This window comes from Amycolatopsis sp. NPDC104587 (genome assembly GCF_055583645.1).
This window is the reverse complement of record NZ_JBVJNO010000006.1, coordinates 110,469-192,270: the sequence shown is the minus strand read 5'-3', so window position 1 is coordinate 192,270 and position 81,802 is coordinate 110,469. Positions and strand designations below refer to the sequence as shown.

Below are 81,802 nucleotides of genomic sequence, written 5' to 3'. Positions count from 1 at the left end.
AGGAAAAGAAGCCTACCGTGGGAGACCAATGTTTGGAGGGGGTGGGTTCGTCCCCCACCACTCTTTCTGGGTGCGTGTTTTTGGGGGTGGTACTCTGCCCCCCCCCCCCCCCCCCCCCCCACGACGGCGTTACTTGATGTCGGCGTCCGCGACGACGAACAGCTCGGAGTGCGGCTTGGCGTTGCCGAAGTCCCCGTGCGGCCACGACTTGCGGTTGAAGTTGATGCCGACCTGCCCGGTGAGCTCGTCCCGGAAGTTCGAGTCGACCGCGAGCTTCCCGTCCGGCCCGATGTTCAGCAGGTTGACCTTGTGGTCACCGTCCAAACCGGACCGGGCGACGAAGTAGTTCGACACCGCGAGGTGCTGCGGCGTGTCGGTTTCGTGGTAGAAACCGTCGCTGCCGAGAGCCCAGTTGTCGTAGGCGCCCCAGTGCGGGCCCGCGCCCGGCGTGCCGGGGTTGATCGGGGCCGCGCCGACGACGGTCGGCAGGTCGCCGCCCCCGCCCTGCTGCGCCTTCGCCTTGGTATCGACCCGGCCCTGGATGTCCTCGACCTTGTCCCCCGCGGCGAGCAGCTTCCGGATGTCGAGGACGTAGACGCCGCCGGTGGTGCCGGGGTCGTCGGCCGAGAGGGTGCCCTTCTGCCGCCCGACGATCGCGCGGTAGAGGTACTTGTCGTCCGGGCTGGTCTGGATCCAGCCGCCGTTGGAGCTGGCGCCGTTGGAGTCGTTGTTCGGGTAGATCGCCTTGTTGGCGGCGCCGTCGTCGAACACCTCGATCCAGTGCGGCTCGGCCGCGGTGATGTCCGGCGTGTAGAACACCGCGCCGCCCTGCATGGTCTGGGCGAAGGCGCCCTTGTGGCCCGGCAGGTTCGTCACGGTCGTCTCCATGACCGCGCGGCTCTCGGCGTGCAGCGGGTCGGCCGGATCGGCGCGCGGGCCGTCCTGAAGGTACGACACCGACTTCAGCTTCGGGTGGTTGCGGTCGGCGATGTCCCAGGTCCGCACGGTCGGCCGGCGCAGGTACGGCGACGGCTGCTTCACCGGGTCGAGGATGATGTTGCGCGGCTCGGCGTAGTCGCTGGTGACGAGCGTGTCCAGGTCCTCGCGGGCCTGGATGCCGTGCGGGTTGGCGCAGGTCGGCTTGCCCAGCTGCGGCAGGTTGTCGCAGAGCTTCTGGTTGTCACCCTGCGGCGTCGCCGCCGGGGACTCCGAGAGCACCTGCGCGTTCTGTCCGAAGTGGACGACCTCGCCGGGGCTGCCCGCGAAGCCGTTGCCGATCTGGGTGGAGCCGTCGGCGTAGGCGTGCGGCCCGGGGACGACCGGGCCGCCCATGTAGGTGCCGTACGCGGTCCCGTCCTTGAGCACCCAGTACGCGTCCGGGACGCTGCCGCCGAGGGTGTTGGTCGGCAGGCTGACGCCCTTGAGCTTCAGCTGCGGCAGCGCGCTGACGTCGAAGGCGTACGTCGCGGCGGCGAACAGGGCGCCCGCGTAGATCGTGTCGCCCCGGTGCCACACGTACTGCATGTGGTGCGGCTCGTTCTCGACCAGCGGGCCGACCGTCGCGGTGTTGACGACCTTGCCGTAGGTGGGCGAACCCTGCGTCGCGTCGATCACGGCGAGGAAGTCCGGGCCGGGCAAGGCGTTCTTGATCTTGTTGAGGCCGCCGCTGAGCGTGCCCGGCAGGTTCTTCACGTCCTTGACGAGCGTGTCGGCGATGTTCTCGTCCCCGGCCCAGACCAGCAGCCACTTCTTGGGCGTGCCGCTTTCGGCGCGGGCGAGGTCCTTCGTCACCAGGTGGTTCTGGACCCAGTACTGCTTGCCGTCGGACGCGGTCTTCGCGTCGGTGACGGTCTGGACGTCGGCGTACGCGCCGGTGGCCGAACCGGTGTAGGTGACGGCGCCGACCGCGAGGACGAGTGCCGCGGCGCCGGTCACCACCTTTCGCCACCGGCCGGGGCACAACGGGGTAGGTCGCATGGTTCTCCCACTTCTTCGACACGGACGAAAACCGTTGGGGCACAACGGAAAGCTGACGCCAGCAGATCCGGACGGGATATTCGCGCCAAGCGGGCAAAGCGTCCAGTCGTGATCAAAGAATGAGATTCACGCCGATCGGGTCAAATTCTCACCACGTGGGCCGAATTGACGGCTTTCACTGAGCCGAACGAGTGATGGACCAATCGGAGGCCTCACGGTTGGTCACAATGGCGCAGCCCCGGCGCCTGAACGCCGGGGCTGCTGGTTACGAATTCGTTATGAAGTGCCGGGAACTCCGGTCAGAGTTTGGCGCCGCAGTCGGAGCAGAACATCGCGCCGGGCTTGTTGGTTTCACTGCCGCAGCCGCCGCAACTGACCTTCAGCGCCAGCGCCGTGCCGCAGGAGGAGCAGAACTTGCCGCCGTCGGCCTTCAGGCCGCAGCCGGGGCAGCTCACCTTGGCGCGGGTGTCGACGTCGAGGCCCGCCGTCCAGTCCTTCTCGCGGGCCTTCTCCCAGATCTGGTCGCGCTGGGCGGCGGCCTGCGCGCGCGAGATCTCCTCCGGGACGCTTGGCGAGCACCGCAGGCACTGGCCGATCTCCTCGTTCCAGCACTGGTCGTGGCACATCCAGTCGCCGCAGCCACGGCACTGGCGGAAGCTCGGCGTGATCTCCTTGACCGCCGCGGCCAGCGCGCGGTCCTTGGCGGGCGAGTTCGTCGCGCGGTCGTAGCGCCACTGGTCGGCCGAGTTGCTCAGGTCCCGCAGCGTCCCGCCGAAGAACGAGCCGACCGTGCGAAGCACGCTTCGCCCGGTTTCCATGTTGTCGCGCTGGAACGCGGAACGGAAACCGTTCCCGCAGCGTTCGCAGCGGAACTCGAACTGGTACCCCTGCGTGTTGGAGAGGTCCGAGAAGTTGTCCGTGAAGGGCACAGAGTCAGCCACGGCCCATCTTCGCCAGCGCACCGCGGTTTCGGCGACGAGAGATTTGCCGACAACGGCTCGGCTACCGGACGTGACGAGAACCCAGCAGGGCCAACGGAAGCAGCGCCAGCACACCGCCGATGACCACGACGAGCGCGTACCCGCCGCCGGAAAACAGTTGTCCCGACCCCAAACCGGCCAAAGCGGACGCGGACCAGACCACCGCGTCGACGGTGCCCTGCAGCCGGCTGCGCGTCTCCGGCGCGAGGTCGCGGCTCAGCTGCGCGCTGCCGCCGACGAACACGAGGTTCCAGCCGTACCCCAGCAGGAACAACGCGACCGGCAGCCCGGAGGTGTGGGCCGTCGGCGCGGCGAGCGCGGTCGCCGTCGACAACGCCAGCACACCGAGGCCCGCGTTGACCGTGACGCGCGGGCCCCAGCGGTCGGCGATCCGGCCGGAGAGCGGCGCCAGCGCGAACATGCCGAACAGGTGCGCGCCCAGCACCCAGCCGACCACGTCGAGGCCGTGCCCGTGGTCCTGCAGCTGCAACGGCGTCATCGTCATCACCGCGACCATCGTCAGCTGCGCGGCGACCATCGCGACCAGCGGCCGGCCGACGCCGGCCGCCCGGACCGGGGTGCGCACCGGCTCATCGACCCGGACCGGCACGTGCCGTGGGAGGAACGCCGCCGCCAGCGCCGCCCCGGCCGTGGCGAGGACCGCGACGGCGACCGGCCCGGACAGCGCCGGCCAGCCGAAGCCGGTGGCGACGTCCGCCGCCGGGGCCATCAGCGCCGGCCCGGCGAGCGCGCCGACCGTGCCGGCCCAGACGACGTTCGACAACGCACGGCCCCGCCGTTCCTCGGGGTAGAGGTCCGCGGCCAGGTAACGCGACAGCTGCGCGCCGCCGTTGCCGAGGCCGACCAGCAGGATGCCCAGCAGCAGCGGCATGAGCGACGTCGTCAACGCGCCGGCGAACGCGACGAGCGCCCCGGCCGCGGCGACGGCGTACCCGGCGCTCAGCACGCGGCGGCGGCCGTGGCCCGGCAGCAGCAGGCCCGCGCCGAGCGCGCCGGCGGCCGTGCCGAGCACGTTCGCCACGCTCGGCAGGCCACTCCACCCCGGCCCGCTGCCCGCGGCGACGATCAGCGTCGCCGCCGTGCTCAGGCCGACCGTCGCGGTGTTGAGCAGCGCGACGCCGGCGAACAGCGCTCCCATGGACCGGGCCCGGCCGGTCGTCGTCAAGGTCCCCATGACCAGCAACTTTAGGAACTCCCGGCGATCTCTCGAAGGGCTGTTCGACGGCAAATCCGTGGCCACGGCCGCGATTCGGACGGAAAATGAGGCCCATGACCTTCCGTTCGGAAAAGCCGCTGGACGACGTCGACTGGCGGCTGCTGGACCTGCTGCAGTCCGACGGGCGCCTGTCGTTCAAGGAGCTGGGCCGCCGGATCAACCTCTCGCCGCCGGCGGTGGCCGAGCGGGTGCGGCGGCTGGAGGAGACCGGCGTGATCACCGGCTACCGCGCGCAGGTCGACGCGCGGCGCGCGGGCCAGCCGCTGCAGGCGTTCGTCGAGATGCGCTGCGCGCTGAGCAGCTGCCTGCTGAAGACGTCGAAGGCCGAGGACTACCCGGAGGTCGTGGAGATCCACCGCCTGTCCGGCGACCACTGCACGATGCTGAAGATCCGGGCGGCCTCGCTCGAGCACTTCGAGGGCCTGCTGGAGCGGCTGGGCAAGCACGGCGAGCTGCGGTCGTCGGTGGTGCTGTCGACGCAGTTCGAGGGCCGGCCGGTGCAGCCGCCGTCCGACGACTTCCTCCGCGCGACGACGTCGGAAGGCTGGTCCTGACCGGTTGGCGGCTGTTTGCCGGACGCGCGGCTGCTAGACGAGAGGGATGCCGATCTTCCGCGTCTTCGCCGTCGCCCTCGCCGCCTTGGCCGGTGTCGCCGTCCCCGCTCCCGCGCAGGCCGCACCGGTTTCCGAGTTCGTCACGCTGTCCGACGTCGCACCTTCGATCCTGCAGGACATCCGCTACGCCACCCGGCACAACTTCGTCGGGCAGCGGATCAACGGCTACCTCGAGCCGACCTGCATCCTGACCCGCCAGGCCGCCGACGGACTGCGGCAGGCCCAGGCGCGGGTGCTCCGGCAGGGGTACACGCTCAAGGTGTACGACTGCTACCGCCCGCAGCGCGCCGTCGACCACTTCGTGCGGTGGGCGAAGGACCTCGACGACGAGAAGATGAAGGCGGAGTTCTACCCGAACGTCGCCAAGGACCGGCTCTTCGAGGACGGGTACATCGCCGAGAAGTCCGGGCACAGCCGCGGCAGCACCATGGACCTGACGCTGGTCAAGCTCCCGCCGCGGTTCCAGCGGCCGTACTTCCCGGGGGAGCCGCTCAAGCCGTGCTTCGCACCGCGGGGCCAGCGCTTCCCCGACAACACGGTCGACATGGGCACCGGCTACGACTGCTTCGACCCGCTGGCCCACACCGACAACCCGGCGATCACCGGCGTCGCCCGGACGAACCGCGACCTGCTGCGCACCGCGATGTCCGGGTTCCACAACCTGCCCGAGGAGTGGTGGCACTACACCCTGGACAACGAGCCGTTCCCGGACACTTACTTCGACTTCCCGGTGTCCCGCCACAGCGTGCGCTGAACGCGAAAGCGAGCGCGCCGACGCAGTGGGAGTGCCCGGTGCGAAACGGGAAAGGCCCCCGCCGGAAACCCGGCGAGGGCCTTTCCCGTGAACTCAGCTTCAGCGGAAGTCGCGGCCGAAGTCGTAGTCGTCCAGCGGAACCGCCGCACCAGTGCCCGTACCGAACACGTCCGGGGTGTAGTAACCGTCGTCGTAGGACGGGATCGCGTACGCCGCGACCCGGGCCTCTTCCGTCGGCTGCACCTGGATGTTGCGGTACTTGTTGATGCCCGTGCCGGCCGGGATCAGCTTACCGATGATCACGTTCTCCTTGAGGCCCACGAGCCGGTCCGAGCGGCCGTTGATGGCCGCGTCGGTCAGGACGCGCGTGGTCTCCTGGAACGACGCCGCCGACAGCCACGAGTCCGTGGTGAGCGACGCCTTCGTGATGCCCATCAGGACCGGACGACCCGAAGCCGGCTCGCCGCCCTCGGCGACCGCGGCCCGGTTCGTCGCCTCGAACTTGGTCCGCTCGGGCAGCTCGCCCGGCAGGAAGTCCGTGGCACCGGAGTCGATGATCGTCACCCGGCGCAGCATCTGCCGGACGATGACCTCGATGTGCTTGTCGTGGATCGACACACCCTGCGCCCGGTACACCTTCTGGACCTCGTCCGTCAGGTGCATCTGCGCCTCGCGCGGCCCCATGACCCGCAGGACCTCGTGCGGGTCCGGCGTGCCTTCGAGCAGCTGCTGACCGACGTTGACGTGGTCGCCGTCGCCCAGCGGGCCGTTCGGGGTGTTCGCGAGCCGCTGACGCTTGGACAGCTTGTCGAAGACGATCTCTTCGCCGCCGTCGTCCGGGATCAGCGTGATCTTCCAGAACCGCTCGCTCTCCTCGATGCGCACGCGGCCATCGACGTCGGCGATCGGCGCCTTGCCCTTCGGGACACGAGCCTCGAAGAGCTCCTGCACACGGGGCAGACCGGTCGTGATGTCGTCACCGGCGACACCACCCTGGTGGAACGTACGCATCGTCAGCTGCGTACCGGGCTCACCGATCGACTGGGCCGCGACGATACCCACGGCCTCGCCGACGTCGACGAGCTGACCGGTCGCCATCGAGCGGCCGTAGCAGGTCGCGCAGATGCCGACGGCCGACTCGCAGGTCAGCACCGAGCGGACCTTGACCTTCGAGATGCCGCTGGAGAGCAGCTTGTCGAGGGCCGGGTCGCCGATGTCGTCGCCCGCGTTCAGCACGACGTTGCCCTTGGCGTCCACCGCGTCCGTCGCGAGGTTCCGCGCGTACACGGAGGTCTCGACGTGCTGGTCGCGCAGGACCTTGCCGTCGCCGATGTCCTCGCCGATCGGCATCATGATGCCGCGCGTGGTGCCGCAGTCGATCTCGCGGACGATGACGTCCTGCGAGACGTCCACCAGACGCCGGGTCAGGTAACCCGAGTCGGCGGTACGCAGCGCCGTGTCCGCCAGGCCCTTACGAGCACCGTGCGTCGCGATGAAGTACTCCGCCACCGACAGGCCCTCACGGAAGTTGGCCTTGATCGGACGCGGGATGTACTCACCCTTCGGGTTGGACACCAGGCCACGCATGCCGGCCAGCGACCGGACCTGCGTCATGTTGCCCGCCGCGCCCGACTTCACGATCATGGCGATCGGGTTGTCGTCCGGCAGCGCCGTCTCCATGATCTTGTGGACCTCTTCGGTGGCCTGCGTCCACACCTTGACGAGCTCGTTGTTGCGCTCGGTGTGCGACAGCTGACCACGCTGGTAGCGCTTCTCCACCTGGGAGGCCTTGCCCTCGTACTCGTCGAGGATGGCGGCCTTGCCCACCGGGGTGAGCACGTCCGAGATGGCGACGGTGACACCCGAGCGGGTCGCCCAGTAGAACCCGGCGTCCTTCAGGCGGTCGAGCGTCTGCGCGACCTGCGTCATCGAGTACCGCTCGGCGAGGTCGTTCACGATCGCGGCCTGCCGCTTCTTCGGCATCGGCTCGTTGATGAACGGGTAGTCCGCCGGCAGCAGCTCGTTGAACAGCACGCGGCCCAGGGTCGTCTCGGCCAGCCAGGTCTTGCCCGGCTCCCAGCCCTTCTCCGCGAGCGCCGCTTCGTCGGCCTTCGCCGGCTGACGGTCGGAGACGCGGATCTTGATCGGGGCGTGCAGGCCCAGCGCCTTGCGGTCGAAGGCCATGATGGCCTCGGCCGGCGACGAGTACGCGTTGCCCGCGCCCTCGGCCTTCTCGTTGAGACGGGTCAGGTGGAACAGACCCGTGACCATGTCCAGCCGCGGCATGGCGAGCGGACGGCCCGACGCCGGCGACAGGATGTTGTTCGCCGACAGCATCAGGATCCGGGCCTCGGCCTGCGCCTCGGCCGACAGCGGCAGGTGCACCGCCATCTGGTCACCGTCGAAGTCCGCGTTGAACGCCTCGCAGACCAGCGGGTGCAGCTGGATGGCCTTGCCCTCGACCAGCTGCGGCTCGAAGGCCTGGATGCCGAGGCGGTGCAGCGTCGGCGCGCGGTTCAGCATCACCGGGTGGCCGGTGATGACCTCTTCCAGCACGTCCCACACCTGCGGCCGCGAGCGCTCCACCATCCGCTTGGCGGACTTGATGTTCTGCGCGTGGTTCAGGTCGACCAGCCGCTTCATGACGAACGGCTTGAACAGCTCGAGCGCCATGTCCTTCGGCAGGCCGCACTGGTGCAGCTTCAGCTGCGGGCCGACGATGATGACCGAACGGCCCGAGTAGTCGACGCGCTTGCCGAGCAGGTTCTGGCGGAACCGGCCCTGCTTGCCCTTGAGGAGGTCGGACAGCGACTTCAGCGGCCGGTTGCCCGGGCCGGTGACCGGACGCCCGCGGCGGCCGTTGTCGAACAGCGCGTCGACGGCCTCCTGCAGCATCCGCTTCTCGTTGTTGACGATGATCTCGGGCGCGCCGAGGTCGATCAGCCGCTTGAGGCGGTTGTTGCGGTTGATCACGCGGCGGTACAGGTCGTTCAGGTCGGAGGTCGCGAAGCGGCCACCGTCCAGCTGCACCATCGGACGCAGGTCCGGCGGGATCACCGGGACGGCGTCCAGCACCATGCCGCGCGGGTCGTTGCCGGTGGCCTGGAACGCCGCGACGACCTTGAGCCGCTTCAGCGCGCGGAGCTTCTTCTGCCCCTTGCCGTTGCGGATCGTGTCGCGCAGGTTGTCGGCCTCGGCGCTGACGTCGAACTCGGTGGCCAGCTTCTGGATGGCCTCCGCGCCCATGCCGCCGGTGAAGTACTCGCCGTAGCGGTCGACGAGCTCGCGGTAGAGCAGCTCGTCGGCGATCAGCTGACGGGTGTCGAGCTTCGTGAAGGTCGTCCAGACCTCCTCGAGGCGGTCCAGCTCGCGACCGGCGCGGTCACGCAGCTGGCGCATCTCGCGCTCGCCGCCTTCCTTGACCTTGCGGCGGACGTCGGACTTGGCGCCCTCCGCCTCCAGCTCGGCCAGGTCGGCTTCCAGCTTCTGCGCGCGGGTCTCGATGTCCGCGTCACGCTTGGTCTCGAGGTTCTTGCGCTCGACGCCGATCTCGTTCTCGAGGGTCGGCAGGTCGTTGTGGCGCAGCTCCGTGTTCACGCCCGTGATGACGTAAGCAGCGAAGTAGATGATCTTCTCGAGGTCCTTCGGCGCCAGGTCCAGCAGGTAGCCCAGGCGGGAGGGAACACCCTTGAAGTACCAGATGTGGGTGACCGGCGCGGCCAGCTCGATGTGGCCCATCCGCTCGCGGCGCACCTTGGCGCGGGTCACCTCGACGCCGCAGCGCTCACAGATGATGCCCTTGAAGCGGACGCGCTTGTACTTGCCGCAGTAGCACTCCCAGTCCCGGGTCGGACCGAAGATCTTCTCGCAGAAGAGGCCGTCCTTCTCGGGCTTGAGCGTCCGGTAGTTGATGGTCTCCGGCTTCTTGACCTCGCCGAAGGACCACTGACGGATGTCGTCAGCAGTGGCGAGACCAATGCGGAGCTCATCGAAAAAGTTGACGTCCAGCACGTCTAGATCCCCTTGGGGTTGTTTCGGCTAGAGAGGGGGTGGCGGGCGAGGCGGGCCCTGTGTCCAACTCGGGAGGTGGGGCCCGCCTCAGCTCGCGATCAGTGCACGACGTCGTCCACCGAGGGCGACTCGTTGCGGGACAGGTTGATGCCGAGGTTGGCCGCGGCGCGCTCGAGGTCCTCGTCGTCGGAGTCGCGCATCTCGATCGCCGCGCCGTCGCTGGAGAGCACCTCGACGTTGAGGCACAGCGACTGGAGCTCCTTGAGGAGCACCTTGAACGACTCCGGGATGCCCGGCTCGGGGATGTTCTCCCCCTTGACGATGGCCTCGTACACCTTGACGCGGCCGACCACGTCGTCCGACTTGATCGTCAGCAGCTCCTGCAGCGTGTAGGCAGCGCCGTACGCCTGCATCGCCCAGCACTCCATCTCACCGAAGCGCTGGCCACCGAACTGCGCCTTACCACCCAGCGGCTGCTGCGTGATCATCGAGTACGGGCCGGTGGAGCGGGCGTGGATCTTGTCGTCGACCAGGTGGTGCAGCTTCAGGATGTACATGTAGCCGACCGCGACCGGGTACGGGTACGGCTCGCCGGAACGGCCGTCCAGCAGGGTCGCCTTGCCGTTCTCCTTGACCATGCGCTCGCCGTCGCGGTTCGGCTTGGTCGCCCCGAGCAGCCCGGTGAGCTCCTCTTCCTTCGCGCCGTCGAACACCGGGGTCGCGGTGTTCGTGTTCGGCGCGACGTCGTAGAGCTCCTCGTTGAGGTTCTTCGCCCAGTCGGGCTCGCCCTCGATCGTCCAGCCCTGCGAGGCCAGCCAGCCCAGGTGCAGCTCGAGGATCTGGCCGATGTTCATCCGTCGCGGCACACCGTGGGTGTTCAGGATGATGTCGACCGGGGTGCCGTCCTCCATGAACGGCATGTCCTCGACCGGCAGGATCTTGCCGATGACACCCTTGTTGCCGTGCCGGCCGGCGAGCTTGTCGCCCGGCTGGATCTTGCGCTTCTGGGCCACGTAGACGCGGACCAGCTCGTTGACGCCCGGGGGCAGCTCGTCGTCGTCCTCGCGCGAGAACACGCGGATGCCGATGACCTTGCCGGTCTCGCCGTGCGGCACCTTCAGCGAGGTGTCGCGGACTTCGCGGGCCTTCTCGCCGAAGATCGCGCGCAGCAGGCGCTCTTCCGGCGTCAGCTCGGTCTCGCCCTTCGGCGTGACCTTGCCGACCAGGATGTCGCCGTCGCGGACCTCGGCGCCGATCCGGATGATGCCGCGCTCGTCGAGGTCGGCCAGGACCTCTTCGGAGACGTTCGGGATGTCCCGGGTGATCTCCTCGGCGCCCAGCTTCGTGTCGCGGGCGTCGATCTCGTGCTCCTCGATGTGGATCGACGTCAAGACGTCGTCCTGCACCAGGCGCTCCGAGAGGATGATCGCGTCCTCGTAGTTGTGGCCCTCCCACGGCATGACCGCGACGAGCAGGTTCTTGCCGAGCGCCATCTCACCGTTTTCGGTGGACGGGCCGTCGGCGATGACCTGACCCTGCTCGACCCGGTCGCCCTCGTTGACGATCGGGCGGTGGTTGAAGCAGGTGCCGTGGTTCGAGCGGCGGAACTTGTACAGCCCGTAGCTCTTCCGCGTGCCGTCGTCGTGCATGATCGTGATCAGGTCGGCCGAGAGCTCCTCGACGATGCCGGCCTGCTCGGCGACGAGCACGTCACCGGCGTCGACCGCGGCGCGCAGCTCCACACCCGTGCCCACGTACGGGGCCTGGTTGCGCAGCAGCGGCACGGCCTGGCGCTGCATGTTCGCACCCATCAGGGCGCGGTTCGCGTCGTCGTGCTCGAGGAACGGGATCATCGCCGTCGCGACCGAGACCATCTGCCGCGGCGAGACGTCCATGTAGTCGATGTCGAGCGGGTCGATCAGCTCGACCTCGCCACCCTTGCGGCGGGCCATGACCCGGTCTTCGACGAACGTGCCGTCGTCACCGATCGGCGCGTTGGCCTGGGCCTTGACGTAGCGGTCTTCCTCGTCCGCCGTCAGGTAGTCGACCTGGTCGGTGACCCGGCCCTCGACGACCTTGCGGTACGGCGTCTCGATGAAGCCGAACGGGTTGACCCGCGCGTAGGAGCAGAGCGAGCCGATCAGGCCGATGTTCGGGCCTTCCGGCGTCTCGATCGGGCACATCCGGCCGTAGTGCGACGGGTGGACGTCCCGGACCTCCATGCCGGCGCGCTCACGGGACAGACCACCCGGGCCGAGGGCCGACAGACGACGCTTGTGCGTCAGGCCCGACAGCGGGTTGTTCTGGTCCATGAACTGCGACAGCTGCGAGGTGCCGAAGAACTCCTTGATCGCCGCGCCGATCGGGCGGATGTTGATCAGGGTCTGCGGCGTGATCGCCTCGACGTCCTGCGTGGTCATGCGCTCGCGCACGACCCGCTCGGTGCGGGAGAGGCCGACCCGGATCTGGTTCTGGATCAGCTCGCCGACCGTGCGCAGGCGCCGGTTGCCGAAGTGGTCGATGTCATCGGTCTCGACCGGGATCTCGGTGCCGTTCTGCGCGTCGAGCTTGTCCTCGCCGGCGTGCAGCCGGACCAGGTACTCGATCGTCGTGACGATGTCCTCTTCGGTCAGCGTCCCGGTGTCGTACGGCGTGTCGAGGCCCAGCTTCTTGTTGACCTTGTACCGGCCGACCTTGGCCAGGTCGTAGCGCTTCGCCTTGAAGAACAGGTTCTCCAGCAGGGTCTGCGCGCTCTCCTTCGTGGGCGGCTCGCCCGGGCGCAGCTTGCGGTAGATGTCGAGCAGCGCCTCGTCGGTGCCCGCGGTGTGGTCCTTCTCGAGGGTCGCCAGCAGCGTCTCCGAGAAGGAGAAGCGCTCGCGGATCGCCTCGGTGGTCCAGCCCAGGGCCTTCAGCAGCACGGTGACCGGCTGGCGGCGCTTGCGGTCGATCCGGACGCCGACGGTGTCGCGCTTGTCGACGTCGAACTCGAGCCACGCGCCGCGGCTCGGGATCACGCGGACGCTGAAGACGTCCTTGTCGGTCGTCTTGTCGACGTCCTTCGAGTAGTAGACGCCCGGCGAGCGGACCAGCTGGGACACGACGACACGCTCGGTGCCGTTGATGATGAACGTGCCCTTGTCGGTCATGACCGGGAAGTCGCCCAGGAAGACCGTCTGGCTCTTGATCTCGCCCGTGTTGTTGTTGACGAACTCCGCCGTGACGAACAGCGGGGCCGCGTACGTCATGTCCTTGTCCTTGCACTCCTCGATCGAGGCCTTGACCTCGTCGAAGCGCGGGGCGGAGAAGGACAGGGACATCGAGCCGGAGAAGTCCTCGATCGGGGAGATCTCGTTCAGGACCTCTTCGAGGCCGCCGACCGGGTTTTCTTCACCTTCTTCGACACGGCGTTCGAACCACGCTTCGTCCCCGGTGAACCACTGGAACGACTGGATCTGGACGTCGAGCAGGTTGGGGGTGCTGAGCGGTTCGCGAATCTTTGCGAAGGAAACCCGCTTGGGCGCGCCGGGGATTCCCGTGGACTCCGAGCGAGATTCAGCCGAGGTGGTCGCAGCAGTGGCCTGGTTCGCGGGAGAGACTGCCAAGATGCGTCCTTCCGGGGACAATGAGCGGTGACGGCCGCCATAGCAACAGCTATCAGCGACTGTCAAGGGTGCCGTGTGCCCACTATCCTAACTACCGGCTCCGGGCAGCCTGAAAGAGGGCAGCGCAAAGAGGCAGTCTAGCCCGAACGGCGCGGTCTGTCCAGGGGGCGCTCCAGATGGGGCCCAGCCTGCATCGCGACGTCTTCAGGTATGCCTCCAGGCGACCCGGTTTTCCCTCCCGCAAGGGCTGCCGGTTTCGCCGTCGGGAGTAAGCGTGAACCCACCGGGCGCGAGAGTCAAGATGCCACACGGGGGTCGGCCCGGTTGGCGCAGCGTGGAAGAGGGTCAGCGGAGCGTGAACGGACAAATATACTTCCAGCTACCGGCCGGTAGCGCCAGCAGTAGGGCCTGGACCTGGGACTTTCTTTGGTGTTGATCTTCGTGGGCGTGTGTGCCAGCCCACTTCTTCCGGCACCGGTTTCGCCCGGCGGTGGGGTGCGGCGGCGGTTTGGGTGAGCGGTTTCGGGGGGCGCGGGGTGTGTCACATGTGCACCGGGCGTCGCATGTGTCCCGGGCCGGGGATGGGTGCTCGCGGCTGCGAGGTCGGGTCGCGGACGGGCGGTGGGCTCGGCCGGCTGGAGCCCGGCGGGCAGCGGCTCGGGACGCAGGCCCGCCAGCCGACGAGCGCGACTCGGAGCCGCATGGCCGGGCAGCGGGCCAGCCGGGCCTGAACCACCCCGGGCGCCTGCTCGCCGGTCGATGACCGCCGCCGGCCGGATCGCGGGGTCGATGAGCGCCGCCGAACAGCCCCGGACACAGCAGCGGGCCCGCGGCCTGGTCACCGGCCGACAGCCGCCTCAGGACTCCCTACAGCCACTCCGGCAGCGGCTCCGTCGCCGCCAGCCAGTCTTCCGGGGCCGTCTCCCCTCCCGCCGCCAAAACGCCGCCCACGATCGCTCCTACCGTGTCCACGTCGTCGGCCAGCCGGGCCGCCGTCCACAGCGCGTCCACGTACCCGAACCGCGCCGCCGTCCACAGCGCCAGCGGCACCGTGTCGTGCGCCGCCGTCTCGCGGCCCGTTCCCAGTGTCGCCGCCGCCTCGAGAGGGTCTTCGATCGCCAACGCCGCCGTCAGGCCGTCTCGGACCCGGCCGGGCGGGACCAGCGGGATCACCCCGTTCAGGAAATCCGCGCCCGCCAGCCCGGGCGACGCCGCCCGCAGCGCGGCCGCCGCCGCGACCGCCACCGCTCCCGCGATTCCCTCGAAGTGCGAGTGCGTCACCGCCGCCGACAGCTCGGCCTCGCGCAGCGCCTCCGGCAGGTTCTCCGCGAACCACGCTCCCAGCGGCGCGACCCGCATCGCGGCGCCGTTGCCCCACGACCCGCGGCCGTCGTCGGCGACCTCCTGCCAGTCCCGGCCACGCCGGATGCGGCTCAGCCGGCCCTCGGCGCCCGGGCCGTAGCCGCGGGCCGGGTCGAGGTGCTCGGCGAACGAGGCCGCCAGCGCGTCCTGGTCCACACGGCCGTGACGCTCCAGGACCGCGACGATCGAGCAGGCCATCTCCGTGTCGTCGGTCCAGCGCCACGGTGCGATCGGCAGCCTTCGGTCCAGCACGTCCGGGTGGTCGCCCGGCAGGAGGATCTGCGCGCCGAACGCGTCGCCGACCGCGAGGCCGGTCAGGCTGGCGTACGCCGCCTCGGTTCCCATCCGGCCACGGTAGCTACTTCGTCGGCGAAGGCGGCGCCGACGACGCCGGCGCCTGGGCCGCCGGGATCTTCGGCGCGTTGTAGGTGTCCATGTCGGTGATCTTCCACTTGTCGCCCTGGAGCTGGGCGTTCAGGTGGAGCTGGGCGGTGCCCGCGGTCGTCTTCTTCGTGTCCGTGCGGGTCGAGGTCTGGTCGACGAAGACCATCACCTTCGCCAGGTCGTCGTTGAGCATGATCACGGCGGCCCGGGTGACCTTGCAGGTCACGATCATCTTCTGCCCCGGCGCGAGCCGCTTCACCTCGCCCATCAGCGAGTTGTACTTGTTCTTGACGTCGTCGTTGGCGAGCAGGTCGTTCGCCGCGTCCTCGGTCTTCTTGATGTTGTTGAAGTCGTAGGAGAACAGCGCCTCGGCCGCCTTCGACACGGCGTCCTTGACCTGCGCGGTCTTCGCGACGTCCAGCAGCGCCGTGTTGCTCGTCGCGTCCGAAACCGCGCTCTCCTTGCTGTGGAACCAGTACGCGAGCCCGCCGAGCAGGATCGCGACGAGCACCAGCGCGCCCGCCACGAGGTACGGCCGCTGCACCCGGGAAGTCCCCGCGGTCACGCGCGCCGGTTCGGCGGCTGCCTCGGCCTCGGCCTCGGAGACGTCGGACGGCTTCGCGATGCCGGTGTCCCGCCGCTTCCGCCGCGGCGCCGGGCCGGCCGGCGCTTCCTCGGCTTCGCCGGTGAGGGCGTCGACCTCGACCGGCTCTTCGGTGTCGACGGCGGCGAACACCGCGGTGTCCTCGGCGGGCGCCGTGTCGAGCTGCCCGCTCGTGGCCTCGAACGACTCCGGCTTGGCGGCCGGGCGCGGCACCGGACGCGGGGCGGGCCGGGGCCGCGGCTTGCGCGCCCCTTCGGGCGGCACCGCGGGGAGCTGGCCGGTGCGCTCGGCGGGCGGCTCGTCCGTCGAGGGCTTGCGCAGCCCGGCCACGCGGGGCCGGCGCGGCGGCGGGGTGCTGCTGCTGCGAGGCGGCTGGCGGCGGGAGGGGGGCACTACGAGCTCCTTCTGCGTGACGCTCTACTGGCCGGCCGCGACGAGCGGGACGCTGTCGATGCCGGACAGCTTCCAGTCGTCGCCGACGCGGGTCATCGACACCTCGAGGCGCAGCGGCTTCGCGCTGCTCTTGTCGCCCTGGGTGACGGTCGTGGCGATCGCGGCGAGGAAGCTGGCCTTGCCTTCGTGGTCGTCCAGCTCCTCGACGGCGATGTCCTGGACGTCGGTGGTGACCTTCGTCTTGGCGTCGGAGAGCGCCTTGCGGAACGTCGGCGCCGACTGGTCGATCTGCTGCGACATCTTGTCGTCGGACACCGACTTCTGCCGGGCGAAGAAGCCGTCGAGGTCGGTGTAGTCGACCTCGGTGTAGGCCTTCAGCGCGCTGGTGCCCGCCTTGACGACGGCTTCGCGCGACGCGGCCAGGCCGGCGTTGTCGTCGTTCGCCGCCGCCCACCACAGGATCCCGAAGATCGCCGCGGCGATCAGTGCGGCCAGCGCCAGCGCGGCCGCGCCGAAGACCAGGATCCGCGAGGACGACTCGTTCGCCGGCTTCGCGGCGGTGGCCCCGGACGCCTCTTCGGGCTCCGCCACCGCGACCGCGGCCTGCTCGTCCGTACTCATGACACTCCAGGGTAGGTAACGGTCATCAAATCCACGTCAGGCGAGGCCCAGCAGCGAGCCCAGGCTGTTCAGGCTCACGCCGGGGCTGCCGACGATGCCCGGCACACCCCGGGTGTTGCGCTCGTCGGCGAGCTCCTCCGCCGGCCGGTTCGCGTTGGCCGACACGTCGGCGTCGCTCGGCGCGACCGGCACCCCGCCGTACGGCGCGTTCTGCGCCCCGCGCACGTTGATGGGGCTGCCCTTCGGTTCGGCACAGTACGCGTCCTCCTTCGCCGGCTTCGCCGACGTGTCCGCGCCCGTGCGGTACTGCGAGTACGGGAGGTAGCCCTTGGTGCAGGCCGGCGGGTTGAAGAGGTTGAGCACCAGCCCGAGGTGCGCGGTGCCGTCGCCGGGCGCGACGCTGCTGGCCGCGCCGGCCAGCGCCGGGTACGTCACGAGCCCCTGCTCGATCCCGTCGAGGCGGGTCACGGTCAGGTTCGCCGTGGTGAGCAGGTTCGCCGTCAGCGCGCCGAGGCCCGGGCCGGACTCCTGCAGCACCTGGCTGATCTGCGACGCCACCTGCGGCGTGATGCCGATGAGCTTGCGCAGGTCGCCGTCGGATTTCTTCAGGGTGCCGGTGAGCTCGTTGAGGCTCTTGCTGAACGACGCGAAGTTCTGCGCCTGGTCGTTCTGCGTGTCGAGCACCTGGCCGCCGGCGTCGAGCAGCTGGATGGTCTGCGGCAGGTACTCCTGCGCGGTCGTGGTGAAGCTGCGCGCGGTGTCGAGCAGCTTCTGCAGGTCGCCGCCGGTGCCGCGGAAGGCGTCGTAGGATTCGTCGACGACCGTGCGCAGCGAGTCGACCGGGACCGACGCGGCGAGCGTGTCGAGGTCGCCGATCAGCCGCTCGGTGCTGACCGGGGTGGTCGTCTTCGACGCCGGGATGACCGAGCCGGCCGCGAGGTACGGGCCCTTGTCGGCCTTGGGCCGCAGGTCGACGTACTGCTCGCCGACCGCCGAGCGGTTGGCGACGACGGCGTCGAGGTCCGCGGGCACCTGCGGCGCCGACGGGTCGATGTTGAGGTCCGCCTCGAGCCCGGTCTGGGTGAGCCGCAGCTCCCCCACCCGGCCGACGTTGTACCCGCGGTAGGTGACCTCGGCGTTGGTGAAGATGCCGCCCGACTCGTTGAGCTCGAGCTTCACCGTGTAGCCGCTGCTGCCGAACACGCTGCCGAGCCCGGCGAACCGGATCAGCGCGTACACGATCGCCACGACCGAAATGACCGCGAACGCGACCAGCTGGATCCTCGTCCTGCGCACCAGCATCAGCCGTTACCTCCCGAAAGCAGCCCGAAGAGGTTGCCGAGCCCGGGCTTGGTCTGGCCGGACTGCCCGTTCTCCCCGGGGATCGGGAGCGGCGGCGGCTGGTTGGCCGGCGTGCCCGAGACCCCGCCGGTCAGGCCGTCCAGCGGCAGCTGGCCGGCCAAGATGTTCTGCCGGCTGTTGCCGAGGTTCTCGACGACGGTCTTCAGGTTCAGGTCGACCTTCGCGAACAGGTTGAAGTAGTCACCCTTGACGTCGTTGACGGCCTGGTCGCTGAACGGGAACGTCAGCAGGATCTCCAGCGCCTTCGGCAGGTCGTTGCCCGCCTCGCCGAGCTTCTGCAGCGTCGGCGTCAGCGCCTTCAGGTCGGCCACGAGGTCCTTCTGCGACGCGTTCACGGTCTCGGTGGCGACGCCGGAGAGGTTGTTCAGCGCGTTGAGCATGGTGACCAGCTGGCCGCGCTGCGACTCCAGCACCCCGAGCCCCGGCCCGAGGTTGTCGACCGCGCCGACCAGTTTGTCCTTCTGGTCGTTCAGCGTCGAGGACAGCCGGTTCAGCCCGTCGAGCGCCCGGGTGATGTTGCGCGACTGGGTGTCCAGGTTGGTGACCAGCTGGTTCGCGTTGTCCAGCAGCGCCTTGATGTCCGGCTCGCGCCCGGACGTGGCGTTGTTGAGCTCCTTGGTGATGGTGTTGAGCTGGTCGACCCCACCGCCGTTGAGCAGCAGCGACAGCGCGCCGAGCAGCTCTTCGACCTCGACGCTGCGGTTCGTGCGGGCCAGCGGGATCGTCGCGTTGTCGGCGAGCTTGCCCTGGGCCTGGTCGTCGCCGGGCGAAGCCAGCTCGACGTACTTCTCGCCGAGCAGGCTGGACTGCTTCACGTTGGCCAGCGCGTTGGCCGGCAGCTTGACGTCGCCGTTGACCTTCAGCGTCACCAGCGCGTGCCAGCCGTCCTTGGTGAGCCCGACGTTCTCGACCCGCCCGATCGGCACCTCGTTGACCTTCACCCCGGCCTGCGGGGTGAGGTCGAGGACGTCCCGGAACTCGACGTTCACCGTGTACGGGTGGTCGCCGAGGTCGGCGCCGCCCGGCAGCGGCAGGTCGTAGATGCCGTTGAACGCGCACCCGGACAGCGTCAGCGCCGACACGGTGGCCAGCGCACCGACGGTCAGGAGCTTCTTCACTGGCCACCTCCGTAGAGCTGCCCGGCGATGGGCAGCGGGAGCGGCGGCAGCTGACCGGACTGCAGGGCCTGCACGGTCTGCGCCACGGACGGCAGCGGGATCACCTTGTCGACCACGCCCGCGATGCTCTCGCAGGCGTTGCCGAGCACGTCGGGGATGCTGTTGGTGCCGACCTGCTTGAGCAGCCGGCAGATCATCACCAGCGGCGGCTGGGTGAGCTCGTTGAGGTTCGGCCGGGCGTCGAGCGTGCCGGCCGAGCCGTTGTAGGTGTTGACCAGGTTGCTCAGGCCGACCGGCGCGACGTCGAGGATCTCGGCGAGCGAGCTGCGCTGGTCGACGAGCACCTTGGTGACCCCGGCCAGCTTGTCCACGTTGGACTTGAGCCGGTCGTGGTTCTGGTCGATGAACGCCTGCACCGCGGTGAGCGTGGTGCCGAGCTGCTGCACGGTCGCGGCGAGGTTGTCCTTTTCGGACGCCAGGAAGCCGCTGACGTCGGCGAGCTGGCCCTCGAAGGTGCGGACCTGCTTGTCGGAGTCGGCCAGCGTCTGGGAGAACTTGCCGAGGTTCTCGACCGTGGAGAACAGGTCGTCCTTGTTGCCCGACAGGGTCCCGGCCGCCTGGCCGAGCTTGGTGATCGTGTCGTGCAGGGCCTGGCCGTTGCCGTCGACGTTGGCCGCCGCGGTGTTCAGCAGGTTCGACAGCGAGCCGTTCTTGTTGGCGCCGTTCGGGCCGAGGGTCTCGCTGACCCGGGCCAGGCTGGAGGCCAGCTGGTCGACCTCGAGGGGCACCTCGGTGCGGTCGAGGCCGATGACCGCGCCGTCGGAGATCCGCGGGCCGCCGGTGTAGGCGGGCGCGAGCTGGACGTAGCGGTCGGACACCAGCGACGGCGCCACGATGAGCGCCTTGGCGTCGGCCGGGACGGCGACCGAGCGGTCGTACTCGAACTCGACCTTCACCTGGTTGCCCATGGGCTGGATCTTGGTGACCGTGCCCATGTCGACGCCGAGCATCCGCACGCTGTTGCCCTCGTACAGGCCGACGGCGCCGGCGAAGTACGCGGTCAGGTGGTTGCGCCCGGCGTCCTTGAGGGTCCACCAGATGCCACCGGCGACGACCAGCGCCAGGACGATCGCGATGGTGAAGCCCCGGGTCAGGGCCATTCCGAAGCGGGTGTCACTCATTTCGTGTAGCACCCCTCTTCGTTGATCGGGCCGAACGACGGCAGGACCAGGCCGCAGATGTAGTTGTCGAACCAGCGGCCGTTGCCGATGGTGTTGGTGAAGACGCGGATGAACGGCGCGAACTTCGCGATGCCCTCGGCCAGGGAGTCCTGGTTGCGCTGCAGCATCGAGGTCAGCTGGTCCAGCGAGGTGAGCACCGGGTCGAGCTGCTTGCCGTTGTCGTCGATCAGGCCCTGCAGCTGCGTCGCCAGCTCACGGGAGCCGTTCAGCAGCGACGAGATCGCGTCTTCGCGCTTGGACAGCTCGTCGAGCAGCTTGTTGCCGTCGGTGAGCAGCTTCTGGACCTCGGCGTCGCGGTCGACCAGCGTCTGCGACACCTCGCGGGTGTTGGCTAGCAGGTTCGACAGCTGCGAGTCGCGCGAGGCGATCGTGTCGGACAGCTTCGACAGCCCCGACAGCGCACCCTTCACGTCTTCCGGCGTGTTGGCGAAGGTCTGCGAGATCGTGTCGAAGCTCTGCGCCAGCTGCTTCGTGTCGATGTTGTCGACCGTCTGCGAGAGCCCGCGGAACGCGTCGAGCACGTCGTAGGGGGCCATCGTGCGGTCCCGCGGGATCGGGGCGCCCGGGTTGAGCGAGCCCTCCCCCTGAGGGTCGAGCGACAGGTACTTCTGGCCCAGCAGCGTCTTGATCTTGATCGCGGCGCTCGTCCGGTCGCCCAGCCAGGCGTCCTTGACCTTGAACGACACCTTGACCGACGCGCCGTCGAGCTCGATGTCGCTGACCTTGCCGACCTTGACCCCGGCGATCCGGACGTCGTTGTCCTGCTGCAGCCCGGAGGCCTCGCTGAACTCGGCGGTGTAGGTGGTGCCGCCGCCGATCACCGGCAGGTCGTCGGAGTTCAGCGCGGCGATGAACCCGAGCGCCAGGACGGCGATGCCGACCAGCGCGATCGGGACGGGGTTGCGCTTCTGGAAGGACTTCATCCCTTGCACCTCTCCCGGTTGAGAGGCACCAGCGGGAGCGACACTTCGGGGATCAAGGGGGGCAAGCTGACGCTCCCGGAGAACTCGCAGGCGTAGAAGTTGAACCAGGAGCCGTAGTCCGCGGTGCGGGTCAGCGTGCTCACCTTGGTCGGCAGGAACTGGATGAAGTGCTCCAGCTCCGGCTCGTTCTTGTTCAGCTGGTCGGTGAGGTTCCCGAGGGCGCTGATGTCGTTCTTCAGGGGCTCGCGGACCTCGCCCAGCAGACCGGACGTCGTCTCGGCCAGGTTCCCGAGACTCTCGATCGCGTCCCCGATCGGCTTGCGGTCCGCGGCCAGCCCGGACACCAGCTGCTGCAGCTTGACGATCAGGTCGTTGAGCTGCGGGGTGTGCGCGTTGACCGTGTCGAGCACCGAGTTGAGGTTGTCGATGACCTGGCCGATCACCTGGTCCTTGTCGGCGATCGTGGTGGCCAGCGATGCCGTGTGCGAGAGCAGGCTCTCGACGGTGCCGCCCTCACCCTGCAGGACCTGGATGACCTCGTAGGACAGCTTGTTGACGTCGTCCGGGTTGAGCGCGGTGAACAGCGGCTTGAAGCCGTTGAACAGCTCGGTCAGGTCCAGCGCCGGGGTCGTCCGGTCCAGCGGGATGGTGCCGCCGGGCTGCAGCGTCTTGCCACCGGAGTTCTCGCCCTCGCCGAGGGAGACGTACCGCTGGCCGACCAGGTTGCGGAACTTGATCTGCGCGGTCACCCCGGCCGGCAGCTGCCGGCCCGAGTCGACCTCGAACTCGACCTCGGCCTGGCGCTTGTCGACGATCTTGACGTCCTTGACCTGCCCGACGCGGACGCCGGCGATGCGGACGTCGTCGTTGGGCAGCAGGAGCGTCGCGTCGGTGAAGCGCGCCTTGTAGCCGTTGGTGCTGGTGGTGTTGATGTTGGCGATGCTGATCCCGAGGATCGTCGTGAACAGCACGGTGACGACCACGAAGACACCGAGCTTGATCAGCGGCGCGAGCAGGCCCCTCACTTCACCGTCACCTCCGCCCCGCGGTAGAGCGGACCGACGAGCAGCGAGCTCCAGTCCGGCACGTCCGCGGCGTTCATGCCCAGCTGCGGGCCCAGCAGGTCGGCCAGGAAGCCCTGCTCCGCCGTCGAATAGGCCAGGTCACCGCCGGCGGCGCCGTTGCCGGCCGCGTCGGCCTTGAACTTGGCGGGGTTGAGGCCCTCGCCGACGCTCTTCGGCGCGGCTTGGTGCAGCGTGCCGTCCTTGAACGCGCCGTCCGGCGGCTCCGACGGGAACGGCTTCGGGATGTCCTTGATGTCGTAGCAGCGCGGGCCGCGCTTGTCGTCGAACCGCGGCTCTTCCTTGCCCGCCTCGTAGGGGGCGCGCGGCACGATGATCTCGATCGTCGCGTGCAGGCCGGGCTTGTCGGTGCCCTTGCCCAGCGCCTGGTCGATCAGCGGCACGTTCTTGGCCATCTGGGAGATCACGCAGGGGTACTCCGGCGCGTACTTCGCCAGCAGCTCGGCCGTCGGCCGGGCGGTGTCGACGAGGGAGATGATGTTGTCCTTGTTGTTCTGCAGGAACGTCTGCAGGTCCACCGAGGCCTGGGTCAGGCTGCCGTAGAGACTGGAGAGGTTCTGCTGCTGGTCGACGACCGTGCGGGTCGTCGTGCTCAGGTTGTCCAGGCTCTGCACCAGGTCCGGCGCCGAGTCCTTGAGGTGGTCGGAGAACTCCGCGAGCGCCTTGAGGTTGTGCTGCAGCTCGGGCTCGTGCGGGTTCAGCTCGCCGATGTAGGTGCCCAGCTGCGTCAGCGTGTCGCCGAGCTGGTCACCGCGGCCCTGCAGCGCGGTCGAGATCGCGGTGAGCGTCGCCGACAGCTTCTGCGGCTGCACCGCCTGCAGCACCGGCATCAGGTGCTCGAACGCCTGGTCCAGCTCGACCGCGCTGGACGTGCGGTCCTGCGGGATGACGTCGCCGCTGGCGAGCGTCCTGGCCGACGGGTCCTTCGGGATCTCGAGGGAGACGAACCGCTCGCCGAAGAGGGTCTTCGGCAGGAACCGCGCCGAGACGTTCTCCGGGATCAGCTTCACCGACTCCGGGTTGAGCGCCAGCGTCAGCTCGGCGCCGTGGTCGGTGGCGACGATGTCCTGCACCGAGCCGACGATCAGCCCGCGCACCTTGACGTCGGACTGCTTGATCAGCTGGTTGCCGATCTTGTCGGCCTGCAGCTTGACCGTGACGACGGAGGTGAACGCCTTGTCGTACATGGCGATGGACAGCGCCACCCCGCCGACCATCACGGCGATGAGCGCCAGGCCCAGCAGCCTGCGTCGGAGCGTCCTCATCCCGCGATCCTTACCGTGACGTCGGTTCCCCAGATGGCGAAGCCGATGAAGAAGTTCATGATCGACACCGTGACGATGGACAGGCGCACGGCCTTGCCGACGGCGACACCGACGCCGGCCGGGCCGCCGGTCGCCCGGTACCCGAAGTAGCAGTGCGAAAGGATGATCAAGACGCTGAAGAGCAGCACCTTGATGAACGAATACAGCACGTCCTGTGGTGGTAAGAACAGGTCGAAGTAATGGTCGTAGGTCCCCGCGGACTGGTTGTAGATGTAGATGACGACCAGTCGTGACGCGAGGTACGAGCTCAGCAGGCCGATGATGTAGAGCGGGATGACCGCGACGAACCCGGCGATGATCCGGGTCGTCACCAGGTACGGCAGGCTCGGCACACCCATGACTTCCAGCGCGTCGATCTCCTCGGAGATCCGCATCGCGCCGAGCTGCGCGGTGAACCCGGCGCCGACGGTGGCGCTCAGGGCGAGGCCGGCGACCAGCGGCGCGATCTCGCGCGTGTTGAAGAACGCCGTCAGGAAGCCGGTGAAGGCCGACGTCCCGATCGAGTTCAGCGCCGAGTAGCCCTGGAGGCCGACGAGGACACCGGTGAACAGCGTCAGGCCGACCATCACGCCGACCGTGCCCCCGATGACCGCGAGCGAACCGGAGCCGAAGCTGACCTCGGCCAGCAGCCGGAGGACTTCCTTCGTGTAGCGGCGCAGCGTCCGCGGCGTCCACAGCAATGCCCGGCCGTAGAACGACATCTGGTCGCCGAGCGTGTCCAGCGTCTGGAGCGGTCGGTTGGCGACGCGTTTCGCGCCCTGGAGGAACGTCATGGCGCTAGTCCAGCTTTCCGGGCACGATCTGCAGGTAGATCAGGGTGATCACGAAGTTCACGACGAAGAGCATGAGGAACGTGATGACCACCGACTGGTTCACCGCGTCCCCGACACCCTTCGGGCCGCCGGAGGGGTTGAGCCCCCGGTAGGACGCGACGACGGCGGCGATGAACCCGAAGATCAGCGCCTTGAGCTCGCCGACCCAGAGGTCGGGCAGCTGGGCCAGGGCGGAGAAGCTCGCCAGGTACGCGCCCGGCGTCCCGCCCTGCAGCACGACGTTGAAGAAGTAGCCGCCCAGCACGCCGATGACGCTGACCATGCCGTTGAGCAGCAACGCCACGAGCATCATCGCGAGCGTGCGCGGGACGATCAGCCGCTGCACCGCGGAGACGCCGAGCACCTCCATCGCGGCGATCTCCTCGCGGATGGTGCGCGCGCCGATGTCGGCGCAGACGGCCGAGCCGCCCGCGCCCGCCACCAGCAGCGCGGTGACCAGCGGGCTGGCCTGCTGCACGGTGGCGAGCACGGAGCCCGCGCCGGTGTAGGACTGCGCGCCCAGCTGGCGGGCGAGCGACCCGAACTGCAGGGAGATGACCGCGCCGAAGGGGATGGCCACCAGAGCCGTCGGCAGGATCGTCACGCTCGCGATGAACCAGGCCTGCTGGATGAACTCCCGCAGCTGGAACGGGCGCTGGAAGATGCCACGAACGATGTCGAGGCCGAGGGCGAACAGGTTCCCGGTTTCGCGCAGCATGCCGATTCCGGGGATCTTCGCCTGTGAAGCGGGAGAGCTCACCTGCCACCTGGCCCGTTGTTCGGCGGCGGTGGCATCCGGTGCGAGCCACCGGGTCTCGGCGGCTGGCCGCCGCCCGGGATGCGGGCCACCTGGTCGGCGGGCAGCTGACCGTGGTGCTGGTTCGGGACGCCGTCACCGGGCCGGGCGCCGGCCGGGACCTGCTGCTGTTGCTGCAGCTGCTGCTGGGCCTGGGCGACCTGCCGCGGGCTGACGCCGTAGTGCCGCTGCTCCTCGGGGCTCAGCGAAGCGATGATGCCCTGCTGGGCGGCGTCCGGCAGCCGGTGCATGATCTCCATGACGCGGTCCTTGCGGCGCACGGCGCCCATCCGCTGCGGCACCCCCGGCGTCGTCTGCATCTGCGGCGGCACACCGGAGACGTCCTCGACGCCACCGGCGTGGTGCCCGGCGTCGAACATCGCCTGCTCGGCGGCCATCTGGGCGCTGTCCTTCTCCTCGGACATCCCGATCGGGCCCTGCATCTTGCCGTTGAGGAACTGCTTGACGACCGGCTCTTCGCTGGTCAGCAGCACCTCGCGCGGGCCGAACATGACCAGTTCCTTGCGGAAGAGCATGCCCAGGTTGTCCGGGACCGTCCGGGCCAGGTTGATGTTGTGCGTGACGATCAGGAACGTCGCGTCGATCTGCGCGTTGACGTCCAGGAACAGCTGCGAGATGTAGGTGGTGCGGACCGGGTCGAGGCCGGAGTCCGGCTCGTCGACGAGGATGATCTCGGGGTCCAGCACCAGGGCGCGGGCGAGGCCGGCGCGCTTGCGCATACCGCCGGAGATCTCACCCGGGAGCTTCTTGTCGGCGCCGGCGAGGCCGGTCATCTCGAGCTTCTCCTGGACGATCCGGCGGATCTCCGTCTCGGACTTCTTCGTGTGCTCCCGCAGCGGGAACGCGACGTTGTCGTAGAGGTTCATCGAGCCGAACAGCGCGCCGTCCTGGAAGAGCACGCCGAAGAGCTTCCGGATCTCGTAGAGCTTGTGCTCGGAGCAGGTGACGATGTCGACACCGTTGATCACGCAGCGGCCGCGGTCGGGCTTGAGCAGCCCGATCATCGACTTGAGGAAGACCGACTTGCCGGTTCCGGACGGACCGAGCATCGCCGACACCTCGCCCGGGGGCAGCGTCAACGTGACGTCCCGCCAGATGGCCTGCTTACCGAAGGACTTGGTCAGGCCTTCGATGACCACCTCGGCACCCATCGCACCTCCAGGAGCTGTTCCGCGTCATTGCGCCCGCTGCCACACCCACGCCACCCACGTCGATGACGGGTGTGGGCCGCCGGGCCCCGTGAACCCGCGTCAACCAGGTGCAACGAGCTGAGTGCGAACAGGTTACTCACCAGTTTTCTTTTCTGGCCAGCCTCGCGCCCATCGTCACCCCGCCGTGATCGGCAACTGGCAGCAACCTAGTCCACGAAAAGCGCCGTCGCAGACCAGCGGAGCCCCGAACCCACGATTTAGGGACCCGGGGCTATTCGGACACCGCTCCTAGGGGATCACCGCGAAGGCGACGAAGACCAGCAAGAACACCACGGGTGCGAGGACGGCCGCCGCGGAGAGCGTGAGGAGGGGCTGGCGCGCGGACAGCTGCTGCGCGAGGAGGTCGAGGTGCTCGGGGTCGGTCATGGTCGTCAAGTCGCTCCGGGGAGCTTCCGCGCAACACGGAAGGGGCGGGCATCCGAGTGGATGCCCGCCCCTTCGCGAGGTGGTGCGTAGGCGCTTGCGCGCCCGGGATCACTTGATGGTGACCTTGGCGCCCGCAGCCTCGAGCTTCTCCTTGGCGGCCTCGGCGGCCTCCTTGTCGACCTTCTCCAGGAGGGCCTTGGGAGCGGCCTCGACCAGCTCCTTGGCCTCCTTCAGGCCCAGGCCCGAGACGACCTCGCGGACGACCTTGATGACCTGGATCTTCTTGTCGCCGGCGCCCTCGAGGACGACGTCGAACTCGTCCTGCTCCTCGGCGGCGGCCGGGGCAGCGGCACCCGGGGCGGCGGCCACGACGGCGGCCGGGGCGGCGGCGGTGACGTCGAAGGTGTCCTCGAACTCCTTCACGAACTCGGACAGCTCGAGGAGGGTGAGCTCCTTGAAGGCGTCGATCAGCTCGGCGGTGCTCAGCTTCGCCATGATGGCTTCCTCTCAGAAATACGAACTAGACGTTCGGGGTGGGGGTGGTTCAGCTCTCGGCGGGTGCTTCGGCTGCTTCGGTACCGGTGGCGTTGCGCTGCTTCTCCTCCAGCGCGGCAGCCAGGCGGGCGACCTGGGACGCCGGCGCCTGGAACAGCGCGGCGGCCTGGGACAGCTTCGCCTTGAACGCGCCCGCCGCCTTGGCGAGCAGGACCTCACGGCTGTCGAGATCGGCGATCTTGTTGATCTCGTCCACGGACAGCGTCTTGCCGTCCATGTAGCCGCCCTTGATCACAAGCGCGTTGTTGTCCTTCGCGAAGTCGCGAAGCGCCTTGGCGGCGTCGACCGCTTCACCTTCGACGAAGGCGATGGCGGTGGCGCCGACGAACAGGTCCTCGAGCCCCGTGACGCCCGCGTCTTCGGCGGCGCGCTTGACGAGGGTGTTCTTCGCGACCCGGTACTTGGCACTGGTGCCGAGAGCGCGGCGCAGCTGGGACAGCTGGGACACGGAGAGGCCGGTGTACTGGGTAACGACGGTGGCCGAGCTGGTGCGGAAGCTCTCCGCGATCTCGGCGACGGCCGCCACCTTGTCGGGCTTCGCCATGGTCGCCTCCTCTCTTGGCTAGTGTTTCCACTGGCCCGAAGAGCCCCCCGAAACGACAAAACGCCCTCGCGCAAGCAGGCGCGGGGCGTCAATCCGGCACAAGGCCGGGCCTCGTTCCTCCTGCGCGGGCCGCCCGACGGATGCGGGACCTTCGTTCCTCGTGCTCAGGGGAGCGCTCGGAAAACCAGCGGTCTTCGGTAGAACTTCGAGAAGAATACCTTGTCAAGTCGACATGCCTTCTCCGACCCCCACGTACGCGACGGCGTGGGGCATCATGGTCACGTGGCGGAGCAGCGTGATGACGGAAAGCCGGGCTCGGACATCGAACCGGCGGGCTCCGGCACGCCCGCTTCTACGCCACCGGTGGATCCGGCGGAGCTGGCGCAGTTCAGGCAGTTCCAGCAGTTCCAGGACTACTTGAAGTTCACGCAGGCCCAGCAGGGCAACCAGCCGGCGCCGCCGCCGGACGCGGGGCTCGTCCAGACCCAGCACCCTGTGCCGCAGCAAGGAGCGGGCCAGCCGCCGGCGATTCCGCCGGGTTACGAGCTGGTCCCGGCGGGTCGACGCGGCCGCAGCGGCCCGCCCCGGTGGGTGAAGTGGCTGGGTAAGAAGGTCATCGCGTGGGCGTTGGCGATCATCATCCTGGGTGTGGCCGGAACCTGGCTGTACAACCACTTCTTCCCCAACGACGCCGGGAAGACGTCGGCCCAGCTGGCCCAGGAGGGCGGCGGGACCTATCACACCAACCGCATCCTCTCGACCAGCCCGTACGAAGCCGTCCGCGAGGTCTACGACGCCGTTGCGCAGAACCTCGTCCCGCAGGCGTGCGGGCGGATGGACGAGCCCGTCCAGCAGAAGTTCGCCCAGGACCTGGGCTACGCCGACTGCCAGGTCGCGGTGCACGAGCTGAACCGCAAGGTCACCAGCAAGAACGACTACGCCGAGTCGATGCCTTCGTACGTGTCCGAGCCGCTGCCCGGCGACCGGTTCACGATCAGCTCGTGCCGGTTCGGCATCAAGGGCGGTCCCGCGCTCGGCGCGTTCACCGTGCAGAAGGTCGACAAGAGCCAGTGGCTCATCACGGCCCACACGAACGAGCCCACCCCGTGCCCGGCGGCGCCGCCGACGAGCTGAGCGCGCTCAGCGGGGGTGCGGCGCCGACAGGAACGCGACCAGTGACTCCGAGAACGCCGGTGACATCACCGCCGTCATGTGGTCGCCCGGGATCCTCACCAGCCTTGCTCCCGCGATAGCCGCCGCCAGTCTCTCCGGTTCGGCGGCCAGCACGTCCTGATCTCCCGCCAAAACCAACGTCGGGACCCCGATCGACGACAGATCCAGGTGCCCCTCCCGCGAAGCCAACGCCACCGCCGCCAATGCCTGACGATCGCCGCCAGTGGCGTCGGCCAGCAGGCGGAACGGGACCCCCGACGGGGGGACCGTCGACGGGTCCTCGGCCAGCAGCGCCGAAGCGATGTCCGCCGGCTTCACGACCCTCAGGTCCACGCCGCCGAAGTCGACGATGCCCGAGCCCACTCCTCCCGTTGCCAGGCAGCGGATGCGCTTGTCCGCCGCCGTCGCTGCCAGGGCGATGATCGCTCCCATCGAGTAGCCGACCAGGGAGACCTCGTCCAGGGCCAGCTCGTCCAGCAGGGCCGAGATGTCGCGGACCATGCTGTCTTCGGTGTAGCGGGACTCGTCGTGGGGCTTCTCGGAACGGCCGTGGCCGCGCGCGTCCAGGGAGATCACCGTCAGGCCCGCCGCGCGCAGGGCCGCCACGACGCCCGTCGAGATCCAGTTCGCGTTCGTGTCGGCCGCGAAGCCGTGTTGCAGCAGCACCGGGCGGTGGGCGCCGTCGCCCTCCCACACGGTGTAGTTCAACCGGAGGCCGTCGAACGACGCGAAAGTCGGCATGCCGTCCATCAGACACGAAAAAAGGGCGCCCCCGCAGCAAGCGGGGGCGCCCTTTCCGGTGATGTCCGACTCAGACGTTCGCGTCCTCGGAAAGGAGGTTGCGGGTCCGCAGCGGGTCGACCGGGATGCCCGGGCCCATCGTCGTGGTGAAGGTGACCTTCTTCAGGTACCGGCCCTTCGCCGACGACGGCTTGGCGCGGAGGATCTCGTCCAGCGCGGCCGCGTAGTTCTCGACGAGCTTCTCCGTGTCGAAGGAAGCCTTGCCGATCACCAGGTGCAGGTTGGCCTGCTTGTCCACGCGGAAGTTGATCTTACCGCCCTTGATGTCCTTCACGGCCTTCTCGACCGCGGGGGTCACCGTGCCGGTCTTCGGGTTCGGCATCAGGCCACGCGGGCCGAGGATGCGGGCGATGCGGCCCACCTTGGCCATCTGGTCCGGCGTCGCGATCGCGGCGTCGAAGTCGAGCCAGCCACCCTGGATGCGCTCGATCAGCTCGTCGGTGCCGACCGCGTCCGCGCCGGCGGCCTCGGCCTCGGCGGCCTTGTCGCCGACGGCGAAGACGATGACGCGGGCGGTCTTACCGGTGCCGTGCGGCAGGTTCACGGTGCCGCGGACCATCTGGTCGGCCTTGCGCGGGTCCACACCGAGACGCATCGCGACCTCGACGGTCGCGTCCATCTTGGTCTTGGAGGTCTCCTTCGCCAGCTTCGCGGCATCGAGGGGCGCGTACAGCCGCGCCTTGTCGATGAGCTCCGCAGCCTGGCGGTATGCCTTGCTGTGCTTGGTCATGCTTCTGTCCTTAACTTCTCAAAACGGATCAGTGTGGTGACGAGCCGCACCCGGCTCTCCCACGGTGTTGTCTGCCTCGACTCCGTCGAGGCGGCGAGATCGCCCTGAGGCCGCTTTCTTCCCTCCCGATTTCGCCCGGCCCTGGGGGCCGGTCGAAATCACTCGGTCAGAAACCGGCGCGATCTCGCAAGCTGCAGTGGATCAGGCGTCGACGACCGTGATGCCCATGGAACGGGCAGTGCCGGCGATGATCTTCGCCGCCTGGTCGATGTCGTGCGCGTTGAGGTCGGTCTCCTTGGTCTTGGCGATCTCGCGGACCTGGTCCCAGGTGACCTTGGCGACCTTGGTCTTGTGCGGCTCGCCGGAGCCCTTCTCGACGCCCGCGGCCTTGAGGAGCAGCTTGGCGGCCGGCGGCGTCTTCAGCTTGAAGTCGAACGACCGGTCTTCGTACACGGAGATCTCGACCGGGACGACGTCCCCGCGCTGCGACTCGGTCGCGGCGTTGTAGGCCTTGCAGAACTCCATGATGTTGACGCCGTGCTGACCCAGGGCCGGGCCGACCGGCGGAGCGGGGTTGGCCGCACCCGCCTTGATCTGCAGCTTGATGATCGCCGCAAGCTTCTTCTTCTTGGGTGGCATTTCTTTTCCTGTCCTGTACTACGTTCCCCGCGTACCTGCCGTGGACGTGGGGACTGCGGCCGACCGAGCGGCCGTCAGATCTTGGAGACCTGGGTGAACGACAGCTCGACCGGGGTCTCCCGGCCGAAGATCGACACCAGGACCTTCAGCTTCTGCCCGTCGACGTTGACCTCGGAGATCGTCGCCGGCAGCGTGGCGAACGGGCCGTCCATGACCGTGACCGACTCGCCGATCTCGAAGTCGACCTCGACGGCCGGGCCGCCGAGCGGCGCCGCGGTCGTCGTGGACTCGCCCTTGCCGGCCTTCGCCGGGGCTTCCTTCTCGACCTGCGGGGCGAGGAACTTCAGCACCTCGTCCACGGTCAGCGGCGACGGCCGCGAGGTGGCGCCGACGAACCCGGTGACACCCGGCGTGTTGCGCACCGCGCTCCACGAGGCGTCGTTCAGGTCCATCCGGACCAGGATGTAGCCGGGCAGCACCTTGCGCTGCACCTGCTTGCGCTGGCCGTTCTTGATCTCGGTGACCTCTTCGGTCGGGACCTCGATCTGGAAGATGTAGTCCTCGACGTCCAGGGTCGTGGTCCGGGTCTCGAGGTTGGTCTTCACCTTGTTCTCGTACCCGGCGTAGGAGTGCACGACGTACCACTCACCGGGCGCGGCCATCAGCTCGGCGCGCAGCGTGGCGACCGGGTCGTCGTCCGCCGCGGCGGGCTCGGCCTCGTCGGCCACGGCCTCTTCCGGAGCGGCCTCGGCGTCGGCAGGGGCGGTTTCGTCGACCTCGTCGGACACCTCGACGGGCTCGAGGTGCGCGGACTCCTCGTCACCGAGTGCCGCGTGCACCTGCTCGTCGGAAAGCTCGGTCAGGTCGTGACCGGCTGATGTGCCGTTGTCGGAGGTCACGTTCCGTCCTCTCAGTTGATCATTGCCGGGGTCAGGCCGGGACCTGAGCCCCATCGGCGCGCGCCGAGGCGCGTCAGCCGAAAACGTGGCCGATGCCCCACTTGAACAGGAGATCCAGACCACTCACCAGGGCCACCATGAACACCACGAAAACCAGCACGACCGCGGTGTAGGTGACCATCTGCTTGCGGTTCGGCCAGATGACCTTGCGCAGCTCGGCCCACACTTCGCGGACGAAGCGCACCAGCCGCGCGAACACGGAGGCCTTCTTCGCCTTCTGGTCCCGCTTAGGAGTCGGAGCGCCCTTCGCGTCGGGGGCGGCCTTCTCCCCCGACTTCCCGGCCGGTCGGGACTTGTCGTCCGCACGTGCCGCGGACTTGCCCGCCGGACGAGCGGTCGCACGGCGTTCACGCCGGGCGGCGGCTGTGACGGGACGGGACGGGCTCTCGGGCTTCTGCCCGTTGCCGTCCTGCTCCTGCTCGCCGCCGCTGGCGTCGCTGTCGCTCACGACCACTCCTCCGCTCCACCAGTTCCGTTACGCAGGGGTGACAGGACTTGAACCTGCAACCTGCGGTTTTGGAGACCGCTGCTCTGCCAATTGAGCTACACCCCTGTGGAGTCCCGATCACTCGAGGCCCCGTGGACGCCTTCCAGCATCCCCACCATCCAGGCGGGGATGACCGTAGTGCGTTCCAAGTCCCGAAGTCTACGGCAAGCCTCACGAGAGCCCGCAACCGCGCCCCCCGATCGACCGCCGAAGCCCGGTCGGCCTGCGGAAAACCTCCCGCCGGCCCCTTGATCATGCCAGGATGTCCGCCATGACGAGCACCCCGGAGTCCCGCTCACCGGTGAGCGGGACTCGGCTCGGCCTGGCGCTCCCCCAGTACGGCGCCCTCGCCGACCCCGCCGCTGTCGCGCGCTTCGCGACCGCCGCGGAGGACCTCGGCTTCGGCTCGCTGTGGGTCGGCGACCGGATCCTGACGCCCCGGGAGCCGTCCGACCTGTACCCGGGCGGCGGGACACCGGCGGAGCCGTACCCGAAGGAGTTCGAGACCTTCGCGGACCCGTTCACGACGCTGGCCACCGCCGCCGCCGTGACGCGGACCGCGCGCCTCGGGATGAGCGCGCTGACCGGGCCGGTCTATTCCCCGGTGCTGCTGGCCAGGGCCCTGACCTCGCTCGACCTCGCCAGCGCCGGCCGGCTGGACGTCGGGTTCGGGCTCGGCTGGCTGCGCGAGGAGTACTTCGCGACCGGGGTGCCGTGGGCGGGCCGCGGCAAGCGGCTCGAAGACGTGCTGGACGCGCTGGAAGCGCTGTGGACCGGCGACCCGGCGGCGCACGACGGCCCGCAGTGGCGGATCGCGCCGTCGACGGTCGGCCTGCGCCCGGCGCAGCGGCCGCGGCCGCCGGTGCTGCTCGGCGGGTTCTCGCCGCCGGCGCTGGCGCGGGTCGGGCGCCGCGCGGACGGCTGGCTCGCCGGCTGGATGCCGAGGCAGCACCTCGACGGCCTCTGGTCGGTCGCGCTCGAAGCGGCCGAGAAGGCCGGACGCGACCCCGGCGCGCTGCGGCGGGTACTGCGGATCAACCCGCGCGCGGGCACCGGGGTCGCTTCGGTCGCGGACGTCCCGGCGTGCCTGGACGTCGCCCGCGAAGCGGGCATCACGGAGGTGCTGGTCGACCTGCACTACGTCGCGAAGGACGTCGACCACGCACTGGAGCTGGCGGCCGAACTGGCCGCCTGAGCGGTCAGGACTCGCTGTCGGCGAGGGTGGCCAGCGCCTGCGCCTTGGCCGCGTACTTCCAGTTCGCGAGGTCGCGGACCGTCTTGATCTTCAGCTCAGCGAGCAGTTCGTCGTGCTTCGGCGTGAGCCCCTCGAGCGCGGACGGCGGGGCGTCCAGCAGCTCCTTGATCGACTTGTCTTCGTAAGCCTTGTCGACGAGCTTGTTCAGGTTCAGGCCCACAGCTTTTCCTGCCTTTCTCGGTTCGACTTCTTCCGGCGGGCCCCACCCTCGCCGTGATCCCCGCCGCACGCAACCATCGATCCCTCGTTCAGGTTCACCCGACCAAAGCCGGTTAGTTCTAGTACAGTTAGAACTATGTTGGTCCGGATCGACCCGAGCTCGACCGTCCCGCTCTTCGAACAGGTGGCGGCGTCGCTGCGCCGCGCCCTGGCGGACGGCAGCCCGGCCCCGGGCGAGCAGCTGCCACCCGCCCGCGAGCTGGCGACGGCGCTGGAGATCAACGTCCACACCGTGCTGCGCGCGTACGCCGTGCTGCGCGACGAGGGCCTCATCGACCTGCGGCGACGCCGGGGCGCCGTCGTGATCGGCGGGGCGTCGGCGCGGGCCCGGCTGGCCGAGCTGGCCGCGGAACTGGCCGGCGAGGCCAAGCGCGCGGGCGTCGGGTTCGAGGAGCTCACCGGGATCCTGAAGGAGAAGTACTCATGACCAAGCTGATCCGGGTCCTGACCGCGACGGCCGTGCTGCCGGGCGCGGTGCTGGTCACCACCGGGCTCCTCGCGGGCGCCTGGGCCGGCCGGCTGCCCGACCCCATCGCGACGCACTGGAACGACGGGCCGGACGGCTCGACGCCGGCCGGGGTGTTCGTCACCGTGTGCCTGGCACTCGGCGCGGTCGCGACGGTGGTCCTCGCGACGACGGCCGTCGCCGCGCTCCGCCGCGGCCGGCCGGTGCCCCGCGTCACCGTCGGGGTCGGCGCCGGGTTCGCCGTGCTGGCGCCGGCCACCCTGCTTTCGGTGCTCGTGCCCAACCTCGACGTGCCGGACTGGCACGCGGCGCGCAGTGGCGCCGTGGTCGTGCTGTTCCTGGCCGGCGCGGCCGTGCTCGGGGTCGTGGCGGCGTTCGTCGGCGGCCTGCCCGCCCCGGCCGTCGAAGCCAGCCCGGACCGCCCGAGCGTCGGGCTCCGGCCGGGCCAGCGCGCCTACTGGTCGAGCCGGGCGGTCAACCCGGCGATGCTCTGGGCGCTGCTGCTGGTCCCCGTCGCGATCGGCCTGCTGCCCGCCGGGCTCTCCTGGCCGATGGCCGTCTGGATCGCGCTGGTCGGCACGGCCGTGACGGCGATGACCTACCGGCTGAAGGCGACCGTGGACGCCAAGGGCGTGACGATCCGCTTCGGCCTCCTCGGCGTCCCATGGCGGCACATCGGGCTGGGCAGCATCCGCGAAGCCACGACGCGCGACCTGTCGACGTTCGGCGACACCGGGCTCGGCCTGCGTTTCAACCCGGTGACCGGCACGACGGCCTACAAGGTGCGCGGCGGCCCGGCCATGGCGCTGGCGCTGGAAAGCGGACGGACGGTGCTGGTCAGCGTGGACGACCCGGAGGGCGGCGCGGGGCTGGTGAACGACCTGCTCGCCCAGCGCGTCACCCGGATTGACTAGGTCGGCGCGGGTGCGGGCCCGGTAGAAACGAAGGAGTGGCGAAAAAGAGCGGGGGCGGCGGCTGTCTCGTCCTGGTGCTCGTGCTCGGCCTGCTGGCCTTCGGGTACTACAAGTGGCAGCACGGCTCTTCGTCGGCGCCGCCCGACGGCGCGGACACCGGAGGCGGCTCCGGGCGCTACGTCGCGCTGGGGGACTCCTACACGTCGGCGCCGCGCACCGGGCGTCAGGCCGGGACACCCGCCGGCTGCGACCGCTCGGACGACAACTACCCGCACCTCGTCTCCGCGAAGCTGAAGCCCGCCGAGTTCGCCGACGTCAGCTGCAGCGGCGCGACGACGGCGAACCTGACCGCCGCGCAGAAGACCGGCAACGGCACGAACCCGCCCCAGCTCGACGCCGTGACCGCCAAGACCACGCTGGTGACGCTCGGCATCGGCGGCAACGACGTCGGCTTCCTGCAGCTGGCGTCGTCCTGCGCGACGACCCAGCCGGCGTCGTCGCCGTGCAAGGACCGGCTGACCGCCGGCGGGCACGACCAGCTGGCCGAGCGGATCGACGCCGCCGCGCCGAAGGTCGGCGCCGTCCTGGACCGGATCCACACGAAGGCGCCGATGGCCAAGGTGGTCGTCGTCGGCTACCCGACCGTGCTGCCCGACGGCGACGGCTGCTGGCCGTCGCTGCCCGTCGGCGCCGGCGACGTCGCCTACTTCCGCGAGGCGCTCGGCAAGCTGAACAAGATGCTCGAGGACCAGGCCGACGGCCACCGCGCGGGGTACGCCGACACGGCGACGCCCGGCAAGGGCCACGACGTCTGCTCGGCGTCCGGCACACGCTGGGTGGAGGGCCTGCTGCCCGCCGCGCCCGCCGCGCCGTTGCACCCCAACGCGCGCGGCGAGCAGGGCATGGCGGACGCCGTCCTGGCCCTCCTGAAGCTGCCTTAGGCGCGGACGAGGGCCTGCGGCTTGCCCAGCACCGTCTTGCCGTCGTGCTTCACGACGAGGTCGAGGCGGACGATGCCGTCGTCCTGGATCGCGCCGACCTTGCCGGTGATCTCGACCAGCGCGCCCTCGGGCGTGTTCGGCACGACGACCGGGCGGGTGAAGCGGGCGCTGAAGTCGACCAGCCGGCCGGGGTCGCCGAGCCAGTCGGTGACGACGCGGCCGGCCACGGCCATCGTGAGCATGCCGTGCGCGATGACGTCGGGCAGGCCGACACCCTTCGCGAACGCCTCGTTCCAGTGGATCGGGTTGAAGTCCAGCGCCGCGCCGGCGTAGCGCACCAGCTGCTCGCGGGTGATCCGGACCTCGAGGGTGCCCAGCTCGTCTCCGACGTTCACGCGTCCTCCCCCCGCACCACGAGCTGCGCGCGCGTGGTGGCGATGTGCGCGCCGTCGGCGTCGGTGATCTCGGCGCGCAGGTTGATGAAGTCGTTGCCGGCCCGGGCCATGATCCGGTCGATGTGCGTGGTCAGCAGCAACCGGTCGCCGGCGTGCGCCGGGCGCGTGTAGCTGAACTGCTGGTCGCCGTGCACCATCCGCGAGTAGTCGAGGCCGAGCTCGGGGTCGGTGACGATCGCGTTGATCGCGGCGAGGTTGATGATCGTGATGAACGTCGGGGGCGCGATGACGTCCGGGTGGCCGGCCGCCTTGGCCGCCTCCGGGTCGCGGAAGACGGGGTTCCCGTCGCCGATGGCGTCGGCGAACTCCCGGATCTTCTCCCGGCTCACTTCGTAACTGGTCTGCGGCGGGTACACCCGCCCGGTGAACGACTCGTCCAAGGGCACGTCGAGGAGGCTACCAACAGCAAAGAGCCGCCCCGGTGGTCCAGGGCGGCTCTTCGAAGCTGGTGCGAACGCGCTACGCGGTCAGCGAGTTTCCTTGTGCGTCCGGTGCGTACCGCAGTTCGGGCAGAACTTCTTCATCTCCAGGCGATCCGGGTTGTTGCGCCGGTTCTTCTTGGTGATGTAGTTGCGGTGCTTGCACTCTTCGCACGCCAGCGTGATCTTGGGTCGCACGTCGGTGGCAGCCACAGCGTTTCCTTCTCTCTCGGTACTGAGTCCGCACCCGACAGCATCAGCCGCCCGAAGCGGGGGTCCAGGGGGCTTGCCCCCCGGCGGGGGTCCGGGGGTTCGACCCCCGGGGTTTAAGCGGAGCGGCTGTGGCTCGCGCGGTCCGCGAGCACAATCCTCTCAGCTGCGTAGCGGTGGCCGGACTTGAACCGGCGACACAGCGATTATGAGCCGCTTGCTCTGCCAACTGAGCTACACCGCCCTTACATGACCCAAGCCGCGACACGCGAACGTGGCGCGGCTGAGGTCGCGAGCCCCTTTACGGAATCGAACCGTAGACCTTCTCCTTACCATGGAGACGCTCTGCCGACTGAGCTAAAGGGGCCTGGCCTCTCGCGAGGACTTGGAAAGATTACCAAGGGCCGTCACCCGGCCGTGCAACCGGGGTCGACAAACGGCAAAACCTCAGGTCAGCAGGGTAAGCACGGTCTCGGAGTGGCGTCCCGGCGAGCGCGCGGTCCGCGCCTGCAGCCACGCCTCGAGCCGGTCCTCCGGCAGCGGCCGCGAGATGAGGTAGCCCTGCGCGACGTCACAGCCCATCGCCTCGAGCTGGTCGCGCGCGACGTCCTCCTCGACGCCTTCCGCGACCACCGTCAGGCCGAGCGAGTGGCCCAGCTCGACGATCGAGCGCACCACGGCGAGGTCGCCGAGGTCGGTGCCCATGCCGAGGACGAAGCTCTTGTCGATCTTGACCTGGTCGACCGGCAGCTGCCGCAGGTAGGCCAGCGACGAGTAGCCGGTGCCGAAGTCGTCGACGGCGAGCGTGATGCCCAGCGAGTGCAGCTCGCGCAGGATCGGCAGCGCCTTCTGCGGGTCGGACATCACCCCGGACTCGGTGAGCTCGAACGTCAGCAGCTCGGGCGGGATGCCGACGCGGTCCAGCTCGCGCGCGACCTTGTCCGGGAAGTCCTCGTCGGCGAGGTTGCGCACCGAGAGGTTGACCGCCACCGAGATCCGCAGGCCCTCGTCGAGCCACTTGCGGCAGCGCTTCAGCGCCTCGCCGAGCACGAACGACGTCAGCACGCCGATCAGGCCGGCCGCCTCGATGGCCGGGACGAACTCGTCCGGGCCGAGCCGGCCGAACTCCGGGTGCACCCAGCGCACCAGCGCCTCGACGCCCTGCACCTGGCGGTTCGGCAGGGTGATCTTCGGCTGGTAGTGGACGCTGACCTGGCCGTCCTCGAGGGACTGCCGGAACTGCGTGACCATCTGGAAGCGGCGCAGGAAGATCTGGCCCATGCTCGGCACGTACCCGCGGACCTCTTCGCCGCCCTTGGTAGCGCGAACAGCGACATCGGCGCGCTGGAGCAGGCCTTCGATGTCGACGACGTCGCCGGACTCCTCGGGCGTCGTCGTCGCGTAGCCGATCATCGCGTTGGCCTCGACCGAAAGCCGGTCGACCGGGTACGGCGCGGAAAGCTCTTCGCGCAGCCGTTCCGCCGCGCGGTGGGCCTCTTCGGGCGGGCAGCCGACCAGCAGCGCCGCGAAGGACGCGCCTTCGAGGCGGGCGAGCGGGACGTCGGGGCCGAGCGCGTCGCGGATGCGGCGGCCGGCGGCGATCACCATCCGGTCGGCCCAGGCGTAGCCCAGCGCGTCGGACACCGTCGAGAAGACGTCGAGGTCGATCCGCTGCACCACGGCGTTGGCGAAGTCCCGCAACGGCTCCTTCGCCACCTGCCGGAACCCCAGCCGGTTGAGGTGCCCGGTGAGCGGGTCGTGGTAGGCGTCGTGGCGCAGGGTCGCGAGCAGCCGCCGGTTGTCGAGCGACGTCGCGAGGTGGCTGGCCATCGTGCCGAGCAGCTGGACGTCGTACTTGCCGAAACCGCGCCAGCGGGACAGCCGGTCGTGCGCCTCGACGACGCCGAGGAGCTGGTTCCCGCTGCGCAGCGGGACGACGAGCGCCTCCTGCGCGCCGCGGTCGAGCAGCGCCGTGCGGACGTCGGGGTTGGCTTCGGTGATCCGGAAGTGCCGGACGTGCGCGCCGGGCAGCCGCAGCAGCGGGTCGTCGGCGGCGGGGTCGGCCGTCGGCAGGTCGTCGCCCGCGACGACGACCCGCAGCGGGTCCTTCGCTTCGAGCCGCAGCCGGAGCACGACCCGGCCCGCGGCGAGCTGGTCCTTGATGCGCTCGGCGATCGTCGCCCACTCCCGGACGTCGACCCCGCCGACGAGCTCCTCCGCGCGGCTGGCCGGGCGCGCCGCGGCCTGCTGCCCGGAGCGGGCCACCATCAGGCTGACGTCGGAGAGCGCCTCCATGTCCCGCTGCTCCCGCAGCAGGTCGGAGTAGGCCCAGTAGAGCGCGGTGAGACCGAGGAAGACGGCGAGCACCAGCGGCCACGCCTTGGGCGTGTTGGAGATGACGAGGTAACCGGACAGGCCGACGGAAGCGTTGACGAAGCCGACGACCAGGATCCGCGCGGTGAGCCGGACGGCGGTGCTGACCCGCATCCGGCGGCGCAGCACGCGGACCGCGGCCAGCGCGAGCAACGTGCTCACGAGCGGCGCGGTCAGGGTGCCGACGAGCGCGGCGACCCACGGGATCTCGGCGCCCGCTCCGGCGCCGACGGCGACCTTCACCAGACCAGCGACCGCGAAGGCGCCGGTGATCTCGAGCAGGAACGCGCCCGCGTTGTAGAGGACGCGGCCGGAGACCTTCCGCGCGAGCAGCGTCCCGATGCCGGCGACCAGGTGCGCGGCCAGCACGACTTCGAACGGCGCGACGAAGAACCCGATGACGAGCGGGATCTCGGTGAAGGAGATGGTCCACGAGATGCCGCTGCGGACGTCGACGTTGATGCCGAGCTGTTCGGCGAGCAGGAACGCGACCGCGAGGACCGGGCCGATCCACAGCAGCTTGCTGTCCCAGTGGAACGGCAGCCACGAGCCGACCGCGAACGCGGCGACGAGCCCCAGGCTCAGGACGGCGAAGGTGTAGACGCGGAACCGGCGCTCGTCCGTGCGCGCCTCGGCGGACGCGACCGGCTGGGGAGGTGCCCCGGAAGCGGCTCCCGGCCCGGGCTGCGCCTGTGCGACGGCGTCGCCGTGGGCGTTGGTGTCCGGCATCCGACCTTCCCTCCCGGCTTGTCCACCGGTGCTGATCCGTGACTTCGGGTGTGGACAAGGGCCATACCGTACCCCGTAGGGCGTACCCGTGTCCCTTTCGAGACAGTAGGAGATCACCCCAGGGTTAACAATGCCTCGAAGGCGCTGACCTGCGTGGACCAAGGGGTGAAACATCGGGTGTCCTACATCGGGCGACTTCTGTGCGCACGACAGTCCCGGTAGCGATTGAATGTGCCCATGCACAGCGACGTGATTGCCACCGAACACGCGGCCCGGCTCGCGGCGGTGGATCCCCTGCTCCCCGGTTCTTCTCCCTTCGAGGCGGCCGAAAACGCCGTGGTGCTGGAAGTCGCCACCGGTGATTCGGCCGCGTCTGGCCTCGCCTCGCGCATCCAGGTCGACCAGGGCGCGCCCAACGCCCCCTGGCGCGCGCTGACCGAACACCGGCTCGACCTCCAGCTCGCCGGTTCCCAGCCGGCGGCCGTGCTCGACGCCCTGCTCACCCGATGGGATGAACATCTGCGCGCGGTCGCCGAGCACGGCGACACCGAGACCGCGGCGGTCGTGCCGCGCGCCAGCCGCGACGCCGCCGGCGCGCGCGAGATGCTGCACCACGGCTTCGCGCCGCTGCGCGTGATCGCCGTCCGCCCGGCCGAGCGGCTGGTCCCGGCGGGCGAGCGCGGCACCCCCGGCGTCAAGATCCGCCGGGCCGGCCCGGACGACCTCGAAACCGCCGTCGCGCTCGGCATGGAGCTGCACTCCTACGACGCCCAGTACGGCACGGTGAACTGGCGCGAGGGGGTCGAGGACATCCTGGCCAAGGACCTCGCCGAGCAGCTGAACCGGCCGGAGCCCGCGGTCTGGGTCGCGGAGCTGTACGGCCGCCCGCTCGGCATGGTGAACGTCCAGCACCCCGGCGAGACCGGCTGGATCAGCGACCGCGTGGCCGCGACCCGCGTCGGTTACCTCTCCTCGCTGGCCGTCGCGGAGGCCGCGCGGTCCTCCGGCGTCGGCACCGCGCTGGCCGCCCACGCCCACCAGGTGCTGGACGAGGAGGGCGCCGACGTCGTCCTCCTGCACCACGCGGCGGCGAACCCGCTTTCGACGCCGTTCTGGTACGCGCAGGGCTACCGCCCGCTCTGGACGTACTGGCAGCGTCGACCAGCCGTTCGGTGAACGACTGGCGGATCCCCGCGGACGCCCGCGCTTTGTAGGCTGGCCACCAGGATGAGGGAGTGGGAGCCGAAGTGACCGATCAGCGGGATTCCGCGCCCAGAGCGCCCGAAGGCGTCGACACGGAGAAGCCGTCGGCGGCCCGGATCTACGACTGGTACCTCGGCGGTACCCAGAACTGGGCCGTGGACCGCGAGTTCGGCCGGCGCATGGAGCAGCAGTGGCCGCTCGTGCGCCCCGGGTCGAAGCAGAACCGCGAGTTCATGAACCGCGCGGTGCGGGCGGCGCTGCGGGCCGGGATCCGGCAGTTCGTCGATCTCGGCTCCGGGGTCCCGACGGCCGGCAACGTGCACGAGGTCGTCGAGGCGGAGCTGCCCGACGAGCACGACGCGACGGTCGTCTACGTCGACTACGAGCCGGTCGCCGTCGCGCACGCGACGCTGATCCTCGAAGAGGAGGCGGCGACCGACTGGGCCGGCATCGTCCAGGCGGACATGCGGGACGCGAAGGCCGTCCTGCGCGCCGCGGAGACGAAGCGGCTCATCGACTTCTCCAAGCCGGTCTGCCTGATCATGGCGGCGGTGCTGCACTTCGTCGGGCCGGACGACGACCCGCACGGCCTGCTGGCGGACTACCGGGACGCGCTCGCGCCGGGCAGCTGGCTGGCGCTTTCGCAGATGAGCGAGGGTGACGGGAGCGGCGAGTACCTGGCGGGCCTGCGCTGGTTCGTCGAGCAGTACCGGAAGACGAGCAACCCGGTCTGGCTGCGCGACCGCGAGGAGATCGAGCCGCTGTTCGGCGACTGGCCGCTGCTCGAGCCGGGCATCGTGCACCTGCCGGACTGGCGGCCCGACCGGAAGCTGAACGCGCTCGAGGCGGAAGCGCGGCCGTACGCGTGGTGCGGCATCGCGGAGAAGCCCGGCGGATGAGCGAAACCGCGCCGATCGCCCCCGCCGGGGTGGACACCGACAAGCCGTCCGCGGCCCGGGTGTACGACTGGTACCTCGGCGGGAACCACCACTGGGCGGTGGACCGCGAGTTCGGCCGCCGCGTCGAGAAGGTGTGGCCGCTGATCCGGCCGATCTCCCGGCAGAACCGGGCGTTCATGAACCGCGTCGTCGCGGCCGCGATGGACGCCGGCGTCCGCCAGTTCGTCGACCTCGGCTCCGGGGTGCCGACGGCGGGGAACGTGCACGAGATCGTCCGCGACCTGCTGCCGCCCGGCGAGCGGGCGTCGGTCGTCTATGTCGACTACGAGCCGGTGGCGGCCGCGCATTCGCGGCTGATCCTGGAGCGCGAGGGCGCGTCGGACTGGGCGGGGCTCGTCGAGCGGGACATCCGGCGGCCGAAGGAGATCTTCGCCGACCCGACAACGTCGTCATTGATCGACTGGGCGCGGCCGGTGTGCCTGCTGATGATCACGGTGATGCACTTCGTCGGCCCGTCCGACGACCCCGCGGGGCTGATGGCGGAGTACCGCGCGAAGCTGGCGCCGGGCAGCTGGCTGGCGCTGACGCACGGCACCTGCCGCGACGACGCGCCGCCGGACCGCGCGGCCGAGGTGCACCGGTTCATCGACGCCTACCGCGACACGTCGAACCCGGCGTGGCTGCGCTCGGCCGACGAGCTGCTGCCCTGGTTCGGCGGCTGGCCGCTGCTGCCGCCGGGGATGACGTCGTTGCCGGACTGGCGCCCCGACGAGCGTCCGACGGTCCTGGACTTCGAAACCCGGCCGTTCGCGTGGTGCGCCGTCGCACGCCGCCCAGCCCGCTGAACTGCGCTTTCCCTGATCGCTGTGGGCGAACGCACCATCGGAAACAAACATACCCATCGGAGAGTTGAGCTAGGCAGACTCAACTACCCGAGGAGTGCACATGACCGACACCCGCCTCCTGCCCGTGCTCCCGCTCGATGACGACGTCGTGCTGCCGGGCATGGTCGTCCCGCTCGACCTCACCGACACCGAGACGCGGGCCGCGGTGGAGTCCGCCCAGGCCAAGACGCCGAGCCAGGCGTCGTTCCCCGGCATCCGGTCCACCGGCACCGCCAAGGCCGAGGTCCTGATCGTGCCGCGTGTCCACGGTGAGTACGCCGGGTACGGCACCGTCGCGACCGTCGAGCGCATCGGGCGGGTGCCCGGCGGCAAGGCCGCCGTCCTGCTGCGCGGCACGAGCCGCGCGCTCGTCGGCCGGATCGCCGACGGACCCGGCGCCGCCCGCTGGGTGCACGCCGAGGACGCCCCCGAGACCACCGACGACCGCACCGCGCCCCTCGCGGCCGAGTACAAGGCCGTCGTCATCTCGATCCTGCAGCAGCGGGGCGGCTGGCAGCTGATGGACGCCGTCCAGCAGGTCGAAGACCCGTCCGCGGTCGCCGACCTGTCCGGCAACGCGCCGTACCTCGACACCGACCAGAAGGTCGAGCTGCTCACCACGCTGGACGTCACCACGCGCCTGGAGAAGGCGCTCGAGTGGAGCAAGGAACACCTGGCCGAGCTGGAAGTCACCGAGACGATCCGCAAGGACGTCTCCGAAGGCATGGAGAAGCAGCAGAAGGAGTTCCTGCTGCGCCGCCAGCTCGAGGCGATCCGCAAGGAGCTGGGCGAGCTCGACGGCTCCACCGACGACACGGACTACCGCGCCCGCGTCGAAGGCGCCGAGCTGCCCGACGCCGTGAAGAAGGCCGCGCTGGCCGAGGTGGACAAGCTGGACCGGACGTCCGAGCAGTCCCCCGAGGGCGGCTGGATCCGCACTTGGCTGGACACCGTCCTGGAGCTGCCCTGGAACGAGCGCACCGAGGACGTCTACGACATCGCCGCGGCGCGGGCCGTGCTCGACGCCGACCACGCCGGCCTCGACGACGTCAAGGAACGCATCATCGAGTACTTGGCCGTGCGCAAGCGTCGGGCCGAATCGGGTCTCGGCCCGGTCGGTGGACGGCGTTCGGGCGCGGTGCTCGCCCTCGCGGGCCCTCCCGGGGTCGGCAAGACGTCGCTGGGTGAGTCCGTCGCGAAGGCCATGGGCCGCAAGTTCGTCCGGGTCGCACTGGGCGGCATCCGTGACGAGGCGGAGATCCGCGGTCACCGCCGCACCTACGTCGGCGCGCTGCCCGGCCGGATCGTCCGCGCCATCAAGGAAGCCGGGTCGATGAACCCGGTCGTGCTGCTCGACGAGATCGACAAGGTCGGCGCCGACTACCGCGGCGACCCGACGGCGGCGCTGCTCGAAGTGCTGGACCCGGAGCAGAACCACACGTTCCGCGACCACTACCTCGAGGTCGAGCTGGACCTGTCCGACGTCGTGTTCCTGGCGACGGCCAACGCGCTCGAGACCATCCCCGGCCCGCTGCTGGACCGCATGGAGCTCGTCACGCTGGACGGCTACACCGAGCACGAGAAGGTCACCATCGCCCGCGACCACCTGCTCCCCCGGGAGCTGGAGCGCGCCGGGCTGGGCGTCGCCGACGTGAGCCTGACTGACGCCGCCTTCAGCCGGATCGCCGCCGAGTACACCCGCGAGGCGGGCGTGCGCGACGCGAACCGCACGATCGCGAAGGTGCTGCGGAAGATCGCGACCAAGGTGGCGCTGGACGAGGTGGCCCTGCCGCTCACGGTGGACTCCCCGGACCTGGAGACCTACCTGGGCCGGCCGCGGCACCTGCCGGAGTCGTCGCTGCCCGCGTCGACCCAGCGGACCGCGACCCCGGGTGTGGCGACGGGCCTCGCGGTGACCGGCGCCGGCGGTGACGTCCTCTACATCGAGGCGTCGCTGGCGGACAAGGAGTCCGGCGCGTCCGGGCTGCAGCTGACCGGTCAGCTCGGTGACGTCATGAAGGAGTCCGTCCAGATCGCGCTGTCCTACCTGCGCTCGCACGGCGCGGAGCTGGAGCTGCCGGTGGGCGACCTGCGCGAGCGGGGCATCCACGTGCACGTCCCGGCGGGCGCGGTCCCGAAGGACGGGCCGTCGGCGGGCGTCACGATGACGACGGCGCTGGCGTCGCTGCTCTCGGGCCGCGTGGTCCGGGCGGACGTCGCGATGACCGGCGAGGTGTCCCTGACCGGACGCGTCCTGCCGATCGGCGGTGTCAAGCAGAAGCTGCTGGCGGCCCACCGGGCCGGGATGAAGACGGTGATCATCCCGCAGCGCAACGAGCCGGACCTCGACGACGTCCCGGCCGAGGTGCTGTCCCAGCTGGACGTCCACGCGGTGGCCAACGTCCGCGAGGTCCTCGACCTCGCCCTGACCCCGGCTTCGACGCCGGTTTCCCAGGCGGCGTAACCCCGAGCGCCGCCGCCCCCGGACGGCCGGTTTCCCCTCCCCCAGGGAAACCGGCCGTTCTTCCGTTCCGGGGTCAGAGCCGCCGCGCGGCGACGAGGTACCCGGTGCCGAGGCGGCCCGCGGCGCCACGGGCCACGGTGGACTCCGGCCGCGCGCGCCACCGCCGGTCCCAGCGCCGGACGACGCGGTCGAGCGGCGGCACCAGCGCGGTGACGTCGTAGAACAGCGTGTCCTCCGGTTGCAGGCCCGCCTGCCACAGTTCGTGGTGCAGCCGCCGGGTCGGCAGCGCCTGGATTCCGGTGCGGCGCGCGCCGTGTTTTTGCGGGACTCTCAGCGCGTGCTCGAGGCCGCCGAGAACGCGGCGCGCCGGCCAGTACAGGCCCCATTCGAACAGCCGGTAGGGGCTGCGCGGGTTGAGCATCGTGACGACCACGAGCCCACCGGGCCGCACCACCCGCGCGATTTCCGTCAACGCCGTGCCGATGTCGACGTACTCGAGCACGCCCATCGCGAGCGCGATGTCGAAAACGCCGTCGGGGAACGGCATTTCTTCGATGTCCCCGACGGCAAAACCGGCCGCTTCCCGCACGCGCCGGCGGCCGGCGTCGACCATCGCGGCGGACCGGTCGCACCCGGTGACGGCGAAGTCCCCGGGCCGGTCGTCGACCAGGTGCCGCACCATCATCCCGGGCCCGCAGCCGACGTCGAGCAGCTTCCCGCCGGCGCAGCGCCGCAGCACCTGGTCGACGGCGTGCATGCGGGAGTGGTGATATCGGGCGGTGGGCCCCCATCCGGAGTAGGAATCGGCGTAGTCGGCGACGAGCTGGGCGTCGGCGTACTGGACCTGCACGAGCTGTTCACGCACCGGACGTTCGAGTGTGCCGGGAACGGGCATGTTCGCCTCCATCGATCGGACCTCTGCCACCCAGCTGGGTCGAGCGGGCCGAGAAAGCCGTTACGGATTCCCGGACGATTTCGAAAGTGGGTCCGTACCTACGAATGAATCTTCCACCGTTTCGCCGCAGAATTGCCGCCGAATCGCGGCTTTAATCGACACCGGGCATTTATTGGACAATTCGAACATCTGGCTGTACAGCGGGGAAACCACCGGCAAACATTCGCGTCCTGTATACAAGGAAACGGCCCCGCGACCGGAGTAACGGTCGCGGGGCCGCGCCCACTGTGGGTGGCGGGTGAGGGATTCGAACCCCCGTAGGCGTAAGCCAACTGGTTTACAGCCAGTCCCCTTTGGCCACTCGGGTAACCCGCCCAGGCCGGTCGTACCGGCCGGGGAGAAGCTTACCCAACGCCTCTCGGCGGGGGTCAACCGGGATGCCCGTCCCGTGGTGGGGGCTAGGCTGGGTGCCCCTGACAAGCGAGTACGAGGTGTGAGGACACGTGGCGGATCCCTCTTTCGACGTCGTGAGCAAGGTCGACCGCCAGGAGGTGGACAACGCGCTGAACCAGGCGAGCAAGGAGCTGGGCACGCGGTTCGACTTCCGCGGCACGGGCACGACGATCAACTGGTCGGGCGAGGAGGCGATCGCGATCGAGTCCGAGACCGAGGAGCGCGCCCTGGCCGCGGTCGAGGTCTTCAAGGAGAAGCTGATCAAGCGCAGCATCTCCCTGAAGGCGTTCGAAGCGGACGAGCCGGCCCTCTCGGGCAAGATCTACAAGATCGGCGGCAAGATCCTGCAGGGCATCGCGTCGGACAAGGCGAAGCAGATCGCCAAGTTCATCCGCGACGAGGGGCCGAAGGGTGTGCAGGCCCAGATCCAGGGTGACCAGCTGCGGGTGTCGGGCAAGAAGAAGGACCAGCTGCAGGACGTGATCGCCTTGCTGAAGGGCAAGGACTTCGAGATCGCCCTGCAGTTCACCAACTACCGGTGACCCCCCTGCGGGCACCCGGCCCCGGGTGCCCGCAGGCGTGACGCGCGTCATCACCACGGGCTCCGGGCGGCGCCTCCCTCCGGGGCGAACGCCTCGAACGGCCACGAGGCCGTCCCCTCGGCCACGAGCGCTCCGCTGGGCAGAAGCGCGAACTTCGGGACCTCACGCACGGTCGCGATGTGGAACTCCCACGCGGTCCAGGCCGTCTTGCGGTAGTTCTCGCTCACCACCGCGACGAACGCCGAGGCGGTCAGCAACCGGCTGCGGACCGACTCGAGCCTGGTGAGTCCCGACTCCGCCCAGTCGAGATCGTCGACGTAGACGTCGGCAAACCCGAGCCGGTCACGCAGCCGGCCCAGCGCTTCCAGCGTGTTGTCCGCCCGCGAGTAGCTGACGAAGACGCTCATCCGGTACCGGCATTCGCGACGTCGAGCAGGTTGAGCGAGTAGGCCACCATGGCCACGCCCACCAGGACGATCAGCAGCAAGTAATAGATCATCGACGCGTTGAACGCCGCCGTCCGCCAGTTCACCGCCGCCACCTCTTGTGTGTGCTGGTAGCCACCGGCGCAGCGTGAGCCGCGCCGGAGCCAGATCTCTTTCATCAACAGCCTGAGCCGGCGCTGATAGTAGAAGCTGAACGCGTCGGCGATCCAGAAAGCGACGATGATCAAGAACGCGGCCACGAAGACGGCCGGGTTCAGCTTCTTGTCACTGAACGTCGCCACCAGCACACCCGCCGGTACCAGAACAGTGGCGCACAGCTTCTTCAGCTCGAAACACGAGTCCGCGGCCTTCAGGGTCGCGGCGTGAAGCTGGTCCAACTGCTCCTTGTCCAGGGAATCCGCTGACGGTTCGCCGGAAACGGATCGCTCCGCCGGCGGGGTTTCGCCAAGGTTCGGGCTCCCTGGTGGTGTTTTCCGGAACTCCCGCGCGACCCAGGCCGACAAACCCAGCACCGCGATCACGGTCGTCGCCCGTCCGGCCCGGTTTGCCACCCCGACAGTCTGCCGCAAGCCACCGGCGCGGAAATGGACAATTCCGGTCCAAAAATGCCCCCGGATCAGGACGGCGTCAGCGTCCAGCTCGCTTCATAACCATCCACCCGCACAAAAGCCGGCCCCCGGAGATCGCGCTCCACCTGGACGTCACCGATCTGGTTCAACAGCAGATCCCGCTTCTCCGGCGACATCATCCACAGCGCGATGTTCCCCCGAGTCTTCGCCGTCAGCTGCACGCGGCTCACCCCCTCCGGCAGACGGAGCACCGCGTCACCCTTTCCGGACGAAGCCGCTCCCGCCGCCGCAGTAGGCAGGCTTCGCTGGTCCGCGATCGTCGCCGTCCAGGCTGCGTTCGCGTGGATCGTCACCCTCTTCACCGGCTGGTCCGGGTACGTGTTCAGCCACGTCGTCCCCTTGTACGCGCCGATCGCGTTGACCAGGCCGTGCTCGCCGCCGTCGGTGTCGATGATCACGTTGCTCGTGCACTTCGGGCAGTCGAACGTGAAGAACCCCAGCTGGTCCGCCGGCCACGTGGTCGCGAACTCGCCGCTCCCCTTGCCCGTGTGCGTCTCCGTCGGCACTTCGCGCGGCGCCGGGGGCGCGGTCGACGACGGCGTCTGGGCCGCCGCGCCGGAAGCGGCGACGATCTCGCCGTAGCCGCCGATGCCGGATGCGCACCCGGACGTCAGCACCACCGCCGCTGCCAGGACGCAGGACAGCCGAACTCTCATCGTTCCCCCTCAAGACCCTCAGGTGATCTTTCGACGCACTTTGCCCGGGCGTTACTGTCGCCGAGGGTGATGGATCACCCATTCGCGGTCGGCAAACCCCTCGAACGCGCGAATGCGCCGTGTGACTGTCCACGGTGGACCCCGCACGCGTGTTGTAATCGCGCGGTCACCGCGTGGAGAGGGTCAAGGATGCGCCGCTTGCTCGTCTTCGTGCTGCCAGTCGTCCTCGCCGCCACCCTGCTGACGCCCGCGAGCGCCGCCGAGCGCCAGCAGCTCGTGCCGGGCTACGGCTCCTACGCGCGGCTGATCCGGCTCGAGCACTCCATCATCGGGCGCGGCCGCATCATCGCGACGCTGACCAGCGAAGACGCCGGCGGCAAGTTCACGCCGGTGATGGAGAGCACCGACGAGGGCGAGTCGTTCCACAAGATCGGCGAGATCCACGACCCCGACGGCCGGTACGGCATGTGCTGCGGCACCGTCTACGAACTGCCGCAGCGGGTCGGGAAGCTGCGGGCCGGCACGCTGCTGTGGGCCGCGTCCTACCGGCAGGACGCCGGGGCGCAGCGGCGTGTCGGGATCCGCGTCTGGGCCAGCAAGGACGGCGGCCGCTCGTGGCTGTTCCTGTCCGAGGCCGCGCGGTCGCACAACATCGACGGCATCTGGGAGCCCGAGTTCACCGTCGACGCCGGCGGCACGCTCTGGCTGCACTACGCCGACGAGACGCAGGCGCCGAAGTACGCGCAGGTGCTCAACCGCGTCGCCTCGACCGACGGCGTGACCTGGGGCACCAAGCAGCTCACCCTGGCCATCCCGCCGGACCGCGTCCGGCCGGGCATGCCGATCATCCGGCGGCTGCCCGACGGCCGGTATTACTTCGCCTACGAGATCTGCAACTTCCGCGACCGCTACTGCGACCCGTACTTCAAGATCTCGCCCGACGGCGCCAACTGGGGCAGCCCGACCGACCCCGGCACCCGCGTGAACACCGCGAACGGCAACTACTTCCAGCATGCTCAGACGATCACGCTGTTCCCCGGCGGCCCGAACGGCGTCCGGATCGTCATGGTCGGGCAGATCTACACCAATGCCAAGGGCGCGCCACAGCCCGGCAACGGCCAGGTGCTGCTGGCCAACGACAACTTCGGCAGCGGTAACTGGTACGAGCTGCCCGCCCCCGTGCACATCACCGGCATCTACAACAACTTCTGCCCCAACTACTCCTCGACGCTCCTGCCGGTCGACGACGGCAAGAACGTCCTGGAGGTCGCCACCGAGTACAACCTCGGCTGCAAGGCCTACTTCGGCAAGGGACCGGCCTTCTAGCGCTTCCCGATCGAGCCTTCCAGACTCCCCCGTAGGGTGGGTCCCGGCCGAGAACCGACCAAGGGAGGCAGCTCATGAAGGGCATCGTGCTGGCCGGAGGCAGCGGGACGCGCCTGCACCCGATCACCCAGGCGGTGTCGAAGCAGCTGCTGCCGGTGTACGACAAGCCGATGGTCTACTACCCGATCTCGGTGCTGATGCTGGCCGGGATCCGGGAGATCCTGATCATCTCCACCCCCGCCGACCTGCCGAACTTCCGCAAGCTGCTCGGCAACGGCGACCAGTTCGGCCTCTCGTTCACCTACGCCGAGCAGCCGAGCCCGAACGGCCTGGCCGAGGCCTTCGTGATCGGCGCGGACTTCATCGGCGACGACGACGTGGCGCTGGTGCTCGGCGACAACATCTTCTACGGCCAGGGCTTCTCGACCCGTCTCCAGGACGCGGTGCGCGAGCTCGACGGCTGTGTCCTGTTCGGCTACCCGGTGAAGGACCCCGAGCGCTACGGCGTCGGCGAGGTCGGCGCCGACGGCAAGCTGATCTCGATCGAGGAGAAGCCCGAGAAGCCGCGCTCGAACAAGGCGATCACCGGGCTGTACTTCTACGACAACGAGGTGGTCGAGATCGCGCGCTCGCTGAAGCCCTCGGCGCGCGGCGAGCTGGAGATCACCGACGTCAACCTCGCGTACGTGCACAAGGACCGCGCGACGCTGGTGGAGCTCAGCCGCGGCTTCGCCTGGCTGGACACCGGCACGCACGACTCGCTGCTGGAGGCCGGGCAGTTCGTGCAGGTGCTGGAGCACCGGACGGGTGTCCGCATCGCGTGCCTCGAGGAGATCGCGCTGCGGATGGGCTTCATCGACGCCGACGAGTGCTACGCGCTGGGCATGAAGCTGGCGAAGTCCGGCTACGGCGACTATGTGAAGGCTGTCGCGGTGGCGGCGGGGGCTTCGGCCTAACTCGGGCTTCACCCGACCGGGTACCAACGACGCCACTTTCCCTGAGAAAGATGCGCTGTTTCACGCGGGCTTCACGCGGTTGGCGTGCTCAGAGGCCGCCGGGGGCGCGGCGCGCCATCTCCTCGAGCCGCGCGATGCGATCGGCGATCGGCGGGTGGGTCGAGAACAGCTTGCTCAGCCCCTCTCCCGGCCGGAACGGGTTCGCGATCATCAAATGGGACTGTGACACCAGCTGCGGCTCAGCCACCAGCGGCCGCGCCCGTGTGCCGGCCTCCAGCTTTCGCAGCGCCGACGCCAGGCCCAGCGGATCACCGGTCAGCTCCGCGCCGGACGCGTCCGCCTGGTATTCGCGGGACCGGCTCACGCCCATCCGGATGACCGCCGCCGCGATCGGGCCGATGAAGATCAACAGCAGGCTGACCAGGGGGTTTCCGTCGCGGTTGTTGCCGCCGAAGAACAGGGCGATGTTCGCCAGCACGCTGATCACGCTGGCCAGCGCGCCCGCGACGCACGAGATCAGGATGTCGCGGTTGTACACGTGGGACAGCTCGTGGCCGAGCACCGCGCGCAGCTCGCGCTCGTTCAGCAGGTCGAGGATGCCGGTCGTGCAGCAGACCGCCGCGTGGCGGGGGCTGCGGCCGGTCGCGAAGGCGTTCGGCGCGCTCGTCGGGCTCAGGTACAGCTGGGGCATCGGCTGGCGGGCGACGTGGGCGAGCTCGCGCACGATCCGGTACATCGTGGGCTGCTCGACCTCGGACACCGGCCGGGCGTGCATCGCGCGCAGCGCCAGCTTCTCCGAGTTGAAGTAGGCGAACGCGTTCATCCCGAGGGCGACGAGCAGGCCGATGACCAGGGCGCCACGGCCGAACAGCCCGCTGATCGCGACGATGATCGCCGACAGCAGGCCGAGCAGCAACGCCGTCTTCAACCCGTTCTGGTGCCCGTGCACGCGCGCTCGCCTCCGTCCGCTCTGTTCCCCGGGGTTACCCAAGGGAAACAACGCGATCGGGGGACGCGAAGTTCCTTCACGTGATCGTCCGGCGGGTTACGCTCGGACCGCGAGTTGATCACGAGCGGAGGCGCCGATGCGAGGTCGCCAGATACGCCGGCGGACCCTGTTCGCCCTGGTCACGGCGGGTGCCGGCGCCCTGGCTCTGCCCGGGTCCGCGTGGGCGGAGGACGTCCGCTCGGTCGAGGTCGGCGGGGCCCCGGCCGGGGTCGCGGTGAATCCGGTCACCGGGCTCGCGTACGTCGCGGATCCCGGCTCCGGGACGGTCTCGGTGGTCGACCCGCAGAGCGCGTCGGTCGTCGCCGAGGTGCACGTCGGCGGGGCGCCGGCCGACGTCGCCGTCGACCCGAAGGCCGGCCGGATCTACGTCGCGAACCCGCCGGCCGGCACCGTCGTCGTACTGGACGGGCGGACCCACGACCTGGTGAGCGTCATCGGCGCGGGCGCCGGCGCGTCCGCGCTGGCCGTGGACGAACAGGCCAACCGCGTCTACGCGGCCAGCGGCGGCACCGGCACGCTCGCCGTGCTCGACGGCGTGAGCTGCACCCTCGCGGCGCTCGTCCCGGGCCCGAAGCCGAGCCTCGCCGGGATCGCGGTCGACCCCGGCCGCAAGCTCGCCTACTGCGCCAGCACCGGCACGGACTCGGTCGAGGTGTTCTCGATCGACAGCGGGAAGTTCGTCGGGAGCGTGAAGGTCGGCGCGCGGCCGACCGCCGTCGCGGTGCACGCCGCGAGCGGCACGGTGTACGTGGCCAACTCCGGCATCCACCACATGTCCATTGTGGACGCCGCGACGCGCACCGAGCGCAAGACCGTGTTGCTGCGCAGTGAATCCTCCGCGCTGGCCGTGCACCAGGGCACGAACACGGTGTACACCAACGGCGGGCAGAACGGCCTGAGCCGGATCGACGGAACGGGCGGCACGCTCACCGGCGAGCTGTCGCTGGGCGTCAACCCCGGCGACGTCGCGGTCGACCAGCGGACGCGCACGGTGTTCGTCACCGATCCCTTGCACGGCAGGGTTTCCGTGATCCGCGATTTTTGACCCGGCAGCTGGCGTAACTCCAGGTATACGGTCGGAGACTATGAAACTCGGACTGCAGATCCCCGACTTCACCTGGCCGAACGGGGCGTCCGCGCTGGGCGCCGACCTCGCCTCCGTCGTCCGCACCGCCGACCAGGCGGGCTTCGACTCCATCGCCGTCATGGACCACTTCTTCCAGATCGCCGGGGTCGGTCCCGTCGAGAACGACATGCTCGAGGCGTACACCGCCCTGGGCTTCATCGCGGCGCACACCGAACGCGCCAAGCTGCTGACCGTCGTCACCGGCGTGCTCTACCGGCACCCGGGCGTGCTGGCCAAGGCGATCACGACGCTCGACGTGCTCTCCGGCGGCCGCGCGATCCTCGGCATCGGCGCGGGCTGGAACGAGGAGGAGTCCCGCGGGCTCGGCTTCCCGTTCCCGCCGGTCGCGGAGCGGTTCGAGCTGCTGGAGGAGAACCTCCAGTACGTGCTGCAGATGTGGGCCGACGGCGACGGGCCGTTCAAGAGCAAGCACTTCGACGCTTCCCGCCTGCTCAACGTGCCGCAGGCGCTGTCGAAGCCCCGCCCGCCGATCATGATCGGCGGCGGCGGCGAGAAGAAGACGCTGCGGCTGGTCGCGAAGTACGCCGACCAGTGCAACCTCTTCAACAGCCCGGAGCTGGAGCACAAGCTCGACGTCCTGAAGCGGCACTGCGACACCGAGGGCCGCGACTACGACACGATCACCAAGACGGTTTACCACGTCCTCGACATCGGCGAAGACGGCTCGAAGACGGGCCCGCTGCTGGCGGAGCTGGAGCGGCTGAACGGGCTCGGCATCGACGTAGCCCTGGGCGCGGTCCCCCACGTGCACAAGACCGCGGTGCTGGAGAAGTTCGGCACTGATGTGATTCCGGCCGCCGAGAAGATCGGCTGAGCAAGTCGCGATCGGCAAGATGCCGTGGAGGCCTCCTCGCCCGAGGCCTCCACGGGCGTCAGCCGTCCTTGGCGACGCGGCGGGTGAGCGCCGCGACGCCGATGCCGACCACGGCCAGCACGACTCCCGTCACCACCCAGCCCACCAGGGCCAGGACCACCCCGGTCACCGCGAACAGGGCGAACTCCACCAGGAAGCGGGCCGGTTCCCCCAGCCGCCGGCGCGCCCTCGGCGCGACGAACAGGCCCCAGATCGCCGCTGCCGCGACCGGTAGCAGGACCGCGTCGACGATCGCCAGGGCCACTCCGGCGCCGAGCTGGGTGCCAGCCAGGGCGAGGCCGCCCAGGAGGGCCAGCTCCGTCAGGAAGCGGACCGTCAGCACCACGCCCGCGACCCCGCTCAGCCGGGGACCCGTCTCCGAACTCATCCGGCCAGCCTAGGACCCGTCAGGCCGTGACCACGGGCCGACTCTGCGCTCGGCGAACACCGGAGCTGGCGGGGTCAGGCGGAAACGGCGACGGCCTTGTCGCGGAGCTCGGCCAGCACGCCGGCTCGGTCCGGGAGGAGCAACATCTCCGCTCGCGCGGGTGTCCTTCGACAGAAAGATGTCGCCTGCATCACCCTCCCCAGTGACCGAACGCCTCCAGGTCGTGACGCGGCCGGCCCAAGATCCGCGTCCACAGTGGACGTTACGGATACACTCACGCACGCCGGGTGATTTTCACCACAGTTAGGCCATTCAGGTTGCGGTTCCGAATCGGTCCACCAGGCCGCCACGCGTCGCTGTAACGACGGTCCGCCCCTGCTCGACGTGTTTAACGCATATCGCGACCGCGAGCCAAGGAGCCTGGTAGATGACCACATGTCGACTCTGCGGTTCGACAAACACGGCCAGTGTCGTGGACCTCGGCGCGACTCCCCCGTGTGAGCGATTTCTGACCGCCGAGCAGCTCGACGAGCCGGAAGCCACCTTCCCGCTGCACCTCATCGTGTGCACCGAGTGCTGGCTGGCGCAGATCCCGCCGCTGATCGACCCGGATGACACCTTCACCGAGTACGCGTACTTCTCCTCCTTCTCGACGTCGTGGGTGGAGCACGCGAAGCGGTTCGTCGACGGTTCCGTCGAGCGGCTGGGCCTGGACGAAAAGTCCTTCGTCGTCGAGGTCGCCAGCAACGACGGTTACCTGCTCAAGCACGTCGTCGGGCACGGGATCCGGTGTCTGGGTGTCGAACCTTCGGTGAACGTCGGGCAGGCGGCGCGGGACGCCGGCGTGCCCACTCTCACGGCCTTCCTCTCCGAGGAAACCGGCCGCCAGGTGCGCGACGAGCACGGCCCGGCCGACCTCGTCGCCGCCAACAACGTCTACGCGCACATCCCCGACGTCCTCGGCTTCACCAAGGGCCTGCGCGCCCTGGTCGCGGACGACGGCTGGGTCTCCATCGAGGTCCAGCACCTGCTCACGCTGATCGAAAAGAACCAGTACGACACGATCTACCACGAGCACTTTCAGTACTACACGGTCGAATCCGCCCGGCGCGCCCTCGCGACCGGCGGCCTGACCGTGGTCGACGTCGAACTCGTGCCGACGCACGGTGGGTCGATCCGGCTCTGGGCGCGTCCCGACGGGGTCGCGGGCGAGCCCAGCGAGCGGATGACCGACGTCCTGGAGCGCGAAAAGGCCGCCGGGCTGCACGAGCTGTCCGGGTACACCGAGTTCGCCGAGCGCGTCACGCGCGTGCGGCTGGACCTGCTGAAGTTCCTCATCGAGGCGCGCAACGACGGGAAGACCGTCGTCGGTTACGGCGCCCCGGGCAAGGGCAACACCCTGCTGAACCACTGCGGCATCCGGACGGACCTGCTGCAGTACACGGTCGATCGCAACCCGTACAAGCACGGGCGGTTCACCCCGGGCACGCGCATTCCCGTGCTGCCCCCGGAGCGGATCGAAGCCGACCGGCCCGACTACGTGCTCGTCCTCCCGTGGAACCTCCGGGAGGAACTGACCGAACAGCTGTCGTTCGTGGGTGCCTGGGGCGGAAAGCTCGTGTTCCCCATTCCCCGCCTGGAAATCGTCGAGGTGCAGTGAAGTGAAGGTCGTCCTCTTCTGCGGTGGTTACGGGATGCGGATGCGCAACGGCGCGGCCGACGACGTCCCGAAGCCGATGGCGATGGTCGGTCCGAGACCGCTCATCTGGCACGTCATGCGGTACTACGCGCATTTCGGCCACACCGAGTTCATCCTGTGCCTCGGCTACGGCGCGGCGCACATCAAGAACTTCTTCCTGAACTACCAGGAAACCATTTCCAACGACTTCATCCTCCGCGACGGCAAGGCGGAGCTGCTGTCGACCGACATCGCGGACTGGACGATCACCTTCGTGCAGACCGGGATCGAGTCGCCGATCGGTGAGCGCCTGCGCCGCGTCCGCGACTACCTCGACGGCGACGAGATGTTCCTCGCGAACTACGCCGACGTCCTTTCCGACGCGCCGCTGCCGGACATGATCGAGCGCTTCGAGAACACCGACGCGGGCGCGTCGATGATGGTCGTGCCGCCGCAGTCGTCGTTCCACTGCGTGGAAATGGACGAAGGCGGCATGGTCGGCGCGATCACCGCGGTCAGCGAAATGCCGCTGTGGGAAAACGGCGGGTACTTCGTGCTCCGGCAGGAAGTGTTCGACCACATCCCGGAGAACGGCGACCTGGTCGCCGACGGCTGCGGTGAGCTGGCCAAGCGCGGTCGTCTCCTCGCCTACCCGTACCGCGGGTTCTGGAAGCCGACCGACACCGTCAAGGAACGCGCCGCGCTCGACGACGCGTACACGCACGGCAAGAAGCCCTGGGCGCTCTGGGAGCGGCCCGTCGCGAGCACCGCGTGATCGGGCTCCGGCCGGGACAGCTCGGCGGGGTCGTCGCCCTCGGCGCGCACTGCGACGACGTCGCGATCGGCGCCGGCGGCACCCTGCTGACGCTCTGCGCCGCGCGTCCCGGGCTCAAGGTCGACGCTCTTGTCCTCTCCGGCGGCGGCACGCACCGCGAGGACGAGGAGCGGGCCGCGCTCGCGGCGTTCTGCCCGGGCGCGCGGCTCGACGTCACGGTGCTGAAGCTGCCGGACGGCCGGTTCCCGGCGCACTGGGAAGAGGCCAAGAACGCCCTGGAGGAGCTGCGGCGGCGGACCGAGCCGGACCTCATCCTGGCGCCGCGCACCGATGACGCCCACCAGGACCACCGCGGGCTGGCCAAGCTGGTGCCGACCGCGTTCCGCGACCACCTCGCGCTCGGCTACGAGATCGTCAAGTGGGACGGCGACCTCGGCGCGCCGTCGGTCTACCAGCCCCTGGACGAAGACGTCGCCGAGGAGAAGGTCCGGCTGCTGCAGACGCACTACGCGTCCCAGCGGCACCGGCCCTGGTACGACCGCGAGGCGTTCCTCGGGCTGGCCCGGATCCGCGGGATCGAAGCCGCCGCGAAGTACGCCGAAGCGTTTTTCGTCAAGAAACTCACTCTCGACCTGAAGGGCTGATCCGATGCGGGTGTTGCTGACGGGGCACAAGGGCTACTTGGGGACGGTGATGGCCCCGGTGCTCGCCGCCGCCGGTCACGAGGTCGTCGGCCTGGACTCCGGGCTGTTCGAAGAGTGCCTGCTCGGACCCGTCCCGGCCGACCCGGCCGGGCACGTCGTCGACCTGCGCGACGTCGAAGCGAAGCACGTCGAGGGCTTCGACGCCGTGATCCACCTGGCCGCGCTGTCGAACGACCCGCTCGGCTCGCTCGCGCCGGAACTGACCTACGACATCAACCACCACGCGTCGGTGAAGCTCGCGAAGCTGGCCAAGGAAGCCGGTGTGCAGCGGTACCTCTACGCGTCGACCTGCTCGGTCTACGGCGCCGGCGGCGACCTCCTGGTCGACGAGGACGCCCCGCTGAAGCCGGTGACGCCGTACGCCGAGTCGAAGGTGCGGGTCGAGGCCGACGTCCACGAGCTCGCCGACGACGACTTCACGCCGGTCTACATGCGCAACGCGACCGCGTTCGGCTACTCGCCCCGGCTGCGCGGCGACATCGTGCTGAACAACCTGACCGCGCACGCGCACCTGTCCGGCGAGGTGCTGGTGCTCTCCGACGGCACGCCGTGGCGGCCGCTCGTGCACGCCCAGGACATCGCCCGCGCGTTCACCGCCGCCCTGACCGCGCCGAAGGAGGCCGTGCACAACAAGGCCTTCAACATCGGCACCGAGGACAACAACGTCACCGTCGCCGAGATCGCGCAGGAGGTCGTCGAGGCCGTGCCGGGCTCGACGCTGAACATCACCGGCGAGGCCGGCGCCGACCCGCGCTCCTACCGCGTCGACTTCTCCCGCTTCCGCGCCGCCATCCCGGGCTTCGCCTGCGAGTGGTCGGTCAAGGACGGCGCCGTCGAGCTCATCGAGGCCTACCGCCGGTTCGGGCTCACCAAGGAGTCGTTCCAGCAGCTGTTCACCCGGCTCGCCTGGCTGAAGAGCGAGGGCGAAGCCGGCCGCGTCGACAACACCCTGCGGCGGCGTTACCAATCCGGCCAGAAGCAGGCCGACCCGCGAGCGGCACTTGACCGTTCCCACGAAGTCATTCGGCCGTAGCTGTGGTCGGATTGGTAACGAACGGCACAGTAGTGGCGGGCACGCGGCTGCGGACCGGGGCGGAACTGCACGCCCTGGTCGAGCGGCTGTACCCGATCTGCCGCAGCATCACCGGTGACGGCGTGCGGCAGACCCTGGACATCGTGGGTGAGCACATTTCGCTGGAGCGGCACGAGGTCCCGACCGGCACCCAGGTGCTGGACTGGACCATCCCGCAGGAGTGGAACATCCGCGACGCCTACGTCGCGGCGCCTTCGGGTGAGCGGGTAATCGACTTCCGGGAGTCGAACCTGCACGTCGTCGGGTACAGCGTCCCGGTGAACGAGCGGATGCCGCTCAGCGAGCTGCGGGAGCACCTGCACACGCTGCCGGACCAGCCGGCGTGGGTGCCCTACCGGACCAGCTACTACGCCCCGGCCTGGGGGTTCTGCCTCGCGCAGGAGAAGCTCGACGCGCTGCCCGACGGCGACTACGACGTCGTCATCGACTCAACCCTGGCCGACGGCTCGCTGACCTACGGCGAGCACGTCGTCCCCGGCCGCGTGTCCGACGAGGTCATCGTGTCGTGCCACGTCTGCCACCCGTCGCTGGCCAACGACAACCTCGCCGGCATCGCCGTCGCGATCTCGCTGGCCCAGCAGCTGGCCGAGACGCAGCCGCACTACACCTACCGGTTCCTGTTCATGCCGGGCACGATCGGCTCGATCACCTGGCTCGCGCGCAACGCCGAGCGCATCGAGAGGGTCAAGCACGGGCTCGTGCTGGCGTGCGCGGGTGACACGGGACCGTTGACCTACAAGAAGTCCCGCCGCGACGACGCCGAGATCGACCGCGTCGTGCAGCACGTGCTGAAGACCCGCGAACACCGCGTCATCGACTTTTCGCCGTACGGCTACGACGAGCGCCAGTTCTGCTCGCCGGGCTTCAACCTCGGAGTCGGGTCGCTGACGCGGACGCCGTACGCGGGCTACCCCGAGTACCACACCTCCGCCGACAACCCGGCCTTCGTTTCGCCGTCGGCCATGGAGGACACGCTCGGCGCCCTGACGGACGCGTTCGGCGTCCTGGACCGCAACCGCCGCTACGTCAACCTCAGCCCGTACGGCGAGCCGCAGCTCGGCAAGCGCGGGCTGTACGACTCGCTCGGCGGCCGCAGCGACGCCAAGCAGGCCCAGATGGCGATGCTGTGGGTGCTCAACCTCTCCGACGGCGAGCACTCCTTGCTGGACATCGCCGAGCGCGCCGGCCTGCCCTTCGACATCGTCGACGTCGCGGCGCGTGCCCTGCACGACGCCGGTCTGGTCAAGGAGTGAGCGGGATGACGACCGGTCAGCACCGCGCCGTCCGCCCGTCCCGCGGTCTCAAGGCGATGGCGGGACGGCTCTCCTGGGGCCTGGGCGACCAGGCCGTCTCCAGCCTGACCAACTTCGCCATCGGCATCTTCGTCGCGCGCGAGCTGGGTGTGACGGCGTTCGGCCTGTTCAGCCTCGCCTGGGTGACCTACGGCGTCCTGATCAACATCTCCCGCGGCCTGGCGACGGACCCGCTGATCGTGCGGTTCAGCGGGGTCGAGACCGGGCTCTGGCGCGCGGCCGTGGCCCGGGCGTCGGCGACCGGCCTGGTCATCGGCGTCGCCGCGGGGATCCTCAGCGTGCTCTTCGGCATCGCGGTCGGCGGCCAGCTCGGCTCCGCGTTCGTCGCCCTCGGGATCATCCTGCCGTTCCTGCTGCTGCAGGACACCTGGCGGTTCGCGTTCTTCGCCGCGGGCGAGGGCCAGAAGGCGTTCCTGAACGACGTCGTCTGGGCCGTCGCGATGATCCCCACGATGCTGCTGGCGAGCATGTACGCCAACGTCGTCACGTTCCTGCTCGCGTGGGGCGGCGGCGCGGCGGTGGCCGCGGGGTACGGCTACGTGCAGACGCGGCTGCGGCCGAGCGTCGCGGGTGTCCGCACCTGGCTGCGGGACCACCGCGACCTCGGCACCCGCTACCTCGTCGAAAACGTGAGCAACAGCAGCGGCTCGCAGATCCGGATGTACGGCCTCGGCGCGATCGCCGGGGTCGCCGCCGTGGGCACGGTCCGCGGCGGTGAGCTGCTGCTCGGGCCGTTCGTCGCCGTCCTCATGGGACTCGCCTTCGTCGCGGTGCCCGAAGCCGCGCGGGTGGTGAAGCGGAACGTCCACAAGCTCATGAAGTTCTGCTTCGTCCTCGGCGGGGCGCAGGCCTTCGCCGCGCTGCTCTGGGGCGTCACGCTGCTGCTGGTGCTCAACGACCGGCTGGGCGAGTTCGTCCTCGGCGACGTCTGGCACACCGCGCGCCTGCTGATCCTCCCGGCCACGTTCTCGGTGTTCAACGCCAGCTTCATCGGCGGCGCGGCGACCGGCCTGCGCGCGCTGGGCGCGGCCCGCCGCAGCATGCGCTGCCAGCTGATCGCCTCGGTGCTCTACGTGGCGGGCGGCCTGGGCGGCGCCGTGATCGGCGGCGCGGTCGGGTCGGGCTGGGGTGTCGCCTCGGCCACGTTCACCGCCGCCTTCATCTGGTGGACCCAGCTCCACCTCGCGGTACGCGCACACACCCGGACCCCTTCGGAAACCCCTCAGGAAACGAGGACACCATGACCGGCGCACCACGGCTGACCATCGGACTTCCGGTCTACAACGGGGAGAACTACCTCGCCGAGGCGCTGGAAGCCCTACTCGCGCAGACCTACACCGACTACGAACTGGTCATCTCGGACAACGCGTCGGCCGACGGCACCCGGGAGATCTGCGAGAAGTACGCCGCGAGGGACGACCGGATCCGCTACATCCGGCAGCCGCGGAACATCGGCGCGGCCCCCAACCACGACTTCCTGGTCCGCGCGGCCCGCGGTGAGCTCTTCAAGTGGGCCGCCCACGACGACCTGTTCGCGCCCGGGCTGCTCGAGGCGTGCGTCCGGACCCTCGACGAGCACCCGGAAGCCGTCCTCGCCCACTCGTACATGGCGATCGTCGACGAGCGCGGCGAGATCCTCGAGAACTACGACTACCAGCTCGCGACGGACTCGCCCGACCCGGCGGTCCGGTTCCGCGACCTGATGTTCCGCGAAGGCGGCGACGACTTCTACGGCGTCATCCGGACCGCGGTGCTGCGCCGGATCCCGCCGCACGACAGCTACCACAACGCCGGCCGCAAGTTCGTCGGCGAGCTCGCCCTGCACGGCCCGTTCATCCAGGTGCCCGAGGTCATGTTCTTCCGCCGGGAGCACCCCGGCCGCGGCGACAACCTCGGCACGGTCCAGCGGGTGTGCACCAACCTCGACCCGCGGCGGGCGGGCCAGTCGAAGGCCCGGCTCTTCGGCGAGTACCTCGCCGGGTACGTCTCCGCGATCCGGGACGCGCCGCTGACGGCGACCGAGCGCCGGCACTGCTACGGCGTCATGGCCGAATGGCTCGGCGGCAAGCCGCTGCGGAAGATCGGGCTGATGGCGTGACGCGGATCGGCTTCTTCGGCATCCTCGGCTCGGGCAACCTCGGCAACGACGGCTCCCTCGAGGCGGTCCTCGCCTACGTGCGCCGCCGGTACCCCGACGTCCGGCTCGACTTCCTCGCCATGGGCCCGGAAGAGCTCACCGCGCGCTACGGCGCGCCGGCGACGCACCTGCAGTGGTACGAACCGCACGCCGGGGACGCGACCGGGGTGCGGGCCGCGGCGCTCAAGGTGCTCGGCAAGCTCCTCGACCCGGTCCGCACCTGGCGGTGGGTCCGCAAGCAGGACGTCGTCATCGTGCCCGGTATGGGCGTGCTCGAAGCGACGCTGCCGATCCGGCCGTGGGCGCTGCCGTACTCCCTGCTGTGGCTGGGGATCACCGCGCGGCTGACCGGCGCCAAGGTCGCGCTCGTGAGCGTCGGCGCGGACTACGTGCGCAAGCGCGGGACCCGGTGGGTCGTCTCGCGCGCGGCCCGCCTGGCGCACTACCGGTCGTTCCGCGACGAGCACTCCCGGGCGGCGCTCGGCCGGATGGGCGTGGACGTCCGCGACGACCACGTCTTCCCCGACCTCGCCTTCGCGCTGCCCGCGCCCACGCCGCGGCCGTCGACCGGCGCGGTCGGCGTCGGGCTGATGGAGTTCCACGGCGGCAACGACGACCGGGCCCGCGCCGAGCAGATCAACGCGTCCTACCTGGACACCGTGAAGCGCTTCGTGCGGCTGATGGTGGACGAGGGCCGCCCGGTCCGGCTGTTCATCGGCGACGTCGCCGACCTCGACGTGCCCGGCGAGGTCATCGCGGACGCCGTCGCGCACCGGCCGGACGCCGACGTCACCACCCAGCCGCTGAAGTCGCTGGGCGACCTGATGGAGCAGATGGCGGCGACCGACACGATCGTGGCCACGCGGTACCACAACGTCCTGTGCGCGCTGAAGTCCGCAAAACCGACCGTTTCGTTCGGGTACGCGCGCAAGAGCGACGTGCTGATGGCGTCGATGGGCGTCGAGGAGTTCTGCATTTCGGCGCGCGAGCCCGACTTCGACCGGCTGGTGGCGCTTTTCCGCAAGCTGGAAGAGAACCGCGCCGAAGTCACCGGAACCATCGAACGGCGGGCCGAAGAGATGGCTGCCCGCGTCGAAGACCAGTTCACCGAGCTTTCGAAGCTCGTCATCGACGGAGGTGCGGCGTGAAGGCCATTCCGGTCCCCGAGATCGACGGGGTGTACCTCTTCGAGCCGACGCCTTTCCCCGACCAGCGCGGGTTCTTCAGCCGGACGTTCGACCGCGACGTCGTCGCCTCGGTGGGCATCAACCCGGACGGCTTCGTCCAGGACAGCCTTTCCCGGTCCCGCAAGGGAGTCGTCCGCGGGATGCACCTGCGCGGCGGCGCCGGCGAGGCCAAGCTGGTGCGGTGCTCGCACGGCGCGGTCTTCGACGTCGTGGTGGACCTCCGCCCGGATTCGCCGACGTATCGCACTGTGAAGACGTTCGAACTCTCCGGTGACACGCAGGTTTCGGTGTACATCCCGGCGGGCTGCGCGCACGGGTTCCAGTCACTCACCGATCCCTCGGACGTTTCGTACCGCATCGACCGGGCCCACGATCCCGCCGAAGACATCACAATTTCGTACAAAGACCCTGAATTGGACATTTCGTGGCCACTGGCGGTCACAATGGTCAGTGACCGGGATGAGCGCGCGCCGTCTCTCGGAGAGGCGTTGAAACCAACGAGGTGATCCCCATGGGAACGAACCTGCCCCGCTCCGCGGCGGCGAACGAGCGGCTGCACCGGGTCGTCCCCGGCGGTGCGCACACCTACGCCAAGGGCTCGGACCAGTATCCCGAAGGGATGGCTCCGGTCATCTCCCACGGCCGCGGCGGCCACGTCTGGGACGTCGACGGCAACGAGTACATCGAGTACGGCGCCGGGCTGCGAGCGGTCAGCCTCGGCCACGCGCACCCGCGGGTGGTCGCGGTCGTCCGCGACGAGCTGGAGAAGGGCAGCAACTTCATCCGGCCGTCGATCATCGAGGCCGAGGCCGCCGAGCGGTTCCTCGAGAACGTGCCGACGGCCGACATGGTGAAGTTCACCAAGAACGGCTCGGACGCGACGACGGCCGCGGTCCGCCTGGCCCGCGCCGCGACCGGCCGCAAGCTGGTCGCGAAGTGCGCCGACCACGCGTTCTTCTCGACCGACGACTGGTTCATCGGCACCACCCCGATGAACGCGGGCATCCCGGACGAGACGACGGAGGCCACCCTGTCGTTCCCGTACGGCGACCTCCCGGCGACGGAGGAGCTGCTGCGCCGGCACGAAGGCGAGATCGCGTGCCTGATCCTCGAGCCGGCGACGGTGGTCGGCCCCCCGCCGGGTTACCTGCGCGGCCTGCGCGAGCTCGCGACGCGCCACGGCGTGGTCCTGATCTTCGACGAGATGATCACCGGTTTCCGCTGGTCCGCCCACGGCGCGCAGGGTCTGTACGGCGTGACGCCGGACCTCTCGACGTTCGGCAAGGCCCTCGGCAACGGCTTCGCGGTCTCGGCCCTCGCGGGCAAGCGCGAGCTGATGGAGCTGGGCGGCCTGCGCGCCGGCGACCGCGAGCGGGTCTTCCTGCTCTCGACCACGCACGGCGCGGAGACGCACTCGCTGGCCGCCGCCATGGCGGTGATGGACGTGTACCGCGACGAAGACGTCATCGCCCGCCTGCACGCACTGGGCGACCGCCTGGCCGCCGGCGTCCGCGAGGTGGCGGCGGGCATCGGCGTCGAGGAGCACGTGGTCGTGCGCGGACGGGCGAGCAACCTGGTCTTCGGGACGCTGGACGAAGAGGGAAAGCCGTCACAGCCGTACCGGACGCTGTTCCTGCGGGAGCTGGTGTCCGGTGGGGTGCTGGGTCCGTCCTTTGTGGTCAGCGCGGGTCTCACCGACGCGGACATCGACAAGACGATCGACGTGGTCGCGCAGGCTTGCACGGTGTACCGGAAGGCGCTGGACGCCGGAGATCCCACGCCGTGGATGGGCGGACGGCCGGTGCGGCCGGTGTTCCGCCGGTTCGCCTGAGCCCGGGCGGTTCGCGTCGCGAATGACCCATTCGGGACGTCTCGCGTCCCCAACGGGTTATTCGCGACGTTCCGAGAGTGGCGCCGAACCAAACCGGGCCGGGCCAAGTCAGATCGAACCGAACCCGCCAGTACAGCCCAACTCCACCCACTCACCCAAGCCCGGACGGCCTCAGCGTCCCCAATGGGCCATTCGCAACGTTCCGAGAATGGCACCGAACCGGGCCGAGCCGGGGCGGGGGTCACCCGGCGAAGGTGCTCCCCTCGTCCTGGCCGTACGACGGCCCGGTCCACACTCCGGCCGGGACCGTCGTGGCCATGTCGCCCGCCATGAACTGCCACGGACCCTCGTACTTGTTGCCGTGCCAGCGGTTGCCCGCCGTGTGGAGCATGTCGCGCTGGATCACGTCGCCCTGGTACGGGGACCACGTGGGCACCGTTCCCACGTTCGCGAACAACGCCATCCGGCCGCACGGCCGGGACGCGCACCCGGCCGGATCAAAACTGAACACGTTGTCGTGGATGTCCAGTTCGGCCGTCCACCAGCGACAGTCCCGGTACAACGGCGCCGAGCTGATCGCCGGGGCCGCGCACCGCGAGGTGTTCGACGGCCCCACGATCCGGGTGCAGTCCGACGTCGTCGACGCCGGGGAGTTGCAGAAGCGGTCCGCGTTGGCCCAGGCGACGATGCCGTCCCAGTTGTCCTCCAGGCGGTTGCCCGTCACCTCGATCTTCGCGACGCGGGCGGCCACCCGGGCGTCGCCGCCCGCTTCGGACAGGTAGATCGCGCCCACCGGGAACGGGTCGCCCCGCTCCGCCGCGCGGCGGCCCGCCACCCGGCCGTTGCCGCGCAGGTCGTTGCCGCGGATCGTCGCGTTGTACGAGATCTCGTAGAAGATCCCCACGTCGTCGTTGTTCTCGATGACGTTGTCCTCGATGAGGAAGTCGTTGTCGTTCGTGTCCGCCCAGAGTCCCGGGCCGCGGTTGTCGTGGATCCAGTTGCCGCGGACGTCGGCGCCGTCGACGGCCCAGAACTTCGCCGCGCCCGTGCAGCCGCAGCCCGGGACCTTCGCCTCCCAGTCGGCCGTGTTGTTCCCGGTGAACTCGTTGTCCTCGACCACCAGCCGCCGGATCCCGTTGCCGGCCTGGTAGGCGTTGAGGCCGTACTGGCCGTTGTCGCGCAGGCAGTTCCCGCGGATCGTGTTCTCCGCGCCGGCCATCAGCGCCGCGCCGTCGTTGCGGACCAGCGTGGTGTGCTCGACCAGCCAGCCGTTGCCGGAGTCGTGGTTGACGACGCCTTCGTCGCGCGGCGCGGCGAACCCGGTGATCGTCAGGTACCGGATGGTGACGCCGGTGGCGCGGCCGGTGAAGGCGTACCGGTTGTCGTGGTTGCCGTCCAGGACCGCGCCCGGCGCGCCGACGAAGGTCGCGCCGTCGGCCGGGGACAGCTGGGAAAACTCGCCCGGGGCCAGGGTGTGCACGCCGGGGGCGAACCAGTACGTCGCGCCCGGGGTCTCGAGGTCGCTGCCGTTCAGGCGCCCGGCCGGGACGACGACCGCGCCCGCGGGCGGGGTGTCCGGGCCGAGGAGCTCCTTGCTGTCGCACACCGCGGCCCGCGCCGGGTCGGCGTTCGCGGCCGGCGCCGGGACGACGACCGCGAGCAGGAACACCAGAACCGCCAACGACTTCACGTCGGCAACGATAAGGCCGGAACCGGTTTCAGCGGCTGGCTTTCACCCTATCGATGACGGCGTCCACCGTGGCCGCGGTCGCCGTCACCAGTGCCACGGCGACGCAGAAACCCCCGAAGGTGTCGGAAAGGTAGTGCACCCGGTCCGAAACCTGCGACCACGCCATCGCCGCCGCGCAGACGAGCCCGAGCGCCAGCACCACGGCCGTTCCCGCAAGCCGCCCGAGCTCGTTGCGGGTGGTGAGGAACAGCCCGACGACCAGGCCGAGGGAGGTCAGGAACGCCGTGTGCCCGCTGGGGTAGGACAGGTTGTCGCCGTTGATGTACCGGCCCGCGATCGGCTTCGCCAAAGTCGTGACGGCGCCGGTGACGACCGGACCGGCGATGACGAGCACGGCGAGCCGGGTCTGTCCGGCCGCGCGGAACAAAAACGCGAGCAGGACGGCGAGCGGACCCGCCACCACGGGATCACCGGCCGTGCCGATCACCCAGGCCACGCCGTAGGCGAACGGCGGCTCGATGCTCCCCCGCAGCGACCGGTAGACGGACTCGTCCAGGTCGGTGCCGAGGGTGTGGCCGTGGAACAGGAACCCCAGCACGAGGGCCACCACCGCGGCGACGACCGCGACGGCGAACAGCGGCGCCCGCACCGGCCCGGGCAGGGCGGGCGCGGCGTCGGGCAACCCCACGCGCGTCACCGAAGGATCCACCGAGCCACGTTCCGATCATAGGCGCGCACGCGGCCGGTCAGCTCCAAATGTCCTGGTGCACGTTGAAGATCACGCGCGAGCCCTGCCGTTCCAGCTGGATCGGCAGCTCCTTCATCCCCGGCAGCCCGTTCCGGACCGCCTGCTGGTGCTCCAGCGGGCAGGTGACGAGCAGGAAGCCACCACCGCCGGCCCCGGTCACCTTGGCCCCGGACGCGCCCGCCGCGAGCGCCGCTTCCACGGCCTCGTCGATCTGCGGGTTCGACACCCCCGACGCCAGCGCGCGCTTGGCGTCCCAGCTCTTGCGCAGCGCGTTGCCCAGCGCGCTCACGTCGAGCGCGCGCAGGCCGTCGGCCGCCTCACCGGCGAGGTCACGCAGCTGCTTGAGCTGCGGCAGCCGATCGCCGACGTTCGCTGTCTGCTCGCCCAGGATGTTGTTCGCGCTGCGGGTGACGCCGGTGTAGAAGAGCATCAGCTCGTCCTGAAGCGCCCGCCACTGCGGGCGCGGCAGCTCGATGCGTTTCACCACGGTGTCGTCGCCGGGGCCGAAGTTCAGGTCGCACAGCCCGCCGTACGCCGCCGCGTACTGGTCCTGCTTGCCGATGGGCTTGCCGCAGCGGTCGATCTCGATGGTGCACGCCCGGTCCGCGAGCTCCTCCGCCGTCACCTGACGACCCTGGTAGGCGAACAGCGCGTGCAGCAGCCCGACCGTGACCGAGGACGACGAGCCCAGCCCGGACCCGGACGACGGGATGTCCGCGAGCGTGGTGATCTCGACGCCGCCGCGCACGCCGGTCATGTGCATGGCTTCGCGGACGAGCTCGTGCTCGAGGTCCTCGACCCGCGAGACGATTTCCTTCTTCGAGTAGTTCACGTAGATGTCGTCGTCGAAGCGCTGCTTCACGACGACGTAGATGTACTTGTCGATGGCCGCGTTGAGCACGCGGCCGCCGTGTTCCCGGTAGTACACCGGCAGGTCCGTGCCGCCTCCGACGAGGCCGACGCGCAGCGGGGTGCGGGTGATGATCATCCTGCTCGCCTCTCCCAGTGGTCCCGCGCGCTCGCGAGCGCTTCGGGCGTGCCGATGTCGAGGAAGTACGCGTCGCCGATCGAGACCGTCCGCGCCCGGCCGACCAGCTGCGGCAGCAGGTGGAAGCCGATGTCGCGCGGCGCCGGCCCGATCAGGTCGAGGACCTCCGGGGTGAACGCGTACATCCCGGCGTTCGCCAGGTCGCCCGGCGGGTTCTCCGGCTTCTCGTGGAACGCGGTGACGACGCCTTCGTCGTCCACGGTCACGATGCCGCACCGCGACGGCTCGGCCGCGTGGAACAGCGACAGGGTCGCGAGGGCGCCGCCGGCGGTGTGCGCGTCGATCAGGACGCGGACGTCGAAGTCGGTCAGGTTGTCGGCGTTGAGGGCGAGGAAGCTCTCCTCGTTCTCGACGAACTCCCGGTTGGCCGCCAGCGTTCCGGCGCTGCCGAGCAGCTCCCGCTCCTCCACCAGGTGCACGACGGGCCCGCCGCGGCGCTCGGCGAGGTGCGCGCGGACCAGCGGCGCCAGGTGGTGCAGGTTGACCAGCACCTCGTCGACACCGGCGCCCTCGAGCGCGTCCAGCCAGATGTCGAGCATCGGCCGGCCGCCGACCGGCACCAGGCACTTCGGCACGCGGTCGGTCAGCGGCCGCAGCCGGCTGCCGAGGCCGGCGGCGAGCAGGAAGGCCTTCACGCGCCGGCCTTCCGGACGACGCCGAGCGAGCGCATCTTCGCGTTCGCCTGGGTCAGGATTTCGTCGAGGCCGGGCATGTCCCGCAGCCACGCGGCGTACTCGGCGACGGACTCCGCGGGCGAGCGCTGCGGCTTCCAGCCGAGCTCCTTGAGCGCGTCGATGTCGGAGAGGATGTGCCGCGTGTCGCCGAAGCGGTACTCACCGCTGATCACGCCGGCGTCCGCCGAGCCGTAGTGCCGCTGCACGACGTCGGAGAACTGCTGCGTCGTGTACGCCTCGCCGCCGCCGACGTTGAACACGCGCCCCGCGGCGCGCGGGTCGGTCAGCACCAGGAGGTTCGCGTCGACGACGTCGTGGATGTTGACGTAGTCGCGGATCGCCTGGCCGTCTTCGTAGAGCGTCGGCGCGCTGCCGAGGAGGTAGTGCAGGTTGAAGATGCGGCAGGCGCCCGAATACGCGTTGTAGACCGACTGCCGCGGGCCCTGGACGATGCTGTACCGCAGGGCGACGGTCGGGATCCCGTACCGCCGGCCGAGGTTGACCGCGACGACTTCCTCGCCGTGCTTGGACATCCCGTACGCGTTCTGCGGGTTCGAGACGCGCTCCGGCGTCGCCAGCATGGTGAGCGGGCCGTCGCACTCCCGGCACCGGACGTCCCACTGCGCGGCCTTCAGGCGGCTTTCCGGGCGCATGTCGGGGGTCTGCTCGCCGTGCTCGGGGCACCGGTAGAGCCCCTCGCCCATCGCGGCCTGCGACGAGGCCACGACCACGCGGGAGATGTCGAGCTGCTCGGCGACGATGATCTCGTAGATCATCGCCGTCGACGTCACGTTGACGTCGGTGAACTTCGCGAAGTCCGGCAGGTAGTCCTGGTAGGCGGCGAAGTGGTAGACGGCGTCGGTCCGGCGCAGCAGGTTGCGCACCAGGTCGCGGTCGCGGACGTCGCCCTCGAAGAAGTCGACGCCGGGGGTCAGGTGGTTCGGCTTGCCGTCGCGGTGGACGGGCGAGACGAGCGCGTCCAGCACCGTGACCTCGTGGCCGAGCTCGACCAGCCGGTCGCACGTGTGCGACCCGATGAAGCCGGCGCCGCCGGTGACCAGGACTCTCATCGGCTGCTCCGGAGGGCGTGCACTTCGCGGTAGACGGCCAGCGTTTTCTCCGCGGTGGCCGCCCAGGTGAACTCGCCGGCCCGCTCCGGGCCGGCCTTGCGCAGCCGCTCGTTCTCCGGCCCGCAGGCCTTGACGATGGCGTCGGCGATCGAGTCGGGGTCCTTCGGGTCGGCGAGCAGCGCGGCGCCGCCTGCGGTCTCCGGCATCGCGGTGACGTCGGACGTCACCACCGGGCAGGCCGCGGCCATCGCCTCGAGGATCGGCAGGCCGAACGTCTCGTTGTGCGACGGGTACACGAACACGTCGGCGGCGCGGTAGAAGTGCACGGTCTCGGTCAGCGGCACCCCGCCGACCCACAGCACGTCGTCGCCGATCCCGAGGCCGGCCGCGAGCGCTTTGAGCTCACCGACGTACTCGGTGTCGCGCCCGGGCCCGACCACGACCAGCTGCCGGTCGCCCAGCTCGGCCTTCGCCGCGGCGAACGCGCGGATGAGGCCTTCGCAGTTCTTGTACGGCCACAGCGAGGACACGAACAGCACGAACGGCTTCCGCACCCCGAACTGCCGCGAGACGTGTTGGAACGCCTCTTCGCGGTCACCGGGGTTGAAGAGCTCGTGGTCCACGGCTTCCGGGATCAGTCGGATCTTCGCCGGGTCGATGTCCAGGTACTCCTGGGCCTCGGCGACGAGGCTGTTCGAGTTCAGGATGACCGCGTCCGCCTTCTGCACGGTGCGCGGATAGCTGAACTGCCGGTACAACCGCGCGCCGCGGGAGATGGCGTCGGGCGTCGTGTAGGCGTGCAACGTCTTGATGTGCGCGACCAGCCCGGGCGCCGACCGCACGATCGGCGCCATCAGCGTGTTCAGCACGTCGATGCGCCCGAGCGGCAGCCGGACCGGCGAGAGCAGGTGCTCCGAAAGCGTGCGGAGGTTCCGCTTCTCGTTGGACCACGGGAAGGTGATGTAGCGCACGTTCGGGCCGTAACCCTGGTGCGTCGGCTTCGACTTCGGGCTCACCAGCAGGTGGAACGACTCGTGCTCCTCGAGCCGCTGGGCCATCTCGGGGATGACCCGGGTCCAGAACCAGTGCGCGCCCGACGGGTTGCCGGGGTCGTCGGTCAGCAGGTTGATGGCGACGCGCATGTGCTCAGAACGTCTGGGTGACAACGGCATCGGGGGTCATCCTCGCTTGTCGGACGTACTGGGCCAGCAGGTGCATGCAGCCTTGGTGGACGTCTTCGATCACGCCGTAGTTGACGGAGTCGACGTGCACCGAAACCGTCGCCTTCGTCCGGGCCGGTCCTCCTTCGAAGCCGGTGAGCGCGATCGTCGCCACGTCGTGGGCGGCGGCCCAGTCGAGGGCGCGCACGATGTTCGGCGACCGGCCGGAGGACGAGATCACGATGAGGACGTCACCGGCGCGGGCCTGGGACTCGAGCTGGTACTCGAAGACCTGCTCGTACCCGAGGTCGTTGGCGATCGCGCTGAACAGCTCGACGTTGGTCGACAGGCTGTGCACCCGCGTGGTGAGGTCGGTCCCGTTGCGGACACCCTTCAGGTGGTCGCACTGGAGGTGGTTGGCGATCGACGCCGACCCGCCGTTGCCGCAGGCGAAGATCGTCGCGTCCCGGTCGTGGGCGGCGGTCAGGATCTTGGCCGCGCGGCTGATCTGCTCCAGGTCGACCGTGCCGAACGCGCGGGTGATCTCGTTGACGTAGGCACCGCCGAAGGAGTCCGCCCGGTGGAACCGCGCGGCCGGGAACTTCGGCACGCCGGCCGCCGCGGTGTGGCCATCCGGCGCGCTCAGGTCTTCCGAGCCGAGGATCACCCGGACGGCGGCGGCCAGGTCCGGGTAGGTCTCGACGCCGTGCACGGCCGAGCTGGGCGGGCCGACGTGCAGCGCGCGGGCGCCCACGGACTCGGCGAGCCCGACGTCCGACGGGCTGTCGCCGACCACCCACGAGGCGCTCAGGTCGAGGTCGAGCGCCTGCGCGGCGGCGAGCGCCATGCCGGGGCCCGGCTTGCGGTCAGCACTGGGACGCGCGAAGGCCGGCACGATCCCGTCGGTGTGGTACGGGCAGAACAGCCACAGGTCGATGTGCGCGCCGTGCCGGGCGAGCTCCGCGATCATGTACTTGTGGACCTGCTCCACGTCTTCGATCCCGTAGTACCCCCGGGCGACCCCGGCCTGGTTGGTGACCACGGCCACCGGCAGGCCGGCGCGGTTGAGGGCCGCGATGGCTTCGATCGCGCCGTCGATGAACTCGACCCGGTCGACCGATCCGACGTAACCGCTGTCGACGATGATCGTGCCGTCGCGGTCGAGCAGCACCCCTGGTCGGCTCACGGTTCGCCCGCCTTTCGCGGAATGGGGGAATGGGCCGGGCCGGCCCCGCGCCGGAGGAGTTCACGGTGCGTCAATGAGGTCGTCCGGGCCGGGGGCATCGTTACGTCGCCCGGCTCAGGTGGCCGGACGCGGGTGAGAACACGGCTTCGCGGTCCGGCAACGGCGTCACGAGCAGCCAGGAAGCGAGCGCCAGGTGCAGCAGATACGGCGACGCGTCCCCGAGCCCGGCTTCGGTGTAGGAAGCGAGCAGGCAGTAACTGATGAGGAACAGCGCGCACGCCCGGGCCGGTGACGGCGCGCGGGAAATGGCGGAAACGACGAGCGTCAGCAGGAAAAGGGCGACGATGACCACGCCCATGTAGCCCTGTTCGTGGTAAACGGCGAGCCAGCTGTTGTCGATCGGCAAGCCGTCGAACGACTTGTTGGACAATCCCGTGCCGAAAACCTGCTCGAACCACGTCCGCGGCATGTCCAGCAGCCGGCCCCACACCTTCGCGCGGCCGGTGAGGTTGGCGAAGTTCTCCTGGTCCTGCCCGCGCAGCAGCCAGGCCTGGATGAACGCGCCGAGCAGCACGACCCCGGCCGCGCCCACCGCGATCGACCAGGCCAGCACCTTCCGGGCGCGGGCGTTGGTGAGCAGCATCGACAGGCCGGCCACCGTCAGGCCGACCACCAGGCCGGCGGTCGCGGTCCGCGTGTGGGTCAGCACGAGCATCACCGCGGCCGGGGCCGAGATGAGCGCGACGCTCCGCCCGGTGGTCAGCTTGTTCAGCCAGAGCAGCACGCTCAGCCCGATCGTGATCGCCGCGTACTGCCCGACCTGGGTCGCGGTCAGCGGCCACACGACGCCGGTGAGCCGTCCCTCGTTCAGCTCGGACAGCGCCAGCCCGGGCGCGACGACCAGGCCGATCCCGACCGAGACCAGCAACGCGGTGAGCACCCGCACGTGGTGCTTGACGTAGTGCAGCGCGTTGTCCATCCACGGGCTGATCAGCCAGAACGTGCCGATGAAGAGGGTGAACCGGGCGCACCGGAACAGCCCGCCCCAGCCGGAGGTCAGCTGCGCGCTGCTGGCGAAGCTGCCGACGAGCATCAGGCTGAGCAGCAGCAGGTAGGCGCTCGGCCGGAACTTGAACCGCGGGTTGACCGCCAGCGCGAGCACGAACGCGAAGCCGACCGACGACATGGTGAGCATCTGCAGCACCGAGCGCGGGATCGGCAGCAGGGACGCGCCGAGCGAGCCCAGCGTGTTGAAGACCAGCAGGGCCCACACCACGCAGATGACCTTGGTCGCCTGTGCGGTGCGCGGGACGTCCTGGGCGGGCTCGACTCGCTTTTCGGGGGTCCGGGTGGCGAAGCCCCCGGCTCGGGGCGAAGCCCCGGATGGCACAGCCCGCTTTTCGGGGGCCCGGGTGGCGAAGCCCCCGGCTCGGGGCGCAGCCCCGGATGGCACAGCTCGGGTCATCAGCTCCCGCCTCCCGCGTTGAACGAGCTGCCCTGGTCCTGCTGGTAGGGCACGCCCTGCCAGCGGCCGGGGTCGCTGAGCTTGCTGGCTTCCTCGGTCACGAACGTCCACGGACCGGAGTAGCGGTTGTCGTGCCAGTGGTTGTTCTGGTTGAACGAGATCGCCTGCTCGACGGCTTCGGCCTTGTACGGCGACCACTCGGGCACCGTGCCGTAGTTCGACAGCAGGCCCATCCGGGCGCACATCTCCTGGCAGTCGATCGCCGCCGGGTCGACGGAGAAGCTGTTGTCGTGGATGTCGACGTTCTGCGTCCGCCACCGGCAGTCGCTTCGCAGCGGCTCGCTCGCGATGCCCGGCGGCGCGCACTTCGCGACGTCGGGAACGAGCAAGGTGCACACGCCCGTCGACGAGTTGGCCGGGCTGTTGCAGAATCGGTCCGCGTTCTCCCAGAGCGTGATGCCCGACCAGTTGTTCACCAGGGTGTTGCCCGAAATTTCCAGCTTGGCCGTGCGTGCCTTGACGCGCGGTTCCCCGCCGGATTCGGAAATGTAGATCGCGGCCACCGGAAAACTGTCGTCCTCCTGGACGTACTTGCGCCCGGCGACGAGGTTGTTCCCCTTGATGAGGTTGTTCCGGATGACCGCGTTGTAGCTGGTTTCGTAGAAGATCGCGGTGTCGTCGTTGTTCTCGATGACGTTGTTCTCGATGACGAAGTCGTTGTTGTTCGTGTCCGCCCAGATCCCCGGCCCGCGGTTGTCGTGGATCCAGTTCCCGCGGATGTCGGCGCCGTTGACCGCCCAGAGCTTCATCGCGCCGCTGCAGCCGCACCCCTCGGGGTACTTCTTCTCGACGTCTTCGGCGTTGTTGCCGACGAACTCGTTGCCCTCGATCACCAGCCCGGCGAGGCCGCCGAGGTCGTCGCAGCAGCCGTTGAGGCCGTACTGGCCGTTGTTGCGCAGGCAGTTGCCCTTCAGCACCTCGCGGGTCCCGCCCATCACGGCCGCGCCCGCGTTGTCGACGAGGTTGTTGGCCTCGATCGTCCACTCGGCGCCGGAGTCGTGGTTCACCGCGCCTTCGTTGTCCGGCGGCTTGAACCGGGTGACCGTCAGGTGTTCGATCGTCACCTTGGCCGCCTTGCCCGAGAAGGCGTAGCGGTTCACCTGCTTGCCGTCGACGATCGCGCCGGGCGCGCCGATGTAGTGGTCACCCTCCTTGGGCGCCACCTGGTCGTATTCGCCGTCGCCGAGGGTGTGGGTGCCCGGGGCGAGCCAGAACGTCGTCCCGGGCGGGTTGGCCGAGGTCTTGGTGAGCAGGTCGCCGTGCACCGCGGGGTCGACGGTGACCGCGCCGGCCGGCGCGGTGGCGGGCCCCGCCGGCAGGTGGCCGCAGACCGCGGCGGCCTTCGGGGTGGTGTCGGGCGGGGGCTCGGCGGTGCAGGCGCCCAGCGTCAGCAGGAGCGCCCCGAAGAGCCCTCCCCAAGTCGGACCTTTCACGTGAAAGGTCCGACCTGGGGGCGTACCTTTCACGTGAAAGGTACGTCGCGCGGCCGTCATGAGTCGAAACCGAGGAGCGTGGTCAGGCTCTCGCCGGACACCACGGTGCCCGCGCCGACGAGCGTGGTGGCGGGTTCGCGCCGGCCGAAGCCGGGTGAGTACCAGCCGAGCGGGGGTTCGGTCTCGCCGCGGTGCGCAGTCCACCGGGCCGACGCGGGCAGGGTGACCGACGCCGTGCGCCGCTCGCCCTCGTGCTCCCAGGACAGCCGGGCCCGGCTGCCGTCGAGCACGACCCGGACGTCCGGTCCGAAGTGGAACGCGAGGCGGAAGTCCGTGCCGTCGCCGCCGAGCACCTCGTCGACGATCTTCAGCGCGTCACGGTCGAGCTCCACCGTGCGGCGGTGGGCCGCCGGGGCGTACCCGTCGTGGGCGGCCGACCAGCCGGCCGGCCCCTCCGCCGGAGTCCGGACCGCCAGCACCTTCGTGACGGCGTGCCGCGTCCACAGGAACGGCCCGCCGGACACCGACTGGTCACGTCCGCCCAGCTCGAGCGTGTTGTGCCCGAGCGTGGACCGGAAGTACGACCGCCACTGCGGCTCACCGTGGTAGCAGAAGGTGCCCGGGTCGGCGAGGATGTCGACGCCGTCGTGGCGGACCTCGACCGAAAGCGCGTCGGCGTGGGCGTGCGCGGCGATCGAGAGGAAGCCGTGCGGGCCGCCGTCGCAGCGGGCCCAGACCTTGCCGGACCGCAGGATCGTCATGCCCGCGTCCCGCAGCTGGGCCGGCCGCCGGTCGGGCCGGACGCCGGTGGCTCGCGGGCTCCGCAGCGCCAGCGACGCCAGCAGCGGCGTGCGGACGTCGTCCCCCGGGACCGCCGGCCACCAGTCGCGGCGGCCGAAGAGCGCCTCGCCGGTCGCCAGCAGCGACGCCCAGCGGTCGGTCTCCTCGCCGTCGACGACCAGGCCGAAGCCGTCGTCGGCGTCACCCTGGCGCGGCGGCCGGAACCGGTTGTCCACAATGGACGCCAGCGCGTCGGTCATCCGGAGCAGGACGGCCCAGGTGCTCTCCGGCGCCGGGGTGCCCGCGACGTCGGCCTCGACCGCCGCCGCGAGCCCGAGCTCCAGCACCAGGCCGTGGTACTCGGACGCGAGCTCGGCGTTGAGCCCGGACGGGAAGGTGTTGCGGCCCAGCTGGACGTCGAGGGACCGCATGGCGTCGGTCCGCCAGCGCGGCGACTCCGGGAACCAGCCGAACGCGCACGCCGCGGCCAGCAGCCCGGCGTCCTCGGCGATCACGTGGTTGTTCGCCGACGAGCCGTGGCTGCGCAGGGTCGCGAGCCAGTTCTGGTGGTGCCACAGCTGGAGCTGGAAGTCCGGGTTCTCGTCGAACAGGCCGACGACGCCCGCCCAGCCGTCGAGCAGGCGCCGCGTCCAGACCCACGACAGCAGCCGGATGCCCAGCTCGATGCCGCTCACCCAGTGCGGCCCCCGCAGCGGCGGGTTCGCCGCCCACCAGGACCGCAGGTGCTCGGCGGCGCGCTCGGCGTACGCCTCGGACCCGGTCAGCGCGTACGCCGCGGCCAGCACGGTGAGGTGCTGGTGGCGCGACGGCTCCCAGATCTGCTTGATGTCCCCGACCGTGTCCTCCGACCGGTACGGGACGTCGAAGGCGTACCGGTCGCCGGGTGCGCGGCGGCCGGTCTTCGGGTCGAGGAACCAGTCCGGCGCGACCATGTCCTCGCGGACGACGCCGAAGTACTCGGCGCGCCCGGCCATCAGCTCGTCGGCGGTGACCAGCAGCCGCTTGACGGCCTCACCGGACACCCGGCCGAGCACGCCCGCCGGCAGCGCGGCGGTGAACCGCGGGTGCGACGGCCAGTCGGGCGGTTCCGGCAGCGAAGACCGCCACTGCCGCTGGACGACGGCGTGCCGCGCGCGGCCGACGACCTCCGCCGGCCCCATCCGGGACAGCCGGCGCAGGTACCAGCCGGGACCCATCATGCCGGGGCACCAGCCTTCCGCGGCAGGTCGAGCCGGACCGGCGCCGCGTTCGCGACGCTCGTCTGCGCGGCGAGCGTGGCCAGGGTCGTCGCGGCCAGCGAAGCGACCGAGATCGGCATCGGGCCCCCGGTCCGGACGGCCTCGAGGAAGGCGTCGACCTCGGCGGCCTGGCCCTTGTCGCGGCCCTTCGGGATCCGCGAGCTGGCCCACTTCTTGCGCGAGTAGACCGACGCGCGGACGAAGTCGTCGAACTTCAGGACCTTGCCGTCGGCCGTCAGGTCGAGCGTCTCCTTCGGGAAGCCGGACGAACCCGTCTCCGCGTAGGTGATGACCGCCGTCGAGCCGTCCGGGTAGGTGAGCGTCACCTGGACGTCGCCGGTCGCGTAGACCGACACCGGGTCGGCGTCGAGCAGCCAGCTCACGGTGTCGATGAAGTGCCCGCCCTCACCGGCGAACCGGGAGCCTTCGGTGGCGGTCTGGTTGTACCAGCTGCCGTGGTCGAGCCGGCCGGCGTTGACCAGGTACCGGACGGTCGCCGGGCCGACGCGCGGGCCGAACTGGCCGCGGGCCTCGTGCAGCAGCGGCGCGAACCGGCGGTTGAAGCCCACCTGCAGGCGGTCGTTGCCGGACTCCTCGATCGCGTCGAGGACCTTCTGCAGCTCATCGGGTGACAGGGCGAGCGGCTTCTCGACGAACACCGTCTTGCCCGCGAGCAGCGCCTGCCGGGTCAGCTCGGCGTGCGAGCTGTGCCGCGTCACGACGAACACGGCGTCGATCGAGTCGTCGCCGAGCACGTTGTCGATGTCGGTGGACGCCTCGGCGAAGCCGAACTTGCGCCGGGCGTTGGCGCCGGAGAGCGCCGACGTCGTCGCGACGTGCTTGAGCTGGGCGTCGGCCCGCTCGGCGAGGTGCGGCAGCAGCATCGACGACGCGTAGTTGCCGGCCCCGATGAACCCGAGGCGGACCGGCTGCCCGGCCGGCAGCGGCGCGGCCTTGTGCTCGACCAGCCCGACCCGCGCGGACGTCACGACCGGCTCGGTCTTCGCCACTGCGTCCGGGTAGCGGAACAGCACGGCGACGGCCTTGAGCTGACCGTCGTTGAGCGCCTGGTAGGTCTCGGCGGCGTCGGAGAAGTCCGAGATGTGCGTGATCAGCGGCTCGACGTCGAGGCGGTCGCGGGCGACGAGGTCGAGCACGCACTCGAGGTTGCGGCGCTCGGTCCAGCGGACCTGGCCGATCGGGTAGTCGCGGCCTTCGAGCTCGTAGGACGGGTCGTAGCGGCCCGGGCCGTACGAGCGCGAGAACCGGACGTCCAGCTCCTTCTCGTAGTAGGCGTTCCACGGCAGGTCGAGCTTGCACTTGCCGATGTCGATGACCCGGCCGCGGTCACGCGAGAGCTTCGCGGCCAGTTCGACCGGCTCGTTCGTGTTGCCGCCGGCGGCGAGGTAGGTCTGGTCGACGCCCGCGCCGTGCGTCAGCTCGGCGACGGCGGTGTCCACGATGCCGGACGCCGGGTGCGCGCAGGTCAGCGCGCCGAGGCTCTCGGCGAGCTTGCAGCGGTCCGGGTCCGGGTCGACGCCGACGACGCGCACGCCGGAGGACGCCAGCAGCTGCACGACGAGCTGGCCGATCAGGCCGAGCCCGATGACCAGGGCGACGTCGCCGATCTGGGGTTCGCCGCGGCGGACCCCCTGCATCGCGATCGAGCCGACGGTCCCGAACGCCGCGTGCCGCGGGTCGACACCGTCGGGGACGCGGGAGTAGAGGTTCTTCGGCACCCAGTTCAGCTCGGCGTGCAGCGCGTGCTCGTTGCCCGCGCAGGCCACCAGGTCGCCGACCGCGACGTCGGTGATGCCGTCGCCGACCTGCTCGACCACGCCGCAGAGCGAGTAGCCGAGCGGGGTGTAGGAGTCCAGTTTGGACGTCACCTTGCGGTAGGTCGCGGAGAGGCCGTTGGTGGCGACGCTCTGCATGACCTTCGCGACCTGGTCCGGGCGGGCCTTCGCCTTGCCCACCAGGGACATGCTCGCCTCGGACACCTTCATCATCTCGGTGCCGGTCGAGATCAGCGAGTACACCGTGCGCACCAGCACGCCGCCGGCCTTGCAGGCGGGCTCGGGGACCTCGAGGAGCGCCAGTTCCCCGCTCTTGTAGTTCTGGACTACCTGCTTCACTTCGCTCCCGCTCCAGACATCGCGTTCCGGTACCAGTACTCAAGGGTCAAGACGTGCCAGAGGTGCTTGCCGCGGTCCTGCTGCCCGGCGGCGTCTTCGTCGACCATGCGCTGCAGGGCCTCGCGTTGCAGGAAGCCCGAGGAAACGAGCACCCCTTCGTTGACGACTTCGCGCACGAGCGGCGCCAGGTCGCGGCTCATCCAGGCCCGCAGCGGCGCGCTGAACAGGCCCTTGGGCCGGTGCACGATCTCGCTCGGCAGGATGTTCAGCGCGGCCTTCTTCAGCGCCATCTTCCCGGCGCGGCCGACGATCTTCCGGTTCCCGGGGATCCGGAACGCGGCGCGCACGACCTCGACGTCGACGAACGGCGTCCGCACCTCGGTGGACGCGGCCATCGTCGACCGGTCGGTGTAGGTGAGGTTCAGGCCGGGCAGGAACATCCGCGAGTCGGCCAGGCACATCCGGTTGACGAAGTCGTCGAGCGCCTGGTCGTGGTAGGTGTCCTCGTGCTCGGTGAGGACCTCCCCGACCTGGGGCGCGAAGTCCGGGTTCACCAGCGCGAGCAGCTCCGCCTGGTCGTACATGGTGTAGCTGCGCCGGAACGCCGTTTCCTCGGGCAGGCCCGCGAAGGACAGGAACCGCTTGGCGAAGCGCACCGAGCGGTAGCCGCGCTTGGCCGACGCCACCGGTAGTCTGTCCACAAGGGACTCGACTGGCCTGCGGACCGCGCCCGGCACCTTGTGGTAGCGCAACGCGATGAGGTTCGCGAGGTGCTTGCGGTAGCCGGCGAACAGCTCGTCGGCGCCCATCCCGGACAGCATCACCTTGACCCCGGCGTCGCGCGCGGCCGAGCAGATCAGGAACGAGTTGATCGCCGCCGGGTCGCCGATGGGCTCGTCGAGGTGGTAGGTCATCTTCGGCAGCAGGTCGAGCACCTGCGGCGCGATCTCGATCTCGTGCA

Annotated in this window: 74 protein-coding genes and 4 tRNA genes (1 of these 78 running past the window's edge); 26 read left to right on the top strand and 52 right to left on the bottom strand. The window is 69.9% G+C overall.

The window, feature by feature from the left end; genetic code table 11:
* Positions 1-129: 129 nt before the first annotated feature.
* The 3 genes from ACZ61C_RS19655 to ACZ61C_RS19645 all read right to left on the bottom strand — a co-directional run bounded on the left by ACZ61C_RS19655 (position 130) and on the right by ACZ61C_RS19645 (position 4,152).
* Positions 130-1,977: a hypothetical protein gene (locus ACZ61C_RS19655; RefSeq protein ID WP_465308640.1), complete on the bottom strand. Its 1,848-nt coding sequence runs from the start codon at positions 1,975-1,977 to the stop codon at positions 130-132.
* A 299-nt stretch (positions 1,978-2,276) separates the two neighbouring features.
* Complete coding sequence (locus ACZ61C_RS19650; RefSeq protein WP_465308638.1) at positions 2,277-2,918, bottom strand: zinc ribbon domain-containing protein; 642 nt, start codon at positions 2,916-2,918, stop codon at positions 2,277-2,279.
* A gap of 61 nt (positions 2,919-2,979) precedes the next feature.
* Positions 2,980-4,152 (bottom strand): MFS transporter, encoded by a 1,173-nt coding sequence (locus ACZ61C_RS19645; RefSeq protein WP_465308636.1) that lies wholly within the window; start codon positions 4,150-4,152, stop codon positions 2,980-2,982.
* Positions 4,153-4,247: 95 nt separating this feature from the next.
* On the opposite strand from ACZ61C_RS19645, the gene ACZ61C_RS19640 reads away from it, so the two are divergent.
* The gene (locus ACZ61C_RS19640) at positions 4,248-4,748 is read left to right on the top strand and encodes an Lrp/AsnC family transcriptional regulator (RefSeq protein ID WP_465308634.1); all 501 of its coding nucleotides are present in this window, start codon (positions 4,248-4,250) and stop codon (positions 4,746-4,748) included.
* Between the two features lie 46 nt (positions 4,749-4,794).
* A complete protein-coding gene (locus ACZ61C_RS19635; RefSeq protein WP_465308632.1) occupies positions 4,795-5,562 on the top strand; it encodes a M15 family metallopeptidase in 768 nt (255 codons plus the stop codon).
* 99 nt (positions 5,563-5,661) lie between these two features.
* Here ACZ61C_RS19635 and ACZ61C_RS19630 read toward each other — a convergent pair whose 3' ends face one another.
* The 17 genes from ACZ61C_RS19630 to rplJ all read right to left on the bottom strand — a co-directional run bounded on the left by ACZ61C_RS19630 (position 5,662) and on the right by rplJ (position 27,895).
* The gene (locus tag ACZ61C_RS19630; protein WP_465308630.1) at positions 5,662-9,573 is read right to left on the bottom strand and encodes a DNA-directed RNA polymerase subunit beta'; all 3,912 of its coding nucleotides are present in this window, start codon (positions 9,571-9,573) and stop codon (positions 5,662-5,664) included.
* 98 nt (positions 9,574-9,671) lie between these two features.
* Positions 9,672-13,175 (bottom strand): DNA-directed RNA polymerase subunit beta, encoded by a 3,504-nt coding sequence (gene rpoB / locus ACZ61C_RS19625; RefSeq protein WP_465308628.1) that lies wholly within the window; start codon positions 13,173-13,175, stop codon positions 9,672-9,674.
* 867 nt (positions 13,176-14,042) lie between these two features.
* Positions 14,043-14,882: an ADP-ribosylglycohydrolase family protein gene (locus ACZ61C_RS19620; protein ID WP_465308626.1), complete on the bottom strand. Its 840-nt coding sequence runs from the start codon at positions 14,880-14,882 to the stop codon at positions 14,043-14,045.
* A gap of 13 nt (positions 14,883-14,895) precedes the next feature.
* Complete coding sequence (locus tag ACZ61C_RS19615; protein ID WP_465309409.1) at positions 14,896-15,855, bottom strand: hypothetical protein; 960 nt, start codon at positions 15,853-15,855, stop codon at positions 14,896-14,898.
* Between the two features lie 87 nt (positions 15,856-15,942).
* Positions 15,943-16,539 carry a hypothetical protein gene (locus ACZ61C_RS19610; RefSeq protein WP_465308624.1) on the bottom strand — a complete coding sequence of 199 codons (597 nt, stop codon included), beginning with the start codon at positions 16,537-16,539 and terminating at the stop codon, positions 15,943-15,945.
* Between the two features lie 36 nt (positions 16,540-16,575).
* Positions 16,576-17,841 carry an MCE family protein gene (locus ACZ61C_RS19605; protein WP_465308622.1) on the bottom strand — a complete coding sequence of 422 codons (1,266 nt, stop codon included), beginning with the start codon at positions 17,839-17,841 and terminating at the stop codon, positions 16,576-16,578.
* Positions 17,841-19,019 (bottom strand): MCE family protein, encoded by a 1,179-nt coding sequence (locus tag ACZ61C_RS19600; RefSeq protein WP_465308620.1) that lies wholly within the window; start codon positions 19,017-19,019, stop codon positions 17,841-17,843. Before ACZ61C_RS19600 ends, ACZ61C_RS19605 begins: the two co-directional genes overlap by 1 nt.
* The gene (locus ACZ61C_RS19595; RefSeq protein WP_465308618.1) at positions 19,016-20,200 is read right to left on the bottom strand and encodes an MCE family protein; all 1,185 of its coding nucleotides are present in this window, start codon (positions 20,198-20,200) and stop codon (positions 19,016-19,018) included. The genes ACZ61C_RS19600 and ACZ61C_RS19595 overlap by 4 nt, the downstream gene beginning before the upstream one ends.
* On the bottom strand, positions 20,197-21,183 hold the full coding sequence (locus tag ACZ61C_RS19590; protein WP_465308616.1) for an MCE family protein: 987 nt from the start codon (positions 21,181-21,183) through the stop codon (positions 20,197-20,199). Before ACZ61C_RS19590 ends, ACZ61C_RS19595 begins: the two co-directional genes overlap by 4 nt.
* Positions 21,180-22,208 (bottom strand): MCE family protein, encoded by a 1,029-nt coding sequence (locus ACZ61C_RS19585; protein ID WP_465308614.1) that lies wholly within the window; start codon positions 22,206-22,208, stop codon positions 21,180-21,182. The genes ACZ61C_RS19590 and ACZ61C_RS19585 overlap by 4 nt, the downstream gene beginning before the upstream one ends.
* The gene (locus tag ACZ61C_RS19580; protein WP_465308612.1) at positions 22,205-23,530 is read right to left on the bottom strand and encodes an MCE family protein; all 1,326 of its coding nucleotides are present in this window, start codon (positions 23,528-23,530) and stop codon (positions 22,205-22,207) included. The genes ACZ61C_RS19585 and ACZ61C_RS19580 overlap by 4 nt, the downstream gene beginning before the upstream one ends.
* The gene (locus ACZ61C_RS19575; RefSeq protein WP_003060266.1) at positions 23,527-24,363 is read right to left on the bottom strand and encodes an MlaE family ABC transporter permease; all 837 of its coding nucleotides are present in this window, start codon (positions 24,361-24,363) and stop codon (positions 23,527-23,529) included. The genes ACZ61C_RS19580 and ACZ61C_RS19575 overlap by 4 nt, the downstream gene beginning before the upstream one ends.
* A 4-nt stretch (positions 24,364-24,367) precedes the next feature.
* Positions 24,368-25,120, bottom strand: coding sequence for an MlaE family ABC transporter permease (locus ACZ61C_RS19570; RefSeq protein WP_465309407.1), 753 nt, complete (start codon positions 25,118-25,120; stop codon positions 24,368-24,370).
* A gap of 38 nt (positions 25,121-25,158) precedes the next feature.
* Positions 25,159-26,370: an ABC transporter ATP-binding protein gene (locus ACZ61C_RS19565; protein WP_465308609.1), complete on the bottom strand. Its 1,212-nt coding sequence runs from the start codon at positions 26,368-26,370 to the stop codon at positions 25,159-25,161.
* Between the two features lie 288 nt (positions 26,371-26,658).
* Positions 26,659-26,796 (bottom strand): hypothetical protein, encoded by a 138-nt coding sequence (locus ACZ61C_RS19560; protein WP_465308607.1) that lies wholly within the window; start codon positions 26,794-26,796, stop codon positions 26,659-26,661.
* A gap of 108 nt (positions 26,797-26,904) precedes the next feature.
* The gene (rplL, locus tag ACZ61C_RS19555; protein ID WP_465308605.1) at positions 26,905-27,291 is read right to left on the bottom strand and encodes a 50S ribosomal protein L7/L12; all 387 of its coding nucleotides are present in this window, start codon (positions 27,289-27,291) and stop codon (positions 26,905-26,907) included.
* Between the two features lie 49 nt (positions 27,292-27,340).
* A complete protein-coding gene (rplJ, locus tag ACZ61C_RS19550; protein ID WP_465308603.1) occupies positions 27,341-27,895 on the bottom strand; it encodes a 50S ribosomal protein L10 in 555 nt (184 codons plus the stop codon).
* 282 nt (positions 27,896-28,177) lie between these two features.
* On the opposite strand from rplJ, the gene ACZ61C_RS19545 reads away from it, so the two are divergent.
* Complete coding sequence (locus ACZ61C_RS19545; RefSeq protein WP_465308601.1) at positions 28,178-29,029, top strand: hypothetical protein; 852 nt, start codon at positions 28,178-28,180, stop codon at positions 29,027-29,029.
* A 6-nt stretch (positions 29,030-29,035) separates the two neighbouring features.
* On the opposite strand, the gene ACZ61C_RS19540 is transcribed toward ACZ61C_RS19545, so the two are convergent.
* From ACZ61C_RS19540 to ACZ61C_RS19515, 6 genes are all read right to left on the bottom strand, one after another.
* Positions 29,036-29,809, bottom strand: a complete 774-nt coding sequence (locus ACZ61C_RS19540) for an alpha/beta fold hydrolase (protein WP_465308599.1) — start codon at positions 29,807-29,809, stop codon at positions 29,036-29,038.
* Between the two features lie 70 nt (positions 29,810-29,879).
* The gene (gene rplA, locus ACZ61C_RS19535) at positions 29,880-30,599 is read right to left on the bottom strand and encodes a 50S ribosomal protein L1 (RefSeq protein ID WP_284747830.1); all 720 of its coding nucleotides are present in this window, start codon (positions 30,597-30,599) and stop codon (positions 29,880-29,882) included.
* A 201-nt stretch (positions 30,600-30,800) separates the two neighbouring features.
* A complete protein-coding gene (rplK, locus tag ACZ61C_RS19530; RefSeq protein WP_043781763.1) occupies positions 30,801-31,238 on the bottom strand; it encodes a 50S ribosomal protein L11 in 438 nt (145 codons plus the stop codon).
* A gap of 74 nt (positions 31,239-31,312) precedes the next feature.
* Positions 31,313-32,137 (bottom strand): transcription termination/antitermination protein NusG, encoded by an 825-nt coding sequence (gene nusG, locus ACZ61C_RS19525; protein WP_465308596.1) that lies wholly within the window; start codon positions 32,135-32,137, stop codon positions 31,313-31,315.
* Between the two features lie 73 nt (positions 32,138-32,210).
* On the bottom strand, positions 32,211-32,651 hold the full coding sequence (gene secE, locus ACZ61C_RS19520) for a preprotein translocase subunit SecE (RefSeq protein WP_465308594.1): 441 nt from the start codon (positions 32,649-32,651) through the stop codon (positions 32,211-32,213).
* Between the two features lie 26 nt (positions 32,652-32,677).
* Positions 32,678-32,750 (bottom strand) — tRNA-Trp (locus tag ACZ61C_RS19515).
* A 205-nt stretch (positions 32,751-32,955) separates the two neighbouring features.
* Between ACZ61C_RS19515 and ACZ61C_RS19510 the strand changes: the two genes are divergently transcribed.
* A complete protein-coding gene (locus ACZ61C_RS19510; protein ID WP_465308592.1) occupies positions 32,956-33,879 on the top strand; it encodes a TIGR03619 family F420-dependent LLM class oxidoreductase in 924 nt (307 codons plus the stop codon).
* Between the two features lie 4 nt (positions 33,880-33,883).
* On the opposite strand, the gene ACZ61C_RS19505 is transcribed toward ACZ61C_RS19510, so the two are convergent.
* Positions 33,884-34,099, bottom strand: a complete 216-nt coding sequence (locus ACZ61C_RS19505) for a hypothetical protein (RefSeq protein ID WP_465308590.1) — start codon at positions 34,097-34,099, stop codon at positions 33,884-33,886.
* A gap of 135 nt (positions 34,100-34,234) precedes the next feature.
* On the opposite strand from ACZ61C_RS19505, the gene ACZ61C_RS19500 reads away from it, so the two are divergent.
* Genes ACZ61C_RS19500 through ACZ61C_RS19490 form a run of 3 tightly spaced genes read left to right on the top strand, consistent with a single transcriptional unit; the run spans position 34,235 to position 36,479 of the window.
* Positions 34,235-34,585, top strand: a complete 351-nt coding sequence (locus tag ACZ61C_RS19500; RefSeq protein ID WP_465308588.1) for a GntR family transcriptional regulator — start codon at positions 34,235-34,237, stop codon at positions 34,583-34,585.
* Entirely contained in the window at positions 34,582-35,538 is a 957-nt protein-coding gene (locus ACZ61C_RS19495; protein ID WP_465308586.1) for a hypothetical protein, read from the top strand. The genes ACZ61C_RS19500 and ACZ61C_RS19495 overlap by 4 nt, the downstream gene beginning before the upstream one ends.
* A 35-nt stretch (positions 35,539-35,573) precedes the next feature.
* Entirely contained in the window at positions 35,574-36,479 is a 906-nt protein-coding gene (locus ACZ61C_RS19490) for an SGNH/GDSL hydrolase family protein (RefSeq protein ID WP_465308584.1), read from the top strand.
* Here ACZ61C_RS19490 and ACZ61C_RS19485 read toward each other — a convergent pair.
* The 6 genes from ACZ61C_RS19485 to ACZ61C_RS19460 form a co-directional block, all read right to left on the bottom strand.
* Positions 36,476-36,874, bottom strand: a complete 399-nt coding sequence (locus ACZ61C_RS19485) for a MaoC family dehydratase (RefSeq protein WP_465308582.1) — start codon at positions 36,872-36,874, stop codon at positions 36,476-36,478. The two genes, ACZ61C_RS19490 and ACZ61C_RS19485, sit on opposite strands and share 4 nt — an antisense overlap.
* Positions 36,871-37,320, bottom strand: a complete 450-nt coding sequence (locus tag ACZ61C_RS19480; protein WP_465308580.1) for a MaoC family dehydratase N-terminal domain-containing protein — start codon at positions 37,318-37,320, stop codon at positions 36,871-36,873. Before ACZ61C_RS19480 ends, ACZ61C_RS19485 begins: the two co-directional genes overlap by 4 nt.
* 81 nt (positions 37,321-37,401) lie before the next feature.
* The gene (gene rpmG / locus ACZ61C_RS19475; protein WP_005152047.1) at positions 37,402-37,566 is read right to left on the bottom strand and encodes a 50S ribosomal protein L33; all 165 of its coding nucleotides are present in this window, start codon (positions 37,564-37,566) and stop codon (positions 37,402-37,404) included.
* Positions 37,567-37,734: 168 nt separating this feature from the next.
* A tRNA-Met gene (locus ACZ61C_RS19470) sits at positions 37,735-37,807 on the bottom strand.
* Between the two features lie 50 nt (positions 37,808-37,857).
* Positions 37,858-37,930: transfer RNA gene (locus ACZ61C_RS19465), tRNA-Thr, on the bottom strand.
* Positions 37,931-38,010: 80 nt separating this feature from the next.
* Positions 38,011-40,665, bottom strand: coding sequence for a putative bifunctional diguanylate cyclase/phosphodiesterase (locus tag ACZ61C_RS19460; RefSeq protein WP_465308578.1), 2,655 nt, complete (start codon positions 40,663-40,665; stop codon positions 38,011-38,013).
* A 237-nt stretch (positions 40,666-40,902) separates the two neighbouring features.
* On the opposite strand from ACZ61C_RS19460, the gene ACZ61C_RS19455 reads away from it, so the two are divergent.
* The 4 genes from ACZ61C_RS19455 (at position 40,903) to lon (ending at position 46,115) form a co-directional block, all read left to right on the top strand.
* Positions 40,903-41,841: a GNAT family N-acetyltransferase gene (locus ACZ61C_RS19455; protein ID WP_465308576.1), complete on the top strand. Its 939-nt coding sequence runs from the start codon at positions 40,903-40,905 to the stop codon at positions 41,839-41,841.
* A 71-nt stretch (positions 41,842-41,912) separates the two neighbouring features.
* Positions 41,913-42,767 (top strand): SAM-dependent methyltransferase, encoded by an 855-nt coding sequence (locus ACZ61C_RS19450; protein WP_465308574.1) that lies wholly within the window; start codon positions 41,913-41,915, stop codon positions 42,765-42,767.
* Positions 42,764-43,612 (top strand): SAM-dependent methyltransferase, encoded by an 849-nt coding sequence (locus ACZ61C_RS19445; protein ID WP_465308572.1) that lies wholly within the window; start codon positions 42,764-42,766, stop codon positions 43,610-43,612. Before ACZ61C_RS19450 ends, ACZ61C_RS19445 begins: the two co-directional genes overlap by 4 nt.
* Before the next feature lie 100 nt (positions 43,613-43,712).
* On the top strand, positions 43,713-46,115 hold the full coding sequence (gene lon / locus ACZ61C_RS19440; protein ID WP_465308570.1) for an endopeptidase La: 2,403 nt from the start codon (positions 43,713-43,715) through the stop codon (positions 46,113-46,115).
* A gap of 73 nt (positions 46,116-46,188) precedes the next feature.
* Here the strand turns inward: lon and ACZ61C_RS19435 are convergent, their stop codons facing one another.
* Both ACZ61C_RS19435 and ACZ61C_RS19430 read right to left on the bottom strand, forming a co-directional pair.
* Positions 46,189-47,010: a class I SAM-dependent methyltransferase gene (locus ACZ61C_RS19435; RefSeq protein WP_465308568.1), complete on the bottom strand. Its 822-nt coding sequence runs from the start codon at positions 47,008-47,010 to the stop codon at positions 46,189-46,191.
* Between the two features lie 292 nt (positions 47,011-47,302).
* Positions 47,303-47,385: transfer RNA gene (locus tag ACZ61C_RS19430), tRNA-Tyr, on the bottom strand.
* 128 nt (positions 47,386-47,513) lie between these two features.
* Between ACZ61C_RS19430 and ACZ61C_RS19425 the strand changes: the two genes are divergently transcribed.
* Positions 47,514-48,005, top strand: a complete 492-nt coding sequence (locus tag ACZ61C_RS19425; protein WP_247015184.1) for a YajQ family cyclic di-GMP-binding protein — start codon at positions 47,514-47,516, stop codon at positions 48,003-48,005.
* Positions 48,006-48,055: 50 nt separating this feature from the next.
* Here the strand turns inward: ACZ61C_RS19425 and ACZ61C_RS19420 are convergent, their stop codons facing one another.
* The 3 genes from ACZ61C_RS19420 to ACZ61C_RS19410 form a co-directional block, all read right to left on the bottom strand.
* Complete coding sequence (locus tag ACZ61C_RS19420; protein ID WP_465308567.1) at positions 48,056-48,412, bottom strand: toll/interleukin-1 receptor domain-containing protein; 357 nt, start codon at positions 48,410-48,412, stop codon at positions 48,056-48,058.
* Positions 48,409-49,002 carry a hypothetical protein gene (locus ACZ61C_RS19415; protein WP_465308565.1) on the bottom strand — a complete coding sequence of 198 codons (594 nt, stop codon included), beginning with the start codon at positions 49,000-49,002 and terminating at the stop codon, positions 48,409-48,411. The genes ACZ61C_RS19420 and ACZ61C_RS19415 overlap by 4 nt, the downstream gene beginning before the upstream one ends.
* A 65-nt stretch (positions 49,003-49,067) precedes the next feature.
* Positions 49,068-49,736: a hypothetical protein gene (locus ACZ61C_RS19410; protein WP_465308563.1), complete on the bottom strand. Its 669-nt coding sequence runs from the start codon at positions 49,734-49,736 to the stop codon at positions 49,068-49,070.
* A 189-nt stretch (positions 49,737-49,925) separates the two neighbouring features.
* Here ACZ61C_RS19410 and ACZ61C_RS19405 point away from each other — a divergent pair, with 189 nt between their 5' ends.
* Entirely contained in the window at positions 49,926-51,062 is a 1,137-nt protein-coding gene (locus ACZ61C_RS19405) for a sialidase family protein (RefSeq protein WP_465308561.1), read from the top strand.
* Between the two features lie 74 nt (positions 51,063-51,136).
* Positions 51,137-52,018, top strand: a complete 882-nt coding sequence (gene rfbA, locus ACZ61C_RS19400) for a glucose-1-phosphate thymidylyltransferase RfbA (RefSeq protein WP_465308559.1) — start codon at positions 51,137-51,139, stop codon at positions 52,016-52,018.
* An 88-nt stretch (positions 52,019-52,106) separates the two neighbouring features.
* On the opposite strand, the gene htpX is transcribed toward rfbA, so the two are convergent.
* Positions 52,107-52,967 (bottom strand): zinc metalloprotease HtpX, encoded by an 861-nt coding sequence (gene htpX / locus ACZ61C_RS19395; RefSeq protein ID WP_465308557.1) that lies wholly within the window; start codon positions 52,965-52,967, stop codon positions 52,107-52,109.
* Between the two features lie 136 nt (positions 52,968-53,103).
* Here htpX and ACZ61C_RS19390 point away from each other — a divergent pair, with 136 nt between their 5' ends.
* Both ACZ61C_RS19390 and ACZ61C_RS19385 read left to right on the top strand, forming a co-directional pair.
* Entirely contained in the window at positions 53,104-54,072 is a 969-nt protein-coding gene (locus ACZ61C_RS19390; protein WP_465308555.1) for a YncE family protein, read from the top strand.
* Between the two features lie 40 nt (positions 54,073-54,112).
* A complete protein-coding gene (locus ACZ61C_RS19385; protein WP_465308553.1) occupies positions 54,113-54,988 on the top strand; it encodes an LLM class F420-dependent oxidoreductase in 876 nt (291 codons plus the stop codon).
* A 58-nt stretch (positions 54,989-55,046) separates the two neighbouring features.
* Here ACZ61C_RS19385 and ACZ61C_RS19380 read toward each other — a convergent pair whose 3' ends face one another.
* The gene (locus ACZ61C_RS19380) at positions 55,047-55,415 is read right to left on the bottom strand and encodes a YrdB family protein (protein WP_465308551.1); all 369 of its coding nucleotides are present in this window, start codon (positions 55,413-55,415) and stop codon (positions 55,047-55,049) included.
* A 427-nt stretch (positions 55,416-55,842) separates the two neighbouring features.
* On the opposite strand from ACZ61C_RS19380, the gene ACZ61C_RS19375 reads away from it, so the two are divergent.
* From ACZ61C_RS19375 to ACZ61C_RS19330, 10 genes are read left to right on the top strand one after another with little or no spacing between them, the layout of a single operon-like run.
* Complete coding sequence (locus tag ACZ61C_RS19375) at positions 55,843-57,075, top strand: class I SAM-dependent methyltransferase (protein WP_465308549.1); 1,233 nt, start codon at positions 55,843-55,845, stop codon at positions 57,073-57,075.
* Position 57,076: 1 nt separating this feature from the next.
* Positions 57,077-57,868 carry a sugar phosphate nucleotidyltransferase gene (locus ACZ61C_RS19370; protein WP_465308547.1) on the top strand — a complete coding sequence of 264 codons (792 nt, stop codon included), beginning with the start codon at positions 57,077-57,079 and terminating at the stop codon, positions 57,866-57,868.
* Positions 57,865-58,512, top strand: a complete 648-nt coding sequence (locus tag ACZ61C_RS19365; RefSeq protein WP_465308545.1) for a PIG-L deacetylase family protein — start codon at positions 57,865-57,867, stop codon at positions 58,510-58,512. Before ACZ61C_RS19370 ends, ACZ61C_RS19365 begins: the two co-directional genes overlap by 4 nt.
* A gap of 4 nt (positions 58,513-58,516) precedes the next feature.
* Positions 58,517-59,605 carry an NAD-dependent epimerase/dehydratase family protein gene (locus ACZ61C_RS19360; protein WP_465308543.1) on the top strand — a complete coding sequence of 363 codons (1,089 nt, stop codon included), beginning with the start codon at positions 58,517-58,519 and terminating at the stop codon, positions 59,603-59,605.
* Positions 59,606-59,637: 32 nt separating this feature from the next.
* Positions 59,638-60,918 (top strand): DUF4910 domain-containing protein, encoded by a 1,281-nt coding sequence (locus ACZ61C_RS19355; protein WP_465308541.1) that lies wholly within the window; start codon positions 59,638-59,640, stop codon positions 60,916-60,918.
* A gap of 5 nt (positions 60,919-60,923) precedes the next feature.
* Positions 60,924-62,222, top strand: a complete 1,299-nt coding sequence (locus ACZ61C_RS19350; RefSeq protein ID WP_465308539.1) for a hypothetical protein — start codon at positions 60,924-60,926, stop codon at positions 62,220-62,222.
* On the top strand, positions 62,219-63,076 hold the full coding sequence (locus ACZ61C_RS19345) for a glycosyltransferase family 2 protein (protein WP_465308537.1): 858 nt from the start codon (positions 62,219-62,221) through the stop codon (positions 63,074-63,076). Before ACZ61C_RS19350 ends, ACZ61C_RS19345 begins: the two co-directional genes overlap by 4 nt.
* Complete coding sequence (locus tag ACZ61C_RS19340) at positions 63,073-64,263, top strand: polysaccharide pyruvyl transferase family protein (protein ID WP_465308535.1); 1,191 nt, start codon at positions 63,073-63,075, stop codon at positions 64,261-64,263. The genes ACZ61C_RS19345 and ACZ61C_RS19340 overlap by 4 nt, the downstream gene beginning before the upstream one ends.
* Positions 64,260-64,808 carry a dTDP-4-dehydrorhamnose 3,5-epimerase gene (gene rfbC, locus ACZ61C_RS19335; RefSeq protein WP_465308533.1) on the top strand — a complete coding sequence of 183 codons (549 nt, stop codon included), beginning with the start codon at positions 64,260-64,262 and terminating at the stop codon, positions 64,806-64,808. Before ACZ61C_RS19340 ends, rfbC begins: the two co-directional genes overlap by 4 nt.
* Positions 64,809-64,813: 5 nt before the next feature.
* Entirely contained in the window at positions 64,814-66,133 is a 1,320-nt protein-coding gene (locus ACZ61C_RS19330) for a glutamate-1-semialdehyde 2,1-aminomutase (RefSeq protein WP_465308531.1), read from the top strand.
* A gap of 241 nt (positions 66,134-66,374) precedes the next feature.
* On the opposite strand, the gene ACZ61C_RS19325 is transcribed toward ACZ61C_RS19330, so the two are convergent.
* From ACZ61C_RS19325 to asnB, 12 genes are all read right to left on the bottom strand, one after another.
* Positions 66,375-67,823 (bottom strand): right-handed parallel beta-helix repeat-containing protein, encoded by a 1,449-nt coding sequence (locus tag ACZ61C_RS19325; protein WP_465308529.1) that lies wholly within the window; start codon positions 67,821-67,823, stop codon positions 66,375-66,377.
* Positions 67,824-67,851: 28 nt separating this feature from the next.
* On the bottom strand, positions 67,852-68,532 hold the full coding sequence (locus ACZ61C_RS19320) for a phosphatase PAP2 family protein (RefSeq protein WP_465308527.1): 681 nt from the start codon (positions 68,530-68,532) through the stop codon (positions 67,852-67,854).
* Between the two features lie 37 nt (positions 68,533-68,569).
* The gene (locus tag ACZ61C_RS19315) at positions 68,570-69,559 is read right to left on the bottom strand and encodes a GHMP family kinase ATP-binding protein (RefSeq protein ID WP_465308525.1); all 990 of its coding nucleotides are present in this window, start codon (positions 69,557-69,559) and stop codon (positions 68,570-68,572) included.
* On the bottom strand, positions 69,556-70,254 hold the full coding sequence (locus tag ACZ61C_RS19310; protein WP_465308523.1) for a nucleotidyltransferase family protein: 699 nt from the start codon (positions 70,252-70,254) through the stop codon (positions 69,556-69,558). The genes ACZ61C_RS19315 and ACZ61C_RS19310 overlap by 4 nt, the downstream gene beginning before the upstream one ends.
* On the bottom strand, positions 70,251-71,363 hold the full coding sequence (locus ACZ61C_RS19305; protein WP_465308521.1) for an NAD-dependent epimerase/dehydratase family protein: 1,113 nt from the start codon (positions 71,361-71,363) through the stop codon (positions 70,251-70,253). The genes ACZ61C_RS19310 and ACZ61C_RS19305 overlap by 4 nt, the downstream gene beginning before the upstream one ends.
* A complete protein-coding gene (locus tag ACZ61C_RS19300; RefSeq protein WP_465308519.1) occupies positions 71,360-72,505 on the bottom strand; it encodes a glycosyltransferase family 4 protein in 1,146 nt (381 codons plus the stop codon). The genes ACZ61C_RS19305 and ACZ61C_RS19300 overlap by 4 nt, the downstream gene beginning before the upstream one ends.
* 4 nt (positions 72,506-72,509) lie before the next feature.
* The gene (locus ACZ61C_RS19295; RefSeq protein ID WP_465308517.1) at positions 72,510-73,709 is read right to left on the bottom strand and encodes an HAD-IIIA family hydrolase; all 1,200 of its coding nucleotides are present in this window, start codon (positions 73,707-73,709) and stop codon (positions 72,510-72,512) included.
* A gap of 100 nt (positions 73,710-73,809) precedes the next feature.
* Complete coding sequence (locus tag ACZ61C_RS19290; RefSeq protein ID WP_465308515.1) at positions 73,810-74,985, bottom strand: O-antigen ligase domain-containing protein; 1,176 nt, start codon at positions 74,983-74,985, stop codon at positions 73,810-73,812.
* A gap of 188 nt (positions 74,986-75,173) precedes the next feature.
* Positions 75,174-76,667 carry a right-handed parallel beta-helix repeat-containing protein gene (locus tag ACZ61C_RS19285; RefSeq protein WP_465308513.1) on the bottom strand — a complete coding sequence of 498 codons (1,494 nt, stop codon included), beginning with the start codon at positions 76,665-76,667 and terminating at the stop codon, positions 75,174-75,176.
* A 56-nt stretch (positions 76,668-76,723) separates the two neighbouring features.
* Positions 76,724-78,667, bottom strand: coding sequence for a heparinase II/III family protein (locus tag ACZ61C_RS19280; RefSeq protein WP_465308511.1), 1,944 nt, complete (start codon positions 78,665-78,667; stop codon positions 76,724-76,726).
* Positions 78,664-80,841, bottom strand: coding sequence for a bi-domain-containing oxidoreductase (locus tag ACZ61C_RS19275; RefSeq protein ID WP_465308509.1), 2,178 nt, complete (start codon positions 80,839-80,841; stop codon positions 78,664-78,666). Before ACZ61C_RS19275 ends, ACZ61C_RS19280 begins: the two co-directional genes overlap by 4 nt.
* Positions 80,838-81,802, bottom strand: the 3' portion of a protein-coding gene (asnB, locus tag ACZ61C_RS19270; protein ID WP_465308507.1) for an asparagine synthase (glutamine-hydrolyzing). 946 nt of this gene lie beyond the right edge of the window; 965 of the gene's 1,911 nt are visible here — the last part of the coding sequence; the start codon falls outside the window, past its right edge; its stop codon occupies positions 80,838-80,840. The genes ACZ61C_RS19275 and asnB overlap by 4 nt, the downstream gene beginning before the upstream one ends.

Excerpts from the sequence above, each read along its gene's own strand:
- ACZ61C_RS19655 (WP_465308640.1), bottom strand. The coding sequence starts at position 1,977 with ATGCGACCTACCCCGTTGTGCCCCGGCCGGTGGCGAAAGGTGGTGACC.
- ACZ61C_RS19645 (WP_465308636.1), bottom strand. The coding sequence starts at position 4,152 with ATGGGGACCTTGACGACGACCGGCCGGGCCCGGTCCATGGGAGCGCTG.
- ACZ61C_RS19640 (WP_465308634.1), top strand. The coding sequence starts at position 4,248 with ATGACCTTCCGTTCGGAAAAGCCGCTGGACGACGTCGACTGGCGGCTG.
- ACZ61C_RS19635 (WP_465308632.1), top strand. The coding sequence starts at position 4,795 with ATGCCGATCTTCCGCGTCTTCGCCGTCGCCCTCGCCGCCTTGGCCGGT.
- ACZ61C_RS19620 (WP_465308626.1), bottom strand. The coding sequence starts at position 14,882 with ATGGGAACCGAGGCGGCGTACGCCAGCCTGACCGGCCTCGCGGTCGGC.
- ACZ61C_RS19610 (WP_465308624.1), bottom strand. The coding sequence starts at position 16,539 with ATGAGTACGGACGAGCAGGCCGCGGTCGCGGTGGCGGAGCCCGAAGAG.
- ACZ61C_RS19605 (WP_465308622.1), bottom strand. The coding sequence starts at position 17,841 with ATGCTGGTGCGCAGGACGAGGATCCAGCTGGTCGCGTTCGCGGTCATT.
- ACZ61C_RS19595 (WP_465308618.1), bottom strand. The coding sequence starts at position 20,200 with ATGAGTGACACCCGCTTCGGAATGGCCCTGACCCGGGGCTTCACCATC.
- ACZ61C_RS19590 (WP_465308616.1), bottom strand. The coding sequence starts at position 21,183 with ATGAAGTCCTTCCAGAAGCGCAACCCCGTCCCGATCGCGCTGGTCGGC.
- ACZ61C_RS19580 (WP_465308612.1), bottom strand. The coding sequence starts at position 23,530 with ATGAGGACGCTCCGACGCAGGCTGCTGGGCCTGGCGCTCATCGCCGTG.
- ACZ61C_RS19575 (WP_003060266.1), bottom strand. The coding sequence starts at position 24,363 with ATGACGTTCCTCCAGGGCGCGAAACGCGTCGCCAACCGACCGCTCCAG.
- ACZ61C_RS19570 (WP_465309407.1), bottom strand. The coding sequence starts at position 25,120 with ATGCTGCGCGAAACCGGGAACCTGTTCGCCCTCGGCCTCGACATCGTT.
- ACZ61C_RS19565 (WP_465308609.1), bottom strand. The coding sequence starts at position 26,370 with ATGGGTGCCGAGGTGGTCATCGAAGGCCTGACCAAGTCCTTCGGTAAG.
- ACZ61C_RS19560 (WP_465308607.1), bottom strand. The coding sequence starts at position 26,796 with ATGACCGACCCCGAGCACCTCGACCTCCTCGCGCAGCAGCTGTCCGCG.
- rplL (WP_465308605.1), bottom strand. The coding sequence starts at position 27,291 with ATGGCGAAGCTGAGCACCGCCGAGCTGATCGACGCCTTCAAGGAGCTC.
- rplJ (WP_465308603.1), bottom strand. The coding sequence starts at position 27,895 with ATGGCGAAGCCCGACAAGGTGGCGGCCGTCGCCGAGATCGCGGAGAGC.
- ACZ61C_RS19540 (WP_465308599.1), bottom strand. The coding sequence starts at position 29,809 with ATGCCGACTTTCGCGTCGTTCGACGGCCTCCGGTTGAACTACACCGTG.
- rplA (WP_284747830.1), bottom strand. The coding sequence starts at position 30,599 with ATGACCAAGCACAGCAAGGCATACCGCCAGGCTGCGGAGCTCATCGAC.
- rplK (WP_043781763.1), bottom strand. The coding sequence starts at position 31,238 with ATGCCACCCAAGAAGAAGAAGCTTGCGGCGATCATCAAGCTGCAGATC.
- ACZ61C_RS19510 (WP_465308592.1), top strand. The coding sequence starts at position 32,956 with ATGACGAGCACCCCGGAGTCCCGCTCACCGGTGAGCGGGACTCGGCTC.
- ACZ61C_RS19500 (WP_465308588.1), top strand. The coding sequence starts at position 34,235 with ATGTTGGTCCGGATCGACCCGAGCTCGACCGTCCCGCTCTTCGAACAG.
- ACZ61C_RS19495 (WP_465308586.1), top strand. The coding sequence starts at position 34,582 with ATGACCAAGCTGATCCGGGTCCTGACCGCGACGGCCGTGCTGCCGGGC.
- ACZ61C_RS19460 (WP_465308578.1), bottom strand. The coding sequence starts at position 40,665 with ATGCCGGACACCAACGCCCACGGCGACGCCGTCGCACAGGCGCAGCCC.
- ACZ61C_RS19455 (WP_465308576.1), top strand. The coding sequence starts at position 40,903 with ATGCACAGCGACGTGATTGCCACCGAACACGCGGCCCGGCTCGCGGCG.
- ACZ61C_RS19445 (WP_465308572.1), top strand. The coding sequence starts at position 42,764 with ATGAGCGAAACCGCGCCGATCGCCCCCGCCGGGGTGGACACCGACAAG.
- lon (WP_465308570.1), top strand. The coding sequence starts at position 43,713 with ATGACCGACACCCGCCTCCTGCCCGTGCTCCCGCTCGATGACGACGTC.
- ACZ61C_RS19435 (WP_465308568.1), bottom strand. The coding sequence starts at position 47,010 with ATGCCCGTTCCCGGCACACTCGAACGTCCGGTGCGTGAACAGCTCGTG.
- ACZ61C_RS19420 (WP_465308567.1), bottom strand. The coding sequence starts at position 48,412 with ATGAGCGTCTTCGTCAGCTACTCGCGGGCGGACAACACGCTGGAAGCG.
- ACZ61C_RS19410 (WP_465308563.1), bottom strand. The coding sequence starts at position 49,736 with ATGAGAGTTCGGCTGTCCTGCGTCCTGGCAGCGGCGGTGGTGCTGACG.
- ACZ61C_RS19405 (WP_465308561.1), top strand. The coding sequence starts at position 49,926 with ATGCGCCGCTTGCTCGTCTTCGTGCTGCCAGTCGTCCTCGCCGCCACC.
- rfbA (WP_465308559.1), top strand. The coding sequence starts at position 51,137 with ATGAAGGGCATCGTGCTGGCCGGAGGCAGCGGGACGCGCCTGCACCCG.
- ACZ61C_RS19390 (WP_465308555.1), top strand. The coding sequence starts at position 53,104 with ATGCGAGGTCGCCAGATACGCCGGCGGACCCTGTTCGCCCTGGTCACG.
- ACZ61C_RS19385 (WP_465308553.1), top strand. The coding sequence starts at position 54,113 with ATGAAACTCGGACTGCAGATCCCCGACTTCACCTGGCCGAACGGGGCG.
- ACZ61C_RS19380 (WP_465308551.1), bottom strand. The coding sequence starts at position 55,415 with ATGAGTTCGGAGACGGGTCCCCGGCTGAGCGGGGTCGCGGGCGTGGTG.
- ACZ61C_RS19375 (WP_465308549.1), top strand. The coding sequence starts at position 55,843 with ATGACCACATGTCGACTCTGCGGTTCGACAAACACGGCCAGTGTCGTG.
- ACZ61C_RS19360 (WP_465308543.1), top strand. The coding sequence starts at position 58,517 with ATGCGGGTGTTGCTGACGGGGCACAAGGGCTACTTGGGGACGGTGATG.
- ACZ61C_RS19350 (WP_465308539.1), top strand. The coding sequence starts at position 60,924 with ATGACGACCGGTCAGCACCGCGCCGTCCGCCCGTCCCGCGGTCTCAAG.
- ACZ61C_RS19345 (WP_465308537.1), top strand. The coding sequence starts at position 62,219 with ATGACCGGCGCACCACGGCTGACCATCGGACTTCCGGTCTACAACGGG.
- ACZ61C_RS19330 (WP_465308531.1), top strand. The coding sequence starts at position 64,814 with ATGGGAACGAACCTGCCCCGCTCCGCGGCGGCGAACGAGCGGCTGCAC.
- ACZ61C_RS19315 (WP_465308525.1), bottom strand. The coding sequence starts at position 69,559 with ATGATCATCACCCGCACCCCGCTGCGCGTCGGCCTCGTCGGAGGCGGC.
- ACZ61C_RS19305 (WP_465308521.1), bottom strand. The coding sequence starts at position 71,363 with ATGAGAGTCCTGGTCACCGGCGGCGCCGGCTTCATCGGGTCGCACACG.
- ACZ61C_RS19300 (WP_465308519.1), bottom strand. The coding sequence starts at position 72,505 with ATGCGCGTCGCCATCAACCTGCTGACCGACGACCCCGGCAACCCGTCG.
- ACZ61C_RS19280 (WP_465308511.1), bottom strand. The coding sequence starts at position 78,667 with ATGATGGGTCCCGGCTGGTACCTGCGCCGGCTGTCCCGGATGGGGCCG.